Annotated in this window: 108 protein-coding genes and 1 pseudogene; 49 read left to right on the top strand and 60 right to left on the bottom strand. The window is 67.3% G+C overall.

Annotation, left to right across the window (positions count from 1 at the left end; all coding sequences use genetic code 11):
• The 6 genes from A5753_RS06120 to A5753_RS06095 all read right to left on the bottom strand — a co-directional run.
• Nucleotides 1-513, bottom strand: a 513-nt coding sequence (locus A5753_RS06120; RefSeq protein ID WP_156655965.1) for a TetR/AcrR family transcriptional regulator, incomplete at its 3' end; no start/stop codon positions are given.
• Nucleotides 514-575: 62 nt separating this feature from the next.
• Entirely contained in the window at nt 576-1,688 is a 1,113-nt protein-coding gene (locus A5753_RS06115; protein ID WP_067124445.1) for a cystathionine gamma-lyase, read from the bottom strand.
• 4 nt (nt 1,689-1,692) lie between these two features.
• A complete protein-coding gene (gene ligA / locus A5753_RS06110) occupies nt 1,693-3,774 on the bottom strand; it encodes an NAD-dependent DNA ligase LigA (protein WP_067124443.1) in 2,082 nt (693 codons plus the stop codon).
• Nucleotides 3,775-3,817: 43 nt separating this feature from the next.
• Nucleotides 3,818-4,147, bottom strand: coding sequence for a helix-turn-helix transcriptional regulator (locus A5753_RS06105; RefSeq protein ID WP_067124441.1), 330 nt, complete (start codon nt 4,145-4,147; stop codon nt 3,818-3,820).
• Nucleotides 4,144-4,626 (bottom strand): SRPBCC family protein, encoded by a 483-nt coding sequence (locus tag A5753_RS06100; protein WP_067124439.1) that lies wholly within the window; start codon nt 4,624-4,626, stop codon nt 4,144-4,146. Before A5753_RS06100 ends, A5753_RS06105 begins: the two co-directional genes overlap by 4 nt.
• A 64-nt stretch (nt 4,627-4,690) precedes the next feature.
• Complete coding sequence (locus A5753_RS06095) at nt 4,691-5,719, bottom strand: methionine synthase (RefSeq protein WP_067124437.1); 1,029 nt, start codon at nt 5,717-5,719, stop codon at nt 4,691-4,693.
• Between the two features lie 99 nt (nt 5,720-5,818).
• Between A5753_RS06095 and A5753_RS06090 the strand changes: the two genes are divergently transcribed.
• Nucleotides 5,819-6,463, top strand: coding sequence for a sensor domain-containing protein (locus A5753_RS06090; protein ID WP_197694599.1), 645 nt, complete (start codon nt 5,819-5,821; stop codon nt 6,461-6,463).
• Nucleotides 6,464-6,470: 7 nt separating this feature from the next.
• Here the strand turns inward: A5753_RS06090 and mnmA are convergent, their stop codons facing one another.
• The 6 genes from mnmA to A5753_RS06060 form a co-directional block, all read right to left on the bottom strand.
• A complete protein-coding gene (gene mnmA / locus A5753_RS06085; RefSeq protein ID WP_197694598.1) occupies nt 6,471-7,547 on the bottom strand; it encodes a tRNA 2-thiouridine(34) synthase MnmA in 1,077 nt (358 codons plus the stop codon).
• A complete protein-coding gene (locus A5753_RS06080) occupies nt 7,548-8,726 on the bottom strand; it encodes a cysteine desulfurase family protein (RefSeq protein WP_067124435.1) in 1,179 nt (392 codons plus the stop codon).
• 33 nt (nt 8,727-8,759) lie between these two features.
• Nucleotides 8,760-9,605 (bottom strand): 1-acyl-sn-glycerol-3-phosphate acyltransferase, encoded by an 846-nt coding sequence (locus A5753_RS06075; protein ID WP_067124433.1) that lies wholly within the window; start codon nt 9,603-9,605, stop codon nt 8,760-8,762.
• Nucleotides 9,602-10,456: a GNAT family N-acetyltransferase gene (locus tag A5753_RS06070; RefSeq protein ID WP_067124431.1), complete on the bottom strand. Its 855-nt coding sequence runs from the start codon at nt 10,454-10,456 to the stop codon at nt 9,602-9,604. Before A5753_RS06070 ends, A5753_RS06075 begins: the two co-directional genes overlap by 4 nt.
• A gap of 207 nt (nt 10,457-10,663) precedes the next feature.
• Nucleotides 10,664-11,620, bottom strand: a complete 957-nt coding sequence (locus A5753_RS06065; protein ID WP_067124429.1) for an electron transfer flavoprotein subunit alpha/FixB family protein — start codon at nt 11,618-11,620, stop codon at nt 10,664-10,666.
• 29 nt (nt 11,621-11,649) lie between these two features.
• Complete coding sequence (locus tag A5753_RS06060; protein ID WP_067124427.1) at nt 11,650-12,441, bottom strand: electron transfer flavoprotein subunit beta/FixA family protein; 792 nt, start codon at nt 12,439-12,441, stop codon at nt 11,650-11,652.
• A 228-nt stretch (nt 12,442-12,669) separates the two neighbouring features.
• Between A5753_RS06060 and A5753_RS06055 the strand changes: the two genes are divergently transcribed.
• The 4 genes from A5753_RS06055 to A5753_RS06040 are packed head-to-tail and all read left to right on the top strand — an operon-like array spanning nt 12,670 to nt 17,701.
• Nucleotides 12,670-13,494, top strand: coding sequence for a bifunctional 2-polyprenyl-6-hydroxyphenol methylase/3-demethylubiquinol 3-O-methyltransferase UbiG (locus A5753_RS06055; protein ID WP_067124425.1), 825 nt, complete (start codon nt 12,670-12,672; stop codon nt 13,492-13,494).
• A complete protein-coding gene (locus A5753_RS06050; protein ID WP_067124423.1) occupies nt 13,491-15,071 on the top strand; it encodes a glycoside hydrolase family 57 protein in 1,581 nt (526 codons plus the stop codon). The genes A5753_RS06055 and A5753_RS06050 overlap by 4 nt, the downstream gene beginning before the upstream one ends.
• Before the next feature lie 13 nt (nt 15,072-15,084).
• Complete coding sequence (locus A5753_RS06045) at nt 15,085-16,329, top strand: glycosyltransferase family 4 protein (RefSeq protein WP_067124473.1); 1,245 nt, start codon at nt 15,085-15,087, stop codon at nt 16,327-16,329.
• A 16-nt stretch (nt 16,330-16,345) separates the two neighbouring features.
• A complete protein-coding gene (locus tag A5753_RS06040) occupies nt 16,346-17,701 on the top strand; it encodes a TIGR01777 family oxidoreductase (protein ID WP_067124421.1) in 1,356 nt (451 codons plus the stop codon).
• A gap of 8 nt (nt 17,702-17,709) precedes the next feature.
• Here A5753_RS06040 and A5753_RS06035 read toward each other — a convergent pair whose 3' ends face one another.
• The 3 genes from A5753_RS06035 to A5753_RS06025 all read right to left on the bottom strand — a co-directional run bounded on the left by A5753_RS06035 (nt 17,710) and on the right by A5753_RS06025 (nt 20,297).
• The gene (locus A5753_RS06035) at nt 17,710-18,789 is read right to left on the bottom strand and encodes an NAD-dependent epimerase/dehydratase family protein (RefSeq protein ID WP_067124419.1); all 1,080 of its coding nucleotides are present in this window, start codon (nt 18,787-18,789) and stop codon (nt 17,710-17,712) included.
• Nucleotides 18,790-18,813: 24 nt separating this feature from the next.
• A complete protein-coding gene (locus A5753_RS06030) occupies nt 18,814-19,497 on the bottom strand; it encodes a phosphodiesterase (protein WP_067124417.1) in 684 nt (227 codons plus the stop codon).
• Between the two features lie 77 nt (nt 19,498-19,574).
• The gene (locus A5753_RS06025; RefSeq protein WP_067124415.1) at nt 19,575-20,297 is read right to left on the bottom strand and encodes a hypothetical protein; all 723 of its coding nucleotides are present in this window, start codon (nt 20,295-20,297) and stop codon (nt 19,575-19,577) included.
• 412 nt (nt 20,298-20,709) lie between these two features.
• Here A5753_RS06025 and A5753_RS06020 point away from each other — a divergent pair, with 412 nt between their 5' ends.
• Nucleotides 20,710-21,141, top strand: coding sequence for an STAS domain-containing protein (locus A5753_RS06020; protein WP_067124413.1), 432 nt, complete (start codon nt 20,710-20,712; stop codon nt 21,139-21,141).
• Between the two features lie 22 nt (nt 21,142-21,163).
• Here A5753_RS06020 and A5753_RS06015 read toward each other — a convergent pair.
• Nucleotides 21,164-21,650, bottom strand: a pseudogene (locus A5753_RS06015) (MarR family transcriptional regulator).
• A gap of 272 nt (nt 21,651-21,922) precedes the next feature.
• On the opposite strand from A5753_RS06015, the gene A5753_RS06010 reads away from it, so the two are divergent.
• Genes A5753_RS06010 through A5753_RS05975 form a run of 8 tightly spaced genes read left to right on the top strand, consistent with a single transcriptional unit; the run spans nt 21,923 to nt 29,410 of the window.
• Complete coding sequence (locus A5753_RS06010; RefSeq protein WP_067124411.1) at nt 21,923-23,047, top strand: polyprenyl synthetase family protein; 1,125 nt, start codon at nt 21,923-21,925, stop codon at nt 23,045-23,047.
• A gap of 28 nt (nt 23,048-23,075) precedes the next feature.
• Complete coding sequence (gene crtI / locus A5753_RS06005) at nt 23,076-24,596, top strand: phytoene desaturase family protein (RefSeq protein ID WP_067124409.1); 1,521 nt, start codon at nt 23,076-23,078, stop codon at nt 24,594-24,596.
• Nucleotides 24,593-25,546 carry a phytoene/squalene synthase family protein gene (locus A5753_RS06000; protein ID WP_067124407.1) on the top strand — a complete coding sequence of 318 codons (954 nt, stop codon included), beginning with the start codon at nt 24,593-24,595 and terminating at the stop codon, nt 25,544-25,546. The genes crtI and A5753_RS06000 overlap by 4 nt, the downstream gene beginning before the upstream one ends.
• The gene (locus tag A5753_RS05995; RefSeq protein WP_067124405.1) at nt 25,543-25,866 is read left to right on the top strand and encodes a lycopene cyclase domain-containing protein; all 324 of its coding nucleotides are present in this window, start codon (nt 25,543-25,545) and stop codon (nt 25,864-25,866) included. The genes A5753_RS06000 and A5753_RS05995 overlap by 4 nt, the downstream gene beginning before the upstream one ends.
• Complete coding sequence (locus A5753_RS05990) at nt 25,863-26,174, top strand: lycopene cyclase domain-containing protein (protein ID WP_067124403.1); 312 nt, start codon at nt 25,863-25,865, stop codon at nt 26,172-26,174. Before A5753_RS05995 ends, A5753_RS05990 begins: the two co-directional genes overlap by 4 nt.
• On the top strand, nt 26,161-26,880 hold the full coding sequence (locus tag A5753_RS05985; RefSeq protein WP_067124401.1) for a class I SAM-dependent methyltransferase: 720 nt from the start codon (nt 26,161-26,163) through the stop codon (nt 26,878-26,880). Before A5753_RS05990 ends, A5753_RS05985 begins: the two co-directional genes overlap by 14 nt.
• A complete protein-coding gene (locus tag A5753_RS05980; protein WP_067124399.1) occupies nt 26,877-28,403 on the top strand; it encodes an FAD-dependent oxidoreductase in 1,527 nt (508 codons plus the stop codon). Before A5753_RS05985 ends, A5753_RS05980 begins: the two co-directional genes overlap by 4 nt.
• Nucleotides 28,400-29,410, top strand: coding sequence for a DUF5914 domain-containing protein (locus tag A5753_RS05975; protein WP_067124397.1), 1,011 nt, complete (start codon nt 28,400-28,402; stop codon nt 29,408-29,410). Before A5753_RS05980 ends, A5753_RS05975 begins: the two co-directional genes overlap by 4 nt.
• On the opposite strand, the gene A5753_RS05970 is transcribed toward A5753_RS05975, so the two are convergent.
• The gene (locus A5753_RS05970; RefSeq protein ID WP_197694603.1) at nt 29,383-29,565 is read right to left on the bottom strand and encodes a hypothetical protein; all 183 of its coding nucleotides are present in this window, start codon (nt 29,563-29,565) and stop codon (nt 29,383-29,385) included. The genes A5753_RS05975 and A5753_RS05970 overlap by 28 nt on opposite strands.
• A 607-nt stretch (nt 29,566-30,172) precedes the next feature.
• Here A5753_RS05970 and A5753_RS05965 point away from each other — a divergent pair.
• A complete protein-coding gene (locus tag A5753_RS05965) occupies nt 30,173-30,748 on the top strand; it encodes a MarR family winged helix-turn-helix transcriptional regulator (RefSeq protein ID WP_067124393.1) in 576 nt (191 codons plus the stop codon).
• A gap of 18 nt (nt 30,749-30,766) precedes the next feature.
• Here the strand turns inward: A5753_RS05965 and fni are convergent, their stop codons facing one another.
• Nucleotides 30,767-31,813 (bottom strand): type 2 isopentenyl-diphosphate Delta-isomerase, encoded by a 1,047-nt coding sequence (fni, locus tag A5753_RS05960; RefSeq protein ID WP_067124391.1) that lies wholly within the window; start codon nt 31,811-31,813, stop codon nt 30,767-30,769.
• A 150-nt stretch (nt 31,814-31,963) separates the two neighbouring features.
• On the opposite strand from fni, the gene A5753_RS05955 reads away from it, so the two are divergent.
• The 3 genes from A5753_RS05955 to A5753_RS05945 are packed head-to-tail and all read left to right on the top strand — an operon-like array spanning nt 31,964 to nt 35,859.
• A complete protein-coding gene (locus A5753_RS05955; RefSeq protein ID WP_197694602.1) occupies nt 31,964-34,051 on the top strand; it encodes an MMPL family transporter in 2,088 nt (695 codons plus the stop codon).
• Complete coding sequence (locus A5753_RS05950; protein WP_067124387.1) at nt 34,048-34,527, top strand: TspO/MBR family protein; 480 nt, start codon at nt 34,048-34,050, stop codon at nt 34,525-34,527. The genes A5753_RS05955 and A5753_RS05950 overlap by 4 nt, the downstream gene beginning before the upstream one ends.
• A 3-nt stretch (nt 34,528-34,530) precedes the next feature.
• Nucleotides 34,531-35,859: a deoxyribodipyrimidine photo-lyase gene (locus A5753_RS05945; protein WP_067124386.1), complete on the top strand. Its 1,329-nt coding sequence runs from the start codon at nt 34,531-34,533 to the stop codon at nt 35,857-35,859.
• Nucleotides 35,860-35,958: 99 nt separating this feature from the next.
• Here A5753_RS05945 and A5753_RS05940 read toward each other — a convergent pair whose 3' ends face one another.
• Nucleotides 35,959-36,696, bottom strand: a complete 738-nt coding sequence (locus tag A5753_RS05940; RefSeq protein WP_067124384.1) for an acetyltransferase — start codon at nt 36,694-36,696, stop codon at nt 35,959-35,961.
• A 208-nt stretch (nt 36,697-36,904) separates the two neighbouring features.
• Between A5753_RS05940 and A5753_RS05935 the strand changes: the two genes are divergently transcribed.
• Both A5753_RS05935 and A5753_RS05930 read left to right on the top strand, forming a co-directional pair.
• Complete coding sequence (locus A5753_RS05935; RefSeq protein WP_197694601.1) at nt 36,905-38,155, top strand: PQQ-binding-like beta-propeller repeat protein; 1,251 nt, start codon at nt 36,905-36,907, stop codon at nt 38,153-38,155.
• An 18-nt stretch (nt 38,156-38,173) separates the two neighbouring features.
• Nucleotides 38,174-38,566, top strand: a complete 393-nt coding sequence (locus A5753_RS05930) for a DUF6264 family protein (protein ID WP_067124471.1) — start codon at nt 38,174-38,176, stop codon at nt 38,564-38,566.
• Here the strand turns inward: A5753_RS05930 and A5753_RS05925 are convergent.
• The 8 genes from A5753_RS05925 to ctaD all read right to left on the bottom strand — a co-directional run bounded on the left by A5753_RS05925 (nt 38,563) and on the right by ctaD (nt 47,039).
• Nucleotides 38,563-39,246 carry an esterase gene (locus tag A5753_RS05925; RefSeq protein WP_067124380.1) on the bottom strand — a complete coding sequence of 228 codons (684 nt, stop codon included), beginning with the start codon at nt 39,244-39,246 and terminating at the stop codon, nt 38,563-38,565. The two genes, A5753_RS05930 and A5753_RS05925, sit on opposite strands and share 4 nt — an antisense overlap.
• A gap of 70 nt (nt 39,247-39,316) precedes the next feature.
• The gene (locus A5753_RS05920) at nt 39,317-40,552 is read right to left on the bottom strand and encodes an SAM-dependent methyltransferase (RefSeq protein WP_082971187.1); all 1,236 of its coding nucleotides are present in this window, start codon (nt 40,550-40,552) and stop codon (nt 39,317-39,319) included.
• Nucleotides 40,510-41,481 (bottom strand): class I SAM-dependent methyltransferase, encoded by a 972-nt coding sequence (locus A5753_RS05915; protein ID WP_067124376.1) that lies wholly within the window; start codon nt 41,479-41,481, stop codon nt 40,510-40,512. Before A5753_RS05915 ends, A5753_RS05920 begins: the two co-directional genes overlap by 43 nt.
• 10 nt (nt 41,482-41,491) lie before the next feature.
• Nucleotides 41,492-42,256, bottom strand: coding sequence for an enoyl-CoA hydratase (locus tag A5753_RS05910; protein WP_067124469.1), 765 nt, complete (start codon nt 42,254-42,256; stop codon nt 41,492-41,494).
• 8 nt (nt 42,257-42,264) lie between these two features.
• Entirely contained in the window at nt 42,265-43,080 is an 816-nt protein-coding gene (locus A5753_RS05905) for an NUDIX hydrolase (protein ID WP_067124374.1), read from the bottom strand.
• Nucleotides 43,077-43,955 carry an ABC transporter ATP-binding protein gene (locus A5753_RS05900; protein ID WP_067124372.1) on the bottom strand — a complete coding sequence of 293 codons (879 nt, stop codon included), beginning with the start codon at nt 43,953-43,955 and terminating at the stop codon, nt 43,077-43,079. The genes A5753_RS05905 and A5753_RS05900 overlap by 4 nt, the downstream gene beginning before the upstream one ends.
• A gap of 68 nt (nt 43,956-44,023) precedes the next feature.
• Nucleotides 44,024-45,262, bottom strand: coding sequence for a phosphoserine phosphatase SerB (gene serB, locus A5753_RS05895; protein WP_067124370.1), 1,239 nt, complete (start codon nt 45,260-45,262; stop codon nt 44,024-44,026).
• A 16-nt stretch (nt 45,263-45,278) separates the two neighbouring features.
• Complete coding sequence (gene ctaD, locus A5753_RS05890) at nt 45,279-47,039, bottom strand: cytochrome c oxidase subunit I (protein WP_231990009.1); 1,761 nt, start codon at nt 47,037-47,039, stop codon at nt 45,279-45,281.
• Nucleotides 47,040-47,217: 178 nt separating this feature from the next.
• Between ctaD and A5753_RS05885 the strand changes: the two genes are divergently transcribed.
• Together A5753_RS05885 and A5753_RS05880 are read left to right on the top strand one after the other, a co-directional pair.
• A complete protein-coding gene (locus A5753_RS05885) occupies nt 47,218-48,321 on the top strand; it encodes an iron-siderophore ABC transporter substrate-binding protein (RefSeq protein ID WP_067124368.1) in 1,104 nt (367 codons plus the stop codon).
• A gap of 120 nt (nt 48,322-48,441) precedes the next feature.
• Nucleotides 48,442-49,482: an NAD(P)-dependent alcohol dehydrogenase gene (locus A5753_RS05880; RefSeq protein ID WP_067124366.1), complete on the top strand. Its 1,041-nt coding sequence runs from the start codon at nt 48,442-48,444 to the stop codon at nt 49,480-49,482.
• A gap of 10 nt (nt 49,483-49,492) precedes the next feature.
• Here A5753_RS05880 and A5753_RS05875 read toward each other — a convergent pair whose 3' ends face one another.
• Entirely contained in the window at nt 49,493-49,918 is a 426-nt protein-coding gene (locus A5753_RS05875; RefSeq protein WP_067124365.1) for a DUF3349 domain-containing protein, read from the bottom strand.
• Between the two features lie 245 nt (nt 49,919-50,163).
• Between A5753_RS05875 and A5753_RS24770 the strand changes: the two genes are divergently transcribed.
• Nucleotides 50,164-50,490 (top strand): hypothetical protein, encoded by a 327-nt coding sequence (locus tag A5753_RS24770; RefSeq protein WP_231990008.1) that lies wholly within the window; start codon nt 50,164-50,166, stop codon nt 50,488-50,490.
• Between the two features lie 750 nt (nt 50,491-51,240).
• Entirely contained in the window at nt 51,241-51,426 is a 186-nt protein-coding gene (locus A5753_RS05860) for a hypothetical protein (protein WP_156655963.1), read from the top strand.
• 99 nt (nt 51,427-51,525) lie between these two features.
• Here A5753_RS05860 and nrdF read toward each other — a convergent pair whose 3' ends face one another.
• On the bottom strand, nt 51,526-52,500 hold the full coding sequence (gene nrdF, locus A5753_RS05855) for a class 1b ribonucleoside-diphosphate reductase subunit beta (protein WP_197694597.1): 975 nt from the start codon (nt 52,498-52,500) through the stop codon (nt 51,526-51,528).
• A gap of 355 nt (nt 52,501-52,855) precedes the next feature.
• Between nrdF and A5753_RS05850 the strand changes: the two genes are divergently transcribed.
• Together A5753_RS05850 and A5753_RS05845 are read left to right on the top strand one after the other, a co-directional pair.
• Nucleotides 52,856-53,302 (top strand): SRPBCC family protein, encoded by a 447-nt coding sequence (locus tag A5753_RS05850; RefSeq protein WP_067124359.1) that lies wholly within the window; start codon nt 52,856-52,858, stop codon nt 53,300-53,302.
• Entirely contained in the window at nt 53,286-53,840 is a 555-nt protein-coding gene (locus A5753_RS05845; protein WP_067124357.1) for a TetR/AcrR family transcriptional regulator, read from the top strand. The genes A5753_RS05850 and A5753_RS05845 overlap by 17 nt, the downstream gene beginning before the upstream one ends.
• Before the next feature lie 15 nt (nt 53,841-53,855).
• Here A5753_RS05845 and A5753_RS05840 read toward each other — a convergent pair whose 3' ends face one another.
• From A5753_RS05840 to A5753_RS05815, 6 genes are all read right to left on the bottom strand, one after another.
• Nucleotides 53,856-55,397, bottom strand: coding sequence for an NAD(P)/FAD-dependent oxidoreductase (locus tag A5753_RS05840; protein WP_067124355.1), 1,542 nt, complete (start codon nt 55,395-55,397; stop codon nt 53,856-53,858).
• 150 nt (nt 55,398-55,547) lie between these two features.
• On the bottom strand, nt 55,548-56,276 hold the full coding sequence (locus A5753_RS05835; RefSeq protein ID WP_156655962.1) for a TetR/AcrR family transcriptional regulator: 729 nt from the start codon (nt 56,274-56,276) through the stop codon (nt 55,548-55,550).
• A gap of 61 nt (nt 56,277-56,337) precedes the next feature.
• Complete coding sequence (gene nrdE, locus A5753_RS05830; protein WP_082971183.1) at nt 56,338-58,503, bottom strand: class 1b ribonucleoside-diphosphate reductase subunit alpha; 2,166 nt, start codon at nt 58,501-58,503, stop codon at nt 56,338-56,340.
• The gene (nrdI, locus tag A5753_RS05825; RefSeq protein WP_067124349.1) at nt 58,473-58,916 is read right to left on the bottom strand and encodes a class Ib ribonucleoside-diphosphate reductase assembly flavoprotein NrdI; all 444 of its coding nucleotides are present in this window, start codon (nt 58,914-58,916) and stop codon (nt 58,473-58,475) included. Before nrdI ends, nrdE begins: the two co-directional genes overlap by 31 nt.
• Before the next feature lie 111 nt (nt 58,917-59,027).
• A complete protein-coding gene (locus A5753_RS05820) occupies nt 59,028-59,267 on the bottom strand; it encodes a redoxin NrdH (protein WP_067124347.1) in 240 nt (79 codons plus the stop codon).
• Nucleotides 59,268-59,770: 503 nt separating this feature from the next.
• Nucleotides 59,771-60,319, bottom strand: a complete 549-nt coding sequence (locus A5753_RS05815) for an NAD(P)H-dependent oxidoreductase (RefSeq protein ID WP_067124345.1) — start codon at nt 60,317-60,319, stop codon at nt 59,771-59,773.
• 97 nt (nt 60,320-60,416) lie between these two features.
• On the opposite strand from A5753_RS05815, the gene A5753_RS05810 reads away from it, so the two are divergent.
• Nucleotides 60,417-61,025: a TetR/AcrR family transcriptional regulator gene (locus A5753_RS05810; protein ID WP_067124343.1), complete on the top strand. Its 609-nt coding sequence runs from the start codon at nt 60,417-60,419 to the stop codon at nt 61,023-61,025.
• Nucleotides 61,022-62,074, top strand: coding sequence for a DNA polymerase IV (locus A5753_RS05805; protein WP_067124341.1), 1,053 nt, complete (start codon nt 61,022-61,024; stop codon nt 62,072-62,074). The genes A5753_RS05810 and A5753_RS05805 overlap by 4 nt, the downstream gene beginning before the upstream one ends.
• Here A5753_RS05805 and A5753_RS05800 read toward each other — a convergent pair.
• Together A5753_RS05800 and A5753_RS05795 are read right to left on the bottom strand one after the other, a co-directional pair.
• Nucleotides 62,009-62,998, bottom strand: coding sequence for an SDR family oxidoreductase (locus A5753_RS05800; protein ID WP_067124339.1), 990 nt, complete (start codon nt 62,996-62,998; stop codon nt 62,009-62,011). The two genes, A5753_RS05805 and A5753_RS05800, sit on opposite strands and share 66 nt — an antisense overlap.
• A gap of 30 nt (nt 62,999-63,028) precedes the next feature.
• A complete protein-coding gene (locus A5753_RS05795) occupies nt 63,029-63,664 on the bottom strand; it encodes a TetR/AcrR family transcriptional regulator (protein WP_067124461.1) in 636 nt (211 codons plus the stop codon).
• A 113-nt stretch (nt 63,665-63,777) separates the two neighbouring features.
• On the opposite strand from A5753_RS05795, the gene A5753_RS05790 reads away from it, so the two are divergent.
• Nucleotides 63,778-65,259, top strand: a complete 1,482-nt coding sequence (locus tag A5753_RS05790) for a cytochrome P450 (RefSeq protein ID WP_067124337.1) — start codon at nt 63,778-63,780, stop codon at nt 65,257-65,259.
• A 14-nt stretch (nt 65,260-65,273) separates the two neighbouring features.
• On the opposite strand, the gene A5753_RS05785 is transcribed toward A5753_RS05790, so the two are convergent.
• The 3 genes from A5753_RS05785 to A5753_RS05775 form a co-directional block, all read right to left on the bottom strand.
• The gene (locus A5753_RS05785; protein WP_067124335.1) at nt 65,274-66,266 is read right to left on the bottom strand and encodes a sensor histidine kinase; all 993 of its coding nucleotides are present in this window, start codon (nt 66,264-66,266) and stop codon (nt 65,274-65,276) included.
• A 140-nt stretch (nt 66,267-66,406) separates the two neighbouring features.
• Nucleotides 66,407-67,864, bottom strand: coding sequence for a FadR/GntR family transcriptional regulator (locus A5753_RS05780; RefSeq protein ID WP_067124334.1), 1,458 nt, complete (start codon nt 67,862-67,864; stop codon nt 66,407-66,409).
• Between the two features lie 22 nt (nt 67,865-67,886).
• Nucleotides 67,887-69,080: a thiolase family protein gene (locus A5753_RS05775; protein WP_067124332.1), complete on the bottom strand. Its 1,194-nt coding sequence runs from the start codon at nt 69,078-69,080 to the stop codon at nt 67,887-67,889.
• 53 nt (nt 69,081-69,133) lie between these two features.
• Here A5753_RS05775 and A5753_RS05770 point away from each other — a divergent pair, with 53 nt between their 5' ends.
• A complete protein-coding gene (locus tag A5753_RS05770; protein WP_067124330.1) occupies nt 69,134-69,475 on the top strand; it encodes a Zn-ribbon domain-containing OB-fold protein in 342 nt (113 codons plus the stop codon).
• Here A5753_RS05770 and A5753_RS05765 read toward each other — a convergent pair.
• A complete protein-coding gene (locus A5753_RS05765) occupies nt 69,472-71,637 on the bottom strand; it encodes an acyl-CoA dehydrogenase (protein WP_067124328.1) in 2,166 nt (721 codons plus the stop codon). The genes A5753_RS05770 and A5753_RS05765 overlap by 4 nt on opposite strands.
• Nucleotides 71,638-71,810: 173 nt before the next feature.
• Nucleotides 71,811-72,578 (bottom strand): SDR family NAD(P)-dependent oxidoreductase, encoded by a 768-nt coding sequence (locus A5753_RS05760; RefSeq protein ID WP_067124326.1) that lies wholly within the window; start codon nt 72,576-72,578, stop codon nt 71,811-71,813.
• Nucleotides 72,579-72,689: 111 nt separating this feature from the next.
• Here A5753_RS05760 and A5753_RS05755 point away from each other — a divergent pair, with 111 nt between their 5' ends.
• The 5 genes from A5753_RS05755 (at nt 72,690) to A5753_RS05735 (ending at nt 79,380) form a co-directional block, all read left to right on the top strand.
• Entirely contained in the window at nt 72,690-74,231 is a 1,542-nt protein-coding gene (locus A5753_RS05755) for an ATP-dependent DNA ligase (protein WP_067124324.1), read from the top strand.
• 52 nt (nt 74,232-74,283) lie between these two features.
• Entirely contained in the window at nt 74,284-76,563 is a 2,280-nt protein-coding gene (locus A5753_RS05750) for a carbon starvation CstA family protein (RefSeq protein ID WP_067124322.1), read from the top strand.
• Nucleotides 76,564-76,707: 144 nt separating this feature from the next.
• Nucleotides 76,708-77,001 (top strand): hypothetical protein, encoded by a 294-nt coding sequence (locus A5753_RS05745; RefSeq protein ID WP_156655961.1) that lies wholly within the window; start codon nt 76,708-76,710, stop codon nt 76,999-77,001.
• A 181-nt stretch (nt 77,002-77,182) separates the two neighbouring features.
• The gene (locus tag A5753_RS05740; RefSeq protein WP_067124318.1) at nt 77,183-78,700 is read left to right on the top strand and encodes an Hsp70 family protein; all 1,518 of its coding nucleotides are present in this window, start codon (nt 77,183-77,185) and stop codon (nt 78,698-78,700) included.
• A gap of 14 nt (nt 78,701-78,714) precedes the next feature.
• A complete protein-coding gene (locus A5753_RS05735; RefSeq protein WP_197694596.1) occupies nt 78,715-79,380 on the top strand; it encodes a nitroreductase family protein in 666 nt (221 codons plus the stop codon).
• Nucleotides 79,381-79,390: 10 nt separating this feature from the next.
• On the opposite strand, the gene A5753_RS05730 is transcribed toward A5753_RS05735, so the two are convergent.
• Complete coding sequence (locus A5753_RS05730; protein WP_067124314.1) at nt 79,391-80,347, bottom strand: LLM class F420-dependent oxidoreductase; 957 nt, start codon at nt 80,345-80,347, stop codon at nt 79,391-79,393.
• A gap of 438 nt (nt 80,348-80,785) precedes the next feature.
• Between A5753_RS05730 and A5753_RS05725 the strand changes: the two genes are divergently transcribed.
• From A5753_RS05725 to A5753_RS05710, 4 genes are read left to right on the top strand one after another with little or no spacing between them, the layout of a single operon-like run.
• Nucleotides 80,786-81,994: an acetyl-CoA C-acetyltransferase gene (locus tag A5753_RS05725; protein ID WP_231990013.1), complete on the top strand. Its 1,209-nt coding sequence runs from the start codon at nt 80,786-80,788 to the stop codon at nt 81,992-81,994.
• Nucleotides 81,991-82,773 (top strand): enoyl-CoA hydratase/isomerase family protein, encoded by a 783-nt coding sequence (locus A5753_RS05720; protein ID WP_082971182.1) that lies wholly within the window; start codon nt 81,991-81,993, stop codon nt 82,771-82,773. Before A5753_RS05725 ends, A5753_RS05720 begins: the two co-directional genes overlap by 4 nt.
• Nucleotides 82,770-83,912 (top strand): CaiB/BaiF CoA-transferase family protein, encoded by a 1,143-nt coding sequence (locus A5753_RS05715; RefSeq protein ID WP_067124312.1) that lies wholly within the window; start codon nt 82,770-82,772, stop codon nt 83,910-83,912. Before A5753_RS05720 ends, A5753_RS05715 begins: the two co-directional genes overlap by 4 nt.
• A gap of 21 nt (nt 83,913-83,933) precedes the next feature.
• On the top strand, nt 83,934-85,229 hold the full coding sequence (locus tag A5753_RS05710) for an acyl-CoA dehydrogenase family protein (RefSeq protein WP_067124310.1): 1,296 nt from the start codon (nt 83,934-83,936) through the stop codon (nt 85,227-85,229).
• Nucleotides 85,230-85,242: 13 nt separating this feature from the next.
• On the opposite strand, the gene A5753_RS05705 is transcribed toward A5753_RS05710, so the two are convergent.
• Nucleotides 85,243-85,926 carry an MspA family porin gene (locus A5753_RS05705; RefSeq protein WP_067124308.1) on the bottom strand — a complete coding sequence of 228 codons (684 nt, stop codon included), beginning with the start codon at nt 85,924-85,926 and terminating at the stop codon, nt 85,243-85,245.
• 172 nt (nt 85,927-86,098) lie between these two features.
• On the opposite strand from A5753_RS05705, the gene A5753_RS05700 reads away from it, so the two are divergent.
• Nucleotides 86,099-86,344: a hypothetical protein gene (locus tag A5753_RS05700; protein WP_067124306.1), complete on the top strand. Its 246-nt coding sequence runs from the start codon at nt 86,099-86,101 to the stop codon at nt 86,342-86,344.
• A 10-nt stretch (nt 86,345-86,354) separates the two neighbouring features.
• On the opposite strand, the gene A5753_RS05695 is transcribed toward A5753_RS05700, so the two are convergent.
• From A5753_RS05695 to A5753_RS05685, 3 genes are all read right to left on the bottom strand, one after another.
• On the bottom strand, nt 86,355-87,314 hold the full coding sequence (locus A5753_RS05695) for a phosphotransferase family protein (RefSeq protein WP_067124304.1): 960 nt from the start codon (nt 87,312-87,314) through the stop codon (nt 86,355-86,357).
• Nucleotides 87,315-88,112 carry an SDR family NAD(P)-dependent oxidoreductase gene (locus tag A5753_RS05690; RefSeq protein WP_067124302.1) on the bottom strand — a complete coding sequence of 266 codons (798 nt, stop codon included), beginning with the start codon at nt 88,110-88,112 and terminating at the stop codon, nt 87,315-87,317.
• A gap of 102 nt (nt 88,113-88,214) precedes the next feature.
• Entirely contained in the window at nt 88,215-88,658 is a 444-nt protein-coding gene (locus tag A5753_RS05685; protein ID WP_067124455.1) for a DoxX family protein, read from the bottom strand.
• 101 nt (nt 88,659-88,759) lie between these two features.
• Between A5753_RS05685 and A5753_RS05680 the strand changes: the two genes are divergently transcribed.
• The 6 genes from A5753_RS05680 to A5753_RS05655 all read left to right on the top strand — a co-directional run bounded on the left by A5753_RS05680 (nt 88,760) and on the right by A5753_RS05655 (nt 97,638).
• Nucleotides 88,760-89,083: a multidrug efflux SMR transporter gene (locus A5753_RS05680; RefSeq protein WP_082971185.1), complete on the top strand. Its 324-nt coding sequence runs from the start codon at nt 88,760-88,762 to the stop codon at nt 89,081-89,083.
• Between the two features lie 66 nt (nt 89,084-89,149).
• Entirely contained in the window at nt 89,150-90,631 is a 1,482-nt protein-coding gene (locus A5753_RS05675) for a hypothetical protein (RefSeq protein WP_067124298.1), read from the top strand.
• Nucleotides 90,632-90,749: 118 nt separating this feature from the next.
• On the top strand, nt 90,750-91,175 hold the full coding sequence (locus A5753_RS05670) for a hypothetical protein (protein WP_067124296.1): 426 nt from the start codon (nt 90,750-90,752) through the stop codon (nt 91,173-91,175).
• Nucleotides 91,176-91,380: 205 nt separating this feature from the next.
• On the top strand, nt 91,381-91,824 hold the full coding sequence (locus A5753_RS05665) for an MmpS family transport accessory protein (protein WP_197694595.1): 444 nt from the start codon (nt 91,381-91,383) through the stop codon (nt 91,822-91,824).
• On the top strand, nt 91,821-94,649 hold the full coding sequence (locus A5753_RS05660) for an RND family transporter (RefSeq protein ID WP_067124292.1): 2,829 nt from the start codon (nt 91,821-91,823) through the stop codon (nt 94,647-94,649). The genes A5753_RS05665 and A5753_RS05660 overlap by 4 nt, the downstream gene beginning before the upstream one ends.
• Before the next feature lie 106 nt (nt 94,650-94,755).
• Nucleotides 94,756-97,638 carry an ATP-binding cassette domain-containing protein gene (locus tag A5753_RS05655; RefSeq protein ID WP_156655960.1) on the top strand — a complete coding sequence of 961 codons (2,883 nt, stop codon included), beginning with the start codon at nt 94,756-94,758 and terminating at the stop codon, nt 97,636-97,638.
• 12 nt (nt 97,639-97,650) lie between these two features.
• On the opposite strand, the gene A5753_RS05650 is transcribed toward A5753_RS05655, so the two are convergent.
• Nucleotides 97,651-98,934, bottom strand: coding sequence for an enolase (locus A5753_RS05650; protein ID WP_067124288.1), 1,284 nt, complete (start codon nt 98,932-98,934; stop codon nt 97,651-97,653).
• A gap of 127 nt (nt 98,935-99,061) precedes the next feature.
• Here A5753_RS05650 and A5753_RS05645 point away from each other — a divergent pair, with 127 nt between their 5' ends.
• Nucleotides 99,062-99,253: a ferredoxin gene (locus A5753_RS05645; RefSeq protein ID WP_067124286.1), complete on the top strand. Its 192-nt coding sequence runs from the start codon at nt 99,062-99,064 to the stop codon at nt 99,251-99,253.
• A gap of 60 nt (nt 99,254-99,313) precedes the next feature.
• Here the strand turns inward: A5753_RS05645 and A5753_RS05640 are convergent, their stop codons facing one another.
• The 10 genes from A5753_RS05640 to A5753_RS05595 all read right to left on the bottom strand — a co-directional run bounded on the left by A5753_RS05640 (nt 99,314) and on the right by A5753_RS05595 (nt 107,647).
• Nucleotides 99,314-99,865, bottom strand: coding sequence for a carboxymuconolactone decarboxylase family protein (locus tag A5753_RS05640; RefSeq protein WP_067124284.1), 552 nt, complete (start codon nt 99,863-99,865; stop codon nt 99,314-99,316).
• A gap of 1 nt (nt 99,866) precedes the next feature.
• Entirely contained in the window at nt 99,867-100,712 is an 846-nt protein-coding gene (locus A5753_RS05635; RefSeq protein WP_067124282.1) for a TauD/TfdA family dioxygenase, read from the bottom strand.
• A 55-nt stretch (nt 100,713-100,767) separates the two neighbouring features.
• Nucleotides 100,768-101,106, bottom strand: coding sequence for a hypothetical protein (locus A5753_RS05630; protein ID WP_067124280.1), 339 nt, complete (start codon nt 101,104-101,106; stop codon nt 100,768-100,770).
• A complete protein-coding gene (locus tag A5753_RS05625; protein WP_067124278.1) occupies nt 101,103-102,365 on the bottom strand; it encodes an aromatic ring-hydroxylating dioxygenase subunit alpha in 1,263 nt (420 codons plus the stop codon). The genes A5753_RS05630 and A5753_RS05625 overlap by 4 nt, the downstream gene beginning before the upstream one ends.
• A 13-nt stretch (nt 102,366-102,378) precedes the next feature.
• Nucleotides 102,379-103,122: an SDR family NAD(P)-dependent oxidoreductase gene (locus A5753_RS05620; RefSeq protein ID WP_067124276.1), complete on the bottom strand. Its 744-nt coding sequence runs from the start codon at nt 103,120-103,122 to the stop codon at nt 102,379-102,381.
• Between the two features lie 28 nt (nt 103,123-103,150).
• The gene (locus tag A5753_RS05615; protein WP_082971181.1) at nt 103,151-104,245 is read right to left on the bottom strand and encodes a ferredoxin--NADP reductase; all 1,095 of its coding nucleotides are present in this window, start codon (nt 104,243-104,245) and stop codon (nt 103,151-103,153) included.
• A 93-nt stretch (nt 104,246-104,338) separates the two neighbouring features.
• On the bottom strand, nt 104,339-104,791 hold the full coding sequence (locus tag A5753_RS05610) for a MarR family winged helix-turn-helix transcriptional regulator (protein ID WP_065056314.1): 453 nt from the start codon (nt 104,789-104,791) through the stop codon (nt 104,339-104,341).
• A gap of 11 nt (nt 104,792-104,802) precedes the next feature.
• Nucleotides 104,803-106,050, bottom strand: coding sequence for an amidohydrolase family protein (locus A5753_RS05605; protein ID WP_067124274.1), 1,248 nt, complete (start codon nt 106,048-106,050; stop codon nt 104,803-104,805).
• Nucleotides 106,047-106,382, bottom strand: coding sequence for a hypothetical protein (locus A5753_RS05600; protein ID WP_197694594.1), 336 nt, complete (start codon nt 106,380-106,382; stop codon nt 106,047-106,049). Before A5753_RS05600 ends, A5753_RS05605 begins: the two co-directional genes overlap by 4 nt.
• On the bottom strand, nt 106,379-107,647 hold the full coding sequence (locus A5753_RS05595; protein ID WP_067124272.1) for an aromatic ring-hydroxylating dioxygenase subunit alpha: 1,269 nt from the start codon (nt 107,645-107,647) through the stop codon (nt 106,379-106,381). Before A5753_RS05595 ends, A5753_RS05600 begins: the two co-directional genes overlap by 4 nt.
• A 183-nt stretch (nt 107,648-107,830) precedes the next feature.
• On the opposite strand from A5753_RS05595, the gene A5753_RS05590 reads away from it, so the two are divergent.
• Nucleotides 107,831-109,276: an aldehyde dehydrogenase gene (locus A5753_RS05590; protein WP_082971180.1), complete on the top strand. Its 1,446-nt coding sequence runs from the start codon at nt 107,831-107,833 to the stop codon at nt 109,274-109,276.
• Nucleotides 109,277-109,280: 4 nt separating this feature from the next.
• Here the strand turns inward: A5753_RS05590 and A5753_RS05585 are convergent, their stop codons facing one another.
• Nucleotides 109,281-109,475, bottom strand: coding sequence for a long chain fatty acid-CoA synthetase Faa4p (locus tag A5753_RS05585; RefSeq protein ID WP_067124270.1), 195 nt, complete (start codon nt 109,473-109,475; stop codon nt 109,281-109,283).
• Nucleotides 109,476-110,063: 588 nt separating this feature from the next.
• Between A5753_RS05585 and A5753_RS05580 the strand changes: the two genes are divergently transcribed.
• Nucleotides 110,064-110,279 (top strand): hypothetical protein, encoded by a 216-nt coding sequence (locus A5753_RS05580; RefSeq protein ID WP_067124268.1) that lies wholly within the window; start codon nt 110,064-110,066, stop codon nt 110,277-110,279.
• A 38-nt stretch (nt 110,280-110,317) separates the two neighbouring features.
• On the opposite strand, the gene A5753_RS24525 is transcribed toward A5753_RS05580, so the two are convergent.
• The coding region (locus A5753_RS24525; RefSeq protein WP_197694593.1) for a hypothetical protein at nt 110,318-110,855 on the bottom strand (538 nt) is incomplete at its 5' end.

Genomic DNA, 110,855 nt, shown 5'->3' with positions numbered 1-110,855 from the left:
GAAGATGAGGTAACCGGGCAGCAAGTCCCACAGTTCGTCGGTGATGACGTCTTCGGTGATCTCGCCCCGGTCGACGGCCTGATGCAGCACGTGCTGGATCATGGCTTTGCGCTGGTCGAGGAATTGGTGCTGGAGGGCGTCGTTGAGGGCGGGATGCCGCGACACCTCGACCATCACCGCGCGGATCGTGCCGGCGTGCTGCCCACATTCCTGGCTGATGATCTCCCCCAGCCGCAGCAGGTCGCCCCGCAACGTGCCGGTATTCGGCGGCACGGCCACCTGGCGGACACCTTCGATGAAGGCGGCCAACACCAGTTCGGCTTTGGACGGCCAGCGGCGGTAAACCGTGGCCTTGCTGGCGCGCGCGGCATTGGCCACCGCCTCCACCGTCAGCTGGTCATACCCGTGTTCCTGCAGCAGCGCCAGGGTGACGGCCAATATTTCGGCCTCGCGCGCCGACCATGGCGATGCCTGCTCGCACCGGTCGGCCGTCTGGGTCATAGAGCCCACGATAGAGCCGCCCGGGCGATGCGGACCAATTTCGGTGCAGTCAAACGCCGACGAATGTTAGTTCGTCAGCGGGAGCCCATCAGCGCGCGTTCGATGTCGGCGAGCAAATCGTCGGTGTCTTCGATACCCAGCGAGATGCGGGCGAATCCGTCGGCGACCGCGTCTCCCCAGCGCGCCCGGCGGTCCACCGACGTGTGCAGACCGCCGAAACTGGTGGACGCGATCAGCAGTTCGCTGCGGTCCACCAGCGCGTGCACCGCGGCCGCGTCGGCCAATTCGACTGACACCAGTGCCCCGAATCGGCGCATTTGCGCCATGGCCACCGGATGCGCCGGGTCGTCGGCCAATCCGGGGTAGCGCACCGCCCGCACCGCCGGGTGACGGGCCAGCATGGTCGCCACTGCCCGGGCGTTCTGGCATTGGCGTTCGAACCGCAATCCGGCAGTTCCCATGCTGCGCAACAGAAGCCACGCCTCGAATCCGCCCAGGATCGCACCCGCGAGCAGCCTGTGTCGCTCCACCGCGGCGAGCAACTCGGGCTCGTTGGCGGCGACGTAGCCCGCGAGCAGGTCGCCATGACCCGACAGGGCCTTGGTCGCGCTGGCCACCACCGCGTCGGCACCCAACGACAGCGGCTGCTGCCCCAGGGGCGTCGCGGCGGTGTTGTCGACGATCAAGCGCGCGTTGCGGCCCCGGCAGATGGCGGCCAACCGGTGCACATCGATCACATTCAGCGCAGGGTTGGTGGGCGTTTCGGCCAGCACCACGTCGGCTCCCGCGGCGGCGTCATAGATCTGCGCGCTCGACGCCTCGATGACCGTCACGCCCCCGGGCGCCAAGTCTTCGCGGGCGTAGCGGCGCACCTGGTAGTAGCCGTCGGCCGGCACCACCACTGTGGACCCCGGCTTGGCCAGCGCGCGTAAGACGGCGCTGATGGCCGCCATCCCCGAGCCGAACACTCGCGCGCCGGCGGCTCCCTCCAGCTCGGCGAGTGCGGACTCCAGTTGCCGCCAGGTCGGATTGGAGCTGCGGCCGTAGCTGTCCAGCGCGCCTGTCTCGTCGCCGGACAGGTGGTAGGTGGCGGCGAGCACCGCTTGCGGCGCTACCGGCTGACCCGAAATAGCTTGTGAATCAATGGCTTTGAGGCTGCGCGTGGAATCGCCGTATCGCCTGCTCATCGGCTCACTCCGCCGGGGAATCGGGTCGACCCTCGGCGAGCAGCTTCCGGAAGCCGTCTTCGTCGAGGACGGGCACCCCCAGCTCGATCGCCTTGTCGTACTTGGAGCCCGGCGAATCGCCGGCCACGACGTAGTCGGTCTTCTTCGACACCGAGCCCGCCGCCTTCCCCCCGCGCGTCAGGATCGCCTCCTTGGCGTCGTCGCGGGAAAAGCCGGCGAGCGAGCCGGTCACCACCACCGTCAGCCCCTCCAGCGTGCGAGGCACACTGGTGTCGCGTTCGTCGGCCATCCGCACGCCGGCGGCCCGCCACTTGTCGACGATCGCGCAGTGCCAGTCGACGGTGAACCATTCGGTGAGTGCCGCGGCGATCGTTGGGCCGACGCCTTCGACGGCGGCCAGCCGCTCGGTCGACGCCGACATGATCGAGTCCAGGTCGCCGAACTCGGTCGCCAGGGCACGCGCGGCAGTCGGGCCGACGTGCCGGATCGACAACGCCACCAGGACCCGCCACAGTGCCACCTTCTTGGCCCTGTCCAGGTTGTCGAGCAACCGTTTGCCGTTGGCGGACAGGGCGCCTGCCTTCGTCCGGAACAGTTCGGTACGCAACAGGTCGTCCTCGGTGAGTGCGAACAAGTCGCCCTCGTCGGCGATCACCCCGGCCTTCAACAGCGCGGTCGCGGCCTCGTAGCCCAGCCCCTCGATGTCGAGCGCCCCGCGGCCGGCGACGTGAAATACCCGCTCCCGCAACTGCGCCGGGCAGGACCGGGCATTGGGGCAGCGGATGTCGGCGTCGCCCTCCTTGGCGGGCGCCAGCGTTGTGCCGCATTCGGGACACTCGGTCGGCATCACGAATTCGCGTTCGGAGCCGTCGCGCAGGTCGACGACGGGACCGAGCACCTCGGGGATCACATCGCCGGCTTTGCGGATCATCACCGTGTCGCCGATCAGCACGCCCTTGCGTTTCACCTCGGCGGCGTTGTGCAGGGTGGCCAGCCCCACCGTCGACCCGGCGACCTTCACCGGCGTCATGAACGCGAACGGCGTGACGCGTCCGGTGCGCCCGACGTTGACGCGGATGTCGAGCAGCTTGGTCTGCGCCTCCTGCGGCGGGTACTTGTATGCGACGGCCCACCGCGGCGCGCGGGAGGTGGTCCCGAGCCGGCGCTGCAGCGCCACGTCGTCGACTTTGACCACCACGCCGTCGATTTCGTGCTCGAGGTCGTAGCGGTGCTCGCCCCAATAGCCGATCCGCTCCTCTATGGCGGCAAGGCCGCGCACGCGCGCGGTTTGCGCGGCCACCGGCAGCCCCCAGGCGCTCAGCGCGGTGTAGGCCTCGTGCTGAGTCTTCGGCGTGAATCCCTCGGTGCGGCCGATGCCGTGACAGATCATCCGCAGCTTGCGCCGGGCGGTGACGGCCGGGTTCTTCTGGCGCAGTGACCCCGCGGCGCTGTTGCGCGGGTTGGCGAACGGCGCCTTGCCGTCTTCGACCAGGCTGGCGTTGAGCGCCTCGAAATCGGAGAGCCGAAAGAACGCCTCGCCGCGCACCTCGAGCAGGGCGGGAATTGGAAACTCCTTGCTGGCGGACAGCCGCTCGGGGACATCGTCGATGGTGCGGGCGTTGAGCGTCACGTCCTCGCCCACCCGGCCGTCGCCCCGGGTCGCGGCGCGCTCCAGCCGGCCGTCGCGATACACCAGCGCCAGGGCGACCCCGTCGATCTTGAGCTCGCACAGGTAGTAGGGCTGCGTGCCGACCTCGTTTTCGACGCGGTTGCTCCAGGCCACCAGCTCGTCGCGATCGAAGACATCGTCGAGGCTCAGCATCCGTTCCAGGTGCGCCGCCTCGCCGAACTCGGTGGCGAAACCCGCCCCGCCGACCAGCTGCGTCGGGGAATCGGGCACCCGGAGTTCGGGGTGGCGCTCTTCCAGCGCGAGGAGCTGGTTGAACATCGCGTCGAAGTCCGCGTCCGAGACGATCGGTGCGTCCTTGATGTAGTAGCGGAACTGGTGTTCACGGACCTCTTCGGCAAGGTCCTGCCACTGCCGGCGAACCTCGGGTGATACCGAATCAGCTTCTGCTGCGCTCACCTTGGCAGGCTATCCGAGGACACCGACGCGAAACCGGGCGCGCTCAGTCCTCCACTTGGTCCTCCACATAGGACCGCAATCGATCCACCGCGGCATCCCACCGGCGCGACAGCTGACTCAGGTAGTCGCTCGCCGAGGCCAGTGGCTGGGTCTGCACCGTCCAGACTCGCTCGCGGCCCCGCCGGCTGCTGGTCACCAGGCCCACCGACTCCAGCAGCTGCAGGTGCTTGCTGGCCGCCTGGCGGGTGACCGGGATGACGCGGGTGACCTGCGACGTCGAACTGGGTCCCCGGTCGCAGAGCCGCACGATGATGCGCAGCCGGTTGGGATCGCCCAGCGCGTCGAAGAGCGGCGCGTCGACGGCGACTTTCATACCCGGACGTCTTCGATGTACTTGCGCACCAGCGTCGTCTGGATTTCCCAACCCTCGCCGTTGGCCTCGAACGCCGGCCCGCGGCGCGCCTGGGGAATCGCCTCGAACCCGGACTCGGTGATGGTCAACAGCACGCCGTCGGGCCGCTCGGCCAGGGTGAACTCGACCAGCGTGGTCGGCTCGTGGTCGTAGTCGACATCCGGATCGACGGCGTACGGATGCCAGCGGTAGGCGAACCGGCGCCGCGGCTCGACGGCGACGATCTGCCAGGTGCTTCGCACTCCGGTGTGCGGCTCCTGTCGCTCGGCGACCTCGCTGTCGACGATGGTCGGGCTGATCGCGGCGGTCACCGACGTCCCGGCGACGAACGGCCCGTCGAAGCGCACCCCGAACCAGCGGCCGAACTCCTCGGCGTCGCTGATGGCCCGCCACACCCGCTCCAGTGGCGCCCGCAGCACCACATGCTTCTCGATTTTCATATGCAACCTCCTGGTTGCCTATGAGTTCAGCACAGCGCGCCCTAAAACGCAACCGAACGGTTGCCTATTCGATGGCGTCCGGATCCTCGGCGAACAGTTCGGCCGCCTTGCGGGCGAGCTCGATCGCGGTGCGCGCCCACTCCGGCGTCGCGCCGGCCAGACCACACGCGGGCGTGACGCCGATGCGCTCGCGCAGCGCCGCGCGGGCGAAGCCCAGGCGATCGGTCACCGCGACCACCGCGGCGGCCACCTCCTGCGCCGACGGGCGACGCGGCGGGGCGTTGCCGGGGACCACCCCCAGCGCGACGGTGCGACCGGACTCCACGAACTCGGCGACACCGTCGAGATCCGCCGCGTTCAGCGCGCCGGCGTCGACCGAGACGGCTTGAAACACACTGCGCTGCAAGAGTTCCCATGGCAGTCCGGGAGCGCAGCAGTGCAGCAGCACCTCCCCACCGACCGTCCGGGCGCAGGTGTCCAGCAGCCCGGCGGCCACCTCCTCGTCGACCGGTGCCACCGGGCTCAGCGCGGTCACCCCGCCCAGCCGGCCGCCCAGGGCCTTGGGCAGCGACGGCTCGTCGAACTGCACCACCACTTCCGCCTCGAGCCGGCGAGCCAGCCCCGCGCGATGCGCCGACACGCCCTCGGCCAGCGACGCCGCCAGGTCGCGCAGCGCCCCGGGGTCGGTGATCGCCCGGTGACCGTTGCTTAGCTCGACCTCGGCCGCCAGGGTGATCGGGCCCGGCGCCTGCACCTTCACCACCCGGCCGTCGTTTCGCAGACCGGCGGCTTCCCAGGCCTCTTCGAGCGCGTCCATGTCCTCGTCGAGCAGGCTGATGGCGCGGCGGGTGACCGCCCCGGGCCGGGCGGCGAGCCGGTAGCCGCGCGGCACCGTGTCGATAGCCACGTCGACCAGCAGCGCGCCGGCCCGGCCGATCAGGTCGGCGCCCACTCCGCGCGCGGGCAGCTCGACGATGTGCGCCAGCGCCCCCGCGAGTTCACCCACGACGACTTCGGCGGCCTGGCGCGCGCCGATGCCGGGCCACGATCCGACACCGCTGGCGCTGGCGAAGGGATGGGTGAAAACACTCACCGGACAACCGTATTCGACGTCGCACCGCCCACCTGTCGGCAGGGGTCTGTATGCCGCGGGGCAGCGCGGGTAGGTTCAACGCCGAAGGGGTGCGAAAACGTGTCGCAGAAGGCGAAATCGGCATGGCTACCGCTGCTGTGCGCGGTGGCGATCGTGATGGCGTCGTGCACCCAGGTGGTGGACGGGGCGGCCGTGGCGGGACCCGGCGCCGGCCGCAGGGTGGTGCAGGGCGTCGACGTCGACACGATCCTGCTGGACCAGACGCGGATGCGCGCGATCACCGGCGCCGGCGAGCATCTGACCATCATCCCCTCGATGGACGGCACCAGTCCGGTGGACATCGACGCGCTGGCCGAGAACGCGCCGCGCGAGTGCCGGTTCATCTACGCCGAGACGGCAACGTTCGGACGCGATCTCGAGGCGTTTCACAAGACGACGTTTCAGGACCCACCCGATGGCGCGTTGATCTCCGAAGGCGCGGCGGCGTATCGCGACGCCGATACCGCCCGCCGTGCCTTCGGCGCCCTGGTGAGTACCGTCGGCGACTGCGCGAACGGGTCGAGCGGGCAACTCTACGTTGGTGACTGGAACGCCGACGCCACCTCGCTGCGCCTGCGACCCGGCGGATGCGGCCGTGACTACCGGATTCTGTCGGTGGCCATGCTCGAGGTCACCTTCTGCGGGTTCGCGCAATCGGTGTCCGACATCGTGATGACGAATATCTCCGCGAACCTGCCGCGGTAGCCCTGATTCAGCGGGTGGTGCCGGCGATGGTGGCGCTGCCGAGCACCTCGTCACCGTCGGGATCGGGCCGGTACAGCACCAGCGTCTGGCCCCGGGCCACCCCGCGCATCGGCGCCCGCAACCGCACGACGAGCTCGTCGTCGACCAGTTCGGCTATCGCGCCGGCCGTTTCGCCGTGCGCGCGCACCTGGACCGCGCACTCCACCGGGCCGGTTGGGGTGACACCCGAGGTGAAAATCGGTGTCCGGCCGACCATTTCGCGTATCTCGAGATCAGCTGCCTCGCCCACCTGCACGGTGCCGGTCTCCGCGTCGATCGAGGTCACGTAACGCGGGCGCCCGTCGGGCCCCGGCCCGGCGATGCCGAGCCCCTTGCGCTGGCCGACGGTGAAACCGTGCACGCCGTCGTGCTCGGCGAGCACCGTGCCGTCCGCATCGACCACCGCACCGCGGCGCACCCCGATGCGCTCGCCCAAAAAGGCACGGGTGTTGCCCGACGGGATGAAGCAGATGTCGTGACTGTCCGGCTTTTCGGCGACCGTCAGACCGCGCCGGGCGGCTTCGTCCCGGATCTGCGGCTTGGGGCTGTCCCCGATCGGGAACGCCGCGTGGCGCAACTGCCCGGCACTCAGGACGGCCAGCACGTACGACTGGTCCTTGGCATGATCGACGGCGCGACGCAGCCGGCCGTCCTGCAGCCGGGCGTAGTGGCCGGTGGCCACGGTGTCGAACCCGAGCGCAACGGCTTTCGCCGACAGCGCCGAGAACTTGATCTTCTGATTGCACACCACGCACGGGTTGGGGGTCTCGCCGCGCGCATACGACGACACGAATTCGTCGATGACGTCCGAGGCGAACCTCTCCGCGAAATCCCATACGTAGAACGGGATTCCGAGCACATCGGCGACGCGGCGCGCGTCGGAGGCGTCTTCCTTCGAGCAGCACCCGCGCGACCCGGTGCGCAGCGCGCCGGGCGCACTGGACAGCGCCAGGTGCACCCCAACGACATCGTGTCCGGCGTCGACCATCCGGGCGGCGGCGACCGACGAGTCGACGCCACCGCTCATGGCAGCAAGCACTTTCACTTAGGACGCCCCCGCGGCGGCCAGTGCGGCGCGACGGGCGCGGTCCACCGCCCCGGGCAGTACCCGCAGCACCGCGTCGATGTCCGCGTCGACACTGGTGTGCCCCAACGAGAGGCGCAACGACCCGCGAGCGCTGGTCGCGTCGGCGCCCATTGCGATCAGCACGTGCGAGGGCTGCGCGACACCGGCGGTGCACGCCGACCCTGTCGAGCACTCGATTCCGTTGGCGTCCAACAGCATCAGCAACGCGTCGCCCTCACAGCCGCGGAACGTGAAATGCGCATTGCCGGGAAGGCGCAGCGGATCGCGGGCGCCGTTGAGGGTGACGTCCTCGATGCCACCCAGCACGCCGTCGACCAGCCGGTCGCGCAACGCGCGCAGCCGGACGCTGTTGGACTCGAGCCCGTCGACTGAGATCCGCGCCGCCGCCGCCATTCCGACCGCGCCGGCGACATCGGCGGTGCCCGAACGGATGTCGCGCTCCTGCCCGCCTCCGTGTGCCAGCGGCACGCACGCGACGTCGCGACGCAGCAGTAGCGCACCCACCGCGGGCGGCCCGCCGAACTTGTGGGCGGCCACGCTCATCGCCGACAATCCGCTGGCGGCGAAGTCGACCGGCAACTGTCCCACCGCCTGAATGGCGTCGCTGTGCATCGGCACGCCGAATTCGGCCGCGACGGCGGCGAGTTCGGCGGCCGGCATGACCGTGCCGACCTCGTTGTTGGCCCACATCACCGAGACCAGCGCAACGTCGTCGTGACGGGTGAGCACCTCGCGCAGCGCCGTCGCCGACACCGATCCGTCGGGGGCGGTCGGAAGCCAGGTGACCTCGGCACTCTCATGTTCGACGAGCCAGTTCACCGAGTCCAGCACGGCGTGGTGTTCCACCTCGCTGGTGACTATGCGCCGCCGGCGGGGTTCGGCGTCGCGGCGGGCCCAGTAGATGCCCTTGACCGCCAGGTTGTCGCTCTCGGTGCCGCCGGCGGTGAAGATGACCTCCGAGGGGCGCGCGCCCAGCCGGTCGGCGATCAGCTCACGGGATTCCTCGATGCGGCGCCGCGCCGCCCGGCCACTGGTGTGCAGCGACGACGCGTTGCCGACCGTGCCGAGCACAGCCGTCATCGCCTCGACGGCGGCGGGGTGCATCGGGGTGGTGGCGGCGTGATCCAGGTAGACCATGACGCGACCCACGATACCGGCCCGCCGGTTTGCTCAGGCCACCAGCACGTGCCCGTGACCAGCGCGCCGGGCGGTGCCGGCGCCCACCGCGGATTGGCACCGGCCGGCCAGGGCGCGCCGATCTGTCCCCGGAAGCTGGAGAGCCTCGACGTGCACCCTTGCCAGCGTGCGCGGCACGACGAGCAGCCGCCGGATCGAGCTCAGCAGGGTCTCATCGCCGACAAATGCGGGCACCGTCGAGGGGCTGCCGTCGACGTGGTGGTAGGTCAGCCGCAGCGGCTGCACCGGACGGCCAGCGTCGATGGCGGCCTGAAACATCGCCGGGTAGAAGCCGCCACGGTCCCGACCACACCAGGTGGTGCCCTCCGGGAACGCCACCACTGTCTGTCCGGCGCGCAGCCGGCGGGCGACGGCGTCCACCACACCGGGCAGGCGGCGCAGACTGGACCGCTCGATCGGGATGATCTTGAGGAAGCGGGCCACGATCCCGGTCGCCGGGCCGGTGAACATGTCGGCGCGCGCGACGAACGATCCGGGCAGCACCGACCCGATGGCGAAGACATCGACCCAGGACATGTGCGGGCTCACCACCAATACACCGCTCAGGTTGCGAATCGGGTTGCCCGTCACGGTGATTCGGACTCCCAGGCAGCCCAGCACCAACCTGCAATAGATGCGCTGAACGCGGGTCCGGCCCGGCAGCGGCACCGCCAGCAACGCCAGCCCCGGTGCCAGCAGCAGCGCCAGCGTCAGGCGAAGGGCCATCCGCAGGGCCCCCGGGAGCGGCCGCGACGTCAGTACGTCGCTCGCAACCACGCAGCGTGCATCGCACGATGCGCGCGGAAGCCACGGGTGCCCGGTGCCCGCGGGGGCGTTCATCGCCGGCCGCCCGCCGATCGCATCTCGGCGGCGACGGACACCGATCGGAGTCGCTTCAGATAGCGGTTGTCGGCGTGCGCTTTGCCCAGCAGGACGCAGAAATCGCCGACGCCGAAGTCCGGGTCATGCGCCGGTTCGCCGCATACCCGGGCGCCCAGCCGCAGGTAACCGCGCATCAGCGCCGGCACCGCGGGTCGCGCGGGCGGCGCGATGTCGTCGATGCCCTTCCCGTCCACGACCACCGGTCGGTGCGGGTACACCCGGTGTTCCGGCGGCGCCCCGTGCCGGCTGAGGATGAAGTCGCGGACGCCGCGCAGTTGACTGCCCGGCGGCAGGTCGGGTTCGCCGCCGATGGGCACCGACACGCACCCGGTCACGTAGTCGTAGCCGTAGCGGTCCAGGTAGGCCAGGATGCCCGCCCACATCAACAGCACGACGCCGCCGTTACGATGCCCGTCGCGCACCACGGCGCGTCCCATCTCCACCAGCGACGGCCGCAGTGGGTCGAGCGCGCGGATGTCGAACTCGGTGGCGGTGTAGAGCCCTCCGGCCGCGATGGCCCCCGCCGGCGCCAGCATGCGGTAGCAACCGACTAGCTCACCGGTGTCGTCGTCGCGCACCAGCAGGTGGTCACAGAACTCGTCGAATCTGTCGGGGTCCCGACCATCCCGATCGGTCGCCGGCAGTGCGAAGCCCGGCGTGCTGGTGAACACGTCGTACCGGAGTCGCTGCGCCGCCTCGATCATGCCGGGGTCGGTGGACAACAACAGGGAGTAGCGGGGTGCGGCCACCGAGCTGGTGGCCGTACCGGTGGGCTTTTCGCTGGGTATGAGGACTGAAGCAATGCTCATGAACCCCAACGTGGCGTAGTCGATGAGCTAGTCGGCATCGCCGCTATGACGTGTCGGTGCACGTCAGATGACGAATCGTGCGTAAGAGGGCCAGGGTGCGACGCAGGATCTGAAGTTCGGTGCATTGCGCGGACACGGCGCCGGTATGACTTGTCCGACGCAAAAGCCCCCGGCACCGAGGTGCCGGGGGCTGTGCGGCCGAGAGACTCAGCCCTTGCGCGTCTTGATCGCCTCGGTCAGCTGCGGAGCGACCTTGAACAGGTCACCCACCACGCCGTAGTCGGCGATCTCGAAGATGGGCGCCTCTTCGTCCTTGTTGACCGCGATGATCGTCTTGGACGTCTGCATGCCCGCGCGGTGCTGGATGGCACCCGAGATGCCCAGGGCGATATAGAGCTGCGGCGAGACGGTCTTACCGGTCTGGCCCACCTGGAACTGGCCCGGGTAGTAGCCGGAGTCGACGGCGGCGCGCGACGCACCGACGGCCGCACCCAGCGAATCGGCCAGCTCCTCGACGACGCTGAAGTTCTCCGCGCTGCCGACACCGCGACCACCGGAGACGACGATGGTGGCCTCGGTCAGTTCCGGGCGGTCACCGGCGACCGCGGGCTCGCGGGCGGTGACCTTGGTGGCGTTCTCGGCCTGGGCCGGGACCTCAACCTCGACCTCTTCGCCGGCGCCGGCCTGCGGTTCGGCGTCGACCGCGCCGGCGCGCACGGTGATCACCGGAGTGTCGCCGTTGGCCTGCGCCTCCACGGTGAACGCGCCACCGAAGATGGAGTAGGTCGCCTTGTTGCCTTCCTTGACCTCGATCACGTCGACCAGCAGGCCGGATCCGATCCGGGCCGCGAGCCGGCCGGCGATCTCCTTGCCGTCGGCGTTGGCCGACAGGATCACCGCGGCGGGCGAGTTGGACTCGGCGAGCGAGGCCAGCACGTCGACCACGGGGGTGATCAGGTATTTGTCGACGTCGTCGGACTCGGCGACGTAGATTTTCGCGGCGCCGGCCTCCTTGAGCCCGTCGACCAAGGGCGCGGCGGTCCCGGGAGCGCCGACCACGACGGCGGCGGGCTCGCCCAGCGCGCGGGCGGCGGTGATCAGTTCGGAGGTGACCTTCTTCAGCGCACCTTCTGCGTGCTCGACGAGCACCAGTACTTCAGCCATGGGTTATTTCGCTCTTCTCGTCTACTCGGTCAGATGATCTTCTGGGCAACCAGGTACTTGGCGACGTCGTTACCGCCCTCGCCCTCGTCGGTTACCTTCTCGCCCGCGGTCTTCGGCGGCTTGGGCGTCGACGACAGCACGGTCGATCCGGCGTTTTCCAGCCCGACCTCGTCGCTCTCGACCCCGATCTCCGCCAGGGTCAGCACCGTGACCTCTTTCTTCTTGGCGGCCATGATGCCCTTGAAGGAGGGGAAGCGCGGCTCGTTGATCTTCTCGGTGACGCTGACCACCGCGGGCAGGGTGGCCTCGAGCGTGAACACGCCCTCGTCGGTTTCCCGCTCGCCGGTGATCTTGTCGCCCTCGATGGAAAGCTTGCGCACGTGGGTCAGCTGCGGCAGGCCCAGGTACTCGGCGATAACGGCCGGCACCGCGCCGCCGGTCCCGTCGGTGGCTTCGTTGCCGGCGATGACCAGCTCGGTGCCCTCGATGGTGCCCAGCGCACGCGCCAGGGCCCAGCCGGTCTGCACAACGTCGGAGCCGTGCAGGCCGTCGTCCTTGAGGTGAACGGCCTTGTCGGCGCCCATCGACAGCGCCTTGCGGATCGCCTCGGTGGCGCGCTCGGGGCCCGCGGTCAGCACGGTCACCGAGCCTTGGCCGCCCTCGCGCTCGCGGATCTGCAGCGCCTCTTCCACCGCGCGCTCGTTGATCTCGTCCAGCACCGCGTCGGCGGCCTCACGGTCCAACGTGTAATCGCCGTCAGATAGCTTGCGCTCCGACCAGGTGTCTGGGACCTGCTTGATCAGGACCACGATGTTCGTCATGAGTGTGGTTCGTCCTCCTCGAAGGGGGCTCGCAGCAATCGACTGCGAAACCTCGGTACGCGTTTTTCGCAACGCACGGCCGTGTTACTACCCGGTAACTTTGTGCGGTATGCATTCACACCATAGCTGGTCGTAGTGCACGTTCTCGCAGCCCGTCCGCCGCCTGAGGAGCGGGGGCTCAGTTCCCCGGTTCGCGAATCCGACACTTCGCGTTAGCCTGCCTATGCAATGAGCGCACCGGTCCCCGACGTCCCGCAGCACCCCCCCGGCCACACCGCCTCGGCGGGTGATGCCGTGATGATGTTGACGGGCGAGCGCACCATCCCGGATTTGGCCATCGAGAACTACTGGTTTCGCCGCCACGAAGTCGTCTACCAGCGGCTTGCCGAGCGTTGCGCGGGCGCCGACGTACTCGAGGCCGGGTGCGGGGAGGGTTACGGCGCCGATCTGATCGCCGATGTCGCCCGCCGCGTCGTCGCGGTGGATTACGACGAGGCCGCGGTGGCCCATGTCCGCAGCCGCTACCCGCGGGTGGACGTCATGCGGGCGAACCTCGCGCGGCTGCCGCTACCCGATTCGTCAGTGGACGTTGTGGTCAACTTCCAGGTGATCGAACATCTGTGGGACCAAACACAGTTCGTCGTCGAGTGCGCCCGGGTGCTGCGCCCGTCGGGGCTCGTGATGATGTCCACGCCCAACCGAGTCACCTTCTCGCCGGGTCGCGACACCCCGATCAACCCCTTCCACACCCGGGAACTCAACGCCGCCGAACTGACCCGGCTGCTCATCGACGGCGGCTTCACCCACGTGTCGATCAGCGGCCTGTTCCACGGCCCGAGGCTTCGCGAAATGGACGCCCGGCACGGCGGCTCGATCATCGATGCCCAGATCGCGCGCGCGATGGCCGACGCACCGTGGCCGCCCGAGCTGGCGGCCGACGTCGCCACCGTCACCATCGAGGATTTCGAGCTGGTCGAGGCCGACGCGGGTGCGGACACCGGCCACCACATCGACGACAGCCTCGACCTGATCGCGATCGCGGTAGCCCCGTGAGTACACCGCAGAACCGGGTTCCCGGCCTCTTCACCCTGGTTTTGCACACCCACCTGCCCTGGCTCGCCCACCACGGCCGCTGGCCGGTCGGCGAGGAATGGCTGTATCAATCCTGGGCGGCGGCGTACCTGCCGCTGATGCGCGTGCTGAACACCTTGGCCGGCGAAGAGCGGCGGGGCGTGCTCACGCTGGGCGTGACGCCGGTGGTGAACGCCCAACTCGACGACCCGTACTGCCTGGACGGCATGCATCACTGGCTGGCCAACTGGCGACTGCGCGGGCTGGAGGCCACCAGCGTGCGGTCCGCGCCCCGCTCGAAGTCAGTCAGCTACCAGTCATGCACACCGGAAGCATTGCGCGCCTTGGGGATTCGCGAATCCGCCGAGGCGCAGCGGGCGCTGGACGACTTCGCCACGCTGTGGCGGCACGGCGGCAGCCCGCTGCTGCGCAACCTGCTCGATGCCGGCACGGTTGAGCTGCTCGGCGGCCCGCTGGCCCATCCGTTCCAACCGCTGCTGGCGCCGCGGCTGCGTGAGTTCGCACTGCGCGAGGGTCTGGCCGACGCGCAAGCCCGCCTCAGCCACCGCCCGGGCGGGATCTGGGCGCCCGAATGCGCCTACGCGCCCGGCATGGAGCACGACTATTCCGCCGCGGGCGTCACCCATTTCATGGTCGACGGCCCGTCGCTGCACGGCGACACGGCGCTGGGCCGGCCCGTCGGCGACACCGATGTGGTCGCGTTCGGGCGCGACCTACAGGTCAGCTACCGGGTGTGGTCACCGAAATCCGGCTATCCCGGGCACGCCGCGTATCGCGACTTCCACACCTATGACCACCTGACGGGCCTCAAGCCGGCCAGGGTGACGGGCCGCAACGTGTCCTCGCAGGACAAGGCGCCCTACGACCCCGAGCGCGCCGACCACGCGGTCGACATCCACGTCGCCGACTTTGTCGACGTGGTCCGCAACCGCCTGCTCTCGGAGTCCGACCGCATCGGGCGACCGGCTCATGTGGTCGCCGCCTTCGACACCGAGCTGTTCGGCCACTGGTGGTACGAGGGTCCGACGTGGCTGGAGCGGGTGCTGCGGGCGCTGCCCGAGGCCGGCGTCCGGGTGGGCACGCTCAACGACGCCCTCGCCGACGGCTTCGTCGGCGAGCCGGTGGAGCTGCCGCCCAGCTCGTGGGGCTCGGGCAAGGACTGGCAGGTCTGGGCCGGCGACCAGGTCGCCGATCTGGTCGCGCTGAACAGCGAAGTGGTCGACATGGCTCTGAGCACCGTCGACAAGGCGCTGTCCCAGACGGCGTCGCTGGACGGACCCGTCCCCCGCGACCACGTCGCCGACCAGATCCTGCGCGAAACGCTGCTCACCGTCTCCAGCGACTGGCCTTTCATGGTGAGCAAGGATTCGGCCTCCGACTACGCCCGCTACCGCGCCCACCTGCATGCCCACGCCACCCGCGAGATCGCCGACGCGCTCGCATCGGGGCGGCGCGAGACCGCGCAGCGGCTGGCGGAGGGATGGAACCGCGCCGACGGCCTGTTCGGCGCCCTTGATGCCCGCAGGTTGCCCCGATGAGGCGGGCGGCGGCGTGAAAATCCTGATGGTGTCGTGGGAATACCCGCCGGTGGTGATCGGCGGGCTCGGCCGGCACGTGCACCATCTGTCGACCGCGCTGGCCGCCGCCGGCCACGACGTCGTCGTGCTGTCGCGGCGTCCCACCGGAACCGATCCCCGCAGCCATCCGTCGTCCGACCACATCAGCGAGGGTGTCCGGGTGATCGCGGCCGCCCAGGACCCGCACGAATTCTCTTTCGGCACCGACATGATGGCGTGGACGCTCGCGATGGGCCACTCCATGATCCGCGCCGGTCTGCCCCTGACGAAGCCGGGGACCAACCGCGCCTGGCGGCCGGACGTCGTGCACGCCCACGACTGGCTGGTGGCCCACCCGGCGATAGCACTCGCCCAGTTTTACGATGCGCCAATCGTTTCCACGATCCACGCCACCGAAGCCGGTCGGCATTCCGGCTGGGTCAGCGGTGCGATCAGCCGTCAGGTGCACGCGGTCGAATCGTGGCTGGTGCGCGAATCCGACTCGCTGATCACCTGTTCGGCGTCGATGGCCGACGAAATCACCGAACTGTTCGGTCCCGGCCTGGCCGAGATCACGGTGATCTGCAACGGCATCGAGACGGCACGATGGCCGTTTGCGGAGCGCCGCCCGCGCACCGGGCCGGCCGAGCTGCTCTACCTGGGCCGGCTCGAATACGAGAAGGGTGTGCACGACGTCATCGCCGCGCTGCCGCGGATCAGGCGCAGCCACCCCGGCACCACGCTGACCATCGCCGGTGAGGGCACCCAGCAGGGCTGGCTCATCGAGCGGGCCCGTAAACACCGGGTGCTCAAGGCGATCCGGTTCGTCGGGCACCTCGATCATGCCGAGCTGCTGGCGGTCCTGCATCGCGCCGACGCCGCGGTGCTGCCCAGTCACTACGAGCCGTTCGGAATCGTGGCGCTGGAGGCGGCCGCGGCGGGCACTCCGCTGGTGACGTCGGACATCGGCGGCCTGGGCGAGGCGGTGATCAACGGTCAGACCGGTGTCTCGTGCCCGCCTCGCGACGTGGCCCGACTGGCCGCGGCGGTGCGCACCGTGCTCGACGACCCGCGGGCCGCGCAGCGGCGCGCCCGCGCCGCACGCGAACGACTCACGTCGGATTTCGATTGGCGCACGGTGGCCGACAGGACCGCGCAGGTGTATCTGTCGGCCAAGCGTGGTGTGCGGCAGCCGCATGCCCGGCTGCCCATCATCGAACACGCCCTGCCGAACCGGTAGCCGCTACCGTCGAGGCATGGGGCTTGACTATTCGAGTGTTGTGGACGCTCCCATCACCGAGGTTTTCGATTGGCATGCCAGGCCGGGGGCCTTCGCCCGCCTTTCGCCGCCGTGGCAGCCGATGCGACTGGTCACCGAGTCCACCTCACTCGAGGACGGGCGGGCCACGCTGGCGCTGCCCGGGGGTCTGCGCTGGGTCGCCGTCCACCAGCCCGACGGCTATGACCCGCCGCGGCGTTTCGTAGACGCCATCGGCGGCGACGGCCTGGCCGCGCTCCCCGCGCGAATTGCGGTGCGCTGGCGTCACATTCATGAATTCGAAGCTCTCGGAGACAATCGCACCAGGGTGATCGACCGGGTCGACACGCCGGTGCCCGGGTCGCTGTTGCGGCCCATGTTCGACTACCGGCATCGGCAGCTGGCCGACGACTTGGCCGCCCACCGGCTGGCCGCCGAGAACGGGCTGCGGCCTGTGACGATCGCCATCACCGGATCCTCGGGACTGGTCGGTTCGGCATTGGCCGCGTTCCTGCGCACCGGTGGGCATCGGGTGATAGCGCTGGTCCGCCACTCCGCGCGCGATGGCGATGAGCGACGCTGGAACCCCGACGATCCCGACCCGGGGCTGTTCGACGGGATCGACGCGGTGATCCACCTCGCGGGCGCCTCGATCGCCGGCCGATTCACCGATAAGCACCGGCAAGCCATCCGGGACAGCAGGATTGGCCCGACTCGGCGGCTCGCCGAATTGCTGGGCGGCAGCGAGCCCCGGCCCAGCGTGCTGATCTCGGCGTCGGCGATCGGCTACTACGGATACGACCGGGGCGATGAAACTCTCACCGAGGACAGCGATCGCGGCGACGGTTTTCTGGCCGACGTGGTGACCGACTGGGAGGAGGCGACCACACCCGCTCGGCAGTCCGGGGTGCGGGTCGTACATGTGCGGACCGGCATCGTGCAGTCACCCGCCGGCGGCACGTTGAAGCTGATGCGTCCGCTGTTCGCCGCCGGGCTGGGTGGCCGCCTCGGTGACGGCCGGCAATGGCTGTCCTGGATCGGGATCGACGACCTGGTGGACGTCTATCACCGCGCGCTCTGGGACGCCACGTTGTCGGGTCCGGTGAATGCCGTTGCACCGCAACCGGTTCGCAACAACGAGTACACCGCTACCCTGGCGGCGGTGTTGCACCGGCCGGCGGTGTTGCCGGTGCCGTCGCTGGGTCCGCGGTTACTGCTGGGCGGCCAGGGCGCTCGCGAGCTGGCGACCGCGAGCCAGCGGGTGGGTCCGACCAAGCTCGTCGCCGCCGGGCATCGGTTCCGCCAGCCCTGCCTCGACCAGGCGCTGCGTCACCTGTTGGGGCGCACCGGTTGACGATCTCGTTACGGCACCCGTCGGACGGTGAGCGGCCCGGCGGTGACGTCGCGGCCCAGCGCCTCGACCAACGACCGGGAGCGCAGCACCGGGCTCGGTGTCCCCGAAGCGCGCAGGAACCCGTCGACGAGGTCGGCCAGTGCGGCCACCGATTTCCAGTGCGGCGACCACTCGAGCACCTCGCGCGCCCGGCCGGTGTCCAGCAGCGGCAGCGAAAACGCCATATCGAGCCAGCCGCGGTCGATTGGCTGCAATCGGGCACGCCACGAGGCCTCTACCGCCAGCCCGAGCAGGACCGAGGGCACGTGAATCGGATGTGTCCGCAACACTTTTGCGATGTCGTCGCGGGACACCGGTGGTTCGGCGGCCAGATTGAACGGGCCCGTGGCGCCACGCTCCATCGCCCTCACACAGGCGTCGGCGACGTCGTGGGCATGCACGATGGACACGCACAGCGAGCGGTCCAGCGGCAGCACCGGCAGCCAGCGCAGCCATCGCGAGTCCAGGTATGCGGGCAGGGTGTAGCGGCGCAGACCCGGCGCGGCGTCGCGCTGCATGATGAATCCGGGTCGCATTCGGGTGATGCCGACGCCGTCGGGATTGCGGCGCTCGTAGTCGTCGAGGATGTGCTCCACTGTGGATTTCGCCCGGCTGTAGGCAGATGACCTGATGCCCGCCGTCGACCACGATTCGTCGACCTTCTCCCCGTACCGTCCCGGGGCATAGGTGCCCACCGACGACATGTGCACCAACTGCGGCACTTTGGCGTTGTGGGCCGCGCTCAGCACGGCGGAGCTCCCGTTGATGGCGACCGCATCCAGGTAGCGCGTGTTGCGGGTGGGTTGAAACCCCCACGCGAGATGGATCACACACCGCGCGCCGCGAAAAACGTTGAGCAGCTGTGTTTCCACGCCCGGGTCCGCGAGGTCCAGCTCATGCCATTGAACGGGTCGATACACACCGTCCGGCGGCGGCCGTCTGCGGGTGACGCCGATGATCTCGTAGTCGTTGCCGTCTTCGGCGAGCCGGCGCAGCAGCGCGGTGCCGACGTTGCCACTGGCCCCGGTGATGACGATCCGTTTGGACACGGCTACCTCCTTTACAGCGAGCGGCTACTCTTCGGCATCTCTGCCGTCGCGGCTGTGCTGATAGGCGCGGGCGCGCAGGTCCGCGAGCCACCGGGGGTGCAGGCTCAAACCGGGCGCCGTGTTGAGAACTGGGTCAAACGACACGTCCCCGTCAGCGTCGGGATCGATCGCGGTGGTCAGCGTGATACGCGCCAGGGACGTGAAATCGGCTCTGCCGCAAGCTTGATCAAGTGTCACCTCGATGTTGCTGCGCTCGAGCTTGGACCGGACGCTGTCTAGGGACAACCCCGTGCCACCGATCTCGCTGGAGGTGTGGGCCCGAAGCCACCAGTTGTCGCCCCGATAGTGCAACGGCATCAGCGTGGTCAGCGTTTGACCGTTCCACGACGTGGCCGGCCGTAGCGCCACCGCACGTGAGAGCACGCCCGAACCGGACGAGACGAGCAGGATGTCCCACGGCTTCTCCGCGGGCTGCGGCACGGGCATTCGGAAGGCCAACCCGATGAAGTCGGGCAGCGCCCCGGGCGTGCCGCTGGCCTTCGACACGCGCGCAATTATTTTCGAGGACGCGACCGGCAAGCCCTGGGCCGGGGGAGCAACGCGCTCGATGAAGCCCTCGGCGAGCACCCCGATCGGGTGGAACAACCGCTTACCCCGGATCGCGGAGCCCCACTGAAACGGCAACGCGACAAAATCGAAAACGTTCACCGGCGGCGGATTCCCATTCTGTGGCGGGGGAAACAGGGCGGTCGACGCCGGGCGATCCGCGGTTCGGGTGCGAATAATTATGACGACGTGTGCTGGCCGATCATTCGCAGTGCCGGCGGATGCTGTTGCGGGCTATAGGTGTGGCTGTCGATGTAGACCTGTGCCATCACCGCCTGCCACGACTCGATCTGGGGTGAGGACTTCCAGATGCCCTCGACCAATCCGACGATCAGGGCGTTGTGTTCGTCGGTCAGGGTGTAAACCGGACCGCCGAAGTCGCGGCTGTCGGAGGCCATGTCGGTGATGGCGAAGCGGCCGTTGCCGACCGAGCTGACCGAGCCGCACCGCTGGCCGGTGGCGCTGCGCAGCTGGCATACGGGCATCCCGGGTTGAGCGCGCATCTCGGGCGCGGATCCCAGATGGCGCCCCGTCGGCAGCACATCGGTGGCCGTCACATCCGGCGCGATCGCGATGACTTCGTATTCCACGGGCAGCATCGATGTGTCCGCGGCGGAGTCCGCGTCGACTTGGCGACGGCCCAGGACCACGTTGCCGATCGGCTTGCGGTCACGGTCGGTCACCACCGACTGCCCGCCATCACACTGGCCACTGGTCATCGCGACCCGTAGCCGCGGCTCGACCAATCCCACCATGCAGACCGTGGCGCCTTGGTGAATCTCCATTCCGGGGAAAACAGTGCTCCCCGGATCGGCAGCCGCCTGACCCGGTGCGCCAAGAAGCATCGTCGTCAACGCGGATGCGACCGCTAGCCGACGTAGTCGGCAGCCGAGCTCTTCCATTGGGACGCATCACCCCTCACGTCCGGGGTCCTCGCGTTTGCTACTTGACACGCGTATACCCGCCGCCAATCCGGCCAAACCGTCTTCAGATGGCCGTCAAGCGAACGAGTGCCGTGTGCCGAAAGGCCGGAAAACGAAAGCTTCGGGGTCCACGCCGTCGACCTGCGCTGGAACACGCTGGTCCGGCTCTCGTCGCGTTCGCTGTGCTAGCTAAGGCATTTCGGCGAATCGATATCCGTGCCCGACCTCGGCGGTAGGCTACCGAACAGGTTGAGTTCACAGCTGCGTCTCTCACGGGTGGTATGCAAAACACCGTTTACTCCCCACTTCACGACTTTCGTTAGGCGGTCTCATGGCTGCTATTCGCTCCGCAAACTCAGCGGACCGACACGACCCCGCACGGTGCCGGTACATGGCTCACTTCGACCGGGCACACCTGTTCGTCTACGCGCGCAACCTCGGCACGGTCCTGCGCGTCGATGGCGAGATCGACGCCTCGAACGCAACGGATCTCACCCAGGCGATCAGAACCTTCGCCCGGCTCAAGACTCCCCTGGTGCTTGACCTCAGCCATCTGCGCTTTGTCAGCGTGGAGGGTTTCCGCGCGCTGCTGTTGCTCAACGACGAGCTCCGCAAAGCGCGCGTCTACTGCAGCGTGGTGGGCGGCGCGGCGGTTCGTCCCCTGTTGCGGATCGTGCATCACAACGGGTTGCCGATTGCCGGGTCGGTGCCCGAGGCCTTTCAAAACCTCGAAGACATGCTGAGGGCGCGACGACAGCTACTGTCCGACCTGGCGCGGCCAAAACCACCGCGGCCCCAAGCCGCGCACAGCGCCGCCTCGTAAGGGCCGTTAACCGCCTTAGCGCTTAGGGTTTCGAGCCGCCGATCAGTTCGTGCTGAAGGCAATGCAGCGCGTCGATCAGCGCGGCGAAAACTCGATGGGCGGCGGTCAGGTCCGCATCGGGCAGCTCGGCGAGCGCGAATCGGGTGTGCGCGTTGAGCGGACGCAAAAACGACCTGGCGGTGGCCAGACCGGATTCATCGTGCGCAACAGGACCTTTCGGCGATCGGCCGGGTCGTCGTCGCGACGGATATGACCGGCGTCCATCAGCCGGTCAACGAGATAGGTGATCGCCGATCCCGACAGACCCAACCGTTGACTGAGGTCGCTCGAAGGTCATCGGCCGCCCACCCAGCTCACGAAAATCATTGGGCCGCAGGCTATGTATCGGCGGCGCGAACAGCCGGCCGATCTGATCGGACTCGGTTGACAGCTCCCGCAGACGATATCAGCGACTCCAGCTCGTCGCGGGCGAAGCGCTGCCCATCAGCGTCCATAACGCTACTGAGCATATCGCCGATCGCGGTGGCATTTCAGTTTCTTAAATAGTCAGCAGGGCAACTGACCCCGCGCTTGGTCGCGCCGACTGGCGCCCGCCGCTGAAGTTCATTAAATTAATGTTTAAGTTATTGAACGAGGTGGTATGTGTTGGCGGGCGGCGCAAAGGCGGGTGTCTGAGGAGTGAACGCTGTGGTTTTGCCCGCCTTATCGGCGGGTATGACGCGTGTGTTTGGGCCGCGCAGGCCGGAATGCCAAGCCGTCCGGAAGGGAGCGCTTGGGCAGTATGAGAGCTTTGTCGTTTTCACCCGCCACAGCGTCGGCGCCGGTGGCAATCGGTTGGCTCAGCGCCGACGACTTCGAAGCATGGCGGTCGAACGTACGGCGGATGGTGTTGGGCGATGTCGCCGATTTCATCGCCGCCCGACGTGCCGGCGAACTGGACGGGGTGCGCATCGATGCCGCCGGCGACATCCTGGTTCAGTTCGTTTCCGGCGGTAAATGCTTACGGTCGACGTTTGTATACCTGGGCTGGCTGTGCGGCGCGCCGCCCGACGACGCGGCCCTGCGCGCTGCGGCCAGTTTCGAGTTGCTGCACGCCTTCGCCCTACTCCAGGACGACGTCATGGACGGTTCCGACGAACGGCGCGGCCGTCCGTCGGCGCACCGGCAATTCGGCCAATGGCATCGCGAGCGCGGATTGTCCGGCTCGTCGCAGCGATTCGGTGAATCGGCAGCCATCCTGCTGGGCGACCTCTGCCTCATCTGGGCCGAACAGATGCTGCGCGAGAGTGGCGTTGAGCCCCGGCGTTTGCAACGCGCGTGGCCGCGCTATGACGCCATGCGCACCGAGCTCGCCGTCGGGCAATTCGCGGACTTGACGAACGACGCCAGGCACAAACCCGGGCTGGAAGTCGTGCTCGACGTGGCACGGCGTAAGTCGGGCAACTACACCGTGCGACGGCCACTAGAAATGGGCGCGGCGATGGGCGGGTGCGACCATCGAACACTGTCCCAATTGGGCCGCTACGGCGCGGTCGTCGGCGAGGCATTCCAGCTTCGCGACGACGTGCTCGGCGTTTTCGGCTCACCGGCGGTAACGGGCAAGCCGAGTGCCGGCGACCTGCTCGAGCGCAAGGCGACGAGCGTCGTGGTGGCCGCCCACCAACTGGCCGATGCGCCGGCCCGGCGTGAGCTCGTCGAGCTCGCGAATCGGGAAGCCCTCGACGACATTGCGATCGACCGCTGGAAAGCGCTGATCGTGGAGACGGGAGCCGTGCAGCTGATCGAGCAGATGATCGGTGACCGTGTGGCTTCCGCGCGCGAGCACGTCAGCGACTTGCCGATCGACCAACCCGTTCGCACCGCGCTGGCCGAAATGGCGGCCGTCTGCACGGATCGCGTTGAATGAGTAGCACCGACCGGGGAGCCTGTTGATCATGCGGACCATCGAAGGGCGCGGAGATCACGTGGTGGTGATCGGTGCCGGGCTGGCCGGGCTTTCCGCGGCGCTGCATTTGGCCGGCCGCGGGCGGGCGGTCACGGTGGTGGAGCGCGAGCCGTGGCCCGGCGGGCGGGCCGGCCGCCTCGACATCGACGGCTATCGGATCGACACCGGGCCGACGGTGCTCACCATGCCGGACATCATCGACGAGACGTTTGCGGCCGTGGGCGAACGGCTCTCCGACCGCATGGAGCTGATGACGGTCGATCCGGCCTATCGCGCCGTGTTCGCCGACGGCAGTGCCTTGGACGTGCACAGCGATGCAGACCGGATGGCCGACGCAGTCGCGGAGTTCGCTGGGTTCGGGCAGGCAGCGGGCTACCGACGGCTTCGACAGTGGCTGACGCGGCTGTACCGCACCGAATTCGACGGCTTCATCGCCGCGAACTTCGATTCGCCGCTGTCGCTGCTCACCCCGCGGTTGGCGCAGCTGACCGCCATCGGCGGCTTCCGCAAGTGGGATCGGATGGTCGGGCGGTACATCACCGACCCACGGTTGCAGCGGATCTTCACCTTTCAATCGCTGTACGCCGGCGTGGCGCCGCGTGACGCCCTGGCGGTATACGCGGTAATCGCCTACATGGACACCATCTCGGGTGTGGTGTTCCCGCGCGGGGGCGTACGCGCGCTGCCCGACGCGCTCGCCGCGGCCGCCGCCGACGCGGGCGTCCAATTCAGTTATGGCGCAACGGTTACCGCCCTCGAACGCACCGGCGGGCGGATCAGCGCCGTAGTGACCGAGCAGTCCGGATCCATTGCCTGCGACGCGGTGGTGCTGACCACCGAACTGCCGCAGACCTACGCTTTGCTGGGCCGTACACCGCGTCGCGCGGTGCGGCTGCGTCCTTCACCCTCGGCCGTCGTGGCGCATGTGGGCTGTCCCGCCGTCGCATCCGAGACGGCCCATCACACCATTCTGTTCGGCGAGGCGTGGGAACAGACGTTCACCGACATCGTCGACGACGGACAACTCATGCGCGACCCGTCGTTACTCGTCACCCGGCCGACGGCCAGTGACCCGACCCTTGCTCCGGAGGGACGCGACCTGCTCTACGTGCTCGCCCCGGCGCCGAACCTGCATCGGGGCACCATCGATTGGGCCAGCACCGGCGGCGCCTACGTCGAGGACATGATCTCGCACGTCGCCGACCGGATGCTGCCCGGTTTACCGCCCGACGCAACGGTTTTGGATGTCGTCACACCCGCCGACTGGGCGCGGCAGGGCATGGCGGCCGGCAGCCCGTTCGCGCTCGCCCACACGTTCGGTCAGACGGGACCGTTTCGTCCGGGCAACATGGTGCGTGGCATCGACAACGCGGTGCTCGCCGGCTCCTCCACCGTGCCCGGCGTCGGAGTTCCGACCACGCTGATCTCCGGGCGGCTCGCCGCCGACCGCGTCACCGGCATCCCCACCCGATCGAGCGCGCACTTCGACATGAAAGCCCGATTGCCATGATGCGCAGCGAGTTGGCCGCGGCCGGAATCGACGATCCGCGGCTGCGTGACGGATACCGCCAATGCCGCGAGCTCAACGCCGCGCATGGCCGCACCTTCTTTCTGGCCACCCGGCTGCTCGCGCCCGACCAGCGACCGCCCGTGCACGCGCTGTACGGCTTCGCGCGGTACGCTGACGACATCCTCGACGAGCTCGACCCGCAGGTCGGCGCCGACGTCCGCGGCCGGCGGCTGCAGCAGCTGTCGGAGCGATTCTTCTCCGGCGGTGCTCACCTGGAGGATCCGCTGGTCGCCGCGGTGACCGACACCGTGCGGCGCTATCGGATCAGCGCCGGGCTGTTCGAGGACTTTCTGGCTTCGATGCGGATGGATCTCACCGTCACCGACTACCCCGACCGCGACGCGCTCAACCTGTACATGCGGGGATCTGCGGAAGCCATTGGGCTGCAAGTGCTTCCGATCTTGGGCACGGTAACGCCAACGCAGGAGGCCGCGCCGTACGCCGCGGCACTGGGCCGGGCCTTCCAGCTGACCAACTTCCTGCGCGATATCGACGAGGACCTGCAGCGCGGCCGGGTGTATCTGCCGGCCGACGAACTGGCCGCCGAGGGCGTCGACCGAGAGTTGTTGACCTGGTGTCACGCACACCGCCGCACCGATCCGCGGGTGCGCCGGGCCCTGATCGCCCAGCATGAAATCGCCCGGCAAACCTACCGATTCGCCACGGCGGGGATCGCCACGCTGGCCGCCCGGTCCCGACCATGCGTGGCGACCGCGGCCGCCCTGTACTCGGAGATCTTGGACCGCATCGAAAGCAGCGACTTCGCGGTGTTCGATCACCGCGCCACGGTCGGCAAGGCGCGACGGCTTCGAGTCGCCGGTGCAGGACTGATACGGTCGTGGCGGGCGCGGAACGGCGCGCGGGGCGTTCGTCAAACGGGGGCCGGATGAGCGATCGGTGGCAATACCTGGCTGTGCTCGCCGCATGCCTGGTGATCACCGCTCCGCTGGAGATCTTCGGCCCCGGCGTCTACCGGCAGTGGCGACGCGTCATCAAGGCGGTCGTGCCGGTGGCTGTCGTGTTCCTGGTCTGGGATGCAATCGCGATCGCCGCGCACGTGTGGACGTATGACCGCGCATACCTGTGCGGGCTGAGCATCCCGTTCCGGGTGCCGATCGAGGAGGTGCTGTTCTTCCTCGTCATTCCGGTGTGCGCGTTGCTGACCTACAACGCCGTGACCACCATCCTGGCAAAGGTGCAGCGCCGATGACCGGCCTTGGCTACACTTTGCCGGCGGCGCTGGCGGTATTGCTGGTCTGCGCAACGGAATTGGCGCTGCTGCGGACCGGGCTCTTCCGGCGGCCGGCCTACTGGCTGTCGATGTTGATCGTGCTGGGCTTCCAGATCCCGGTGGATGGCTGGCTGACCAAACTCAGCTCCCCCATCGTCATCTATGACGACAAACAGCTCAGTGGCGCGCGTTTCCCGTTCGACATCCCGGTCGAAGATTTTCTGTTCGGCTTCGCGTTGGTCACCGCGGTGCTGCTGCTGTGGGAGCGGCAACGTGCGCGTCGGTGATGCGGGCCCCGGCGAGTTGGCGACCGCGTTCGACGCGGGCGCGGCGGCCTACGACCGCCTGGTCGGGGCCAGCCCCGGCTACCACGCGCAGCTGATTTTGTCGGCCCGACGGATGCGGATTCCGGCCCGGGGCAAGGGTTTACGGTTGCTCGACGCCGGATGCGGCACGGGCGCCTCGACGGCCGCGCTGCTCGCCGTCGCGCCCGAGGCCGACATCGTCGCCGTCGACGCGTCGCGCGGAATGCTCGATGCGGCGCTCGCGAAGCGCTGGCCCGATTCGGTGCGCTTCGTGCACACCCCCGTCGAAGAGCTGGCAGAGCACGAAATCACCGGCCCGTTCGACGGCATCATGGCCGCCTATCTGATCCGTAACGTCGCCGACCGCGACGCGCAGCTGCGCAGGTTCCGCGAGCTGTTACGCCCGGGCGGCACGCTGGCGGTGCACGAATATTCGGTGCGCGACTCCCCCACGGCGACCCGGATCTGGCACGCGGTGTGTTGGGGCATCATCATCCCCGCCGGGTGGTGGCGCACCCGGGACGCCGGGTTGTATCGCTACTTGTGGCGCAGCGTGCTGGCGTTCGACGGCGCTGCCCAATTCCGGATCCGGCTTGCCGACGCCGGTTTCACCGCGGTGCACAGCGAGACGATGCCCGGCTGGGAAGCCAACATCGTGCACACCTTCCTCGCGGATGCGCCGCGATGACCGCCGACCGACGTCGCCGGACATTCGCCGCGCCAGAGGGATTGCCGGATGCCGGGGCGCTCGCGTCGCGCCCGCGGGTGGCCGTCGTCGGCGGCGGGATCGCCGGGCTGGCGGCCGCCACCGGGCTGGCCGAGCGCGGCGTCGCCGTCGAGGTCATCGAAAGCGAGCACTACCTCGGCGGCCGGGTGGGCGGCTGGACCGAGCGCAACGGCGGCGACGAGCTGGCGATGAACCGCGGCTTCCACGCCTTCTTCCGGCAGTACTACAACCTGCGCGCCCTGCTGAGCCGAGTCGACCCGCAACTGCGAATGCTCACCGCCGTCGAGGATTACCCGCTGATCGACGGGGCGGGCCGGCGTGACAGCTTCCGCGGGCTGCCGCGCACCCCACCGTGGAACGCCGTGATGTTCGCGGCGCGCAGCCCCACGTTTCGGCTGCGTGACTTCGCCCGCATCGACGCACGCGCGGCCGCACCACTGGCCGCCGTATCGGTGCCCGGCACCTACCAGCACCTGGACCATACCGACGCCGCGACGTTTCTCGAAGACATCCGCTTCCCCAAGGCCGCACGGCATCTGGCGTTCGAGGTGTTCTCCCGCAGCTTCTTCGCCGACCCCTCCCAGCTCTCGGCGGCCGAGTTGGCGACCATGTTCCACATCTACTTCCTGGGGTCGTCCGAAGGCCTGATCTTCGACGTGCCGCGCGCGAACTACGACAGCGCGCTGTGGCAGCCGTTGCGTGGCTACCTCGAAGCGCGCGGCGTGCGGTTCCGGCTCGCCACCAGGGTGCTCGGCATCGACACCGAGTCGACGAAGCCCTTCCGGGTGCGCAGCGATTCCGGTGAGCACTCCGACGTCGACGCCGTTGTGTTGGCCACCGACATCGAGGGTTTGAAGCGGATCGTCGCGGCGTCCAGCGACCTGGGCACCGAGGACTGGCGGGCCCGGATATCGCGGCTGCGCACCGCGCCGCCGTTCGCCGTGCACCGATTGTGGCTCGACCGCCCCGTCGCGGCGCACCGGCCGGCGTTTCTGGGCACGGCCGGCCATGAGCCGCTCGACAACATCAGCGTGCTGGAGCGCTACGAATGCGAAGCCCGCGACTGGGCCGCCGCGCATCACGGTTCCGTCGTCGAACTGCACTCGTACGCGTTGGACGCCGCGCCGTCTCGCGCCGCCGCGCTACGACAACTGCACAGGATCTATCCGGAAACCGCTGCGGCACAAATCGTCCACGAAAAGCTGTTGCATCGCAGCGACTGCCCGCTGTTCTCGCCCGGCTCCTATCCCGCTCGGCCGCCGGTCAGCACGCCCACGCCGGGCTTGCTGTTGGCCGGCGATGCCATCCGCATCGACTTGCCGGTCGCACTCATGGAGCGGGCCGCCACCACCGGCTGGTGCGCCGCGAACCAACTCCTGCAACGATGGGGACTGGCCGGGCACCCCTTGGCCACGGTACCCACCCAAGGCCGGTCACCACTGCTGCGATGGCTTGCCGACCGCGAAAGATCAAGCCGACCATGAAGATTCGCGAACAGCTTCAACAACGCCTGTCCGCCACCGGAACGAAAGGGTGGCCGCTGCAGGTGCTTCCGCGCACCTCATGGACCGATCAGCACCCGACATATCGCGACGCGCAACCCGCCATCATCGAGGGCGCGCTGCGGCGCTCGCAGCGCAAGTCCACCGGCAACTGGTACGCGTTCGCCGCGAGCGACCGGGTGCCCGGCGGGCGACCCTACGGCACGCGCGTCGCGGGTGTCGACCTCGTCGCCTGGCGCGACGAACGGGGCCGGCTGTGCGTGGGTCCGCGCAGTTGTCCGCACCTGGGGGCGGACCTGGCGACCGGCATTGTGCATCGGGGCGCGCTGATCTGCCGCTGGCACGGCCTGACGCTGGACGGGCGCGCCCGCGAATTCGGCTGGAGCCCGCTGCCCAGCCACGACGACGGCGTCCTGGCATGGGTTCGGCTCGACGCGGTGGGCAAGGAGGAACCGCTGGATCGGCCGGTGATTCGGCAACGGCCGACCGGCGACACGCTGAGCGCGGTCGCCCGCGTGGTGGGTGTGTGCGAGCCGACCGACATCATCGCCAACCGCCTCGATCCGTGGCACGGCGCATGGTTTCACCCCTACTCGTTCACCCGGCTCGAGGTGCTCACGACGCCTACCGAACAGGCCGACCGATTCTTGGTGGCCGTGACCTTCCGGATGGGACGCCTGGGGGTGCCTGTCGTCGCGGAGTTCAGTTGTCCGGAGGCGCGCACCATCGTGATGCGCATCGTGGACGGAGAGGGGTCCGGCAGCGTCGTCGAAACCCACGCGACACCAATGGGTTTCGGTGTCGATGGCCGACCACGCACCGCTGTCCTGGAAGCCACCATCGCGCATTCAGACCGGCCCGGTTTCACCCGCGCCTCGCGGGTGGCGCCGTTGATCACACCCTTGATGCGCTATGCGGCCACCAAACTCTGGCGCGACGATGTCGCCTATGCCGAACGCCGCTACGAGGTGCGCGCCGGATCCGGATAGTCGCCGGCGGAGGCGTTGGGCGGGGGCGCCGCGGCATGCCGGCCGCCGGCCGACCGCCGCCGCGCCACCCACAGCACGCCACCGACCAGCAGCGCCGCCAGCACGATCACGGCCGGCCACATGGCCAGCTGCGCGAGCCACAAACGTCGTTGCAAGCGCAACACTTTCCGCTCCGCACGCCCCAGACGCCGGGAAGTCTCGATCACAGTCATCGTCAAACCAAGTACCCGAGGCGCACACATTCAAACCGACACGCAGCGCAGCGCACCAGGTACGTCATCCGTTTAACTATTCAATTATTGAATAGCCGAATCTTCGTGCCGATGATTCGGGCCGCCCTGCCGCGGGAATGCCCTAGGTCTACGCGGCGGAGGAACGTAATGAGCGACCAGCACCGACGATAACGGCGTTGCGCAGGCGGTAGGACGGGTTACCGAGGCGCTGGAAACCAGAGGAATCGAAGAGCGTTGGGCAAAGCTACGCGAAACGCCACCTGGCGCAACGTCCGCACGCAAGATCGACGAGAGCCCTTGGCGATACTCATTGATGAACTGGGGCCACGACCCGGCGAAATCCTGACAGTGCCCGCTCGTCGCGGCTGCGCGGCACGGGTGCCGTAGGCTAGGGCATCGCGCACCTGCGGGCGTGTTTGCTCTCAGCGTGCGTCTGTATGCGCTACAAAGGAGAAGCCCCCGAACGTTTCGTCGGCCGCGATTAGCGCTCGCCGATACGCCGGCGTATTTGCACGAAGGGTGCGGGTAAGTGACCAAGCGCGCCGCGGCTGACCGGCGAGTAGACCGGGCCGAACTCGAGAAATTGATGTCGGCCGACATGCGCGCGATCACCGCACAGTCCGACCGCATCGGCCGGCACTTCGCCCGCCAAAACGATGTCAGTGGCACAGACTTCCACGCGTTGCTGCACATCATGGTTGCCGAAACCGCCGGAGAACCTTTGACCGCGGCGCAGTTACGCCGGAGCATGGACGTGTCACCGGCCGCCATCACCTATCTCGTCGATCGCATGATCGACGCCGGCCACGTCCGGCGCGAACCCGATCCCCAGGACCGGCGCAAAACCCTGCTGCGCTATGAGAAACCGGGGATGGCCCTGGCCCGGTCGTTTTTCACTCCCCTTGGGGCCGAACTACATACTGCGCTGGCCCACCTTCCCGATCGCGACCTGGCGGCGGCACACCGGGTGTTCACGTCGATGGTCGAGGCGATGGCCGGCTTCGAATCCCGGCTCGCCGCAACAACTCCGAAAGCCTCGGCCGCGGAACCGAAGCGCGCGACGGCGAAAGGCCGTCGCGGTTCGTCCAAACGCGGCGACGGATGACAGCCACGTCGCGCGTACCTAGTGGATGCCGATGAGGTCGATGTCGCGCAGATCCGCCAGCTTTGCGGCACCACAGCCGTGTAGGCAGATTCGAAGCTCGTCGATGAACGGCGCCAGCCAATCGACCACTGCGCCAGTCGATTCGATCGCGGCGGGCAGCAGCGGCCGCGCCACCGCCACCACGTCGGCGCCCAGCGCGATAGCCTTGGCCGCATCCATACCGGTGCGGATGCCACCGGAGGCCACCAACGGAAGCGCCGGCAGAACCTTTCGCACCTCGACGATGGCCCGCGCGGTGGGGATACCCCAATCAGCCAGGTGCGGATAGCGCAGTTCGCCGTATCGCACGAACTGCTCGACCCGCGACCACGACGTGCCACCGGCACCCGCGACGTCGATTCCGGCGACCGGCAATTCGCCCTCGGTCCCGACGAGCTGCGCGGCTGCCGCACCACCGATCCCGTGCCCGACCTCCTTGAGCAGCACCGGACAGTCAAGGGTGTCGGCCACCTCGCGCAGCCTGTTCAGCGACCCGGAGAAATCCGTGTCGCCGTCGTGCTGCACCGCTTCCTGTAGCGGATTGGTATGCACGGCAAGCGCATCGGCGCCCACCCGCTCGAGGGCCTTCGCCAGGTCCGGCGCCGCGGCCTTCGTCAGCTGAGCCAGGCCGATATTGCCGAACAGTAAGACATCCGGGGCCACGTCGCGCACCGTGAAGCTGTTTGCGGCGCGCTCCCCCAGCGCGCTGTCCAGCATGATCCGCTGCGAACCCAGCATCATGCCCAGGCCCAGCTGTTGGGCGGCCGCGGCCAGATTGCGGTTGATCGTCCGGGACAGCTCGGCGCCGCCGGTCATCGCACCGATGAGTATCGGGAACCGCAGGTTTACGCCGAAAAAGCTGGTGGACAAGTCGATGTCGCCCAGATTTGTCTGAGTCAGCGCGTTGTAGGGCAATTCGTAGCGATCCAGGCCCGTACTGACGCCCTCATAGCCGACGGGCTCGTTCAGGCACACGTCGATGTGCCGCCGCTTGCGGCTCTTCATCTCGCCCCGGTCAGCGGTCATCGCAGCTACCCCCTCGCATCCGACACTGCTCCCGCGCCCCGCGTTCATAATGTCCATAGTGCCCCCTGTTATGCACCGCCGACGCTGCCACATGGCGATGCATCATTTCAGTTGATTAATGTTTAATAAACTGAAAGGGTTGTGTTTGTGATGTGGGATTCCGTGGCCGCCGCTGTGGCGGGCCGGCGTTCATGGCTGCTCGCACTGGTCACGGCCCTGCTGGGTGTCGCACTCCTGGTTCTCGTCGGCGGCAACGCCGCCGCCGGCCAATCGCCGCAATCGATTCCAGTCGATGCGCAATCGGCGCAGGTCGATGCCCTGGCCAAGCAGTTTCCTGGGGGTGACAATGCCCCACTGATCGTTGTGGTCAGCCGCGCCGATGGTGGGGTCCTCGGCCCGTCCGACATCGTCGCCGCCCAGGCCGCGCTGAACCGAGTGCAGGCGGCCGGGCCCGCAGCACCTGTGCTGCCGTCGCGCGACCAGAAGGCGGCTATCGCGGTGGTGTCGATCAGCGCATCCTTGTCCGGGCTTGCCCTGGGCGATGCCGTCGCCGCAATGCGCACCGCGGCCGCACATGGCCTGCCCGCGGACCTGCAGACCCACGTGACGGGGGGCCCGGCGTTCGGCGCCGACATCGCCGGCGCCTTCGCCGGCGCAAACATCACCCTGCTCGCGGTGACGACGTCGGTGGTGGCACTGCTGCTGATGGCCACCTACCGCTCCCCGGTGCTGTGGCTGGTGCCGCTGGTCGTGGTCGGATTCGCCGATCGCGTGGCCGCGGCGCTCGGCACGGCGGTGGCGTCGCTGACCGGGTTGAGCTTCGACGGCGCCACTTCCGGGATCACCAGCGTGCTGGTTTTCGGTGCGGGCACCAATTACGCGCTGTTGCTGATTTCTCGATATCGCCAAGAGCTTCGGCGCCATACCGACCATCGCGCGGCGTTGCGCCGGGCCGTGCGCAGGGCGGGACCGGCCATCGTCGCCAGCAACGCCACCGTAGTGCTGGCGCTGCTCACCCTGCTGTTCGCGTCCACGCCGAGCACCCGCAGCCTGGGCGCGTTGGCGGCGTGCGGCCTGGTGGTGGCCGCGGTTTCGGTGCTGGTGATCCTGCCTGCGCTGCTGGCCGTGTGCGGCCGGCGATTGTTTTGGCCGTTCATCCCGCACGACGGCGACGACGGAACCCTGGATTCCGGCGGCTGGCATCGGGTCGCGGAATGGGTCGGCGGGCGACCCGCGCTGGTCGCGGCTGTCGCGATCGCGGCGCTGGTGGCCCTTGGCACCGGCTTGTTGGGAACCCGGATCGGCTTGTCGCAGACCGAGCAGTTCCGGATACACGCCGACTCGGTAATCGGTTACAACGTTGTGGCCGAACATTTTCCGGCCGGCCTGGCGAATCCGACGCTGGTCGTCAGCGCAGCCGACCGCGTCGCACCGGTACAGCAGACAATCACGTCCACCCCCGGCGTGGTGTCGGCGACCGAGACCGGGCGATCGGCATCCGGACTGGCGAAGTGGTCGGTGGTGATCGACGCACCGCCGTCGTCAAAGCGGGCGTTCAGCATCGTTGCCGCGCTGCGCGATTCGACACGGGCCGCTGACCCCCGCGCACTGGTGGGCGGGGCCGACGCACAGGCCCTGGACATTCGTGATGCGGCCACGCACGACCGGGTGCTGCTGATCCCGGCGATCCTGGCCGTCATCCTCGTCGTCCTGTACGTGCTGCTGCGCTCGGCGCTCGCGCCACCGACGCTGCTGGCGGCGACGATTCTGGGAGCGCTGGCCGCGCTGGGCCTGGGCGGCTGGGCGAGCCTGCACGTCTTCGGCTTCCCGGCGCTGGACAACACCACCCCGTTGTTCGCCTTCCTGTTCCTGGCGGCCCTCGGCGTGGACTACACGATTTTCCTGGTCACCCGGGCGCGCGAGGAAGCCGCGTCGCACGGCGCCCGCGCGGGGATGGTACGGGCGGTGTCGGCTACCGGTGGCGTAATCACCAGCGCCGGAATAGTTTTGGCGGCGGTGTTCTGTGTGCTCGGCGTGTTGCCACTGATCGTTTTGACCCAATTGGGCATCATCGTCGGCCTGGGAATCCTGCTCGACACGTTCGTGGTGCGCACGCTGGTCATCCCGGCCCTGTTCGGCCTCATCGGTGACCGGATCTGGTGGCCAACCAGTCCCGTCCCTGCCAAACCCGTTGAGCGACAAACTGATCGGAAACAACCAGAACGGAGCACACCGTGAACAGGTCGATACTGGCAGCGACCAGCCTGGCCGTCGCCGCAGCCGCCGGCACCGGAAGCATCGCCAGCAGCAACGCCATTCCGCGGTGGTATTCGCGGCTTCGCAAGCCGTCCTACCAGCCGCCCCGCGCCGCCTTCCCCACCGTGTGGACCGCACTCTACGGTGACATCGCGGCCACGTCGGCGGTGACCATCGACCGGCTTCGCGCGAGCGGACAGCATGACAGGGCGCGCGGCTACACCGCGGCGCTGGCGGCGAACCTGCTCCTCAACGCCGGGTGGAGTTGGCTGTTCTTCGGCTACCACAAACTCGGCGCGTCCGCGGTGGGCGCGGCGGCGCTGACGGTCAGCAGCGCCGATCTGGTGAGGCGCACGGCCCAAGCCACCCCGCGCGGCGCTGTGGCGTTGCTGCCTTACCCGCTGTGGTGTGGCTTCGCCACCATGCTGTCGACGCACATCTGGCGACTCAACCGCTGAATCATGCCGGCATTGTTGTGGTTTCGCCGCGATCTGCGGGTGCATGACCATCCCGCGCTCGTCGCCGCGTCCGAGAATGATGAGGTGCTCGCCTGCTTCGTGCTCGACCCGCGCCTGGAAAAGTCGTCGGGACAACGACGGATGCAGTATTTGGGTGACTCACTGCGACGGCTGGGCGACGACCTTGACGGCCGGCTGCTGATCGTCCGCGGGCAGCCGCACACGCAGATCCCGCGCATCGCCAAGGAGATCGGCGCGTCGTCGGTACACATCTCCGAAGACTTCGCCCCGTTCGGGAAGCGCCGCGACGAGCGGGTGCGCGCCGCGCTGGATTCGGTGCCGCTGGTGGCGACGGGGTCGCCGTACCTGGTCTCACCGGGCCGCGTCACCAAGCCGGACGGCTCGCCCTACAAAGTGTTCACCCCGTTTCTGCGGCAGTGGCAGAAGACCGGCTGGCGCGAACCGGCGAAGTCGAACGCGGACTCCGCACGCTGGCTGGATCCGGTGCAGCTGCGGGTCAAGCATTGCGAGATCCCCGATCCCGGGGTCGCCCTCGAGATGGCCGCCGGCGAGGCTGAGGCGCGCAAACAGTGGAAGTCGTTCGCCGACAACGGATTACACAGCTATGCCGACGACCGCAACAGGCCCGACCTGACCGGGACCAGCCGCATGTCGGCGCACCTGAAGTTCGGTGCCATTCATCCGCGCACCCTGGTCGCCGACCTGGACCCGCGCGGCAGTGGGGCGCAAGCCTTCCTGCGCGAGTTGGCCTTTCGCGACTTTTACGCCGACGTGCTGCACCACTGGCCGGCCAGCAGCTGGCGCAACTGGAACAGTGATTTCGACGGCATCCAGACCGACACCGGCGCCGAGGCCAAACGCCGCTTCGAGGCGTGGAAAACGGGCGAGACGGGTTTTCCCTTCGTCGATGCCGGGATGCGTCAGCTGCGCGCAACCGGCTTCATGCACAACCGGGTGCGGATGATCGTGGCCTCGTTCCTGGTCAAGGATTTGCACCTGCCATGGCAATGGGGCGCCGAATGGTTCCTGGACCAGCTGGTAGACGGCGACATGGCGAACAACCAGCACGGCTGGCAGTGGTGCGCCGGCTGCGGCACCGACGCCGCGCCCTACTTCCGGATATTCAACCCCAGCACGCAGGGCGAGAAGTTCGACCCGTCGGGCGATTACATCCGGCACTGGGTACCCGAACTGCGCTCAGCCGAGGACGTGCACCTGCGCAAGGGCGAGCGCCCGGACGGCTACCCTGCGCCCATCGTCGACCACGCCACCGAGCGCGCCGAGGCGCTGCGGCGCTACCAGTGCATCTGACGGGCGATTCACCGTCACTCGGGAGGCGACATGACCAAGTTCACTTCCGCACGCTGCTCATTTCGGGCGCGACGGCCGGTAGCATCGGCAAGCCGCCGGCTAGCGGGCGGCCTTCTTGCGTTCGATGTCGGCCAGCGCCGCAGCCAGTTCGGCGCGTTGCGCGGCCGAACTCTCCCAGGCGAGCTGGCGGTTCTTGACCACCTTGGCCGGAGCGCCGACCGCGATGGAGTAGTCCGGGATCACCCCGCGGACCACCGCGTGAGACCCCAGCACGCAGCCCCGCCCGACGGATGTGCCGCGCAGCACCGACACCTTCACGCCCACCCAGGTGTCCGGACCGATCCGGACCGGGGACTTGACGATGCCCTGGTCCTTGATCGGCATGCCGATGTTGTCCATGCGGTGGTCGAAATCGCAGACGTAGCACCAGTCGGCCATCAATACCGAATCGCCGAGCTCGATGTCGAGGTAGGCGTTGATGACGTTGTCGCGGCCCAGCACCACCTTGTCGCCGAACCGCAGCGAGCCCTCGTGGGCGCGGATGGTGTTCTTGTCGCCGATGTGCACCCACCGGCCGATCTCGAGCTGCGAGAGTTCGGGCGTCGCGTGGATCTCGACGCCTTTGCCGAGAAACACCATGCCGCGGGTGATGATGTGCGGGTTGGCCAGTTTGAACTTCAGCAGCCGCCAATAGCGCACCAGGTACCAAGGCGTATACGCGCGGTTGCGCAGCACCCATTTCAGCGAGGCCAGCGTGAGGAACTTGGCCTGGCGAGGGTCTCGGAGGTTCGATCCACGCCAGCGGCGATGGACCGGGGCACCCCACATGCTCGTCATGGCCGGACAGCCTAACTCGGTCATCTACGAGCCCGCGAACCGCCACGGGTTACCCTCACCTGTACTCGATTGCCGCCGAACGGCCGGGTCTGCCCGCGAGCGGCCCGCCTCCCAAGAAGGATTTGGAAAACCGAAGGTGCTTGCCCGACAACTCGTCAGTGGGCTCCGGCGTTGGTCATCGGCACTGCTGGCGGCTGTGCTCGCGGTCATGCTCGGCGCCTGCGGCGATACCGACTCGTGGGTCGCCGCATCGGCCGCGCAAGGCTGGCCGGCGCAGTACGCCGACGCCGCCAACAGCAGCTACACCGCGACCGGCGGCGCCATGAAGCTCTCGCTGCAGTGGACCCGGTCGGTGAAGGGCAGCCTGGCCGCCGGACCGGCGCTCAGCGCGCGCGGCTATCTGGCCCTCAACGCCGAAACCTCGGCGGGCTGCTCTCTGATGGAGTGGGAGAACAACGACAACGGTCGACAGCGCTGGTGCGTGCGTCTGGTCCAGGGCGGCGGGTTTGCCGGACCACTACTCGACGGTTTCGACAACCTCTACGTCGGCCAGCCCGGAGCGTTCCTGTCTTTCCCGGTGACCCAGTGGACGCGGTGGCGCCAACCGGTGATCGGCATGCCCACCACGCCGCGGTTCGTTGGGCAAGGCGAGCTGCTCGTGGCCACACACCTTGGTCAGGTGCTGGTCTTCGACTCCCATCGCGGCCAGGTCGTCGGCAGCCCGCTCGATCTGGTGGACGGCGTCGATCCCACCGACGCCGCACGAGGGTTGGCCGATTGCGCGCCGGCCCGGCAGGGCTGTCCCGTCGCGGCCGCCCCCGCGTTCTCGACCGCCAACGGGATGGCGGTGCTGGGCGTCTGGCAGCCCGGCGCTCCCGCCGCGGGTTTGGTGGGGCTGAAGTACCACCCCGGGCAGACGCCACTGCTGACCCGCGAATGGACCAGCGACACCGTGGGCGCCGGTGCCATCGCCAGCCCGGTGTTGTCGGCCGACGGGTCGACCGTCTATGTCAACGGCCGCGACCAACGGCTGTGGGCGTTGCGTACGGCCGACGCGAAAGTGAAATGGTCGGCGCCGCTGGGGTTCTTGGCACAGACGCCGCCTTCGGTCACCCCGCAGGGGTTGATCGTGGCCGGCGGCGGGCCCGACACGAAGCTGGTGGCGTTCAAGGACGCCGGCGATCACGCCGATCAGGCGTGGCGGCGCGACGACGTCTTGCCCCTGTCGACGTCGAGCCTGGCCGGTACCGGTGTCGGCTACACGGTGGCCAGCGGGCCACCGGCCAACGGCGCCCCCGGCATGTCGCTGCTGATCTTCGATCCCGGCAGCGGCCGCACGCTGGACAGTTACCCGATGCCGGCGGCCACCGGGTATCCGGTCGGGGTGTCGGTCGGCGCCGATCGCCGGGTGGTGGCTGCCACCAGCGACGGCCAGGTTTACGGTTTCGCGCCGGCCTGACCCGGACATACCACTATGGTGCCGATAGACGAGCCCGCTGCGCCAGGCGCCGCGACAACCAAAACCACTGCAAGCCCGCGGAGCAACGCCGCCGACATCGTGGCGACGTCCGTCCTGCTGGTCATCCACGGGGGGCTGTACGCGGCGAGCTTTGCGCTGCTGGGCCTGCTCGTGATGACCACCGACGCCTGCGGGTCTCGAAAATGCGGCGATCCCGCCTGGGTCGACCGGGCCATGGACCTGGGCACCTGGGGCGGGGCCGTCCTGCTGGTCGCCGACATCGCGGTCGCCGTGTATTTCCTGGTGCGGCACAAACGACGGGCCTTTGTCGTCCCGTTGATCGGTTGTGTCGCGCAAGTGGCGCTGGCGCTCGCCGCCGTGGCGATGGAGTTGCAGGCCGGACCCGTCTAGATCGCCAGCGGCGGGATGGCGTTGCGCGGCACCTGGGCCTGCAGCGGCCCGCCGAGCGCCGGCAGCATCTCGCCCGGGGCGAAGTAGAAGATCAACTGATCATCGGTGATGGCGAAATTCTGGTAGTGCGACGGGTCATGTCCCGTCGACGGCAAAACTGCGGCGCCCAAAGGGGTTTGACGTTCCAGGTCGCGCTGCACGATCGGGTAGATGGCGTCCAGCGGTGTAGCGCCCGGCGGGAACAGGTTGTCGAAGGTGATGGGCTGCTTGGTCCCGAGGTTGTAGTTGAACGCCTTGTACCAGTTCGACGAGTGCGCCCCTCCTACGTCCTGGAAGAACTTGAGCACGACGCTGCGGGTGTTGTGCGGCGGTTGCCCGGCACCGTGTTGCTCGGTGGTGGCCTCTAGCTGGTAAGGCTGGTCACGGCCCCCGGAACTCTGCGCTACGGCGACGAAGCCGTCCCGGTTCTGGGTGATGTAGTCGGTCAGGGCCTGTTCGTCGGGATAGTCGGCGGGAAAGCTCATGTTGAGCGTGTAGTTGGGGCCGGTGGCGTGCAGGCGGCACATCTGGCCGGCCTCAAGGCTGGCGCCCAGGCTGGCGCACGACGGCGGCTCGGCCGCGGCTGGCCCGCCCAGCAAGACCGCCGCCGCGAGCAGCGCGGCGGCTATCAGAAAACGCATCGTGGAAGTGTCCTCGCAGACTGGCCAGGGCCGGTGCCCCGGGGAAGTGACGCCGCCAGCGTACCCGGCGCTATCGGGAGGGTTGGCAGACGAACGCGATCGCCCGGCCGGCGGGCCGTGAGCCGATGCGGGCGATGACCACCGACAGCGACCGGCTCCCGCGCAGCCGCATCCGTCTGCGCAGCGCGTCCGGGTCCACCCGGACCCCGCGCACCAGGACCTCGAGCGATCCGCAGTCCAGCGCCGACAGCGCCTGGCGGAGCCGGCGTTCGTCGAAGACCAGCTGCTCGAGCACCTCGAAGCCGCGATCGCCCGCCGGCCGCCGATCGCCGGAGAGGTAGGCGATGTCGGGGTCGAGCTGCCACAGTCCGTGCCGCGCGCCGTAGTGACGCACCAGCCCGGCCCGCACCACGGCGCCGTCCGGGTCGACGATCCACCGCCCCACCGGGCGCGCCGGGCAATCGTCGGGGTCGTTGTCGGTGAGCTGCTCGCCGCGATCCAGCAGGTTCGCCCGCCGGCCCACACCGGACTGCGCCAGTCCGGGCGACCACAGGCACGCCTCCCGGACCGAGCCGCGATACGACGTCACCTCGATTTCTCCGTCGAAACCGAGACGCCGAACCTGATCGAAATCGATTCCGGGAGCGCACTTTACGACGAACTCCCGGCCGCGGTAGGTGTCGAGCAGCGAGCCTAGGCCGGGCTGATATTCGTCGATACGCAGCCGTCGCCGACCCTCGACGCGTCGGACCGGATCGACCACGAGCACGGCATCGCGGGTGACCGGGCGCAGCGCGTCGGCGCGGCAGATCCACGCCGACTCCCCGACGTTGTGGCGCGCCATCAACACCCGCACCGGATCGATATCGCTGCCCACCGCGGCAACCCCGCACACCCTCAGGGCGGCGAGCTCGGTGCCGATCGAACAGGTCGCGTCGTGCACGACGACGCCGCTGCCGCCGCCGGCCAGCCGTCGGGCCCGGTGCATAGCCACCGGCGCCGCGGTGGCCTGCTGCAGCGCCTCATCGGTGAACAGCCAATCCGATACTCCCAGCCCGCGCAGCTTGTCCGCGGCACGGCGGCGCAACAGGACCGTCTCCACCAGCACCGCGGCCCGGTCGCCGAACCGGGCGCGTGCCGCCGCGACGTCGCCGACCCGGGTGGCGTCGGTCAGTTCGAACTCGGCGACCGCCGCCAGGGCCGCGGCACCCGCGCGCGAGCGCAGATAGCCGACGTCGTTCGCGCTGAAGCGCAGCCCACCGCTCAGGAGGGTTTGACCCCGGTCACCATCACGTTGTAGAACCAGCCCTTCGGGACCACCCGGCGCCACACGTTGGCGTCCACCCAGCTCAGCGCCTTCCAGCCGTTGAAGGCGAATTTCGCCCAACCCCAGCCCAGGCGCCCGGGCGCCACCGACGCCTCGAATGTGCGCACCGGCCAGCCGAACATCGCGGCGGTGAACTCTTCGCTGACGGTCCGCACCTCGGTGGCGCCCGCGTTGGCGGCCATCCGCTCCAGGTCACCCGGAGTGAAGGTGTGCAGGTCGACGATCGCCTCGAGCGCCGCGGCCCGGGAGGATTCGTCGAGCTCGGCCTGCGGGCGCCGCCAGCCGCCCAGGCCGGGCAGCTTGGTGACGTTGGTCGCGATGCGCCAGGTCAGGGTCGACAGCTCGCGGGCGTAGACGTCGCCCGCGCTGGTCGGCTCGCCGGCGAAGACGAACCGGCCGCCGGGACGCAGCACCCGGATCACCTCGCGCAACGACAGCTCCACGTCGGGAATGTGATGCAGCACCGCATGCCCGACGACCAGGTCGAAGGTGTTGTCCGCGTACGGGATGCCCTCGGCGTCGGCGACCCGGCCGTCGATGTCGAGGCCCAGCGACTGCCCGTTGCGGGTGGCGACCTTGACCATGCCCGGCGAAAGGTCGGTCACCGATCCGCGCCGGGCGACTCCCGACTGGATCAGGTTGAGCAGGAAAAAGCCTGTGCCACAGCCCAATTCGAGGGCGCGGTCGTAGGGCAGCTCGTGCAGCACCTCGTCGGGCACGATCGCGTCGAAGCGGCCCCGGGCGTAGTCGATGCAGCGCTGATCATAAGAGATCGACCACTTGTCGTCGTAAGACTCGGCTTCCCAGTCGTGGTAGAGCACCTGCGCCAGCTTGCTGTCGTGCCGGGCGGCTTCCACCTGCTCGGCGCTGGCGTGGGGCGTCGGAACGGCGTCGGTCGAACTGGTCATGCAGGGCAGCCTAACGGCCCTCGGGATCCGCCCTATCGCCACCGCCCTGACCAGCAGTGAACACCTCGACGTAGCGCCGGCGTTGCGCGGCGAGCCGCTCGGACAGTTCCAGGTCGAAGACTTCGTTGATCCCGGCTTTGGCGGCGGCCAGCGCGTGCCGCGGACCGTCGAGAAAGCGGCGCGCCCAGCCGGCGGCGGCGTCGTACACGTCGTCAGGGGCCACCATCTCGTCGATGAGGCCCAGCTCCAGGGCCTCATCGGCGTCGAAAAAACGGCCGCTGAACACCAACTCCTTGGCCTTGCTCGCGCCGGCCACCCGGGTCAGGCGCGCCATCGCGTCGCCGCCGGGCACCAGGCCGGCCAGGATTTCGGTCGCCCCGAACTTCACGTTGTCCCCGCTGATCCGCCAGTCGGCGGCCAGGGCCAGCGTGAGCCCGGCGCCCAACGCGTATCCGGTGATCGCGGCGACGGTCGGCTTGGGGATCGCCGCCACGGCGTCGACGGCCTGCTGGCGGACCCGCGCCACGCTCTCGGCCTCGGAGCCCCGCAGGGTCCGCAGCTCGGGCATGTCGTCACCCGCGGAGAAGATTTCTTGGCCGCCGAAAAGGATCACCACGGCGACGTCGTCGCGCCGGCCCAACTCGTCGGCGGACGCGATGACCTCCCGATAGACCTGGCGGGTCATCGCGTTCGTCGGGGGCCGAGACAACAGCAACATGGCCAGCCCGGCGTCCTGGGAGCCGTCGCTGACGACCACGCTGACGAACTCGTTCACCTGAGCGTTCACCAGGGCCACTCCATACCGCCCGATATGCGCGCCTGGTGGTAGCGATCGGAATCAAAGAACTCGAAAACCCAGTTGTCACCCCGCTTTTCGAGGAGCGGCTGCACGGGTGCGATCTGGCGTTCGACGGCCAGCACGTCGGCGACGCTGCGGCCGGCCAGCGAATCCAGCTGGGTCCAGGTCGGCGGCAGCAGGATGTTGCGACCGGCCTCGAAGTCGGCGATAGCATCCTGCGGCAACGCCCAGCCGAACCGGTCGGACTCGGTGTTCTCCCCGTCGGCGCGCTGGCCCTCGGGCAGGGCCGCCACGAAGAAGTAGGTGTCGTAGCGGCGGGTCCGCTCGGCCTCCGGAGTGACCCAGTTGGCCCATGGCCGCAGCAGGTCAGAGCGCAACACCAGGTTTTCGGTGCGCAGGAAATCAGCGAACGACAGCGTCCGATCGTCCAGGGCGCGCCGGGCATCGGCGTAGACCGCGGCGTCGCGAACGATGCCGTCCGGGTCGCCGGCCGGGCCGGCGAAGAGCACCCCGGACTCCTCGAAGGTCTCCCGCGCCGCTGCACATACCAATGCCACGGCCAGTTCGGAGTCGATGCCGAACCGCTGTGCCCACCATTCCGGCGGGGGACCGGCCCACGCGATGTCGGCGTTGCGGTCGCGGTCGTCGACGCCGCCGCCGGGAAACACGATGACGCCCGGGGCGAACTCCATCTTCGAATGGCGGCGCATCAGGAAGACCTTCAAGCCGCCGGGCACATCGCGGACCAGCATCACGGTCGCCGCCGGCCGAGTCGGCAGCGGCTCGGGGGCGGTGTTCATTCCAGCCTCCTCCGGTGGGCTGCGCGGGTACGGATTCGCCGCGCGAAGTAGCGCCCGTCGACGACATCGAGCGCGATCGCTTGGCCGAATGCGGTGGACAGGTTCTCGGAGGTCAGCACGTCGGTCAGCAATCCCGCGGCAACCACTTCGGCTTCCGAAAGCAGCATGCAGTGGCTGAACCCGGGCGGAATCTCCTCGACGTGGTGGGTGACCAGCACCAGGGCGGGAGCGTCGGGATCGGCGGCCAGGTCGGCGAGCCGCGCGACCAGCTCCTCGCGGCCGCCCAAATCCAGGCCGGCGGCGGGCTCGTCGAGCAGCAGCAGCTCGGGGTCGGTCATCAGCGCGCGGGCGATTAGCACCCGCTTGCGCTCGCCTTCCGACAGCGTCCCGTAGGTTCGGTCCGCAAGATGCTCGGCGCCCAGGCTTTCCAGCATGTCAATCGCGCGGCGGTAGTCGAGGTCCTCGTAGCGCTCCCGCCACTTGCCCAGCACCGCATAACCGGCCGAGACAACGAGATCGCGAACCACTTCGTCGGTGGGGATGCGTTGCGCCAAAGCCGAAGAGCTGAGCCCGATCCGGGACCGCAACTCGGTCACGTCGACCCGGCCCAGTCGCTCACCGAGCACGAAAGCGGTGCCGGACGAGGGATGTTCGGCGGCCGCGGCGATCCGCAGCAGCGAGGTCTTGCCGGCACCGTTGGGGCCGACGATCACCCAGCGTTCGTCGAGTTCGACCGCCCAGTCCAGCGGGCCGACCAAGACGTTGCCGCCGCGCCGCAGCGACACCTGCCTGAAGTCGAGCAGCAGATCGGGGTCGGCCGCCTTGCTAGTCTGGTCGGCTCTGCCCGCGGATTCTCTCGAATCCTCGGGTTTCACCTCCGGCTTCCGTTTTCGGGCACCCGACCATCGTGCCGTACCGCGACGCCCGGACGCCTGCCGGGTCGCTATGGGGTGGGCGGGATCTCCACCCGGCGGACCTCGCCGTCGATCGCGTCGGCGGCCTCGATTTCACCTCGGGTCACGCCCAGCAGGAGCAGCACCGTGTCCAGATAGGGATGGCTCAGCGACGCATCGGCGACCTCGCGCAGCGCCGGCTTGGCGTTGAACGCGATCCCCAATCCGGCGGCGGCCAGCATGTCGATGTCGTTGGCGCCGTCGCCCACCGCGACGGTCTGCGCCATCGGCACCCCGACCTGGTCTGCGAATTCCTGTAGCGCCGAAGCTTTTCCGGCCCGGTCGACGATCGGCCCGATCACCCGGCCGGTGAGTGTGCCGTCGATGATCTCCAGCTCGTTGGCCGCGACATAGTCGATCATCAGCTCCTCGGCCAGCGGCTCGATGATCCGGCGGAACCCCCCGGACACGAGGCCGCAGGCATAACCCAAGCGCCGCAAGGTCCGCATCGTGGTGCGGGCGCCGGGCATCAATTCCAGTGCGTCGGCGACCTCGTCGATCACGCTGGCGGGCAGCCCCGCCAGCGTTGCCACCCGCTGCTCGAGTGACTGCGCGAAGTCCAGCTCGCCGCGCATAGCGGCCTCGGTGATCGCGGCGACCTTGCCCTCCGCGCCCGCCCGCGCCGCCAGCATCTCGATGACCTCGCCCTGCACCAGCGTCGAGTCGACATCAAACACGATGAGCCGCTTGGCCCGTCGTTCCAGGCTGTAGGCCTCGACCGCCACATCGACCAGTTCCTCGCTGGACACCCGGTTCAGGGCGGTCCGCAGCGCCCCGTCCGCGCCCGGCGGCACTGAGACGCGAAGTTCCAGGCCGATCACCGGGTAGTCGGAAACCCCGCGGATCAGGTCGATGTTGACGCCCAGCTCCGCCACCTCGCGGGCAACCGCGCCGAACGCACTGGCGGTGATGGGCCGGCCCAGCACGTAGATGGTGTGGGTCGAGGGATCGCGCATGATGGGCACGTCGTCGCTGCGCTCGATGCTGACATCCAGGTCCAACTTGCGGACGGCCGATTCGACGTCTTCGCGCAACTGCGCGCTATCGGCGACCTGGGCTTGGCAGCACACTAGCACGCCCAGCGTCAGGCGGCGCCGGATCACCACCTGCTCGACGTTGAGCAGCTCGACGCCGTGCCGCGACAGTGCCTCCAGCAGGTTCGCTGTCACGCCCGGTTGGTCCACGCCGGTGACGGTGATCAGCACCGACACCTTGGGTGGTGAGTTCACTCCCCGACAGCTGTCGCTACTGCTCAGCAGTCGAGCGATCGGGCTCGGTTCGCGGACCGAAACCCTTCGGGGACTCGAAAGCCGTGGCGTGACGGCCCACGTGCGCCTCGGCGCGAAGCCGCTCCACCATGTGCGGATAGTGCAATTCGAATGCCGGACGCTCCGAACGGATTCGGGGCAGCTCGGTGAAGTTGTGGCGCGGTGGCGGGCAGCTGGTTGCCCACTCCAGGGAGTTGCCGTAGCCCCACGGGTCGTCGACCGTGACGACCTCGCCGTAACGCCAGCTCTTGAACACGTTCCAGACGAAGGGGAACATCGACGCGCCCAGGATGAAGGCGCCCACCGTCGAGGCGACGTTGTAGGGCTGGAAGCCGTCGCTGGGCAGGTAGTCGGCGTAGCGGCGCGGCATGCCCAAGTCGCCCAGCCAGTGCTGCACGAGGAAAGTGGTGTGGAACCCGATGAACGTCAACCAGAAGTGCAGCTTGCCCAGGCGCTCGTCGAGCAGCCGGCCGGTCATCTTCGGGAACCAGAAGTACACGCCGCCGAAGGTGGCGAACACGATGGTGCCGAACAGCACGTAGTGGAAGTGCGCGACCACGAAGTAGCTGTCGGTGACGTGGAAGTCCAGCGGCGGGCTGGCCAGCATCACGCCGGTCAGACCACCCAGCAGGAAGGTGATCAGGAAGCCGACGCAGAACAGCATCGGCGTCTCAAAGGTGATCTGCCCCTTCCACATCGTGCCGATCCAGTTGAAGAACTTGATCCCGGTCGGCACCGCGATCAGATACGTCATGAACGAAAAGAACGGCAGCAGAACGGCTCCGGTGGCGAACATGTGGTGCGCCCACACCGCGACCGACAGAGCGGCGATCGACAGCGTCGCGTACACCAGCGTGGTGTAACCGAAGACCGGCTTGCGCGAGAACACCGGGATGATCTCGGTGATGATGCCGAAGAACGGCAGCGCGATGATGTACACCTCGGGATGGCCGAAGAACCAGAACAGGTGTTGCCACAACAAGACTCCGCCGTTGGCGGCGTCGTAGACATGGGCGCCCAGATGTCGGTCGGCGGCCAGCCCGAACAGCGCCGCGGTCAGGATCGGGAACGCGATCAGGATCAGGATCGAGGTCACCAGGATGTTCCAGGTGAAGATCGGCATCCGGAACATCGTCATGCCGGGTGCGCGCATGCACACCACGGTGGTGATCATGTTGACCGCACCCAGGATGGTGCCCAGACCGGCGACGATCAGGCCGGTGATCCACAGGTCGCCCCCGGCGCCGGGTGAGTGCACGGCGTCAGACAGCGGCGTGTAGGCGGTCCAGCCGAAGTCGGCGGCCCCGCCCGGGACGATGAAGCCGGACGCCGCGATCAGCCCACCGAACAGGAACAGCCAGAACGAGAAGGCGTTCAGCCGCGGGAACGCCACGTCGGGCGCACCGATCTGCAGCGGCAGCACCAGGTTGGCGAAACCGAACACCACCGGGGTGGCGTACAGCAGCAGCATGATCGTGCCGTGCATGGTGAACAGCTGGTTGAACTGCTCATTCGACAGGAACTGCAGCCCGGGAGCGGCCAGCTCGGTGCGCATCAGCAACGCCATCAGCCCGCCTATGAAGAAGAAGGCGAAGCAGGTGACCGTGTACATGATGCCGATCATCTTGTGATCGGTGGTGGTGATCAGTTTGTAGACGAGGTTCCCTTTGGGGCCCATGCGGTCCGGGTACGGACGAACGGCCTCGAGTTCACCCAAGGGGGGCGCTTCGGCTGTCAACAGCTTCTCCAAACATCCAGATCGGACACTGGCCCAAAAATCGGTATTTGAGACGAATCTTAGCCGTCGATCGTGGCGCCGTCAGGGCTGGTCCTACAAACTGTCGTAAATGGCTCGCCGGTGCGGCGTGTCCGTCGGCACGGCGTCCCCGAACTGGCCGGATGTTAGCGTCTGACGCGTGTTGTTCGGCGTGATCAGACCCGGCCGGCCGGTCGTGGCGACCGCGGTGACGGCGGTGGTCATCCTGGCGTGCAGCGGCTGCGGATCCGACAAGCCCGCCGGCCAGACGCCGGGCCGTTCCTTGATCACCCCAACCACCCAGATCGCGGGCGCCGGTGTGCTCGGAAACGACCGCCGCTCCGACGACTCGTGCGCGCGGGACGCCGCCGCGGCCGACCCGGGCCCCCCGAGACGGCCGGTCCACAACGCCGCGGGCGTCGACCCGGCCGTCGTACAGGTGCCCGCCGACCCGCAGCGCATCGTGGTGCTCTCCGGCGACCAGCTCGACACGTTGTGTGCATTGGGCCTGCAGTCGCGGATGGTCGGCGCGGCGTTGCCGGACGGGTCCTCGAGCCAGCCCGCCTATCTGGGCGGCGCGGTGCACGGAGTGCCCGGGATCGGTAGCCGCTCCCACCCGGACGTGAAGGCGATCGCCGCCGCCCGCCCCGACCTGATCTTGGGGTCGCAGGGGCTGACGCCCACGCTGTATCCGCAGCTGACCGCGATCGCGCCGACGGTGTTCACGGCCGCCCCGGGCGCGGCGTGGCAGGACAACCTGCGCGCCGTCGGCGCCGCCACCGGCCGCGACGCCGCCGCGAACTCGTTGATCAGCGGTTTTACCCAGCGGGCCACCGACATCGGCGCGCGGCATGACGCCTCCCACTTCCAGGCGTCGATCGTGCAGCTCACGACGGGCACCATACGGGTGTACGGCGCCAACAACTTCCCGGCCAGCGTGCTCGGTGCGGTCGGCGTGGAGCGGCCGGCCTCCCAGCGGTTCACCGACAAGCCCTACATCGAGATCGGGGCCAGCGACGCGGACCTGTCGAAGAATCCTGACCTCTCAATAGCCGACGCCGACGTGGTCTACGTGTCCTGCGACACCCCGGCCGCCGATCGGGCCGCCACCATCCTGGACAGCAACCCGTGGCGCAAGCTGTCGGCCAACCGTGACAACCGGGTCTACATCGTCAACAACGAGATCTGGCAAGCCGGCGAGGGCCTGATCGCCGCCCGCGGCATCGTCGACGACCTGCGCCTGGTGAACGCCCCGATCAACTGACGGCGGCCGGACGACAACGCAGACAACGTCACAACGTGATGTTCGCCGCGCCCATTGGCGGAATAACTTTTACCTTAGCTAAACTTCTTGATGACGTATCGAATCGAAGAGGGACTTTCAATGAGCACAGTTTCGGCGTACGCGGCCACCTCGCCGACGGCACCGCTGACCAAGACCACGATCGAACGGCGTGACCCGGGTCCGCACGACGTGGCCATCGACATCAAGTTCGCCGGAATCTGCCACTCCGACATCCACACGGCCAAGGGCGAATGGGGCACACCGCATTACCCGCTGGTCGTGGGGCACGAGATCGCCGGCGTCGTGACCGCGGTCGGCTCCGAGGTCACCAAGCACAACGTGGGCGACCACGTGGGCGTCGGCTGCATGGTGAACTCCTGCGGCCAGTGCAGCAGCTGTAAGGCCGGCCTCGAGCAGTACTGCAGCCGGGGAACGACATTCACCTACAACGCCACTGACAAGGACGGCACGACGACACAGGGCGGCTACAGCCAGGCGATTGTCGTGGATGAAAACTTCGTCTTACGCATTCCCGATTCGCTGCCGCTGGACAAGGCGGCGCCGCTGCTGTGCGCGGGCATCACGCTGTTCTCGCCGCTGCGGCACTGGAAGGCCGGCAAGGACACCCGCCTGGCGATCATCGGCCTGGGCGGGTTGGGCCACATGGGCGTTAAGCTCGGCGCGGCGATGGGCGCCGAAGTGACGGTGCTGTCGCAGTCACTGAAGAAGATGGAGGACGGGCTGCGGCTGGGCGCCAAGCACTATTACGCCACCGCCGAGCGCGAGACCTTCAAGAAACTGCGCAACAGCTTCGACCTGATCCTGAACACCGTCTCGGCGAATCTGAACCTCAACGACTATCTGAGCCTGCTCGACGTCGACGGCACGCTCGTCGAACTGGGCATTCCCGAACACCCGATGGAGGTGGGCGCCTTCTCGCTGGCGCTGGCGCGCCGCAGCCTGTCCGGGTCGAACATCGGCGGCATTGCCGAAACCCAGGAGATGCTGGACTTCTGCGCCGAGCACAACGTGACGCCCGAAATCGAGCTCATCGAGCCCGACTACATCAACGAAGCCTACGAGCGCGTCCTGGCGAGCGACGTGCGCTACCGCTTCGTCATCGACATCTCGAAGCTGTAGGGCGCACGCCCTACAGCGCGGCGCCTGGCGCCTTCCCGGAAGTCGCTCCGCGCGCGGCGATTTCGGCGGCCTCACCCCATTCGTCGCCTGGGATGACCTCGCTGACGTCGATGCCGGCCAGTGGCCATCCGACCGCCGCCAGTGTGGCGGCCACCCGGATGATGTTCTCCGGCCCGGCGTCGTAGTGGGTCATGTCGGAAATGAAGTGGGCGATTTCGTCCCGGTCGATCACACCATCGGCGATCGCCGGGGATCCCTCCGCGGTGATGTTGCGCACCACCTCGGCGATCTGCTCCTCGGTGAGCGGGGTGCTGCGCAGCAGCGCCAGCAGAGGCACGCGGTCCGGCCCGGGCACGCCCTCGGGGTAGCCGGCGCGCAGCCAGCGAAGTACCGAACGGCAGAAGTTGGTGGTGGCAGAGGCGGCGGTATTCGTCACCCCACCAGTGTCAGGGCAGCCGGGTCACCGCGCTACCGCGGCGCAACGCCGTCCAGACAATTCATACGGGGTTTACCTGGATAGGTAGGGCCTCCCTCGCGCACCAACCGCAACGGTTGACGCTCTGGTTTCGAGTGCGCGATTCGGCAGGGGCCGGCCCCCGCGCGGAGCCACGGTAGGGCTACTTGCACTGGTCAAAGACATTTTCGTCATGGGGCGCCGTTCCTGCGGAGTAGAGTCGAGCCATGACGACTCCGTCCTCGAAGAACCGGCCACCGATCTTCTCTCTGAGCATTGGCAGCCAGGGCACTCCCGCACCGAGCGTTCCACGGCCGACAGATGTGGCCGAGTCGTTCCAACAGGGCATCGGCGCGCGGCTACGAGGGATGGGCATCGGGGCACAGGGGGAGCCCCTCAAGGAGTTGCGCCTCCAGTTGGGTCTGGACATGCAGATCGTCTACTTCACGGTCCACTTACCGGTAGCGGGCGGCATCTCGCTGCGCTTGCCGGTGATGGCGACGTTCAAGCCCAGGATCTATTCGCCGACCCAGGCGCAACACCTCACCCCCTAGCGCGTCCACGCGAGTCATATCCAATCCCATCTCAAGGCCGGCCAAACAGGGCTAACTGGTGTGGAGCCGAGCCGATCAAAAGGTGCGCAATGCACCTCGCGGAGCGCCGTCACAGCCCACGCGTTGTCAACCAGCCGTCGATTTTTTCGACCACCGCCGGCCACCCCGGCTTGACAGACCCCTTGTCGATGACTTCAAGCAGGTGGCCTCAGCTTCCTCCGCTACCGCGCCGCTTGAGCATCTTCTCAGGCACGATGTGTTTGCCGAGCTCGATTAGTGGATTTGCTCCAAGCTTGCCGCGAGCGGCCGCGGCTATGCGCATGCACGGCCACGCGGCCGCGATCACCTGCAGAGGTCTGCGTACTCCTCGTTCAACAGTTCCGCTAGCTCGTCGGGATGGTCAATCGCCGAAGTCTTCGCAACCTTGGATGCGCCTTTCATCTGTGTACGCAAAAGATTCGACGGCCAAATTCTTAGTGCCGCCGCGAGCATCGACAAACTCACACCACATATAGCAGCGAAGACGGCTTGACCAAGAAGGACTATGGAAAGGTATGTCAGTACGCTCATCGCCTCTAGGGTTGCCGTCGACCGCATACATAAACCGGGCGGAACGCCCGCCGTCGATAGGGCGCGGCGGATGCGTTGCCGGCGAAACGTCGCGAATTTGCAATCGGTGCCGCGTGTCGATGAGCGGGGATGAGGCAACTGGGTGGAGCATTAGATAAGCGCCACTAGGAGGTGCAGATAGTGACCACCGATGTTTGCCCCGATGTCTGCCTCGTGTGCGGCTATCTGACCTACGGCTTCGATCTGTGCTATTTCTGCCTCTCCCCAGTTGCGGAGCCACTCGACGGCCAAGTCCGCCAGGCCATTTATGACAACAGCAACGCCAGGCAGTCGCGGCGGTCGTGCATTGTGAAGGCGGCGAGCTAACCAGGCAACGCCGCCGGCGTGAATGGGCACTCCCCTCGACGACGAGCAGCCTTTCCCCGGTGCTACCTCCCCGGCGCGTTCACGTGCTGAGCAGCGGAGTCAGAAGTCCCAGTCCTCGTCTTCGGTGTTGACGGCCTTGCCGATCACGTAGCTCGAGCCCGAGCCGGAGAAGAAGTCGTGGTTCTCGTCGGCATTCGGTGACAGCGCGGACAGGATGGCCGGGTTGACGTCGGTCTCGTCGCGTGGGAACAGCGCCTCGTAACCGAGGTTCATCAGCGCCTTGTTGGCGTTGTAACGGAGGAACTTCTTGACGTCCTCGGTCAGCCCGACCTCGTCGTAGAGGTCCTGGGTGTACTCCACCTCGTTGTCGTAGAGCTCGAAGAGCAGCTCGTAGGTGTAGTCCTTGAGCTCCTGCTTGCGCGCGTCGTCGACCAGCGCCAGGCCGCGCTGGTATTTGTAGCCGATGTAGTAGCCGTGTACGGCCTCGTCGCGGATGATCAGCCTGATCATGTCGGCGGTGTTGGTCAGCTTCGCGCGGCTCGACCAGTACATCGGCAGGTAGAAGCCGGAGTAGAACAGGAAGCTCTCCAGCAGGGTCGAGGCGACCTTGCGCTTGAGCGGTTCGTCGCCCTTGTAGTACTGCATGACGATCTCGGCCTTGCGCTGCAGGTTGGGATTCTCCTCCGACCAGCGGAACGCGTCGTCGATCTCGGCGGTCGAGCACAGGGTGGAGAAGATGTTGCTGTAGCTGCGCGCGTGCACAGATTCCATGAAGGCGATGTTGGTGTAGACCGCTTCTTCGTGCGGGGTCAGCGCGTCCGGAATCAGGCTGACCGCCCCGATGGTGCCCTGGATGGTGTCCAGCAGCGTCAGGCCGGTGAACACCCGCATGGTCATCTGCTTCTCGTGGGCGGTCAGCGTGCCCCATGATGGCAGGTCGTTGGATACCGGCACCTTCTCGGGCAACCAGAAGTTGCCGGTCAGCCGGTCCCACACCTCGGCGTCTTTTTCGTCTTGCAGCCGGTTCCAGTTGATCGCCGAAACGCGGTCGATCAGCTTCATGTTTTCGCTCACCAGAACCCCACTTCACACACCGTTTCGCCTGAGGTATCTCAGGCTCCCGACACTACCCCTGGGGTGTGACAACGTAACGGAACACAAGAGCTTGTGTTTACGTGTCGTGCACCGCGTCAGGCCACCTCCAGTATGGGCTCGGCGGCGCGACCCGGTGGATCCCGATGCTGAACGTGGCCGCGATCGGCGAACCAGTGCAGCATCGCGCCGGGGAAGGCTCTTGGGGCCACGCCAGCCCAAACGAACCCGCTGCGCCTGCCCACCGAAAAGTAGTGTGCCTCAACCTAACCCGGCGTCGAGCGGGGCGCGAGAAGGTCACTGTTCACAATCCCTGTAATCATGTACCATTTGGTACATGATTACCGAAGACGGCGTCGAGATCGACGCACCGCCTCAACTCGTCTGGGATGTCTTCACCGACGTCGAGCACTGGCCCGAGTGGACCGCCTCGGTGACGTCGTTGGTCGGACTGGACGCCGCGGCCCTCGCCGTGGGCAGACGGTTCGCGATCAAGCAGCCCGGCATGCCGAAGCTGATCTGGAAGGTCACCGAGCTCGAACCCGGGCGGTCGTGGACCTGGGTGCAGAGCTCTCCCGGGGGGCGGGTGACCGCTCGTCATGACGTCATCGCGCAGCCCGGCGGCCGCACGTTGGTGCGCCAGCGACTCGACCAGCGCGGCATATTGGGTTCCCTCATCGGGCGGCTGATGGTCAAGAAGACCAAGCGCTTCCTCGACCTGGAAGCCCGGGGCCTCAGGGCCCGCTCCGAGCAACTCAGCCACGCCGATGGCGCGCACTCCTGACACCGGGCGGCGTCGGCAACTCCTCGATTCACTCGTCACCGAGTTCGCCACCGGGGGCATCGGCGACCGGTCGCTGCGCGAGGTGGCTGCCGCGGTGGGCACCAGCCACCGAATGCTGTTGCACCACTTCGGCTCTCGAGAAGATCTGCTCGTAGCGATCGTCGAAGAGGTCGAGCGCCGCCAGATGGGGCTGCTCGCCAAACTGCCCTCCGACCCGGCCGCGGGTTTTGGCGCGATGTGGGCCGACCTCCGCCGACCCGAAATGCGTGAATCCGAACGCCTCTTTTTCGAGTGCTACGCCCGCGCCGTGCAGGGTGAAAAGCCCTTTGCCAGAATGGTTCCCGGCGCCGTCCATGGCTGGCTGACCGAGGTGGAGGCCTTGAACAATGTCGCCGAGGCACCGGTCGACGCCGCCCTGGCGCGCCTAGGGCTGGCCGTCGTACGCGGCCTACTGCTGGATCTGGTGGCCACCGATGACGACGCCGGTGTCGACGCGGCCGCGCGCGTCTTCGCCGAACTGCTCAGCGCCCGGCGATGATTCGGGCGGCCGCGGTCAGGACGCCGCCGCGGACCTGCCCATGTTCACGCCGTAGAACTGATATTCGTCCGGCTTGACCGAACGCGTCGCCCGCCAGTACTCCCAGGTGTAACCGCCCCAGAGCACGGTGTTCTTGCCGTGCTCGTCCAGATACCAGCTGCTGCAGCCGCCGCTGTTCCACACCGACGGGCCGAGTCTGCGTTGCAGCTCGTCGTTGAACTGGTCCTGGGCGGCGCGGGTCGGGGCCAGCGCCTCTGCGCCCAGCTTGTCACAGGTCGCGATCGCGTCTGCGACGTAACGGATCTGGGACTCGATCATGAACACCACCGAGTTGTGTCCCAACCCGGTGTTGGGCCCCAGCAGGAAGAACAGGTTGGGTACATCGGCGATGGTGATCCCGCGGTGGGCGCCGATGCCCTCGCGGTTCCACCGGTCCACCAGGTCCTCGCCGTGCAGGCCCTTGATCTGGACGTAGGTGTAGGAGTCGGTGACGTGAAAGCCGGTGGCATAGACGATTACGTCGGCCTGGCGGTGTCTGCCGTCGACGGTGTCGACGCCGTCGGCGGTGATTCGCGCGATGTGCTCGGTAACTAGTTCGGTCTTGGGGTCGGCGACCGCGCCGTAATAAGTGGAGGAGTTCAGGATTCGCTTGCAGCCGATGCGGTAGTTCGGAATGAGCTTGCGCCGCAACTCCTTGTCCTTGACCGCCCGGCGAATGTTGTATTTGCAGTAGGACTCGATGAACTTGAGCAGGTTCGGCCGCTTGGTCATGCCGAAGGCCAGGGCTTCCTGGCCCCAGTAGATCGCGAGCCGAACGATCGCGCGCAGGCCGGGCACGTTCGCCATGGCCCGGCGCACCGCCGGCGGGATCTCGGGGTTGGAGCGCGGAACCACCCACGGCGGAGTGCGTTGGTAGAGCTGAAGTTCGGCGACCTGCCCAACGATCTCCGGCACGATCTGGATCGCGCTGGCGCCGGTTCCGATCACCGCCACCCGCTTGCCGGTCAGGTCGACGCTGTGGTCCCACTCCGCGGAATGGAAGGCGGCGCCGCGAAATTCGTCGCGCCCCTCGATGTCGGGCATGGACGGGATGTGCAGCGCGCCGGCGCCCGAGATCAGAAACTGCGCGACGTACTCGCGCCCATCGGCGGTGAATACGTGCCAGCGGTTCTCGTCGTCGTCCCAGTGAGCGCGATCGACCAGTGAGTTGAACTCGACGTAGCGGCGCAGCCCGTACTTCTCGGTGACCCCTTTGAGGTAGTCCCAGATCTCGGGCTGGAAGGAGAACGGGTTCTTCCAGTCGGGCTTGGGCTCGAACGAGAACGAGTACAGGTGCGACGGGATGTCGCAGGCGCACCCCGGGTAGCTGTTGTCTCGCCAGGTTCCGCCGATGTCGTCGGCCTTTTCCAGGATGACGAAGCCCACGCCCTGCCTCTGCAGCGCGATCGCCATCCCCAGGCCGGAGAATCCGGTCCCGATGATGACGGCGCGCGTGTGCACCGGCTTGTGGGCGGTGGCCGCCGGGATTGCCTCATTTTGTGTTACGACGTCGGTCACGATCGATCGGTCTTCCTATCCAGGCCTGTCGGGTCGGAGTTGGCCGGCGTTTTCGGCTGCGGCCGGCCTGGCGCAGATACCCAGTACCCAGGGTATCGGTCTGGACGAGTGTTATCGATGGCCGCAGCGCTTGTCAACGCCGCGACTCGCTCAGCTCGCGGCCGGGTTGCCGGCCACCATGTCGTGAATCGGCAGGTCGGGATTCATCGTGATGCCCAGCGCCTCGGCGGTTCCGACGATCACCCCCATCATGATGGTCGTCAGGTGCGCAACGAACTGCTCACGCGACATCAGCCGCGGGCTTTCGGGCTCCGGACCCAGCCACCACTCGGTGGCCGACGCGGCACAGCCGAATGCCGCGTGCCCGGCCAGTTCGACCGCCGCGTGGTCGAGCTCCATCTCGCGGAGCTCGTTGTCGAACATGTCGGCCACGGCCAGGGTGATTCCGCGTCCTTCGTTGAGGACCTGCGTGGTGGCGGCCGACCGGCCCTGGATGAACACGCGCAGCACGTTGGGATGCTTGTCGACCAGGATCACGTACTCCTCGACGCTGCGCCGGATCACCTCGCGCGCCGAGTCGGTCTTCAGGTCGATGGACGGGATGATCGCTGCCCACAGCATGTCGCGCAGCCGCTCCCCGATCGCCTCGAACAGGTCGGACTTGTCGTGGAAATGGCGGTAGATCTTCGGCTTGGCGGTGCCGGCCTCCTCGGCGATCTCCCGCACGGACAGCTCGGGCCCGAGGCGGTCGATCGCACGGAAGGCCGCATCGACGATTTCGTTGCGCACTTTCTTGCGGTGCTCGCGCCAGCGTTCGCTGCGCGCGTCGACCTTGGCCCCGGGCTTGACGCTGGGGTGGGGTCTGGGAATTCTCACCACGTCAAGCACTTTACCCGGTAGCGGCTTCTGACCTGGGCAGACTGTCCGATCAGCCCGAGGATTACAGCATGCAGGACACGCAGCCCTCGACCTCTGTTCCCTCCAAAGCCATCTGGCGAAGGCGGATGTAGTACAGCGTCTTGATTCCCTTGCGCCAGGCGTAGATCTGCGCCTTGTTCACATCGCGGGTGGTGGCGGTGTCCTTGAAGAACAGCGTCAGCGACAGCCCCTGGTCCACGTGCTGGGTGGCCGCGGCGTAGGTGTCGATGATCTTTTCGTAGCCGATCTCGTAGGCGTCCTGGTAGTACTCCAGGTTGTCGTTGGTCAGATAGGGCGCCGGGTAGTAGACGCGGCCGATCTTGCCTTCCTTGCGGATCTCGATCTTGCTCGCCACCGGGTGGATCGAGCTGGTCGAGTTGTTGATGTAGCTGATCGAGCCGGTCGGCGGGACGGCCTGCAGGTTCTGGTTGTAGATGCCGTGCTGCCGCACCGACTCCTTCAGCCGTTGCCAATCCTCTTGTGTCGGAATGCGGATGCCGGCCTCGGCAAAGATCTCTCGGACCCGCGGCGTGGCCGGCTCCCACACCTGCTCGGTGTATTTGTCGAAGAATTCGCCCGAGGCGTACTTCGACTTTTCGAAGCCGCCGAACTTGCTTCCCCGCTCAATCGCGATGCGATTCGACGCGCGCAGCGCGTGGTAGAGCACGGTGTAGAAGTAGATGTTGGTGAAGTCGACGCCTTCTTCGGACCCGTAGAGGATGCGCTCGCGGGCCAGGTAGCCGTGCAGGTTCATCTGGCCGAGCCCGATCGCGTGGGACTCGTTGTTGCCCTGCTCGATTGAGGGCACCGACCAGATGTGCGTCTGATCGCTCACCGCCGTCAGCGCGCGGATCGCGACTTCGATGGTCTGCGCGAAGTCGGGCGAGTCCATCGTCTTGGCGATGTTCAGCGATCCCAGGTTGCACGAAATGTCCTTGCCCACTTTGGCATACGTCAAGTCGTCGTTGAACACCGACGGCGTGGACACCTGCAGGATCTCCGAGCACAGGTTGGAGTGGGTGATCTTGCCGTCGATCGGGTTGGCCCGGTTCACCGTGTCCTCGAACATGATGTAGGGGTAACCGGACTCGAACTGCAGCTCGGCCAGCGTCTGGAAGAACTCGCGCGCCTTGATCTTCGTCTTGCGAATGCGGGCGTCGTCGACCATTTCGTAGTACTTCTCCGTGACGGAGATGTCGGCGAATGGCAGGCCGTAGACCCGCTCGACGTCATACGGCGAGAACAGGTACATGTCCTCGTTCTTCTTGGCCAGCTCGAAGGTGATATCGGGAATCACCACGCCCAGGCTCAGCGTCTTGATGCGGATCTTCTCGTCGGCGTTCTCACGCTTGGTGTCCAAGAACCGGTAGATGTCCGGATGATGCGCGTGCAGGTACACCGCGCCCGCACCCTGCCGGGCCCCGAGCTGGTTGGCGTAGGAGAACGAGTCCTCGAGCAGCTTCATGATCGGGATGACGCCCGAGGATTGGTTCTCGATGTTCTTGATCGGGGCGCCGTGCTCGCGAATGTTGCTGAGCAGCAACGCGACTCCCCCGCCGCGCTTGGACAGCTGCAGCGCGGAGTTGATCGATCGCCCGATCGATTCCATGTTGTCCTCGATGCGCAGCAAAAAGCAGCTCACCGGCTCGCCGCGCTGCTTCTTGCCCGAGTTCAAAAACGTCGGGGTGGCCGGCTGAAATCGCCCGTCAATGATCTCGTCGACGAGCTTCTCGGCCAGGACGGTGTCACCGGCGGCCAGCGTCAACGCGACCATGACCACGCGGTCCTCGAAGCGCTCCAGATACCGCTTCCCGTCGAACGTCTTCAGCGTGTAGGAGGTGTAGTACTTGAACGCGCCCAGGAACGTCGGGAACCGGAACTTCTTGGCGTACGCGCGGTCCAGCAGCGTCTTGACGAAGTTGCGGCTGTACTGGTCGAGAACCTCGCGCTCGTAATAGTTCTCCTTGACCAGGTAGTCGAGCTTCTCGTCCTGATTGTGGAAGAACACCGTGTTCTGGTTGACGTGCTGCAGGAAGTACTGATGCGCGGCCTCGCGGTCCTTGTCGAACTGAATCTTGCCGTCCGCGTCGTAGAGATTCAGCATCGCGTTGAGCGCGTGATAATCCGTTTCCCCCGGCAATGCGTGGGCTCCGGTGGTTACAGGCTCTGCAGCGACGGTTGGTGACACGTCTGTTCCTTCCAAAAGTTGGCTAAGCCCGCGCGGACGGCTTCCACGTCGTCTTGGGTTCCCATGAGTTCGAAGCGGTAGAGGTATGGGATGCCGCACTTGCGCGAGATCACGTTGCCCGCGTAGGCGAATTCGGCGCCGAAGTTGTTGTTGCCCGCGGCGATGACGCCGCGGATCAACGACCGGTTGTGCTCATTGTTCAAAAAGGCGATGACCTGTTTGGGGACATAACCGCCGGCGTTGAGGTCCGGAGTCGCATGCCCGCCGCCGTAGGTGGGCAGGACGAGTACGTAGGGCTGGTCTACCTCGATGCGGCCATGCAGTGGTATCCGCGTGGCGGGGATCCCCAGCTTCTCCACGAAGCGGTGGGTGTTCTCCGACACCGAGGAGAAATAGACCAGTGGCGATCGCAAGCGCGGCGTAGCCGGGTGCTGGGGGTACCTCCCGCTTGCGGGGGACGGGTCGCCACTCGTCCAACCTGGGTTGCGCGACTGCACCGCAACCTCCTTACCTAACGTCTCGCCTTACGCGCTCAGTTCCGCCGCGGACAGCGCCTTGATGCGGTCGGGGCGGAAACCCGACCAGTGGTCGTTGCCTGCCACCACCACGGGAGCCTGAAGGTATCCCAGGGCCATCACGTAGTCACGCGCCTCGGCGTCCAGCGAGATGTCGACCTTCTCGTAGGCGATGCCCTGCTTGTCCAGCGCCTTGTAGGTGGCGGTGCACTGCACGCATGCCGGCTTGGTGTACACGGTGATGCTCATAGAATGCCGCTCCTTCGCGGAAGAGGGGATCCAACGGACTGGCAACTACTTTTGGACTGCGTCTTTGCTTCGTTCAGCGATCCGTCAGGCCCCTGATTCCCGTCGCGCGGCGGTCGAGGTCGAACGACCTGTGGGCGCCGATTTCGGGGGGTTCACCGAGTCTGGCTTGCTTGGTGGTCCTGGGATCTGCCGGTGCTCGAAACACTACACCTAGTGGGTGACAAGATGTCGAGATACAAGATGTTCTGAATAACAATTTTGAAATTCCCTGGTCGTGAGCCCGGGCGCGAACAAATCTGGACACCCGCCCGGCGTGTCGCAGATCACAAATCGCGGTGGAGTGAATCATGCGCTCCGGTATATCAGCGACCACCGACAACACCGCCGACACCGGCGGGCCCGCCCGCAGCCAGCAAAGCCGCCAGGCGGACCTGGCGGCTTCTGCTATTCGGTTGTGCCAACCTCGCTGGTCGCCCGGCGGGCGGCTTGTCGACTTCTGCCAATCAGCCGACCTCGGCGGCCAGCTTGCCCACCACATCACGCACGTTCGCCGAGAGCTCGGCGTGCTCGGCGGGCGCCTTGCCCTCCAGCGTCTTGAACGGCACCGACAGTTTGATCGCCTCCACGACCCGTGCGCCGGCGATGCCGAAGGACTTGCGGGTGTCGTCGTGCGCCCACACCCCGCCATATCGGCCGAAGGATCCGCCGATGACCGCCAGCGGCTTGCCCTTCAGCGCGCCGTCACCGAACGGCCGAGACAACCAGTCGATCGCGTTCTTGATGACGGCCGGGTAGCTGCCGTTGTACTCCGGGGTCACCACCAGTGCGGCGTCCGCGTCGGCCGCCGCGGCGCGCAGCGCGACCACCGGACCAAGCGGCGGCGCGTCGGTGTTCATCGCGTAATCGATGTCCTCGTTATAGAAGGGCAGCTCACTGAGTCCTTCGAAGATCGTTACGGTCACGTCGTCGGCGGCGACCGCCACCGCCAACTCGGCGATCTGGCGGTTGATCGACGCCGCCCGCAGGCTTCCCACTAACGCCAAGATGTTCATTGCCACTGCTGGAGTTTCCCTTCGGTCGTTGCGTACATCCTCGCACGAGCTAACCGGACTATAGTCCGCTTTATTCCGGCGGGGTTAAAGTGCAGGAGTGAACGAGCGGTCTGGGGAGTTGCAGGTATACGCCCCCCAGGTCGTGCACCAGGAACGGGGCGACGCGGCGCGCAACCGCGCCCTGCTCCTCCACGCCGCCCGGAACCTCGTCGCCGAGCGCGGCGCCGACGCCGTCACCACCGACGACATCGCCGCCGCCGCCGGGGTCGGCAAAGGCACGCTCTTCCGCCGCTTCGGCAGCCGGGCCGGCCTGATGATGGTGCTGTTGGACGAGGACGAACAAGCCGTTCAGCAATCGTTTCTGTTCGGGCCGCCGCCCCTGGGCCCCGGCGCCCCGCCGACCGATCGGCTAATCGCGTTCGGCAGGGAACGGATCCGGTTCGCTCACGACCACTGCGAACTGCTGTCCGCGGCCAACCGCGACCCGCAAAACCGGCACAACGCACCGGCCACGGTGCTGCGCACGCACGTGCGCGTGCTGCTCAAAGCGGCCGACTCCACCGGCGACCTCGACGCCCAGACCGACGCGTTGCTCGCGCTGCTCGACGTGGACTACGTCGAGCATCAACTGGCCGAGGGCGGTCACACCCTGGCGACACTGGGCGACGCGTGGGAAAGCTTGGCGCGCAAGCTCTGCGGGCGATGAACGGCGGGCCCTCCGCGGCACCGGCGTGGGTCTTGCACGTGGACCTCGACCAGTTCCTGGCCTCGGTCGAGTTGCGCCGGCACCCCGAATTGGCCGGACTGCCGGTCATTGTCGGCGGCAGCGGCGATCCGAAGGAACCGCGCAAGGTCGTCACCTGTGCCTCCTACGAGGCCCGCGAGTTCGGCGTGCGTGCGGGCATGCCGCTGCGTGCCGCCGCCCGCCGCTGCCCGGGGGCGACCTTCCTGCCCTCGGACCCGGCCGCCTACGACGCGGCGTCCGATCAGGTGATGAGTGTGCTGCGTGACCTCGGGCATCCGGTCGAAGTGTGGGGCTGGGACGAGGCCTATGTCGCGGTGACCGCGCAGGACCCGAGCGGGGTCGCACAGCAGATCCGCACCGTCATCTCCACCGAAACCGGGCTGTCCTGCTCGGTCGGCATCAGCGACAACAAGCAGCGTGCGAAGGTCGCCACCGGCTTCGCGAAACCGGGCGGCATTTTTGTGCTCTCCGACGCGAACTGGATGCCCCTGATGGCCGATCGTCCGGTCGATGCGCTGTGGAGCGTGGGCCCCAAGACGGCGAAAAAACTTGCGGAGCTTCATATTACGACGGTATCGCAGCTGGCCCACTGCGATGCGGAGTTGCTGACGGCCACCTTCGGTCCGCGCACCGGGCTGTGGCTGCTGCTGTTGGCCAAGGGCGGCGGCGACAGTCAGGTGAGCGCCGAGCCCTGGGTGCCGCGCTCGCGCAGCCATGTTGTGACCTTTCCGCGCGACCTCACCGATCGGTCCGAGATGAACGCGGCCGTAACGGATTTGGCCGAACGGGCGCTGACGGACGTGCTGACGGCGGACCGAGTCGTGATCCGGGTGGCGGTGACCGTGCGCACGGCAACCTTCTACACGCGCACCAAGATTCGCAAGCTGGATGCGCCCAGCACCGATCGCGACGTCATCGTGGCCGCGGCCCTTCGGGTGCTCGACCTATTCGAGCTCGACCGGCCGGTCCGCCTGCTCGGGGTGCGCCTCGAGCTGGTCATGCCGGACTAGCGTCGCCGGGCTGGGCTGATTGCCCGCCTCCTCCTCAGGCCGCTGCACGGCCTGCATCGTCGCCGGGCTGGGCCGCAGCGCGCGGGTGAAGATCACGTTCACCTGACGCATGGCCACGCTATAGGGCCACCACGCAAGCCTTTTGAACGCGTACAAGGCGCGGATGTCGGCCGACGTGTAGATCAGGTACCGGTTCTTGGCCACCCCGGCCAGGATTTTGTCGGCGGCCTTTTCCGGCGACACGGCATGGCCGGCGAACCGCTTCACCCACCGGTCGACGTTGGGGTCTTCGCGGTCCACGCCGGCGATCTCGACGGTGCTCACCAACGGGGTGTTCACCGCGCCCGGCACCACGACCGAGACCCCGATGCGGTGGCGGGCCAGGTCGAAGCGCAGCACCTCCGACAGGCCACGCAATCCGTACTTGCTGGCGCTGTAGGCGGCATGCCACGGCAGGGCCACCAGTCCGGCCGCCGAGGACACGTTGACCAGATGCCCGCCGCGCTTGGCCGCCACCATCGGCGGCACGAACGTCTCGATGACGTGGATCGGACCCATCAAGTTGATGGCGATCATCTTGCTCCACTGCTCATGGGTCAGCCTGTCGACGGTTCCCCACGCGGACACGCCGGCGACGTTGAGGACGACGTCCATGTTCTGATGCGCGGCGTGCACATCGGCGGCGAAGGCGGCCACCTGCTCGTAGTCGGCGATGTCCAGCGCCCGATGCTTGGGAACCTGGGCGCCCAGCGCGCGCGCGTCGGCCACGGTTTGTTCGAGGCCGTCACTGTCGCGGTCGGTCAGGTACAGCTCAGCGCCCTGCGCGGCTAACCGCAGCGCCGTGGCACGGCCGATTCCGCTCGCCGCACCGGTGACAAGGCACCGCTTTCCCGCGAAAGACCGCCCGATTCCCCTCTGCGCCATGGCCGTGACGATACCGGCGGTAGCACCGCCTTAGGGACGGCCCGCCCACAGCGCGTGCAGCCACAACTGCTCGAGGAGGCGCACCCGTCGATCACGGTCGCTGTCGCGCCCGGTGAGGATCGGGTCGCCGGTCAGCATCAGCGCGGTGGTGCCCGCCAGGGTGCGGATCAGCGTCGGTAGGTCGTCACTGATCGGATTGGCCGTCCCGGCCTTCATCTCGGCCTCGACGACCCCGACGATCTGGCTCAGCACCACCTCGAACTGCTGATCCAGCAGATCGCGAATCTCGACATCGGTGTTGCGGGCCTCGTTGCACGCGGTCACCACCGGGTCGTTGTGTGCGTAGACGGCCGCCGCGCTGCCGACCATCCGCTTGGCGAACTGCTCGGGTGACTCGCCGGCCTGTCGAGGGGCGAAGCACTCGGTGAGTTCCTCGAGTTCTTCGGCGGCCTCGGCCATGAGCTGTGCCAGCACCGCGTATTTGGAGTCGAAGTAGAAGTAGAAGCCGGACCGCGCCACCCCGGCCCGCAGGCTGATGGTGCTGACCGACAGTTCGGCGAACGGCTTTTCCTGCAGCAGTTCGCGCACCGCCTGCACGATGGCCTGACGCTGCTTGTCACCACGCCGTCGTGCGCCCGGCTCTGGAGTGGCGGGGTGGCTGGTCACTCCCTGACCTTGCACCACGCCGCCCAAAAAGGGAACTTGACAGCCGTCAAGTTTTTCAGCGAAGGTATGAATCAGTGACGGCCGTCACCGGGAGGGCACGCAAAGGAGCGTTTATGACCGCCACCATCAGCACCCCGCAGTACCTGCTGGATCAGGCGCGGCGCCGGTTCACGCCGTCCATCAACAACTTTCCCGGCATGGGGGCGGTCGAGCGCAGGCTGTTGAACACCGATTTCCCGGAGCGCATACTCGCCGAGCCACCACCGGGCAGCGGGCTCAAAGCGGTCGTCGGCGACGCTGGCCTGCCGGTCATTGGGCACATCATCGAGATGCTGCGCGGCGGGCCCGACTACCTGCTGCACATGTACAAGACCAAGGGTCCGGTGGTCTTCGGGGACTCGCCCGTGCTGCCGGGCGTCGCCGCCCTGGGCCCGGATGCCGCCCAGGTCATCTACTCCAATCGCAACAAGGACTACTCCCAGCAGGGATGGGTGCCGGTAATCGGCCCGTTCTTCAACCGCGGCCTGATGCTGCTGGACTTCGAAGAGCACATGTTCCACCGGCGGATCATGCAGGAGGCCTTCATCCGGTCCCGCCTGGTCAGCTATGTCGAGCAAATGGACCAGGTGGTCTCGCAGACCGTCGCCAACGATTGGGTGACCAATGACGCACGGTTCTTGCTCTATCCGGCCATGAAGGAATTGACTCTCGACATCGCGTCGATGGTGTTCATGGGCCACGAGCCGGGCACCGACCACGACTTGGTGACCAAGGTGAATAAGGCGTTCGCGGTCACCACCCGCGCGGGCAACGCGATCATCCGCACTTCGGTGCCGCCGTTCACGTGGTGGCGCGGCCTCAAGGCGCGCGAGCTGCTGGAGAACTATTTCCGCGAGCGGGTCAAGGAGCAGCGCGCGAATCCCGGTACCGATCTGTTGTCGGTGTTGTGCCAGACCGAAGACGAGGACGGCAACAAGTTCTCCGACGACGACATCGTCAACCACATGATCTTTTTGATGATGGCCGCGCACGACACCTCCACCTCGACGGTGACCACGATGGCCTACCACCTGGCCCTGCACCCGGAGTGGCAGCAGCGCTGCCGCGAGGAATCGGACCGGCTGGGCGACGGGCCGCTCGACATCGATGCGCTGGAGAAGCTGGAGACGCTGGATCTGGTGATGAACGAGTCAATCCGCATCGTGACACCGGTGCAGTGGGCCATGCGCCAGACGGTGCGCGACACCGACCTGCTGGGCTACTTCATTCCGAAGGGCACCAACGTGATCGCCTACCCCGGCATGAACCACCGGTTGCCCGAATTGTGGACCGACCCACTGAAATTCGACCCCGAGCGGTTCACCGAGCCGCGCAACGAGCACAAGCGGCACCGCTACGCGTTCACCCCGTTCGGGGGCGGCGCACACAAGTGCATCGGAATGACGTTCGGGCAGTTGGAGATCAAGACGATCCTGCACCGCCTTCTCCGCAGGTATCGGCTGGAGCCACCCCGCCCGGGTTACAAGTGCGAGTGGGACTACGGCGGCATGCCGGTGCCGAAAGACGGCATGCCGATTGTGTTGCGCCCGCTGTAAAACGCCCGCGACGCTTAGCCGGCCGGGCCCGGTGCGGGCTCGAACCGCAGATACGCCTGGATCGTCGTACCGGTCCTGGTGGTGTGGGTTCGCACCAAGTCCGAGATAGCGTTGACCAGATACAGGCCGCGACTCGCGGGAGCGCGCGGGCCGGGGTCCAGCCGCCCCACCATGGGGTCGTCGAATCGCCCGGTGTCGCGCGCCTCGCAGACCAAATGCCCGTCGTCTTGCCAGAAGGCCAGCCGGCAGGCGCCCCCGGTGTACATCAAACTGTTGGTGGCCAGCTCCGTGGCGACCAGTTGTAGATCCTCGATGCTCTCCTGGGACAGCCCCATCCAGCCCGCGTAGTCGACGGCAAAGGATCGCGCGGGCCGAAGGTCGGCCGACTTGCGGACCATGTATGTGACGGCCCCGGGACCGGCGGCCAGCGGCTGGTTGCAGCGTTCCAGGACATCGCCCGGGGCGTAATTCGAACTGCGCTGCGGCGCACCGAGTTCCCACAGCAGCGGATGTGTCGCGCGCGCATCCGACAGCACACCGTCGCGGAGCCGGCCCGCGTCGTAGAGGCACAGGCTGGTCGCCGGGTAGCCGTCCATGGCCTCGTTGACGAGCGCCTCGTGCTCCATGCAGGCGACGAACTCCTCGTCGGTGCGGCCCGGCCACGCGAGCTGGCTGACGATCCGGACTCGCTGGTCCGGGTGCTCGTCGATGAACGCGCCCTGCATCGCCATGAACCGGCTCGGGTTGCGGGCCGCCTCGGTGATATCAACGACGCGGACGTCGGCCGGTGGATCGCCGCCGGCGTACAACCCGTCGCTTAGCAGCGCCAGCGTCTCGGGCGGCACGGCGAGCAGCACCGCCTCGTCCAGCGCCAAACCGTCGCCGACGAAGCGGCCCGCCAAATCCACGAACTCCTGCTGAGAGTGGTAAATCGACGCGGAGTGGACGAAACCGTATTGCCTGGTTTCGTGATCCGCCCTCACTTCAGCGCTCTCACTTTCAATCACTTACGCCAACCCCCTGCTGGGTCGGCTGACGCCTTCCCCCTTTCCCAGTACCCAAGACGGGCGTTCGCTATACCGCGCAACAGGTCCCTTTTAGGTTTGCCTCACCGGCGCGACCAGGTAAGCCGCTCGCGATCGCGCTGTCACAGCCACCACGAGGCGGCCGCGTTGAGATGACAGCGGAGCCGATAACAGGCAACGCTCTCGTCGACGGCTTCGACGGCCTCGACAATCCGCAGGTGAGCGTGGTGCACGGCCAGCACGTCCGACCAGGTCGGCAGCGCCTGCCCGGTGCTCGACCAGTGCCGGCGGAAGAGCTCGACGATGATTCGCAGGAACAGATCCAGTGGCGCGTTGCCGGCGAGTTGGGCCAGACCGACGTGGAAGTTGAACTCCTCCGCGATCGCCTGCGGCACGTCGTCCGCCGTCGGTTGGGAGTTTTCCGGAAGCCCGGACCGATGGGTGGCCAGAAACGCCGCCACGTCCGGCTCGGCCAACCGCTTGACGACCTTGGTCACGTTGTCGATCTCGATGGCGTCGCGGACGCATCGCAGGTCTTCGCGGCTCGGGCGGCGGTACTGCAGGTATAAGGCGATCGTGTCGATGCTGGCCTGCGCCGCGGGTTGGGCGATCACCAGACCGCCGCCGGGTCCGCGGCGCATGTGGGCTATCGAGTGGTATTCGAGCAGCCGCACGGCCTCGCGGAGCACCGCTCGGCTCACCCGGTAGCGCTCCAGTAGGCCCGTTTCGGTACCGAAGACCGCGCCCACGCGCCAGCCGCCGGCGGCGATGTCGTCACCGATGGTGGCGGCCAGCATCTCGGCCAGTTTGCCTCTGGGCGCCTCAGAATCGAGCCGCCGGCGCCTCTCTCGTCCCCGGCTCCCGTCGGCCGCGTGATGCCGTTGCAGCCAGCCGGTGACTGCTTCGACGTGTCGCTCGGACAGCGTCTTGGCGCGGGCGGCATCGCCGGCCGTGACGGCGGCGACGATCGCGGAATGGTGCGCGTGCAGATGGTCGACCGCCTCCATGGCCTCGGATTCCGAATCCGGCCGCGACGCCAAAGCGTAGCGGGCGGTGAGCCGCATCAGGATGTTGATAAACAGTTGCAGCACAGGGTTTTTGGATTGCTCGGCCAGCGCGATGTGGAACTCGTCGCGCGGCGCCGGTAGGCCGGGCTTCCACTGCTCCTCGGCGTGCAGCACCGCCCGCAGCCGCGCGATGCCGGCCTCGTCGATGCGCTCGGCGGCCAGCGAGGCCGCCAGCGGCTCGAGTACCAGGCGCGCGTTGAGCAAGTCGCCCAGCGTCGTGCCCAGGTATTCGAGATAGATGACGACCGCGCGGGTGGCGGGCCCCGCGTCGGGCTCGCAGATGTACAACCCCCCGTTGGGGCCGCGGCGCATCCGCGCGACCTGATGATGTTCGACCAGGCGAACGGCCTCCCGCAGGACCGACCGGCTCACCCCGAAGCGCTGCTGCAGAGCCTGTTCGGAGCCCAGCGATTCGCCGACCGCCCAACCGCGGTGCACGATATCGGCTTCGATGTCGCGGGCGAGGATCGACGCGAGCTTGTTCGCCCGGCCGGTCCTTGGCTCCTCAGTCATCTGAGCTCGATCGCGCTCGTGGTCAACAGGTCAACAGCATGCACCCCGCGACGGGCCCGCCGCCGACGGAGACGACACCCACCTCGGGGCGACGCGACACCTGCCGCTCGCCCGCGTCGCCGCGCAACTGCAGGCACCCTTCGTGCAGCGCCCAGTAGCCGTGCATGCGCCCGGCCGAAAGTTGGCCGCCGTAGGTGTTCAGCGGCAGATGCCCGTCGCGGGCGATCCGCGCCCCGCCCTCGACGAACGGGCCGCCCTCGCCGTCGCCGCAGACCCCGAGCGCTTCCAGCCAGGCCAGAGTGAGATAGGTGAATCCGTCGTACAACTGGGCGACCTGCAGGTCGGTGGGCTTCAACGCCGTGCGTGACCACATCTGCGCCGCGGCGTCCGACATCGCCATCTTCGGGTAGTCGGCGCGGTGAAACCAGCCGCCTGCTCCATCGGACCCACCGATCGCCTCCACCTTCACCGCGCGGTGCGGGCAGTCGGCGGCGTGCTCCGCGTGCGAGACCACCACCGCGATCGAGCCGTCGATCGGGACGTCGCAGTCCAGCAGCCCCAGTGGGGTGGACACCAGCCGAGCGCCCAGGTAGTCGGCCATCGTCATCGGATCCCGGTAGACGGCACGGGGATTCAACGCCGCATTGCGCCTGCCGTTGAGCGCTATCCAGCCCAGCTGTTCTTTGGTGGTTCCGTACAGGTCCATGTGGCGACGGCAGTTGAGCGCCAGCCAATTGGCGGCGGAATAGGCATGCGCCGCAACGAGATCGTTGACGTCGTCCATCGCACCAACGGCGGGCTTCGGCTCACCTTCGGGTGTTTCGAACATCCGCGCCAGCGGCGGCGCCGGCGCGTTCTCTTCCTGCTTGACCGGGACCGTGCCGCCGAGCATTTGTATCGTCCGGTACACCACGACGTGGCGGGCGCGGCGTTCGGAGACCGCGCGACAGGCCGACATCACCGGCGAGAGCAGGCCGCCGGTGCCGAAGCCCGATCCGCAGTCCGCGGCATCGATGCGCAGCTGGGCGTTGACGTCCGCCGCGGGTGTGTCACCCAGGGTGGCGATGCCGTCGATGTCGGTCGGGGCCAGCCCGGCGTCCTCGATGGCGGCGCGCACCGCCTCCATGGTCAGCTCCAGGCCCGGGATGCCGGTGCGGCGGCCGATTCGTGAGATCCCGATGCCGGACAGGATCGCGTCTTTTTCGAAATGCGTCATGCACACCGCCCGTCAGACCAAGCTCCGAATCAATAGAGTGTACTGTATTCGTCGTGTCAGACGGGCCGCTGCTCATCGAGTACTGCGAGGACTGCGCGCGCTGGGTGCATCCGGCCAGCGGCGTATGCCGCGAATGCGGGGGCACGCTGGAGGCGCGGGTGGTCTCCGGGCAGGGCACAGTGTTCAGCTACACGGTCAACCATCACCCGTACAACCCGGAGATCCCCACCCCGTACGTTATCGCGATCGTCGAGCTCGCCGAACAGAGCGGGCTGCGGGTCGCCGCCAATATCGTTGACTGCGAACCGGATTCGGTGAGTTGCGGCATGCCCGTCGCTCTGCGGCCGCAACGCGGCAGCGGCGGCGCGGCGCAATTCGCGCCGCCTGACCCCTAGTTGATCAGCGGGTCACGCGGCATGCCGAGGATCCGCTCGGCGATCTGATTGCGCGTCACTTCCGACGTGCCGCCGGCGATCGCCATGCCGCGGGCCCCCATCATCAGCCGGCCGGCCATGGCACCGGGACCGTCGGTCAGCGCGACGTCCGGACCCAGCAGCGCCGCCATGATCGCGGCGCCCTCCACCATGTGTTCGGCCAGCTTGAGCTTGGTGACGTTGCCCTCCGGGCCGGGACCCGCGCCTTCGACGCTGCGGGCGGCGCGGCGCAGGTTCAGCAACCGCAGCGCGGTTTCCTCGGCCAGATACAAGCCGACCCGAACTCGCCCGCCCGCCAACCGATCCGGGCGCTGCTCGGTGAGCTGCACGAGTTGGTTGGCCAGCCCCTCGTAGAACGATCCGCTGCCGCCGATGCTGACCCGCTCGTTGCCCAGCGTCGCCCGCGCGACCGTCCACCCCGAGTTGGGCGTCCCGACGACGTCCTCGTCGGGAACGAACAGGTCGTTGAAGAAGACCTCGTTGAAGTCCGAGCCGCCGGTCATCTGGCGCAGCGGGCGCACCTCCACCTCGGGCGCCTTCATGTCGACGATCACCGTCGTGATGCCGGCGTGCTTCGGGGCGTCGGGGTCGGTGCGCACCGTGGCGAGGCCGCGCGCACAATAGTGCGCTCCGCTGGTCCATACCTTCTGGCCGTTGATCTTCCAGCCGCCGTCCACCCGGGTGGCGCGCGTCTTGATGGACGCGGCGTCCGAACCGGCGTCGGGCTCGGAGAACAGCTGGCACCAAATCTCGTCCTTGCGCAGCGCCTTCTCCACGAATCGTTCGATCTGCCAAGGCGTTCCGTACTGGATCAGGGTCAGGATCACCCAGCCGGTGATCCCGTAGTCGGGCCGCTTGATGCCGGCCGCGCGGAACTCCTCCTCGATCACGAGCTGCGCGACGGCGTCGGCCGCGCGTCCCCACGGCTTGGGCCAGTGCGGCATCACGTAGCCGGTCTCGATCAGTTTGTCGCGCTGGGCTTCTTTGTCCAGGGCGGCGATCTCGGCGGCGTCGGCGCGGATGCCGGTGCGCAGTTCTTCGGCTTCCGGCGGTAGGTCGAGGCTGTTCTCGCGGGCGACGCCGGCGGCGGTGCGCTCGAAGACGTCGGCGGCCGGCGATTCGCCGCCGAACAGCGCCGCGCTGACCACCGCCCGGCGCAGGTGCAGGTGCGCGTCGTGCTCCCAGGTGAAGCCGATGCCGCCGTGTACTTGGACGTTCAGCTCGGCATTGCGGACGTAGGCCGGTAAGGCCAGCGCCGCGGCGACCGCGGCGATCAGCCGGAATTGCTCCTCGTCCTCACCCGCCGCGCGGGCGGCGTCCCACACGGCCGCGATCCCGGACTCCGCGCCCACCAACATGTTCGCGCAGTGATGCTTGACGGCCTGGAAGGTGGCGATGGTGCGCCCGAACTGCTGGCGCACCTTCGCGTAGTCGACGGCGGTGTCGACGCAGTCCGACGCCCCGCCCACCGCCTCGGCGGCCAGCAGCGTGCGGGCGCGGGCCAACGCCGATTGGCGCGCTCCTGTCAGGATGTCGTCGTCGGACACCCGCACGTTTTCCAAGCGGACGCGTCCGGACCGGCGCGTCGGATCGAAGTTCTCCGGCACCTCGACCGAGACACCCTCGCGGCCACGTTCGATCACCAGCACGTCGTCACCCGCGGCGATCAGCAGCAGCTCGGCCAGCCCGGCGCCCAGGACGATTCCGGCCTCACCGTCGGCCACGCCGTCATTGACCTCCACCTGGCTGTCCAGCCCGACACCCGCGGTGCCGGTTCCGTCGATCAGGCCGGGCAGCAGGCGCGACTTCTGTTCGGCGGTGCCATCTTTGGCGATCACCGCGGACGCGATCACGGTGGGTACGAAAGGCCCGGGCGCGACCGTGCGACCGAGTTCTTCTATCACGACGACCAGTTCGGGCAGCCCGAATCCTGAGCCGCCGTACTCCTCGTCGACGTGCAGGCCCAGCCATCCCAGCTCGGCCAGGTTCTGCCAGAACCCGGGGCGTGGCTCGTCGGAGGCGTCGAGCAGCGATCGCGCCGCCCAGCGCGCCTTCTGCGAGGTCAAGAACCCGCGGGCCACCTCGGCGAGTTCACGATGGTCGTCGGTTATTGCGATACCCATGAGGGCCCTCCTCGCGCCGCATGCCAGCCGGGTTCGATTGTCCCGCTCCCTCGGGCCGCCGCGCGGCCCGCATCGTCGGAGCTGAAGCTGGGTGGCCTGCCCCGCTTCGAGGGGAAGCGGGGCGGCTGCCTAAAGAGTGTACTTAATGCGAGGAGGGCCCCAACCGGGGGCGTCTACTTCGGCGCGAACCGCTGCCCGGCGTCCAGGCGCAGGCATTGGCCGTTGAGCATCGGGTTGTCCACGATGGCGGCGACCAGCTTGGCGTACTCCTCGGGACGGCCGAGGCGCTTGGGGAAGGCCGCGTCCTTGGTCAGCTGCGTGGCGAACTCGTCGGGGATGCCCTGGGTCAGACCCGTCGCGAACAGGCTCGGGGCGATTCCCAGCACGCGGATGCCCACCGAGCCGAGGTCGCGGGCCATCGTCAGGCACATCCCGGCGATCCCCGCCTTGGCGGCGGTGTATGCGACCTGCCCGATCTGGCCCTCGAAGGCCGCGATGGAGGCGGTGTTGATGATGACGCCGCGCTCCCCGGTGTCGGGGTCTTCGGGCTCGTTCTTGGCCATGTGCGCGGCGGCCAGCCGGCTGATGTTGAAGGTGGCGATCAGGTTCAGGTCGATCACGGACTGGAAGGACTCGAGGTCGTGCGGACCCGATTTGGTCAGCGTCCGCTTGGCGATTCCGCCACCCGCGGTGGTGATCACGACGTGCAGCCCGCCGAGCTTGTCGACCGCGGTCTGCAGCGTCTCTTCGGTCCCGGTGAAGTCGGTGACGTCAACCGGGTAGAAGGTACCCCCGACGCCCTCGGCGACGGTCTTACCGTCGGAGCCCTCGCGGTCCAGGATGGCGACATCCGCACCGCGTTCGTGCAGCAGCTCGGCGCTGGCACGGCCCATTCCCGATGCGCCGCCGATGACGACGACCTTCTTCCCACTGATCTCCATCCGGGCGTCTCCTTTGTGGTTGTCAGAATCCCTGCGATCTGTAACGTTACGTAGGCACGCTAGCGTGTCCGCTCTTCAGGCCTGTCACCGAGCCATGCCAAGCTGGCAACCGTGCTCCTCCTCGACGTGGCGACGACGTCTGACGACGTCGGGAGCACGTCGTCGCGGCTGATGAAGGTCGCCCGGATCGCCGACCTGCTGACCCGTGCCGCACCCGATGCCGCGGTGGTCGCCATCGTGGTGTCGTGGCTTTCCGGTGAGTTGCGGCAGCGCCAGATCGGCGTGGGGTGGGCGGCGCTGCGCTCGCGCCCGCCGGCGGCCGCCCACGCATCGCTGACCGTCGCGGGCGTCGATGCGACCTTCTCCGACATCGGCGCCGTGGCGGGCACGGGCGCGCAGGCGCGCCGCGCCGCGCTCCTGAGCACCCTGTTCGCCGCAGCCACCGACACCGAACAGACGTTTCTGTTGCGGCTCCTCGGCGGCGAACTCCGCCAGGGCGCACTGGCCGGGATCATGGCCGACGCCGTGGCGAAGGCCGCCGGCATCCCGGCCGCCGCCGTGCAGCGCGCGGCGATGCTGGGCGGGGACCTGCCGGCGGTGGCGGCGGCATCCCTGGCCGGTCCGTTGTCCGGCTCGGCCTCGGCGCTGGACGCGTTCACCCTACGGGTCGGCCGGCCGGTCGGCCCGATGCTGGCCCAGACCGCGACGAGCGTGGCCGAGGCGATCGAACGCCACGGCGGGCACGCGATTTTCGAAGCCAAGCTGGACGGCGCGCGGGTACAGATCCACCGCGCCGGTGACGAGGTCACCGTCTACACCAGAAGCCTCGACGACGTCACCGCCCGGCTGCCCGAAGTGGTGGAGGCGACGCTGGCGCTGCCGGTGGACAATCTCATCGCCGACGGCGAGGCCATCGCGCTGCGACCCGACAACCGGCCGCACCGCTTCCAGGTCACCGCCTCACGATTCGGCCGCTCCGTCGACATCGCTGCAGCCGTTGCCGCACAACGGCTTTCGGTGTTCTTCTTCGACGTCCTGCACCGCGACGGCGTCGACCTGCTCGACGCGCCGACCGTCGAGAGGCTGACCGCCCTCGACGCATTGGTGCCGGCAGCGCAGCGGGTCGATCGGCTTCTCACCGCCGACCCCGCGGAGGCGGGTGCGTTCCTGGACGCGACGCTGGCCGCCGGCCACGAGGGTGTGATGGCCAAGGCGCCCGACACGCCGTACCAGGCCGGGCGCCGGGGAGCGGGCTGGCTGAAGGTCAAGCCCGTGCACACATTGGATCTGGTGGTGCTCGCGGTGGAGTGGGGGTCGGGGCGCCGCCACGGCAAACTCTCCAACATCCACCTGGGTGCGCGCGACCCGGCCAACGGCGAATTCATCATGGTGGGAAAGACTTTCAAGGGCATGACCGACGCCATGCTGGACTGGCAGACCGCCCGGTTCAGCGAACTCGCCATCGGCGCGACGGACGGTCATGTCGTCCAGGTGCGCCCCGAGCAGGTGGTCGAAATCGCTCTGGATGGCGTACAGAACTCGTCGCGCTACCCCGGTGGGCTGGCGTTGCGGTTCGCCCGCGTGGTGCGCTACCGCGACGACAAGAGCCCCGCCGAAGCCGACACCATCGACGCCGTGCGCGCGCTGTACTGAACCAGGCTTTCTGAACAGGCGCGGTCGGTTGTGCGCGCGTAGGGTTTCCGCCGTGGCGGTCAGCGAGCACGGCGACGACGTCAGCTACATCCACACCGACGAAGACCTGCCACCCGTGGCCGTCATCGACCGCTCCCCTATCACCGCACGGCACCGGATCGTGTTCGGCGTCGTCGCGGTCCTCGGCGCCGTCGCCTGGGCGATCATCGCGTTCGCCCGGGGCGAGACGGTCAACGCCGTATGGATCGTCGTCGCGGCGATCTGCACGTACATCATCGGGTACCGGTTCTATGCGCGGTTGATCGAGATGAAGATCGTCCGTCCGCGCGACGACCACGCCACGCCCGCCGAGTTTCTCGAGGACGGCACCGACTTCGTGCCGACCGACCGGCGGGTGCTGTTCGGCCATCATTTCGCCGCCATCGCCGGGGCCGGTCCGCTCGTCGGCCCGGTGCTGGCCATGCAGATGGGCTATCTGCCGGGCAGCATCTGGATCGTCATCGGCGCAGTGTTCGGCGGCTGCGTGCAGGACTACCTGGTGTTGTGGATCTCCACCCGGCGGCGTGGCCGATCCCTTGGCGAGATGGTCCGCGACGAGCTCGGCGCCGTGGGCGGGGCCGCCGCCCTCGTCGGGGTGCTCGTCATCATGGTGATCCTGATCGGGGTGCTGGCGCTGATCGTGGTGCGGGCGCTGGCCCAGAGCCCGTGGGGTGTCTTCTCGATAGCCATGACCATCCCCATCGCCCTGTTCATGGGTTGCTACCTGCGGTGGCTGCGTCCCGGCCGCGTATCGGAAGTATCAGTGATCGGTTTCGCGCTGCTCCTGCTCGCGGTGGTGTCCGGCCATTGGGTCGCCGAAACACGTTGGGGCGCATCGTGGTTCACGCTGTCTCCGGTCACGCTGTGCTGGTGCCTCATCGGTTATGGTTTCGCCGCGTCCGTGCTGCCGGTCTGGGTGCTGTTAGCGCCGCGCGACTACCTGTCGACGTTCATGAAGGTCGGCGCCATCGGGCTGCTCGCCGTCGGTGTCTGCATCGCACGGCCGGAGATGCAGGCATCCGCGATCTCGCAGTTCGCCACCCGGGGCAACGGCCCGGTGTTCGCCGGCTCGCTGTTCCCCTTCTTGTTCATCACGATCGCGTGCGGCGCGCTGTCCGGCTTCCACGCGCTGATCTCTTCGGGGACGACGCCCAAGCTGCTGGAGAAGGAAAGCCAGATGCGAATGATCGGCTACGGCGGCATGATCACCGAGTCGTTCGTCGCGGTCATGGCGCTGGTTACGGCGTCGATCCTCGACCAGCATCTGTACTTCACCATCAACGCGCCGACGGCGCAGACCGGTGGCGCCCCGGCCACCGCCGCGCATTACGTCAATGGACTTGGATTGCCGGGCGCCCCGACGACCGCGGACCAGATCAGCCAGGCCGCCAGTAGCGTCGGCGAGAAGTCGATCGTGTCGCGCACCGGCGGAGCTCCCACGCTGGCGTGGGGAATGGCCGACGTGCTGCAGCGGGTGTTCGGCGGCGCCGGTCTCAAGTCCTTCTGGTACCACTTCGCGATCATGTTCGAGGCACTGTTCATCCTGACAACTCTCGACGCGGGCACCCGTGTCAACCGCTTCATGCTTTCCGACGCGCTGGGCAACTTCGGCGGCCCACTGGCCAAGCTGCGAAACCCTAGTTGGCGCCCGGGCGTCTGGGGTTGCAGCCTGGCCGTGGTTGCCGCCTGGGGCGGCATCCTGCTGATGGGCGTGAGCGACCCGCTCGGCGGCATCAACACACTTTTTCCGCTGTTCGGTATCGCCAACCAGCTGCTCGCGGCGATCTCACTGACCGTCATCACCGTGGTGGTCATCAAGAAGGGCCAGTTGAAGTGGGCGTGGATTCCGGGGATTCCCCTGCTGTGGGACCTCGCGGTCACGCTGACCGCGTCGTGGCAGAAGATCTTCTCTTCTGATCCCGCCGTCGGCTTTTGGGCGCAGCACTCGAAGTACCTGGCGGCCAAGCAAGCGGGCAAGACGGCATTCGGTTCGGCCAGCAACGCGCCTCAGCTCGACGAGGTCATCAGGAATACCTTCATCCAGGGCACGCTGTCGATCCTTTTCGCGGTGACCACCGTAATCGTGGTGACCGCCGGAATCGTGGTCGCGCTCGGGACGATTCGCGGTCCCGCCAGTAAGTTCAGCCGGCCCTTGACCGAGGACGACCCGGTGCCGTCGAAACGGTTCGCGCCGGCGGGCCTTATCCCCACGGCCGCCGAGCGAGGGGTGCAGCGGCAATGGGATCAGCCGCCGACGTCAACTCCGGGGGTCGTCGGCGCCCAGGAGCGTTGACCGTACCAGCCACATACGGTAGCCGGCCGCGCACAACAGGTAGTCGACTACGCGTGCGTACTGGTGATCGCCGACCGTAGGTTCAGTCCATCACCGCCCGACCTACCTGGTCGACGGGACCGCAGCACGAAGAAGGTGGACGAAATGCTGGTCACGTCAACGGGACTCCGGACCGCACCCGATACCCAGCCCATACCGCAACCGTCGTCGGCAGCGCCCGCTGTCGAGGCGGCACCCCCAGCGGTCCTGATCAGTACCCAGCAGGTGCTCTTCGGCACCGCCGTCGTCCAGCGCACGCGCCGCTCCCCACTCGGCAGCCGGATCGGGGCCGCGCTGCGACAGCTGGTCGCCGAAGCGAATCGGCCGCGGCACCCCTACCTGAGGCATTACGCCTACCTCGAGGACGCCCGCATGGTGCGCGAGATGGACAGGCTGTGAACGTAATCATCAGCATCGCCTGCGTCGGGTTGATGATGTTGCTCGCAGTGGGCACCTACAACCTGCAGTGCAGGCTCGAGCGCAACGACTACGAGCGCCACTTCGAGGACTGACAAATCGCGAAGGCACGCCACGCGGAAAGGTCGTGCCGAAGTATGCGGCGCGGTCCTAAACTTGCGCGATGAGAGTCGGCATCGACTTTGGCACCACCCACACCGTCGTCGCGGCCGTCGACCGCGGCAACTATCCCGTCGTCTCCTTCGACGGCGTGGACGCGTGGCCGTCGCTCATCGCCGCCAACGCCGCCGGCGAGTTGCGCTTCGGCGTGGCGGCCGCCGCCGTCCGCCACGAACCGGATTGGTCGGTGCTGCGCTCGTTCAAACGATTACTCAACGACGCCGGACCCCAAACCGAGGTCACCCTGGCCGGCCGTGACTATCGGCTGGCCGAGCTTCTCACCGGCTTCTTGGCCCAGCTGAAGGCCGATCTGCAGCGACACTCGAACGTCGCTCTGGCCCCGGGCGAACCCATCGAAGCCGCGATCAGCGTTCCGGCCAATGCCTCGAGCGCCCAGCGCCTGCTGACCCTGGATGCCTACGTGGCGGCCGGTTTTCACGTCGTCGCGCTGCTCAACGAACCGTCCGCCGCGAGCCTGGAATACGCCCACCGGTACCGGTCCACCATCACCGCCAAACGCGAGTACGTCCTCATCTACGACTTGGGCGGCGGCACGTTCGACGCGTCGCTGCTGAAAATGACCGGGCACGCGAACGAGGTCGTCATCAGCGAGGGCATCCAGCGCCTCGGGGGTGACGACTTCGACGAGGCGATCGTCGAACTGGTGCTCGCCGGTGCCAACCTGCCCGGCCTCGACGCCGCCCAGCGCGACCTGCTCGCAGAGGAGTGCGCCACCCGCAAGGAGGCGGTCGGGCCGCAGACGCGCCGTTTCCTGGTGGACCTGTCCCCGGTCGACCGGCCCCCGTTCTCCTGCCCCATCGACGACGTCTACACGGTGTGCGCGCCGCTGATCGACCAGACGATGCGATTGCTCAATCGGGTCCTGCACGATCCGGCGCCGGGCCGCACCGACGTGGACTGGTCGGAGGTGGCGGGCATTTACGTCGTCGGCGGGGCGGGGGGCTTTCCGCTGGTGTCTCGGATGCTGCGCAGCACCTTCGGCGAAAAGCGGGTGAAACGCTCGCCGCACCCCTTCGCCGCCACGGCCATCGGACTCGCTGTCTTTCTGGACAAGGAGTCCGGTTTCGCGCTGTCCGAACGCTTCTCGAGGAATTTCGGGGTGTTTCGGGAGGCCGAGGCCGGCGCCGGGGTCGTCTTCGACCCGATCGTGTGCAAGGACGTTTCGCTTCCTGCCGACGGGCAATCCCCGCTGGTGGTGAAACGGAAATATCGAGCGGCGCACAATATCGGGCACTTCCGGTTCGTGGAATGCAGCCGCCTGGTCAACGGGCGGCCCGACGGTGACGTCACGCCGTATGACCCGGTGCTGTTCCCGTTCGACCCGGCCCTGCACGACCGCGACGATTTAGGACGTCAGCCGGTCGGCCGGTGGATGGACGGGCCCGATGTCGAGGAGCGCTACGTCATCGCTCCCAGCGGTGCGGTGGAAGTGACGCTGACGACGCAGCCCGCCGGGTTCGAACGCACATTCCGGCTGGAGCGGTGCGCCGCCGCGAGTTGACGAGCCACTCCCCCATGCAGCTATACGACGTGATGCGAACGACTTTCGCGGCACGGGAATTCACCGACGATCCGCTGCCCGACGACGTGCTGGCGCGCATCTTTGACAACGCCCGGTTCGCTCCCAGCGGCGGCAACAGGCAGGGCGCCCACGTCATCGTGGTGCGCGACGAAACGATCCGGCGCCGGCTGGCCGAACTCGGCAAGCCGGCGGCTCGCCGTTACTTCGCCCAACTGCAGGCGGGCGAAAGCCCATGGAATTCGGTCGACCCCAGCGGCGTGCCGCAAGACGTCGTCGACGCGACCGAGATCCCCGACACATTCGTGGCGCCGATCGTCAAAGCGCCTGTGGTGCTGGTCGTTTCGGTGGACCTGACCGTTGTCGCCGCACTCGATCAAGATCTGGACCGGGTGGGCATCGCGGGCGGGGCATCGGTCTACCCGTTGATCTGGAACATCTTGCTCGCCGCGCGTAGCGAGGGCTACGGCGGCACCATCACGACGATGGCCATCGCGGCCGAAGAACACGTCCACCAACTGCTGGGCATTCCCGACGCGCACGCGGTGGCCGCGGTCGTGCCGATCGGCAAGCCGGTGCGCCAGCTGAGAAAACTGCGCCGCCGGCCGGTCACGGAGTTCATCACTCGTGATCGGTTCGACGGTCCGGCCTTCGACGGGTGACGCCTGAACCCTAGCCGCGCACCTGGGGCAAAACGTCGCGCTGCCACGCCGCGAAGAACCCGTCCATGTCGGGGCCGATCTGCTGCACGTAGATCTCGTCGACGTCGGCGTCGATGTACTCGCGCACCTGCGCGATGTGCTTGTCGGGGTCGGGGCCACAAGCCACGCTCTCAGCGACCGTCTCGGGCGGCACCAGCGACTGCAGGGCGGCGAAATCCTTGGGCCGGGGCAGGATTTGCGACGTCTGGCCCGGCAGCCCCTCGTTGGCCCACAACCGGTGCGCGGTCTTCAGCGCGGCGTCGGCGTCGGCGTCCCAGCAGACTTTCGTACCGCCCTGCACCGGCTTGTCGCCGCCCCCGGCCTCGCGGAACTGCCTGACCAGGTCGCCGTCGGGCATGGCGATGCTGTAGCCGTCGCCGATGCGGGCGGCCAGCTCCACGGCCTGCGGTCCGAACGCCGAGACATAGATCGGCACCGGCTGCTCGGGCCGGGTGTAGACCTGCGCTTCCTGCACCTCGTAGTGCTTGCCGTGGTGGCTTACCTCACCGCCCTTGTGCAGCTTGCGAATGACCTCGATCGACTCCTCCAGCATCTCGAGCCGCACCCCGACGGACGGCCAGGGATCGCCCAAGATGTGTTCGTTGAGGGCCTCGCCGCTGCCCACCCCGAGCACGAAGCGTCCGTCGAGTTGCACGGCCGCGGTGGCCGACGCCTGCGCGATGATCGCCGGGTGGATGCGAATGGTCGGGCACGTGACGGCGGTGCTGACCGGCAGCGACGTCGCCTCGGACAGCGCACCGATCACTCCCCACACGAACGGGCTCTGGCCCTGTTCGTCGTTCCAGGGGTGATAGTGGTCTGAGATCCACAACGCGTCGAATCCGGCGTCCTGCGCACGCTTGGCCTGGTCGATGAGTTCCTTGGGGCCGAATTGTTCGCAGGTGAGAAAGTATCCGATCTTGGTCATGGCGCCGGGCTACCCGCTGCGCGCCCGGTTATGCGCCAGCTGACGGCGTCGATCTGCTGGCCGCCGAAAGCGGGGTCAGCCCGAGGCGAGCGCTCGTTCACCGCCGCCGTTGCGTTGCGTCGACGAATTATGCTGCGAGCCACCGCTTTACATGTCGGCGGGCGTGCGCTCCGTCGGCCCCTCAGGTCACGACGACCGCTCTCGTCACGCCGCGGAAGGGCGTGTCGAGTGCCCGCCCCCGGAGGCGCGGGGCGCATGTGACTGGAGAGACGCAACGCGGCACCACTCACCGCTGAACGAGAACAGCTTCGCCGATTCGGAGAAGGTAGTTCTCCACAGCCGAGAGACAGATTACGATCGCTGGTGACCTGTGCCGGTGTGGCACCCGGACAAGTCGCGTCCGCAGCACAACGATCGGAGTTACCCATCGACGCCTGGATTCTCGACGCGGTCCGCACGCCTCGCGGGCGCGGGCGCCACGACGGCGGACTGCACGGCGTGCATCCCCAAGCACTGCTCGCGCGATGCCTCACCGCGCTGACCGAACGGGTCGGCTTCGATCCGGCCGACGTCGACGACGTGGTCGCCGGCAACGGCATCCTCAGCGGAGACCATGGCGACGACATTGCGCGCCTGTCGGTGCTGCTGGCCGGCTGGCCGGAGAGCGTTCCGGGGATGACGCTGAGCCGATTCTGCGGGTCGGGCCAGCAGGCCGTTACCGTTGCGGCGGCGGGCATCGCCGCGGGCAGCGAGGATTTGGTGATCGCCGGCGGCGTCGAGTCGATGTCGCGGTGGGACGTCGCAGCGGGCGTCCCGACCATCGACGGCAACAATTCGGATCTCCGCGCAATGTATCCAACTGTCCCGCAGGGCATTTCGGCTGACCTCATCGCCACCCTGGAGGGATTCAGCCGCGAGACCGTGGACGCCTACGCCGCGCAGAGCCAAAGCCGCGCCAGCGCGGCCATCGAGCAGGGGCGCTTCGGGCGTTCGCTGGTCGACGTCCCGACGCCCGAGGGTGGCATCGAACGCGACGAGCATCCTCGCCCCGGCACCACCACCGAGTCGCTGGCCCGTCTCAAACCGGCCTTCGCCTCGATGGGCGCCGCGTGCGCCGACGGTGAGCGGCGCACCTTCGACGAGATATGTCTGCAGCGCTATCCCGGCATCGACCGCATCGAACACGTACACCATGCGGGCAATAGCTCTGGGGTCGTCGACGGCGCCGCCGCCGTGGCGTTGGCTTCATCGAATTGGATGCACACCCATCGGGTGGCGCCGCGCGCGCAGATCCGGGCCACCGCGGCCATCGGCAGCGAACCGATCATCATGCTCACCGCGCCCGGACCCGCGGCGCAGCGGTGCCTCGAGCGCGCCGGCATGACCGTGACCGACATCGATCTCTGGGAGATCAACGAGGCTTTCGCCGCCGTCCCGCTCAAGACGATGCGCGACCTCGACATCGACCCGGAGCTGGTCAACGTCAACGGCGGAGCGATCGCGCTCGGGCACCCCATCGGCGCCACCGGCGCCATGCTGATCGGCACCGTGTTGGACGAGCTCGAACGTCGTGATCTGACAACGGGACTCGTGACGATGTGCACCGGCGGCGGGATGGGCACGGCAACGATCATCGAGCGGGTGTGACCGTGCCCGAAACCGTGGATCTGGACTGGCCCCGCGACGGGGTCGTCGTGTTGCGGCTCAATCGCCCGCAGCGGCTCAATGCCATCAACGAGGCAATGCAGACCGAATTGCATGACGCGTTCCAGGATTTGGCCGCCGATACTGCGGCGCACGCCGTCGTGCTGACCGGCGCCGGACGCGGATTCTGCGCGGGCATCGACATGCGCGACTTCGGGCCCTCGATGGTGGACGCGAGCGCTCCCGCACTGGACCGGATGCGCTTTCAGGAAAGGATGGCCGCCCTGGCCGAGGCGGTGCGGGCGTTGCCGCAGCCCGTCATCGCCGCCGTCAACGGCCCCTGCGTGGGCGCGGGACTAGCGCTGTTCCTGGCCGCCGACATCCGGATCTGCTCGACGGCAGCCTCTTTCGGCAACGCCGCCATCCTGCTGGGACTCTCGGGCGCCGAGATGGGCATGAGTTACCACCTGCCGCGCATTGTCGGCACCAGCGTCGCCGCCGACTGGATGCTCACCGGCCGCACCGTGTCGGCCACCGAGGCCGATCGGCGCGGCCTGGTCAGTGAGGTCACCGACCCGGATGGACTGTCCGATCGCGCGGTGGAATTGGCGTCGCTGATCGCAAGCCATGCCCCGCTCGGCGCGCAATTGACCAAGCGCGCCCTGCAGGTCAACACCGACGCCACGAGCCTGGCGTCGGCCATCGAACTGGAAAACCGCAATCAGGTGATCTCCCACGCGACTGACGAGGCGGCCGAGCGCCGCACGAAATGGTCTTCATGAGCGGCCCCCTGCGCGGTGTTCGCATCATCATGATGGGCGGGTTGGGGCCGGCACCGTTTTGCGGAATGTTGTTGGGAGACTTGGGCGCCGAAGTCATCCGCGTCGATGCGCTGAAGGGTGTGGACGGCCCGCTGCCCGTCGACCACGCGGTCCGCCGCAGCCAGCGTTCGCTGGCCGCCGACGTGAAGGACCCGCGGGGCCGGGACCTTGTTCACCGGCTGGCCGCCGAGGCGGATGCCTTCGTCGACGTCTACCGGCCGGGGGTGGCCGAACGCCTGGGCATCGGCCCCGGCGCGCTGCGGAACCACAATCCCCGCCTGGTCTACGCCCGCATGACCGGCTACGGACAGGACGGGCCCCTGGCCGGTCACGCCGGTCATGACATCAATTACCTTGCGCTCACGGGCGCCCTGCACGCCATCGGCACCGCCGAATCGCCGATACCGCCGCTGAATCTCGTCGGCGACTACGGCGGCGGCGGAATGCTCTTGGCCGTGGGGCTGCTGAGCGCGATTCTCGAGGCCCGCGAGTCGGGTGTCGGCCAAGTCCTGGATGTGGCGATGGTTGACGGCGTCGCCGCCCTGCTGGCACCGTATTTCGGCATGCTTCCCGCCGGCACGTGGCGCGACCGGCGCCACGACAACCTGCTCGACGGGGCCGCGCACTTCTACGGCGCGTACGCCACGGCCGACGGGGGCCACATCGCCGTCGGCGCCATGGAACCGAAGTTCTACGCCGAGCTTTGCGATCGGCTCGGCGTGGATGTGCCCCACGACGACGGCGACCCGACCGCGTGGGCGGCCCATCGGGACGTACTTGCCGCGCGCTTCGCCGAGAAATCCCGCGCCGAGTGGGAGCGCCTGCTCGATACGCCGGGATGCTGTGCCACACCGGTGTTTTCGCTGACCGAGGCACCGCTTCATCGGCATAACCTCGCGCGGCAGGCCTTCATCGAGCTCGACGGCATCACCCAGCCCGCACCGGCGCCCCGCTTCTCCCGGACCCGTCCGGCCACCCCCGCACCGCCGTCGCTGCCGGGGGACCACACCCGCGTGGTGCTGCGCGAGCTCGGCCTGGACACCGACGCCATCACCGCGCTCGAGGACGCCGGCGTGGTGGCCCAAAGCAGCTCACAGTGATTAACCCAGAGAGGACGACGCATGTCGTGGGACTTCTCCACCGACCCGGAGTGGGCGGAACAACTGCAGTGGGTCGACGCCTTCGTGCGCGAAGAGTGTGAGCCGATTGACCTGATTGTCAAGGAATCTCACGACCTTGATGACCCGGTGCGTCAGGCGCTGATCCCGCCGCTGCAGCAGATCGTGAAGAAGCGCGGCCTGTGGGCGACCCACCTGGGCCCGCACCTGGGCGGTCCGGGCTTCGGTCAGGTGAAGCTGGCGCTGCTCAACGAGATCCTGGGTCGCTCGGAATGCGCGCCGATCGTCTTCGGCTCGCAGGCCCCCGATTCCGGCAACAGCGAAATCCTGGCTCATTACGGCACACCCGAGCTCAAGGAGCGCTACCTGGAACCGCTGTTGGACAACCGGATCATTTCGTGTTTCTCGATGACCGAGCCGCAGGGCGGGGCCGACCCGAAAGTGTTTCGCACCACCGCGGTGCAAGACGGCGATCACTGGGTCATCAACGGGGAGAAGTGGTTTTCGTCGTTCGCCTCGATGGCGTCGTTCCTCATCGTGATGGCGATGACCGATCCCGACGCACCGCCCTATGAGCGCTACTCGATGTTCGTCGTCCCCGGCGACACCCCCGGCATCAACGTGCTGCGCGACGTCGGGCTGGGATACCAGCCGACCGGCGGTGGGCGTGAGGGCTATGTCCGTTACGAAAACGTCCGCGTGCCCGCCGACCACATGTTGGGCCCGCGCGGCGGGGCCTTCGTCGTCGCGCAGACCCGGTTGGGCGGCGGGCGGATTCACCACGCGATGCGCACGGTGGGCCTGGTCCGCCGGATCTACGACATGATCTGCGAGCGCGCCGTGTCGCGCTACACCCAGGGCGAGGCGCTGGCCAACAAGCAACTGGTCCAGGAGATGGTCGCCGACTCGTGGATGGAAATCGAGGCGTTCCGGCTGCTGACCCTCCAAACAGCTTGGAAGATCGACCAATTCAACGACTACAAGGCCGTGCGAGCCGACATCTCGGCGGTGAAAGCGATGATGCAGAAGGTCCTGCACGACGTGTCGTCGCGTGCGCTACAGGTGCACGGGTCACTGGGCACCACCCACGAGATGCCGTTCGTGCAGTATCTGGTCGAGTCGTTCGTGCTCGGGCTGGCCGATGGCCCCACCGAAGTGCACAAGGTCACGCTGGCGCGGCTGCTGCTGAAAGACCGTGAGCCCGCACCGGATATGTTTCCCTCCGAACATCTGCTGCGGCTGCGCGCCGCCGCGGAGGCCAAGTTCGCCGACAAGCTGGCGGGCATCGCCCGCGGCTGAGCGCCAACCCGAATCAGACGGTTTTGGTGACGCCGACGTAGGACAGGACCACGTCGGAATCGTCGGTTACCCGGTTGAGCACCGCGTAGGAGCGAATGAACGACTGCCCCACACATCCGTCGATCTTGACGTGGAAGTTGCTGACCATCACCCAAGGGTTTGGACCCCTGAACTGTTTCTTGACCACGGGCACCACGACCACGAGGCCGGGCTTGAGTCCCACGTTGAGCACGCCGGCGATCGGAGCAACCACCAACGGGAGCACGTCACCCGGCACGCCGGTGACCGGCCCCGTCACACCCGGGGTGATGCCGGCGGTGCCCCCGATCGTGACGCCGTCGGATGTGCTCATGTCGATCCCACAACCGATCTCGAAACCCACCTCGAGCACACCCTGGGGCTTGCCCGGGCCCACCAGCGACCCCACGAATATCCCGCTGGCTAGGTATTCGCGGGAGGAAACCGCGGTGGTCAACGGCGCCACCGGAACCTGCTGCTCGTCCCTGGCGCCTACGCCCAGGGTCCAGCCGTCGGGAGTCTGCAGGACCACCGGAGGGTTCGACGGCAACGAGCCCTCGGCAACCGGCGCCGCTTCGGGAGGGGGCGGTTCGGCGTCGGGATCGGCGCCCGTCGCCGGCGCCGTGGGCAAAGAGACAGCCAGGCACACGGCGGCCGCCAGGGCGCGACGAATGACCACGGCTATGGGCCTCACGGGCGACACCGTAAGCACCCACCATTTCGAGTCACGCAATTTGCTGGCCGGCGGATCGAAGTCGTTGTCTGTTTGTAACTATTACGCGATATGGGGCCGAAGGTAGACTCGATGCTTGAAAAGCCAACAACCTTCGGCAGAAACCGAGGAGGCGGCGATGACGCTTCGCACGCGCGCTCGCGGACTGCTCGTCTGCGCAACGGCGGCCATCGCACTGGCCAGCGGCGCCGGTATCGCGCAGGCGGACCCGAACGTTGATCCGCGCCCGCAGCCACCGGGGATCGACGAAGTATGGAGCCCGTTCCCGACCACCTGGACTAACCCATCCAACGAAGGTCAGCCCGTCAACGACACGGGTGACGTCGGGATGATCTGCGAAAACCTCCTGGTCCGCTGCCAGTAAGACCCTCGGGCTAAGCCAGCGTCGACCTGGCGCGGTCCAGCAGTCTCGGCAACACCGCTGCCATGGCTTCCAATTCGGCTCGCGGCGCAGCTCGTCGGCGATTGTGTTTGACGATCAGCGACCACGTCGCCGCCGATTTGAAGCACGCCAGCGCCGTGAACCACGCCAAATCGTCGACCTCGCAAGCCATCTCAGACCCGTAGAGCTCGGTGAGTTCTGCGATCGGTGGCACCATGCCGTCGGCCGGCGCGACCCGCCGGTAGGTGTCGGGGTCACAGTTGATCAGGAACCAGCCCGCGTCGACGCGGGGATCGCCTACCGACCAGATCTCCCAGTCGATGACCGCGTTGACGTGTGATCCGGTAGCGAGCACGTTGCCCAGCCGGAAGTCACCGTGCACCACGCGCGGCGTCATCGCGCTCGGAGCGCAATCCAACAGCGCGACGCGTACTTCGGGCCAATTTGGTGCCAGCGACGGGTCGACGGTCCGCAGCGTGTCGGACCACCGGTGGACTTCGGCGACCGGATCGATCACCGGTTCATCGCCCAGCCCGAGCTCCGTCGGCGCGAGTCTGTGCAGGGCGGCCATGGCGCGGCACGCATTCCGATACCGATCGCCGAGGCCGGGCACAGGCGTGCAACCGTCGAACAACGGTTCCACACACTCTCCTTCGACGTGCGTCATCACGTACAGCGGTGGCGTCCCGGGCGGTTCCCCCGGGTCCTCCCACAGCACCGTCGGCACCGGAACGCTGCTCTTTCCAAGAGCTTTGATGATGCGGGCCTGGCGCAGCACATCGCGATGCGCAACCGGTTCGACACCCGGCGGGGCGACTTTGACCACCACCCGTTGGCCATCCCTGACGCCCGCGAAGGTGAGGCTGGAGGCTCCCCCTGACAGCGGAGCGACGTCGACGACGCGGGCACCGTCGAGCCGCCGGCGCAGTTCGGCGGGATCGAGCTCGGGCATTCAGCCCGCCGGCGTGGTCCAGCCGACCTCGGCAAGGAAGGGCTGGGTATGTGCGATGCGCCCGGTCAGGGTCTTCGGATCACCAGTACACAACCGGAACGCCGTTTCGGTGATCAGCGCGATGTCCTCGGTGTCGGTCTTGGCCAGATCGAGGGTGCCGGCGCCGGGCGTGGCCACGGGATTGGACGGGGCGGCGGCGTTGACCGCGATCCCATCGTCATACAGTTCGGCCGCAAGGCTTTTCGTCAATCGGTTGAGTGCGGCCTTCGCCGTACCGTAGATGCCGAAGCCGGCGGTACGGTCGAACTCCGAAAAGGGCGGGCCCGGCGGCAGGTCGCCGCCCACCGAGGTCAGGTTCAAGATCCAGCCGCGTCCGCGCTCGCGCATCGCGGGTATCGCCAGTTGGCACAGATGCAACGGCCCGAGGACGTGCATCTCCATCATCAGCCGGGCGCGCCGCTCGGGAAACCCGTCGAGCGGGCGCAGGAACGTCACCGCGGCGTTGTTGACCAGGATGTCGGGCGCGCCCACGGCGCTGACCACTTCGGCGAACAGCCGTTCCCGGTCTTCGGGTTGGGACAGATCCGCTTGGACCGCAACGGCTTTCCCGCCGGCCGCGACAATCTCGTCGCGGGTCTGGCTCAGCGACCCCTGGTACTTCGGATCGGGATCCATCGTGCGGGCGGTCAACGCCACCGTGGCTCCGCGTTCGGCCAGCCGCGCGGCGATTGCCTTGCCCAGGCCCCGACTGCTTCCGGTGACCAAAGCCACCATCCCGTCGCAGCGTTGCGCGCTCATCGTCCGCCTCTCCGAACCCGTCCTTCGCTGGAAACGGCTTCTCCGTGTCAGAGAATGCCATTATCGCCGGTTGAGGGGAAGCCTGGGCTCGGCGCGCTGTCGTCAGCGCCGAGGCCGCGGCCGTCCCGTCCTCCGGCGAAATGCATCGAGGGAGTAGGCGCCGCCGCCGAAGAAAACGAGCAGGAAGAAGGCGAAACAGAACAGGACGGCCAAAGCTCCGCCGTTGCCCGCGGGCGGATCGGCCACGGGCCACAACGCCTTGGGTTGATGAACCGAGAAGTAAGCGATCGCCATCTCCCCCGAGGCGACGAACGCGGCGGCGCGGGTGAACAATCCGCCGGCGATCAGCAGGCCGGCGATGATCTCGATCAGCCCGGCATACCAACCGGGCCAGGATCCGACTTCGACGGCAACGGGCGACCGGACGGGCCAGTCGAAGAGGCTCCTCGACCCGTATGCGGCGAAGAGCAGACCGTAGACGCACCGAAACACGCTCAGTACGGCCGGGGCGCAGGGGGTGAGTCTTTGGCCCAGATTCGTCGTCACGCTGGCTAGGTTACGGTCGCCACCCAGCCGCGCCGGCGCCACCACAGCCGGCGCTCTGTCAGGTAGATACGTACTTGTACCCAGGTATGAAAGGAGGCGTTTTGACCTATCTCTTTCTCCTCGGCGCCATATTCGCCGAGGTGATAGCGACCAGCCTGCTCAAGAGCACCGAAGGCTTCACCCGCCTGTGGCCGACCGTGGTGTGCCTGATCGGTTATGCCGTCTCCTTCGCGCTGCTGGCGGTGTCGATTTCGCGCGGTATGCAGACCGACGTCGCCTACGCACTCTGGTCGGCGATCGGCACCGCCCTCATCGTGCTCATTGCCGTGTTGTTCCTCGGCTCCTCGATATCCCTGTCCAAGGTCGTCGGGGTCGGCTTGATCATCGCCGGGGTGGTCACGTTGAACTTCGCCGGTGCGCACTGACGGCAACCGGCAGAGCCGTCCGAAACGGGCTAGGGTGGGCGCTCACGTAACGACGGCAGGAGAGATGTGACTCTACGGTTCCGCAGCCTTGCCTTTGCTTCGCTGATCATGGTGCTGGCGCTGCTGCTCGCCCCGTCCGCCTCCGCCGACACCTACACCGACCAGTTGGTGAGCAGGTTCGACGCTCAGACCCACGTGGTGGTCGACCCGGGGGCCAGGCCGCCGCTGCAGAACCCCGACAAGCTGAACCAGCAGATCCTCACCAGCTCGTGGACCTGGAGCTCGGGCCCTCCGGTCTGGGTGGCCGCGGTGTCCCCCGCCCAAAGCGGCGTGACCACGGCCGATGCCGTTCACGCCGCCATGCTTCGGCGCAACGCCGAGTTCAGCGGAGTCATCCTGGTCATCGATTCTCGCGGCTACCACGTGCGCGCCTACAACGTGCCCAAGGCCATTGCGGACAACGTTGATCAATTCATGAACCAGTCGGCGAAAGACCACCGCAACGACCCGTACGGCGCCACGAGCGCCTTCGTCGGCAAGCTGGCGAGCGCCAACGCGGTCTCCCGCGGGCCGGCGACCACCTCTCCCGTCGCGCACGAAAAGCACGACGAGTGGGCGTGGCTCAAGGTGACGCTGGTCGTCTTCGGCATCGCGCTGGCCGTGGCCGGCTTGCTCTTCTTCGCTGTGCACCGAAATCGTAAGCACCGCAAGGACACCGAGGCGCGCGAGGAGGTCAAGCAGGAGCTGATCGCGGCCACGTCGAACGTCAGCGACCTCGACAACGCGGTGCTGACCGACGGCAGCGCAGATGTCAGCGCCGAGTCGTTGAAAGCCAACTCCAGCCTGTACGACGCCCGAAATGCTTATGAGAAAGGCGATTACGGCGCCGCGCGGGCTCATCTGCGAGTGGTGCAGTCCACGGTCGACAAGGCCAACCGGAAGTTGGACCCGCGGCGGCCCACACCCAACGTCGCCGCCGTGAACTCGGTGCCGGCCGATGAGCGCAAGCAGGCCACGGTGCGCACCACGAACCCCGACACCGGCGAGTCGGTGACGATCAACAACAGCAACTACAGCACCACTTCGCAGCCGGGCTACCCGTACTACTACGGCGGTGGCTACCACAACGGAATGTTCTTCTACCCCGGCTTCTACCCGTACGCGTTTTGGGGTCCGGGCTGGACGTGGGCGCTGGCCGACGTGCTGTTGATGGACGCGGTGCTGGACGACCATTGGGGCGGCAGCTACGAGCGTGGCTTCGAGGCGGGCCGCGATTCCGCCGATGCCGACACCTACGGCTATGACGGTGGACAGGGCACCGGTTACGACAGCCCGACGGCGGACGTGGGGTTCGCCGGCGGTGATTCGGGCGGCGGCGACGTCGGATTCGCCGGCGGCGACGCCGCATACTCCGGTGGCGGCGATGTCGGCTTTGGCGGCGGGTGGGAGTCGGGCGGCGGTTGGGACTCCGGCGGATCGGATTTCGGTGGTGGCGGCGACTTCGGCGGTGGATCCGATTCCGGTGGTGGCGGCGACTTCGGGTTCTGACCGACTGGGACGTCTTCACGGACCGCGACTGCGGAAAGCACCGACGTCGGGTCGCAATCGTTGGGGTAGCGTTCTCCGCGAGCCTTCGGCAATCCCACGGCGAAGCAAGGACTAAAGCATGAGTTCGTCTTTATATGGTCTGCTGACCGTACTCACCCTTGTTTTGGCCCTGGCTTTGGCGGCCAGCGCTGCCGTGTATGTGAATCGCTTGGAGCGCCGAACGACTGCTCCGGTCAGCGAAGATATCGGGAGCGCCAAAGCGGTTCTGCACAAGGTGCGCAAGGGCGAACCGATGTCACGGCAGGAGCTGGACTACGCGAGGCAAGTCGTTGCCGATCGTGGTTCGTTGATGACCCTGTGCATCCCAGGCGCTTTGTTCATGCTGGGCTGCTTCTATGTCTTCGGCAGCCTCTACCACTTGCATGGAGCGACTCCCTCCGAGCGGACGTTCCTCGGGGTGATCCCCATGTTGACCTCGACGAACCTGGCCATCCAAATCCGGCGCAGCGCACGATTGAAACGGCGGCTGAAGAAAGTGTCCTGACGCAAGTCCAGGCCGGGCAACCTGTGCGGTCGCGGGCAGGCGGGCGGGCCGGTCGGCCTTCCTGGCCGGTCCGGGTTGCGGTGTTCCCGGTCTTTGCACGATGATGTGTCAATTGGGCACATGACCGTCTACTATTTGGCGGGCACGAGGGCGAGAACGGGGGGCACGAACACGATGTCCCTGCCGGGTCGCGAGAGATGATCGAATGAGCCCTCGTTCAGTCGGGCGGAGAGTCCTTTCGCGAATCTGGATGCCGTTGGTCGCCGTTGTTGCGGTCGGTGCGGGCCTGTTGTGCATGTACAAGGTGCATCAATTCTCCGAACCGGAGCCGGTCATCACCGTCAACGGTCCACAGGCGCCCGAGGAGTTCAATCTCAAACGGATCACCTATGAGGTGTTTGGGTCCGCCGGGCGTGGCGGGAAGCTGGTCTACGTCGACATCGATGGCCATCCGCACGAGGTCGATATCACGTCGTTGCCCTGGTCCCACACGGAGACCACCACGCTCACGGTCGCATCCGGCAGCATCTCGGTGCACGTTCACGGCGGTCAGGTGGGTTGCCGGATGCTGGTCGACGGCGTTGTCCGCGACGAGCATTCCGGCGACCATCAGGACGCCGACGTCCAGTGCAGGGTGAAGTCGGCATGACCGAGCATCGCCTCGATGAGCCCCGGGTCAAGCGTCCCTTCATCCCCCGGATGGTCCGCGCTCTGGCGATACCGATCATCTTCTTCTGGGGGCTTCTCGCGGTAACCACGAATACCTTTATGCCCCAAGTGGAACGGGTCGCAGAGGAGCTCGCCGGGCCGATGGTCCCGCATTACGCGCCCTCGCAGCGGGCGTTGCTGCACATCGGCGAAAAGTTTCACGAATCCAACTCGACCAACTTGACCATGGTGGTGTTCGAGGCGAACCGGCCACTGGCGGACCAGGACCACCGGTATTACGACGATTTGATGCGTCGCCTCGAGCGCGACCCCAAGCATGTGCAGTACGTGATGGACTTGTGGGGCAAGCCATTCACCGCGGCCGGGGCGCAAAGCGTCGATGGCAAGTGCACCTATGTGCTCTTGCGTCTCGCCGGCGACATCGGCCAGATTCAAGCCAACCAGTCCGTGGATGCCGTGCGCGACATCATCAAGAAGGACACCCCGCCCCCCGGGCTCAAGGTCTATGTCAGCGGCGCGGCTCCGCTGGCCTCCGACACACTCGCAATTGCCAATGCGAGCCTGAACAACGTCACGATCGTCACGATCATCCTCATCCTCGTGATGCTGTTGCTGGTGTACCGGACCCCCGCCACCCTGTTGGTGCCCCTGCTCGGAGTCCTCATCGAGATGCTCGTCGCGAAGGGCGTCGTCTCGACCCTCGGGCATTACGGGTACATCGAACTCTCATCGTTCGCGGTGAACATCGTCATCGCGTTGACCCTGGGAGCGGGAACGGATTACGGCATTTTCCTGATGGGCCGATATCACGAGGCGCGACAGGCGGGCGAAAGCCGGGAGGACAGCTTCTACATCGCGTACAAGGGCGTCGCGCCCATCATCATCGGGTCTGGTCTCACCATCGCCGGCGCGTGTTACTGCTTGACCTTCGCGCGCCTCAACTACTTCCACACCATGGGGCCGGCCGTCGCGATCACCATGCTGTTCACCATCGCGGCGGCGATGACGCTGGGCCCGGCAGTCTTGACCGTCGGCAGCCTGTTCGGAATGTTCGACCCGAGAACCAGCGCCAAAGGGATTCTGTATCGGCGCATCGGGGCGAGCGTCGTGCGCTGGCCGGTGCCGATCCTGGTGGCCAGCTCCGCCGTGGTCATGCTTGGCGCGATCTTCGTGCCGAGCTACCGGCAGAACTACGACGATCGGCAGTACCAGCCGGCCAGTGCGCCAGCGAATCTGGGCTTTCAGGCCGCCGATCGGCACTTCCCCAAGAGCAAGCTGTTCTCCGAGATGCTGATGATCGAGACCGACCACGACATGCGCAACTCGGCCGACTTCATCTCGCTGGATCGCGTCGCCAGGGCTTTGATCCGCCTGCGTGGGGTGGCGATGGTGCAAGGCATGACGCGGCCGTTGGGGCGGGCGCTCGAGCACGCCAGCATTCCCTACCTGTTCACCACGCAGGGCAGCGGCAACGGCCAACAACTCCCGTTCAACAGGGAGCAGAACTCGAACACCGATGCGCAGGCGGAGATCCAGGCGCACTCCGTTGCGGTCTTGCGCAAAGAGATCGGCTTCTTCCAGAAGGTGTCCGACGAACTGCACCAGACGGTGCTCACCGTCGAGGACCTGGAACGTGTCAGCAACGAGATCAACGAGGAGATCGCGAACGTCGACGACTTCTTCCGCCCGATCAAGAGCTATTTCTATTGGGAGAAGCATTGTTTCGACATTCCGATCTGCTGGTCGTTTCGATCGTTGTTCGACGGGCTCGACCAGATCGACCACCTGGCCGAGGACATCAAGTACGCCAGGATCTCCCTCGTGGAGGTGGATAAGGCTTTCCCGCAGATCATCGCCCAGCTGAAAGCCACTGCCGACGACACGGAAGCCCTTCAGTCGAAGCTGGTCAACAGTTACGGGTCGGCGGATCTGCAGTCCATCCAAACCGAGCAGACCTACGACGATTCGATCAACGTCGGCAACGACTTCGACAAGTCCCGCAGCGACGACTACTTCTACATCCCGCACGAGGCCTTCGACAACGAGGACCTCAAAGCGGGCATGAAGCTGATGATGTCGCCGGACGGCAAGGCCGCCCGCTTCATCGTCACCCACGAGGGCGACGCGATGGGCCCCGAAGGTGTGGAGCATGTCCAGCAGTTCCCTGACGCGATCAAGACGATCCTGAAAGAGACGTCGCTGGCCGGCGCGCGGGTCTATATCGGCGGTTCGGGATCCAACGACAAGGACATCAAGGAATACGCGATGTCGGATCTGCTGATCGCGGCGATCGCGGCATTCGTGCTGATCTTTTTGATCATGCTCTTCATTACTCGAAGTCTGGTGGCGGCGTTGGTGATTCCCGGCACCGTGGCCTTCTCCTACGCCGGGGCGTTCGGCCTGTCCATCCTTTTCTGGCAGCACCTCATCGGCCTGCACCTGCACTGGCTCGTCCTACCGCTGACCTTCATCATCCTGGTGGCCGTCGGATCGGACTACAACCTACTGTTGATCAACCGGGTCAAGGAGGAGCTGCACGGCGGGATCCACACCGGTCTCATCCGCGCGCTCGGCAGCACCGGTGGTGTGGTGACGTCGGCCGGTCTGGTGTTCGCCTTCACCATGCTTGCCATGCTCACCAGCGATCTGAGAACGATCGGCCAGGTGGGTTCGACGGTGTGCATCGGCCTGTTGCTCGACACGCTCATCGTGCGCTCGTTTGTGGTGCCATCCATCCTGCGGATCCTGGGGCCGTGGTTCTGGTGGCCGACGCTGGTGCGTGCCCGCCCGCTGCCACAGCCCTGAGCGGTGTCTGGAACACCATCAAAGCCGCTGTGCCACGTACAAGGGCTACCTGAAGATCTGATGAGAGAACTCAGGGCGCGCCGACGGCGACGGGCATAATCGTGTCGTGAAGGGGCCCGTCGCTGCGATGCCGAAAAAGCGTGCCGGATCGCTGCGTCCCGGCGAACTGGCGCAGGCATCGGTGATGGGCGCCCTGTGCGCGGCGATCGCGATCATCGCGGTCATCCTTCCCCACGGTGGGGGCCTCGGCCTGCTGGGCAGCGTGCCCACCGGGCTGTTGGCCTACCGGTACCGGATCCGCGTTCTGATCACCGCGACGGTCGCCGCCGGGGTGATCGGCTTCCTGGTGGTCGGCTTGAGCGGCTTGGGGGCGATCGCGCTGTGCGCGTACGTCGGGGGGCTTGCCGGAACCGTCAAGCGGCACAGCCGCGGCACGCCCACCGTCATCGCTGTGTCCTTCGCCGCGGCCGTCGTCGTCGGCGCGGGGATGGTAGTCGCGCTGACCGTCCTGACCCGGTTCCGGCAGCTCGCCTTCCACGCCGCCAGCGCAACCGTGGACGGCGCAACGACGGTCGTTTCGCGGGTGCCGCAGCTGCGCACGAGTGCCCAACAGTTCAACTCGTTCTTCGCCGGGGCGTTGCACTACTGGCAGTGGATCGCCCTCGGGTACGCCGTATTCGTCATCGTGGGTGCCTCGCTGGTCGGTTGGTGGGCGTTGTCACGGGTACTGGAGCGGCTACGCGGGATTCCCGATGTGCACAAGCTGGATGCACCCGCCGGCAATGGCCCGATCCGGCCCGTGCCGGTGCGGCTGGACCGGGTGCGCCTGCGCTATCCGCACGCGGACCACGATGCGCTGCGGGCGGTCAGCCTGAACGTGCGCACCGGTGAACACATCGCGGTCACCGGTGCCAACGGCTCCGGGAAAACCACGCTGATGTTGATCCTGGCCGGTCGCGAACCGACCTCGGGCACCGTCGACCGTCCCGGGTCAGTGGGGCTCGGCGAACTCGGCGGGACCGCGGTCATCATGCAACACCCGGAGAGTCAGGTGCTGGGCACGCGGGTCGCCGACGACGTGGTCTGGGGACTGCCCCCCGGCAAGAGCACCGACGTTTCCCGGCTACTCGACGAGGTCGGCCTGGCCGCACTGGCCGACCGCGACACCGGCAGCCTGTCGGGCGGGGAACTGCAGCGCCTGGCGGTGGCCGCGGCGTTGGCCCGCGAGCCGGCGTTGTTGATTGCCGACGAGGTCACCAGCATGGTCGACCGGCAGGGCCGGGAGAAATTGCTCGCCGTGCTGTCCGGCCTGACCGAGCGCCACCAGACGGCGCTGGTGCACATCACCCACTACAACGACGAGGCCGAATACGCGCAGCGTGCAATCAATCTCGGCGATGCGTCGGCGGAAACCGATCTGGTGCGAAGCGCGTCCGCCCCGGCGCCGACGGTGGCGGCCGGTGTCGCATCCGATGCTCCGGTGCTCGAACTCGTCGGCGTCGGACACGAATACGCCGGCGGCACACCGTGGGCTCAGACCGCGCTGCGCGATGTCAGCTTCGTCGTGCACGAGGGTGACGGGCTGTTGATCCATGGCGGAAACGGTTCCGGCAAGTCGACACTGGCATGGATCATGGCCGGGTTGACCGAGCCGGCCACCGGCGCCTGCCTGCTCGACGGTCGGCCGACTGCCGACCAGGTCGGCGCTGTCGCGCTCCAATTCCAGGCGGCCCGACTGCAGCTGATGCGCAGCCGGGTCGACCTGGAAGTGGCTTCGGCAGCCGGGTTTTCGCCCGCCGATCACGCCCGGGTGGCCGTGGCGCTGGGCGCCGTAGGCCTGGAGCCCGGGCTGGCCCAGCGGCGCATCGACCAGCTCAGCGGTGGCCAGATGCGCCGCGTGGTCCTAGCCGGACTGCTGGCCCGATCGCCACGGGTGCTGATCCTCGACGAGCCGCTGGCCGGGCTGGACGCCGCCAGCCAACGCGGTCTCGTCCAGTTGCTGGCCGAGCGGCGCCGTGACACCGGCCTGACGGTGGTGGTCATCTCGCATGACTTCTCCGGGCTTCAGGAACTGTGTCCTCGCACCTTGCACCTGCGGGACGGTTCGCTGCAGGCGGCACCGGCTGCGGCCCAAGCCAATACGGCGGTTGCGGCCGCTCCGGCGAAGCACCGGGCCCGCCGCAGGCGCCCCGTCGTGTTGTTACGGCCGGTGCCGGGCACCTCACCGATACACGAGCTGTGGGCCGGAACGAAATTGCTTGTCGTGTTTGGCATTTCGCTGCTATTGACATTCTTCCCCGGTTGGGTGGCGATCGGACTCAGCGCCGCGCTGGCGGTCGCGGGGATATGGCTCGCGCGTATCCCCCGGGGTGTGGTGCCGTCGGTGCCGCGCTGGCTGTGGATCGTGCTGGTGATCGTCGGGGTCAACGCGGCAGTCGCCGGCGGAAGTCCGAGGATACAGCTGGGTGCGGCGTCCCTCGGCTTCGGTGGCCTGCTGGATTTTCTGCGCATTACCGCGCTGTCGGTGGTGTTGCTCGCCTTGAGCGCGCTGGTGTCCTGGACGACCAATGTCGCCCAGGTCGCCCCGGCGGTGGCCACTTTGGGCCGCTTCCTGCGACCGTTGCGGATCCCGGTCGATGACTGGTCGGTCGCGCTGGCGCTCGCGCTGCGCACCTTCCCCATGCTGATCGATGAATTCCGGGTGCTCTTCGCCGCTCGCCGGTTGCGGCCCAAGGGGCCGCCGCAAACCCGCTGGGCCCGGTTGCGACGTCCGGCGGTAGGCGTCGTAGACGTGGTCGTCGCGGTCATCACGGTGACACTGCGGCGCGCCGACGAGATGGGCGATGCGATCACCGCCCGCGGCGGTACGGGCCAGATCTCGGCGGCTTCGTCGCGACCGAAACCGGCCGATTGGGTGGCACTTTCGATCGTCGCGGCGGTGTGTGGGATCGCCCTGGCGGCCGAGCTCGCGTTGATCGCCGGCCCCTGACCCGAAACCCGCTCAGAATTGCGCCAGGACCGCCACGTCCGCCAACGCACAATCCGGGATGCCTTCGGCCGCGCGCAGCAGGAAGTTGAGTTTTGCGATGCGCTCACCAGACCGCGGTGCGCCATTCTTCTGAAACGGCGCCCCCAGTCCCACCGCCAGGTCCATCACCACGTCGTCGATGACGCCGCCCGAGCGTCCCGACGGGATGGCCAAAATGGCGTTGCGCCTGGCGTATTCGAAGCAATCCAGTGCCTCGGCGATCGTTCCGACCTGGTTGGGCTTCAGAATGAACCCGTCCACGGCCGACATCTCGACGGCGCGCTGCAACCGGGCGCGGTTGGTGACGATCAGGTCGTCTCCGAGGATGATCGAGCGCTGCACGGTCTGGACCGCTTTGGCGAATCCGGCCCAGTCATCCCCGTCCAGCAGGTCTTCGACGAACAGCATCGGGAACTCGTGCGACAGGGCCCGGGCATAGTCGATCAACGCCTCCGCGGTCACCCGCTCGCCATTGAAAGCGTATGTCGCAGAGTCGCTGTCGTACACCGCACTCGAAGCGCAGTCCAGGGCGAACGCCATGATGTCGGCACAGCCGGCGCGCTCGACGGCCTCGGCCAGCACCTCCAGAACGATCCGCGGGTCGCTGGACGGCGCGATGTATCCGTACGACGACGCCAGCATCGGTGCGCGACCCAGGCGCTCGGTAAGCACCTCGCCGAGCGTCTCGAACAAGCCCACGCCTTTCTCGACCGCGGATTCGATCGAGTCCGCACGATAGGGCACGACGAGGAATTCGCTGAAGGTCTGGCAGACATCGCCGTAGTGACCACCGTTGATCATGTTGAAGCTGGGCACCGGGACGGTGGCCGGTGGTTCGAGCCCGAGCAGTGCGCCGATGTAGGTGTAAGTGGGTGTTCCGGCCGCGGCGGCGGCCGCCCGCAGCAGCGCGATCGACGTGGAGTAGATCGCGTTGCCGCCGAGCCGGTGCTTGTCGGGCGTGCCGTCGAGGTCGATCATGACCCGGTCCAGGGAGCGGGGGTCGTCGAGTTCCGCGCCGATGAGGGCGGGGGCGATCTCGTCGGTCACCGCGGTCATGGCGCGGTGCACGCTCAGCCCGTTGTAGTGGCTGCGATCCCCGTCCCGCAGCACGAACGCCTCGTGTGAACCCACCGAACTGCCCGTCGGGGACGCGCCGCGACCGACAACGCCGGTGTCCGTGGTGATCTCGACCTCGAGCAGGGGCCGCGCTTTGCAGTCCAGCAGTTGGCGGGCGATGACGGATGCGATCTTCATCATCGACCTCCCGGACCCAGGGTTACAGCGTAAGACCGCAGCACTGAGAGGTCACTGAGAAGGGGCATACTAGAATTTACACAAGCTCCACCTGTGGAAAACCCTCGCGCGAGATCGAAGGAGAATCTTCATGCGGCCGGTGGTGAACCTTGATCGGTGTGAAGGCAATGCCTACTGCGTGAACATCGCGCCGAATGTGTTTCGGCTCGACGACGACGACTACGCGGTGGTCATCGCCGACCCGGTGCCCGCCGACCAGGAGGCGCTGGTCGAGAAGGCCGTCGCCGAGTGCCCACGCGCCGCGCTGTCCCGCGAGGACTAGCGCGCAGACGTCACAACGGCACCTCGGTCGGCTCGCCTCATGGTTGCGCCGACCGCGGGATTACCCGTGCTCTTCCTGGATGCCGAACGTGTTGACGGCCAACGCCAGCAAGAGGTATCCGCCGATGGTGAACGTCAGATCCATGCATTGCTGCTGGGTGAACAACTCGCTTAGCAGATCCCAGGTTGCTTGGCTGATCGTGCTGTCACCGGTGAGATCATCGACGGCGCGGATTACCGCCCGGTCGGTGTGGTCGGCGCAACGGCCGGACCGGATGTCCTCGATCTCGGATTCGGTCAGGCCGGCGCGCAGTGCGATCGGGATGTGATGCGACCACAGGTAGCCGCAATTGCTGCGATGCACCACGCGCAGCAGTGCGACTTCGCGCACCCGGGGCGACAGGGCCGATCGGGTGAGCAGATAAGCATTGAACGGCAGATAGGCCGCGGTCAGGTCGGGGTGGCGGACCATGGTCGACAAAACATTGCCCGCGCCAACGGGATTCGCCCGCTCGGCCGGGATCAGCGACGCCAGCGCGGCGCGGGCCCCGTCGTCCCACTCGTCGGCGGGCAGCGGTGTCAGGCGCAGCGGATGCTGGTCGGCCGTGGTCATGCTATTGGATCGGTTCGTCGCCGAGAACGGTGGTGCGCAGCATTTCTCGTTGTGAGGCCGGGTCGTACGGGGCGGCGCGGTGCAGCACTCCGCGGTTATCCCAGATGACGGTGTCGCCGATCGACCAGCTGTGGCTGTAGACCTTGTCCGGCACCGTGGCGCGCTCGAGAAGTTCGTCCAGCAGGGCGCGCCCCTTATCGATATCCATGCCGACGACGTAATCCGCCGAGGCGCCCAGTACTAGCGACTTGCGGCCGCTGCGGTGCGTCCACACCAAGGGGTGTTCGTGGGTGCGACGGGATCGCCAGCGCTGCACCTGTTCCGGCGTCGGATCGGGGTAGACGCGACGCTGGGAAGCCTCCAGCGAGTGCACCACACGCAGGGCGCCGAACCGCTCCTTCTCCTCGTCGGTCATGACGTCATAGGCGGCGTAGGAGTTGGCGAATTCGGTTTCACCACCCCATTCGGCCACCTGTACCGCGGACAACACGGTGGCTTTCTGCGGGCATTCGTCGCCCAGCGGTGTGCAGCCGTCGATGTGCCAGTCGAAGGTGGCCTTCAGGTAGGCGGCCGAGGCGTTCTTGGACTTGTCCAGGGTGATCGGGTAGATGCCGGCCACCGGATGGTGGCCGTCGGAGGAATGGTCGATCTCGCCGAGGCGACGGCAGAAGCCGACCTGGGCCTCCGGGTCGAGTTGCAGACCACGAAAGACCAGAACCCCGTTGTCTTCCAACGCATCCAGCACCGCCTCACCGACCGAGTCGTCGGTCGCCAGTGCGGCGGGCTCCAGGCCGGCGACCTCGGCGCCGACTGACTCGGTGAGTTTGGTGATGGTGAGCAGACTCATGGTCGGTCCTTTCGGAAAGATTGGCGTATGGTGCGCCGACGCTGGGGCGTAGCGCTTAGGGCACGGGTCCGCCGGTGCGGATCATGACGGCGTCGGCGGCGTCTACCGGGGCGGGTTGATGCATGATTTCCACCGCCATGGCGACCATGATCAGCGAATAAATCATGTGCAGCAGATTCAGTGCGTCGTCGGGCACATTGTCGAGGGGAAACTTGTCGCAGTAGTCGATCGCCTCTTCGAGGCGCGGAAAGAACGCGTCGTAAAAGTCGCGCAGCTCCGGCATCGACGCGTTAACCCGGGCGTTCCAGCGTTCGGTTTCTGTTGCCAAACACCAGGTTTGGGCGTAGTCCTCCAGCTCGGCGAATGCGCTGGGCAGCATGGGAGGCATCGTCACACGCCCACCGAATCCAGCTCGCGGCGATAGGCTTCGACCCAGTCCACGGCGACCTTGTGCAGATGGCGCACCAGGATCTCCTGGTCGTTGAGCGGGAACTCGTCGACGATGCCGTATTCCAGCGCCGCCTGCGTCCCGCCGAGCATCCCGGCGTCTTGCAGCGCAAACTCTTTCAGTACCACCGAGGCGACTTCGTGCTCGATACGCTCCCGCACCGTGCGGGCGGGATGGAAGTAGGTGTACGCCTCGAACCGGTGCGTGTTGTGCGATGTCGGCCAGTACCGGTACAGCAGATACCATCCGCCATAGATCAGAATCTCGGTGTTCGGGAAGATCTGGAAATTGCTGATGCCCCAGGGCTCGATCCCTCCCGGATTGAGGCCGGCCGGCAGTTCGCCGATGTCGGGCGTTCGCCACGGTCCCACCAACCCGCTGCGGGTGGCGCGCTCGATCGGGTACATGTATTCCGGTGGTAGCAGCCAGCGTCGCCGCCCGGCCGTGGAGACCAACCGGTGCGGCCCGTCGAGTTGGAAATGTCCGCAAGTGAATCCGGCGTTGGGGTCGCGCACCTCGGAGGGCACCTGCTGTGAGTGCAGCGAGGGCACGTGGTAGTACTCCTGGAAGGCGTCGGCGAAGATCTTCCAGTTGCTGTTGTTGTGGGCCACCCAGTCGTAGCGTTCGGTCAGCTTGCCGAACGGATAGTCATCGAGCGCGGTGATCATCGGGCCGAGGAACTCACGCAGGCTCTGGCGCGGTTCGGCGTCGAGGTTGATGAAGACGAAACCGTTCCACACGTCGCAGTGCACCGGACGCAACCCGTACTGCGCGCGATCGAGGTCGAAGAACTCCGACTCCTGCTGGACGAATTTCAGCGCGCCCTGCAGGTCATAGCGCCAACCGTGGTACTTGCAGGTGAACTGCCGACAGGTGCCGCGGGTCTGTTCACCGGGAAAGTCGTTCCACACCAACTTGTTTCCGCGGTGCCGGCACACGTTGTAGAACGCGCGGATCTGCTCGTCCTTGCCCTTGACCAGGATCACCGAGACGCCGACGACCTCGATCTCCTTGGTCAGGTAGCTGCCGACGCGCGGCAACTCCTCCACGCGGGCGACGTTCAACCACGCTCGTTTGAAGATCGCCTCTCGCTCGAGTTCGTAGAACTCCCGCGATGTCGAGTCCTTGAAAGACACGGGACCGGTGCCCAATTCGGGATAGTGCTCGGTCCAGGAGCCTTCCGGGGGCCTGCCTGCTCTGGTCATCGAATCCTCACAATCACATCACCGATCCGCCGTTGACGCCCAACACCTGGCCGGTGATGTACCTGGCTTCCTCCGAACATAAAAACCCGACGGCCGCGGCGATATCCGCGCCGGTGCCGAGGTAGCCCAACGGGATATTGCTGGCGATCTGCTCGTTGGACGGCAGGTACCCGGCGGCCTGGCCCTGATGCTGCATCGGCGTCTCGATGCCCGAGGGCGGAATGTTGTTCACCGTGATCCCGTGCGGCGCGTATTCGCGGGCCAGCGACTTGGTCAAGGTGATGACCCCACCTTTGGACGCCGCGTAGTGGGCGGCGAACGGCGAGCCACGCTGGGCGCTCGACGACGAGATCATCACGATCCTCCCCCAATTCGCCTCCACCATGTCCGGCAACGCGACCTGACAGCAGTGAAAGGTGCCGGTGAGATTGACGTCGATGATCCGCGACCAGGTTTCGGCGCTGATCTCCGAGAACGGCGAGAAGTCGAACATGCCGGCGCTGGTCACCAGGACCGTCACCGGGCCCAGCTCGCTGCGCACCCTCGCGAAGGCCTGCTCGACGGCGGGCCGATCGGTGACGTCGGCGCCCGCCCCGAGCGCGGTCACACCATTGGCCCGCAGGTCGTCGGTGACGCGTTGCGCGGCGTCCTCGTTGACGTCGAGGACCGCGACTTTGAGTCCGCGCCGGCCCAATTCATGACAGGTCGCCTCGCCCATACCCGAGGCGCCGCCGGTCACCACCGCGACCCTCGTCATTGACCCCGCTCCACCGTCGACCGCCTTCTCACTCGTAGACCACCCGCACCGTGGGGCTGGTGGGCAGGGCCTGACACGTCAACACCCAACCCTCCTCGACTTCATCCGGTTCGAGCGCGTCGTTGTTGATCATGCGGGCGCTGCCCTGCGTCAGGCGGGCCATACACGTTCCGCACGAACCGATCTCACACGAGGACGGGGCCCGCAGTCCGGCCATCCGGGCCGTCTGCAGCAGCGTGTTGCCCGCATCGTAGGACGCGGTCGTCGTAACCCCGTCCAGCACGATGGTGACCTCGTCGGTGATCACTTCCGTGGCCGGCGGCGCCGCCGCGGCAACGTCGTTCACGTCGAAATGCTCCACATGCAGACGGTCTTCCGGCACGCCCGTCGCGGAAAGGGCGGTTCGTACCGTCTCCATGAATTCGTTCGGCCCGCAGATGTACACGTCGGCCTCTGCGGCGTCTCGGACGAATGCCTCGATGTCCGCCCGGGTGACGAAACCCGTGTTGTCGTCGAGGTGATGGTGCAGCACGAAGCGATCGGCGTGCCGCGTGCGCAGCGACGCCAACGCGGCGTCGAAGATCACCGATTCACGGCTCCGGTTGGCATAGAACAGCCGCGTGGCGCGATTGCCGGACGCCAGCGCCGTACGCACGAGCGAAAACACCGGCGTGATGCCGCTTCCGCCGGCGAATGCGATCAGCTCTCGATCGTTGTCGTGCAGGACGAAGCGGCCCTGCGGTGGCAGTGCGGACAACTGATCGCCGGGTGCGGCGGTGTCGTTGAGCCAGTTCGACACCACGCCGTCGCGGTCACGTTTGACGGTGATCTGCAGATCCTCGCCCAGAGCGGGTGACGACGACATCGAGTAACACCGTCGATGCTCACGGCCGTCGACGCTCACCAGCAGCGTCAGGAACTGTCCGGCTTGGTAGCCGAACTGCTGCGCACTGCCCTGCGGGACGTCGAGGATGATCGAAACGGCGTCGCGGGTTTCGGGGACTACGCGCTTGATCCGCAGCGGCACAAAGCCATCCGGCAACGCAGCGACGTCGACACCGCCCGATCCGGCCTCGCTCACCGCGGCCGAACCGACATTCGCGGCCGCCCGAATTTCACCCATCCCGGCCACAATATCAACTACTTGCGATTAGTCTCAAGTACTAGATACAGGTGCCGCGCATCGAGGCCGGGGGTCACGCCGCTCTGGACGGCGTCAGCCGTCGACGTGATCATTGAACAGCTCATGACCGGTGCCCTTTTCGACCACGCGGCCCAGCAACTCCCGCAGGGTCCGCTGCTCTTGCTCGTTCAACACACCGAACACTTCCTGGTGTGCGGCGATCGCGTCATTGACCACCGTTTCGGCGACAGTGCGGCCCTCCCCGGTCAGGTAGGCCCGCAGGATGCGTGCGTGCTGGGGGTCTTGTTTTCTTTCCACCAGACCGCGACGCTCCAGGGCAGTGAGTGCCAGCTGGACGCCTTGCGGGCTGATCAGCAGGCGCCGCGCCAACTCGGCGCCGGACAGGCCGGGTTCGTTGGCCAGTTGGCGCAGCACGCCGATCTGGGCGGTGCTCACGCCGTGTTCGCGCATCGCCTCGTTGATGGTGGTCAGCGAATAGTAGAAGGCCTGCTTGAGCAGCCACAGGATGTTGTCGGTGAGTTCCATTCCCGCCTCCGTTACGCCGCGGGGCTTTTGTAGATCTGCCCGTTTTTCATGACAAAGCGGACGTCGAGCGTGGCGGCGATGTCCTCGAACGGGTCTCCGGGAACGGCGATGATGTCGGCCAGATAGCCGGGCGCCAGCCTGCCCAACTCGCCATCCGCCTCGATCAGCTCGGCGGCCACCACGGTGGCCGCCCGGATCGCTTGCGCGGGAGTCATGCCCCGTTCCACTAGCGCGCCGAGCTCCTTCGCATTTTGGCCATGCGGGATTGCCGGCGCATCGGTGCCGCATGCGATTCGCACGCCGGCGTCGATCGCCTTGGGCAGCATCGACTTTGCGCGCGGGAACACCTCGAGCGCCTTCGTGCGCAGCTCCGGTGCGATCCGGTCGATGGCCATTGCGTCAGTCAGATACGTGGTCGACACCAGGAACGTGCCGTGATCGACCATCATCTGAATGGTCTCGTCGCTGGCCAAAAAGCCGTGTTCGATGCAGTCGATCCCGGCGCGAATGCACGCTTGGATGGCGCTGTCCCCGACGGCGTGCGCGGCCACCCGGACTCCGGCCCGATGGGCTTCATCGGCGATCGCCGCGAACTCGGCGTCGGAGTACTGCTGGGCTCCCGGCGCGGTGCTGTGTGACATCACCCCGCCCGAAGCAGAGACCTTGATCAGCTTGGCGCCGTGCCGGATCTGGTAACGCACGCAGGCGATCACGTCGGGGACACCGTTGGCGATGCCCTCGGCCACCGAGAGCGGCATGATCCCGGGAGCCAACCGTTGGAACACCGTTGGGTCCAAGTGCCCGCCGTACGGGGTGACCGCATGGCCGGCGGGATAGACGCGCGGCCCGGTATGCCAACCCTGGTCGATGGCGCGCTGCAGCGCCACGTCGAGCAGATATCCCCCGGTTTTGACCATCAGCCCGAGATTTCGCACGGTGGTGAATCCGGCCTCCAGGGTGGTGCGCGCGTTGACCGCGCCACGCAGCGTGCGATACGCCGGGTCGTCCTGCACCCCGTGCATCGGCGACGGCAGGCCCTCCGGACCGCCGGGGCCGCCGATGAGCAGGTTGAGTTCCATGTCCATCAGGCCCGGGAGCAGGGTCACGTCGCCGAGATCGACGACGGTCGCCGAATCGGCAAGCGGCTCTTGAGGATTGATCGCGGCGATGCGTTCGCCGTCGATCACCACTACCGCCAGCGTGTGGATCTGGCCGGTCACGACGTCACCCCATCGCGCCGCGCGCAGCACGGTGGTCATGGAACGGGCTCGGACACGCAGTCCAGCGTCGATGCACCCGAATCGGGGACGCGGGGCTGTTTCCAGCATTCCACCGGGAACGACACCATGATCATCGAATAGAGCAGGTGCATCAGATTCTGGACATCGTCGGGCAGGTCGTCGAGGGAAAACTTGTCGCAGAACGTCAGGGCCTCTTCGGCCCGCGCGGTGATCGCGTCGTAGAAGGCCTTCATCTCCGTCATCGAGCTGGCCAGCCTCTTGGCGTAGCGTTCGGGTTCACTGGGCAGACACCAGTCGGAGAACCGTTCGAGATCGGCGAATTCTGGGGGCAGCATCGCCATCGCGTTCACACTCCTGCCGTAGAGGTCCGGCGATAGTCGTCGATCCAGGCCGCGGTCTCCTTGTGCAGATGACGGATCAGGACCTCCTGGTCGCAGAGCAAGAAGTCGTCGATCACTTGAGACTCGAGCATCGTCTGCGTCGCCTCCAGGGTGTTGGCGTCCTGCAGCCCGTATTCCTTGAAGGACACGGCCGCCAATTCCTGAGCCACCCGCTCGCGCGGGGTACGCGGCGCCGGGAAGTACAGCGTTCCTTCGAAAAGGTGGCTGTTGTACGACGTCGGCCAGTAGTGGTAGGTCAAATACCAACCCTGGCCCCAGAACAGGATGACGAAGTTGGGGAACAGCTGGAACGAATCGAGGCCCCATGGATCGCATTTCGCGGGGTTGAGCCCGGCCGGCATCGGCCCCAGATCCGGCTTGTCCCATGGCCCGAACAGCCCGCTCTGGCAGATGTCCTCCATCGGCTTGCGCATCTCGTCGGCCATTTCCCAGGCCCGCACCCCCGAGGTGCTGACCAACCGGTGCGGCCCGTCCAGCCGGTAGTGCGGGGCTTCAAAACCCGCCTCGGCGGCCGCCTTTGAGTACGCGGTGGGCGACTGGTTCGCATGCAGCACGGGCGCGTGATAGAACTCCTGGAAAGCGTCCATGTAGAGCTTCCAGTTCGCCTTGACTTCCGAGCGGTAGTACCAGCGGGACGTCATCTTGTCGAAGGGGTAGCCCTGCAGCCCGGCGATCATGGGCCCCAAGAACTCTCGCAGCGACTGTTCGGGTTTCTTCGCGAAGTTGACGAAGATGAAGCCCTCCCACACGTCGCAGTGCACCGGCACCAGGCCATAGCGACTCTTATCGAGGTTGAAGAACTCCTCCTCCTGCTGCACAAACGTGAGGTTGCCGTCCAGGTCGTAGCGCCAGGCGTGGTATTTGCAGGTGAACTGCCGGCACACGCCGCGCGTTTCCTCCTGCGGCATGTCGTTCCACACCAGCTTGTTGCCGCGGTGCCGGCACACGTTGTGGTAGGCCTTGATATCGCCAGATGTCGTGCGTACCAAGATGATTGAGGTGTTGACGACTTTCAGCTCCCGGGTGAGGTAACTACCCTTGCGCGGAAGCTGTTCGACGCGACCGACATTGAGCCAGGCCCGCTTGAAGATGGCCTCGCGTTCCAGCTCGTAGACCTCGGGGCTGATGGAGTCCTCGTACGACACCGGATCGGTGCCCAATTCGGGGTAATGCTCGGTCCAGCTGCCCTCCGGCGGTTTGGGGAATCGAGCCATGATCGCTCCTTATGCAGTCCAACTTGGGGAAACCTGCGTGCCCAGCCGCTCACTTCTGCATGCCCGCGCGAAACAACCACCTGCGCACCGGTTTCACCGATCCCTGAGAGCTCCGTCACGGCCGACGGTATATCCTCGACCCCATCAATAGCAAGTAGTTGATATTGACCTCGGGAGGCATTGATGGACCACAACCTCGGAGTGCGAACCGCCGCGAGCGATCGGGCGCGGCCGCAGGCCGGCGTCGTGCAGGTAATTTCACCACACACCGAGGAACTCATCGCCGAGGTCGACGCGGCCGGGCCCGACGACGTAGACGCTGCGATCGCCGCCGCGCACGCGGCCTCAGCGCCCTGGGGTCGCAGCGAGCCCAGGGAACGGATCGCCGCCATCCGGCGGCTGGCCGACATCTACGACCGACGCCGCGCCGAGATGGCCAACACCATCACCGCAGAGATCGGCGCACCGATCAGCTTCGCCCAGCGCGCCCAGGTCGGCCTGCCTGCATTCATGATCCGCGCGTTCTGCGACCTGGCCGAGAAACACCAGTGGCAGGAAACGAGGCCGGGGTTCTTCGGGAGCGACGTGCTGGTCCGCAAAGAGCCCGTCGGCGTCGTCGCCGCGATCGTGCCCTGGAACATGCCCCAATTCCTGATCGTCACGAAACTGGTGCCGGCGCTGTTGGCCGGCTGCACCGTCGTGCTCAAGCCCGCACCCGAAACTCCCTTGGACGCCCTGCTTTTAGGCGAGATGATCGCCGAAGCCGGCCTGCCGCCCGGCTTGGTCAGCGTGCTCCCTGGCGACGCCGCGCTCGGCGCCTATCTCGTTGCCCACCGCGGGGTGGACAAGGTGTCCTTCACCGGCTCCACCACAGCGGGCCGCGCCGTCGCCGCGGCCGGCGCAGCAAACCTCACCAAGGTCAGCCTCGAACTTGGCGGCAAGTCGGCGGCGCTGGTGCTCGACGACGCGGCACCCGACAAGGTCGCCGCCGGGGTGCGATCGGCCAGCCTGTCCAACAGCGGTCAGATCTGCAATGCGCTGACGCGTGTCCTGGTCCCCCTACCCCGTCACGACGAATACGTCGATGCGCTCGCCGCCGAGATGAGCGGCCTGCGCGTCGGCGACCCCGGCGACCCCGAAACTCAGCTCGGTCCCCTGGTCTCTCGTCGGCAACAACAGCGCGTGCGCGACTACATCAACGTCGGCCAGCAGGAGGGGGCCCGCTTGATCATTGGTGGCGCCGACATGCCCGGCGGACTCGACCGCGGCTGGTACGTCCAACCGACCCTGTTCGCGGCCGCCGACAATGCCATGCGCATCGCACGCGAAGAGATCTTCGGTCCCGTCATCACGGTCATCCCCTACCGCGACGAGGATGAGGCGGTGGAAATCGCCAACGATTCCGACTACGGGCTTGCCGGCTCGGTCTGGGGCGACGACACCGACCGGGCCCTGGCACTGGCCACGCGGATCCACACCGGCACCGTCGGCATCAACCAGGGCTACACCATGGACCCGTTCGCGCCCTTCGGCGGCGTCAAAGCCAGCGGTTACGGCCGAGAGCTCGGACCCGAAGGGCTCGACGGCTACCTCGACACGAAGTCGATTGCGGTCGCGGCGGGCGGCTAGGTAGCTAGCTGGCTTCGGTTGCGACGTACACGGCGACGTATCCGATGGGGATGCCGGTCCAGGTCGCGATGCATTCGCGTGCCGCCAGCTCCACGGCGGTCCGACTGCCGGCGCGGGTGGTCCTGCCGATCTCGGGAATCCGGATCAGCCATCCGTCCGCGTCGCGAGCGATGTCGATATCGAAGCACTGACCGACCATCGGACACTTCACACGGGAAGCGACCCGCTGTCGGCGGGCGCTACGCAGCGATTGACGGCGCAGCAGAGTGGGCTGAACAGACATGTCTGCTTTCGGTGAGTCGCGGACGAACCGCGGGCAAGATTAATCCGCATCCAGGCGAAAACCTAATCGGCGATCTCGGCCGGATAACGGCGACCTGTCGGCCAGGGCGGATCGCGCATCGCCACGTTGCGACGGGGCTCGACCTCCTCGTTGCGCCGGACGTTCCGAGAATGGGGCGCCCCGGGGACGCGCGGCTCAATTGCGCGCGGCTCGAAGGAACTTCGCGTGTGGGGCCGACGAGATCGAGCGCGCGGATCGGCGCGGTTGGCGTGCCCGTTGGTCACGTCGTTCGCGTGCCAACCGCGCAGCCAACGCTGCGGGTGCCCGTTATCGAACGTTGTCCCGACCCGAGGGCTGACTTGGCTTGTTGCGTTTCTCATTCCCTTGGCCGTGCCATGTCTTCCGACCGAGTATCCGACACCCGGTCCGTTGATTGCCGCAGCGATGTGATGTGGGCCACATCTGGCGATAGGATGTTGCACAGGTCACAAAGGAGGAGATTTTATGGTTGGCGTGGATCGCTCTAGGAAAGCCGTCATCGCCCCTCGTGCCGGCGCGGCCGTCAATTCACACCGCCTGCTCGTCGCCGTCCTGACCGTCACGGTGTTCATCTGCGCGATAGTGGGCGTCATCGCGGCCGCGCTCATGGGCCAAACCACCGCCGCGCTTCTGATCGCGCTGGTGGCCGGTGGGTGGTTCTCGGCCGCCGCCTTGTGCTAGCGGCGTTCGACCGGCCGTTTCTCAACCTTCGTGCGCTTCTATTCGCGCGGGTCGGCGGCGTCAAGGGAGCATTGCGGAAGCCGGCGCAGCATCTCGGGATCGCTGGGCACCCGCAGGCGGCGTAGTCCGCCCTCTTCGGCGTCGACGCCAATGGGTAACTGGTCGCCGCACTCGCTGGCGGGATCGACGAAAAGCTGCAGTTCGTCGGAGTCGACGAACAACACGGCATCATCGTGCGAAAGCCGCCACGGGTGGCCATCGGTGGGCCACCGGCCACCGATGACCCGAATCTCGCCGCCACCGCCCGTCTCGCCTTCGTCCTCTTCGGCCGTGACGCAATCGACCCACAATTTCGCCGGCACCGGACGGAAGTACACCGCGAGGCGTTGGCGGTTGAGGTCCAGGTCGATCGGCATCCCGATCGGAGGTAGCGATGTGCCCTCGGGTTGGTCGTTCAGCGATTTCTTGACCTGGCGAGAACCGACGCCCGTGCCGAACCAGTCGATGGTCAAGACGGTGGTGATGTATTGCGCGATCGCCAGGGTCAACAATCCGCCCGCCCCGGCGGCGCCAACC

This window comes from Mycobacterium sp. 852002-51971_SCH5477799-a (assembly GCF_001667145.1).
GTDB lineage: Bacteria > Actinomycetota > Actinomycetes > Mycobacteriales > Mycobacteriaceae > Mycobacterium.
Note: the sequence above shows the minus strand (reverse complement) of the source record. Positions and strands in the feature narration are given on the sequence as shown.

What these genes read in the sequence shown, in the direction of transcription:
- A5753_RS06115 (WP_067124445.1), bottom strand. Translation starts at nt 1,688, where the DNA reads ATGAGCAGGCGATACGGCGATTCCACGCGCAGCCTCAAAGCCATTGAT.
- A5753_RS06105 (WP_067124441.1), bottom strand. Translation starts at nt 4,147, where the DNA reads ATGAAAGTCGCCGTCGACGCGCCGCTCTTCGACGCGCTGGGCGATCCC.
- A5753_RS06100 (WP_067124439.1), bottom strand. Translation starts at nt 4,626, where the DNA reads ATGAAAATCGAGAAGCATGTGGTGCTGCGGGCGCCACTGGAGCGGGTG.
- A5753_RS06080 (WP_067124435.1), bottom strand. Translation starts at nt 8,726, where the DNA reads ATGGTCTACCTGGATCACGCCGCCACCACCCCGATGCACCCCGCCGCC.
- A5753_RS06075 (WP_067124433.1), bottom strand. Translation starts at nt 9,605, where the DNA reads ATGAACGCCCCCGCGGGCACCGGGCACCCGTGGCTTCCGCGCGCATCG.
- A5753_RS06070 (WP_067124431.1), bottom strand. Translation starts at nt 10,456, where the DNA reads ATGAGCATTGCTTCAGTCCTCATACCCAGCGAAAAGCCCACCGGTACG.
- A5753_RS06065 (WP_067124429.1), bottom strand. Translation starts at nt 11,620, where the DNA reads ATGGCTGAAGTACTGGTGCTCGTCGAGCACGCAGAAGGTGCGCTGAAG.
- A5753_RS06060 (WP_067124427.1), bottom strand. Translation starts at nt 12,441, where the DNA reads ATGACGAACATCGTGGTCCTGATCAAGCAGGTCCCAGACACCTGGTCG.
- A5753_RS06055 (WP_067124425.1), top strand. Translation starts at nt 12,670, where the DNA reads ATGAGCGCACCGGTCCCCGACGTCCCGCAGCACCCCCCCGGCCACACC.
- A5753_RS06040 (WP_067124421.1), top strand. Translation starts at nt 16,346, where the DNA reads ATGGGGCTTGACTATTCGAGTGTTGTGGACGCTCCCATCACCGAGGTT.
- A5753_RS06025 (WP_067124415.1), bottom strand. Translation starts at nt 20,297, where the DNA reads ATGGAAGAGCTCGGCTGCCGACTACGTCGGCTAGCGGTCGCATCCGCG.
- A5753_RS06020 (WP_067124413.1), top strand. Translation starts at nt 20,710, where the DNA reads ATGGCTCACTTCGACCGGGCACACCTGTTCGTCTACGCGCGCAACCTC.
- A5753_RS06010 (WP_067124411.1), top strand. Translation starts at nt 21,923, where the DNA reads ATGAGAGCTTTGTCGTTTTCACCCGCCACAGCGTCGGCGCCGGTGGCA.
- crtI (WP_067124409.1), top strand. Translation starts at nt 23,076, where the DNA reads ATGCGGACCATCGAAGGGCGCGGAGATCACGTGGTGGTGATCGGTGCC.
- A5753_RS06000 (WP_067124407.1), top strand. Translation starts at nt 24,593, where the DNA reads ATGATGCGCAGCGAGTTGGCCGCGGCCGGAATCGACGATCCGCGGCTG.
- A5753_RS05995 (WP_067124405.1), top strand. Translation starts at nt 25,543, where the DNA reads ATGAGCGATCGGTGGCAATACCTGGCTGTGCTCGCCGCATGCCTGGTG.
- A5753_RS05990 (WP_067124403.1), top strand. Translation starts at nt 25,863, where the DNA reads ATGACCGGCCTTGGCTACACTTTGCCGGCGGCGCTGGCGGTATTGCTG.
- A5753_RS05980 (WP_067124399.1), top strand. Translation starts at nt 26,877, where the DNA reads ATGACCGCCGACCGACGTCGCCGGACATTCGCCGCGCCAGAGGGATTG.
- A5753_RS05975 (WP_067124397.1), top strand. Translation starts at nt 28,400, where the DNA reads ATGAAGATTCGCGAACAGCTTCAACAACGCCTGTCCGCCACCGGAACG.
- fni (WP_067124391.1), bottom strand. Translation starts at nt 31,813, where the DNA reads ATGACCGCTGACCGGGGCGAGATGAAGAGCCGCAAGCGGCGGCACATC.
- A5753_RS05955 (WP_197694602.1), top strand. Translation starts at nt 31,964, where the DNA reads ATGTGGGATTCCGTGGCCGCCGCTGTGGCGGGCCGGCGTTCATGGCTG.
- A5753_RS05945 (WP_067124386.1), top strand. Translation starts at nt 34,531, where the DNA reads ATGCCGGCATTGTTGTGGTTTCGCCGCGATCTGCGGGTGCATGACCAT.
- A5753_RS05940 (WP_067124384.1), bottom strand. Translation starts at nt 36,696, where the DNA reads ATGACGAGCATGTGGGGTGCCCCGGTCCATCGCCGCTGGCGTGGATCG.
- A5753_RS05935 (WP_197694601.1), top strand. Translation starts at nt 36,905, where the DNA reads ATGCTCGGCGCCTGCGGCGATACCGACTCGTGGGTCGCCGCATCGGCC.
- A5753_RS05925 (WP_067124380.1), bottom strand. Translation starts at nt 39,246, where the DNA reads ATGCGTTTTCTGATAGCCGCCGCGCTGCTCGCGGCGGCGGTCTTGCTG.
- A5753_RS05915 (WP_067124376.1), bottom strand. Translation starts at nt 41,481, where the DNA reads ATGACCAGTTCGACCGACGCCGTTCCGACGCCCCACGCCAGCGCCGAG.
- A5753_RS05905 (WP_067124374.1), bottom strand. Translation starts at nt 43,080, where the DNA reads ATGAACACCGCCCCCGAGCCGCTGCCGACTCGGCCGGCGGCGACCGTG.
- A5753_RS05880 (WP_067124366.1), top strand. Translation starts at nt 48,442, where the DNA reads ATGAGCACAGTTTCGGCGTACGCGGCCACCTCGCCGACGGCACCGCTG.
- A5753_RS24770 (WP_231990008.1), top strand. Translation starts at nt 50,164, where the DNA reads ATGACGACTCCGTCCTCGAAGAACCGGCCACCGATCTTCTCTCTGAGC.
- A5753_RS05850 (WP_067124359.1), top strand. Translation starts at nt 52,856, where the DNA reads ATGATTACCGAAGACGGCGTCGAGATCGACGCACCGCCTCAACTCGTC.
- A5753_RS05845 (WP_067124357.1), top strand. Translation starts at nt 53,286, where the DNA reads ATGGCGCGCACTCCTGACACCGGGCGGCGTCGGCAACTCCTCGATTCA.
- A5753_RS05820 (WP_067124347.1), bottom strand. Translation starts at nt 59,267, where the DNA reads ATGAGCATCACCGTGTACACCAAGCCGGCATGCGTGCAGTGCACCGCC.
- A5753_RS05815 (WP_067124345.1), bottom strand. Translation starts at nt 60,319, where the DNA reads ATGAACATCTTGGCGTTAGTGGGAAGCCTGCGGGCGGCGTCGATCAAC.
- A5753_RS05805 (WP_067124341.1), top strand. Translation starts at nt 61,022, where the DNA reads ATGAACGGCGGGCCCTCCGCGGCACCGGCGTGGGTCTTGCACGTGGAC.
- A5753_RS05800 (WP_067124339.1), bottom strand. Translation starts at nt 62,998, where the DNA reads ATGGCGCAGAGGGGAATCGGGCGGTCTTTCGCGGGAAAGCGGTGCCTT.
- A5753_RS05790 (WP_067124337.1), top strand. Translation starts at nt 63,778, where the DNA reads ATGACCGCCACCATCAGCACCCCGCAGTACCTGCTGGATCAGGCGCGG.
- A5753_RS05780 (WP_067124334.1), bottom strand. Translation starts at nt 67,864, where the DNA reads ATGACTGAGGAGCCAAGGACCGGCCGGGCGAACAAGCTCGCGTCGATC.
- A5753_RS05775 (WP_067124332.1), bottom strand. Translation starts at nt 69,080, where the DNA reads ATGACGCATTTCGAAAAAGACGCGATCCTGTCCGGCATCGGGATCTCA.
- A5753_RS05765 (WP_067124328.1), bottom strand. Translation starts at nt 71,637, where the DNA reads ATGGGTATCGCAATAACCGACGACCATCGTGAACTCGCCGAGGTGGCC.
- A5753_RS05760 (WP_067124326.1), bottom strand. Translation starts at nt 72,578, where the DNA reads ATGGAGATCAGTGGGAAGAAGGTCGTCGTCATCGGCGGCGCATCGGGA.
- A5753_RS05745 (WP_156655961.1), top strand. Translation starts at nt 76,708, where the DNA reads ATGCTGGTCACGTCAACGGGACTCCGGACCGCACCCGATACCCAGCCC.
- A5753_RS05740 (WP_067124318.1), top strand. Translation starts at nt 77,183, where the DNA reads ATGAGAGTCGGCATCGACTTTGGCACCACCCACACCGTCGTCGCGGCC.
- A5753_RS05735 (WP_197694596.1), top strand. Translation starts at nt 78,715, where the DNA reads ATGCAGCTATACGACGTGATGCGAACGACTTTCGCGGCACGGGAATTC.
- A5753_RS05730 (WP_067124314.1), bottom strand. Translation starts at nt 80,347, where the DNA reads ATGACCAAGATCGGATACTTTCTCACCTGCGAACAATTCGGCCCCAAG.
- A5753_RS05715 (WP_067124312.1), top strand. Translation starts at nt 82,770, where the DNA reads ATGAGCGGCCCCCTGCGCGGTGTTCGCATCATCATGATGGGCGGGTTG.
- A5753_RS05710 (WP_067124310.1), top strand. Translation starts at nt 83,934, where the DNA reads ATGTCGTGGGACTTCTCCACCGACCCGGAGTGGGCGGAACAACTGCAG.
- A5753_RS05700 (WP_067124306.1), top strand. Translation starts at nt 86,099, where the DNA reads ATGACGCTTCGCACGCGCGCTCGCGGACTGCTCGTCTGCGCAACGGCG.
- A5753_RS05695 (WP_067124304.1), bottom strand. Translation starts at nt 87,314, where the DNA reads ATGCCCGAGCTCGATCCCGCCGAACTGCGCCGGCGGCTCGACGGTGCC.
- A5753_RS05690 (WP_067124302.1), bottom strand. Translation starts at nt 88,112, where the DNA reads ATGAGCGCGCAACGCTGCGACGGGATGGTGGCTTTGGTCACCGGAAGC.
- A5753_RS05670 (WP_067124296.1), top strand. Translation starts at nt 90,750, where the DNA reads ATGAGTTCGTCTTTATATGGTCTGCTGACCGTACTCACCCTTGTTTTG.
- A5753_RS05665 (WP_197694595.1), top strand. Translation starts at nt 91,381, where the DNA reads ATGAGCCCTCGTTCAGTCGGGCGGAGAGTCCTTTCGCGAATCTGGATG.
- A5753_RS05660 (WP_067124292.1), top strand. Translation starts at nt 91,821, where the DNA reads ATGACCGAGCATCGCCTCGATGAGCCCCGGGTCAAGCGTCCCTTCATC.
- A5753_RS05650 (WP_067124288.1), bottom strand. Translation starts at nt 98,934, where the DNA reads ATGATGAAGATCGCATCCGTCATCGCCCGCCAACTGCTGGACTGCAAA.
- A5753_RS05645 (WP_067124286.1), top strand. Translation starts at nt 99,062, where the DNA reads ATGCGGCCGGTGGTGAACCTTGATCGGTGTGAAGGCAATGCCTACTGC.
- A5753_RS05640 (WP_067124284.1), bottom strand. Translation starts at nt 99,865, where the DNA reads ATGACCACGGCCGACCAGCATCCGCTGCGCCTGACACCGCTGCCCGCC.
- A5753_RS05635 (WP_067124282.1), bottom strand. Translation starts at nt 100,712, where the DNA reads ATGAGTCTGCTCACCATCACCAAACTCACCGAGTCAGTCGGCGCCGAG.
- A5753_RS05625 (WP_067124278.1), bottom strand. Translation starts at nt 102,365, where the DNA reads ATGACCAGAGCAGGCAGGCCCCCGGAAGGCTCCTGGACCGAGCACTAT.
- A5753_RS05620 (WP_067124276.1), bottom strand. Translation starts at nt 103,122, where the DNA reads ATGACGAGGGTCGCGGTGGTGACCGGCGGCGCCTCGGGTATGGGCGAG.
- A5753_RS05615 (WP_082971181.1), bottom strand. Translation starts at nt 104,245, where the DNA reads ATGGGTGAAATTCGGGCGGCCGCGAATGTCGGTTCGGCCGCGGTGAGC.
- A5753_RS05610 (WP_065056314.1), bottom strand. Translation starts at nt 104,791, where the DNA reads ATGGAACTCACCGACAACATCCTGTGGCTGCTCAAGCAGGCCTTCTAC.
- A5753_RS05605 (WP_067124274.1), bottom strand. Translation starts at nt 106,050, where the DNA reads ATGACCACCGTGCTGCGCGCGGCGCGATGGGGTGACGTCGTGACCGGC.
- A5753_RS05595 (WP_067124272.1), bottom strand. Translation starts at nt 107,647, where the DNA reads ATGGCTCGATTCCCCAAACCGCCGGAGGGCAGCTGGACCGAGCATTAC.
- A5753_RS05590 (WP_082971180.1), top strand. Translation starts at nt 107,831, where the DNA reads ATGGACCACAACCTCGGAGTGCGAACCGCCGCGAGCGATCGGGCGCGG.
- A5753_RS05585 (WP_067124270.1), bottom strand. Translation starts at nt 109,475, where the DNA reads ATGGTCGGTCAGTGCTTCGATATCGACATCGCTCGCGACGCGGACGGA.
- A5753_RS05580 (WP_067124268.1), top strand. Translation starts at nt 110,064, where the DNA reads ATGGTTGGCGTGGATCGCTCTAGGAAAGCCGTCATCGCCCCTCGTGCC.